The sequence below is a fragment of the Bradyrhizobium sp. USDA 4504 genome, from assembly GCF_054063995.1.
In genome coordinates this window covers 8,071,833-8,182,893 of sequence record NZ_JBSSGV010000001.1, presented here as the reverse complement: position 1 = coordinate 8,182,893, position 111,061 = coordinate 8,071,833, and the positions used below count along the sequence as shown (strand labels likewise).

Annotated in this window: 113 protein-coding genes, 3 pseudogenes and 1 riboswitch; of the genes and pseudogenes, 42 read left to right on the top strand and 74 right to left on the bottom strand. The window is 64.8% G+C overall.

Annotated features, from left to right (window positions below; translation table 11 throughout):
- Positions 1–52 precede the first annotated feature (52 nt).
- The gene (locus ACVMB1_RS38380; protein WP_076825219.1) at positions 53–1,249 is read right to left on the bottom strand and encodes a hypothetical protein; all 1,197 of its coding nucleotides are present in this window, start codon (positions 1,247–1,249) and stop codon (positions 53–55) included.
- 119 nt (positions 1,250–1,368) lie between these two features.
- Here ACVMB1_RS38380 and ACVMB1_RS38375 point away from each other — a divergent pair, with 119 nt between their 5' ends.
- The gene (locus ACVMB1_RS38375; protein ID WP_229190255.1) at positions 1,369–1,614 is read left to right on the top strand and encodes a hypothetical protein; all 246 of its coding nucleotides are present in this window, start codon (positions 1,369–1,371) and stop codon (positions 1,612–1,614) included.
- A gap of 11 nt (positions 1,615–1,625) precedes the next feature.
- Here the strand turns inward: ACVMB1_RS38375 and ACVMB1_RS38370 are convergent, their stop codons facing one another.
- Positions 1,626–2,255, bottom strand: coding sequence for an NUDIX hydrolase (locus ACVMB1_RS38370; protein ID WP_076825220.1), 630 nt, complete (start codon positions 2,253–2,255; stop codon positions 1,626–1,628).
- Between the two features lie 92 nt (positions 2,256–2,347).
- Between ACVMB1_RS38370 and ACVMB1_RS38365 the strand changes: the two genes are divergently transcribed.
- From ACVMB1_RS38365 to ACVMB1_RS38355, 3 genes are all read left to right on the top strand, one after another.
- Positions 2,348–2,773 carry a PaaI family thioesterase gene (locus tag ACVMB1_RS38365; protein ID WP_076825222.1) on the top strand — a complete coding sequence of 142 codons (426 nt, stop codon included), beginning with the start codon at positions 2,348–2,350 and terminating at the stop codon, positions 2,771–2,773.
- A 106-nt stretch (positions 2,774–2,879) separates the two neighbouring features.
- Positions 2,880–3,899, top strand: a complete 1,020-nt coding sequence (locus tag ACVMB1_RS38360; RefSeq protein ID WP_076825265.1) for an aldo/keto reductase — start codon at positions 2,880–2,882, stop codon at positions 3,897–3,899.
- A 252-nt stretch (positions 3,900–4,151) separates the two neighbouring features.
- A complete protein-coding gene (locus ACVMB1_RS38355; protein WP_057016417.1) occupies positions 4,152–4,352 on the top strand; it encodes a hypothetical protein in 201 nt (66 codons plus the stop codon).
- Between the two features lie 100 nt (positions 4,353–4,452).
- On the opposite strand, the gene katG is transcribed toward ACVMB1_RS38355, so the two are convergent.
- Complete coding sequence (gene katG, locus ACVMB1_RS38350; protein WP_057016418.1) at positions 4,453–6,618, bottom strand: catalase/peroxidase HPI; 2,166 nt, start codon at positions 6,616–6,618, stop codon at positions 4,453–4,455.
- 118 nt (positions 6,619–6,736) lie between these two features.
- Here katG and ACVMB1_RS38345 point away from each other — a divergent pair, with 118 nt between their 5' ends.
- A complete protein-coding gene (locus ACVMB1_RS38345) occupies positions 6,737–7,693 on the top strand; it encodes a hydrogen peroxide-inducible genes activator (RefSeq protein ID WP_076825224.1) in 957 nt (318 codons plus the stop codon).
- Positions 7,694–7,953: 260 nt separating this feature from the next.
- Here the strand turns inward: ACVMB1_RS38345 and galU are convergent, their stop codons facing one another.
- A complete protein-coding gene (gene galU / locus ACVMB1_RS38340; RefSeq protein ID WP_028334743.1) occupies positions 7,954–8,829 on the bottom strand; it encodes a UTP--glucose-1-phosphate uridylyltransferase GalU in 876 nt (291 codons plus the stop codon).
- A 224-nt stretch (positions 8,830–9,053) separates the two neighbouring features.
- Here galU and ACVMB1_RS38335 point away from each other — a divergent pair, with 224 nt between their 5' ends.
- Together ACVMB1_RS38335 and ACVMB1_RS38330 are read left to right on the top strand one after the other, a co-directional pair.
- Positions 9,054–10,433 (top strand): lytic murein transglycosylase, encoded by a 1,380-nt coding sequence (locus ACVMB1_RS38335; protein WP_057016421.1) that lies wholly within the window; start codon positions 9,054–9,056, stop codon positions 10,431–10,433.
- A 322-nt stretch (positions 10,434–10,755) separates the two neighbouring features.
- Positions 10,756–12,462 carry an SGNH/GDSL hydrolase family protein gene (locus tag ACVMB1_RS38330; protein ID WP_076825226.1) on the top strand — a complete coding sequence of 569 codons (1,707 nt, stop codon included), beginning with the start codon at positions 10,756–10,758 and terminating at the stop codon, positions 12,460–12,462.
- A gap of 203 nt (positions 12,463–12,665) precedes the next feature.
- On the opposite strand, the gene ACVMB1_RS38325 is transcribed toward ACVMB1_RS38330, so the two are convergent.
- Positions 12,666–13,043, bottom strand: coding sequence for a CsbD family protein (locus tag ACVMB1_RS38325; RefSeq protein ID WP_050387227.1), 378 nt, complete (start codon positions 13,041–13,043; stop codon positions 12,666–12,668).
- A gap of 59 nt (positions 13,044–13,102) precedes the next feature.
- Entirely contained in the window at positions 13,103–13,837 is a 735-nt protein-coding gene (locus ACVMB1_RS38320; protein ID WP_076825228.1) for an SDR family NAD(P)-dependent oxidoreductase, read from the bottom strand.
- A gap of 179 nt (positions 13,838–14,016) precedes the next feature.
- On the opposite strand from ACVMB1_RS38320, the gene ACVMB1_RS38315 reads away from it, so the two are divergent.
- The 4 genes from ACVMB1_RS38315 to ACVMB1_RS38300 all read left to right on the top strand — a co-directional run bounded on the left by ACVMB1_RS38315 (position 14,017) and on the right by ACVMB1_RS38300 (position 16,977).
- Positions 14,017–14,796, top strand: a complete 780-nt coding sequence (locus ACVMB1_RS38315; protein ID WP_076825229.1) for an SDR family NAD(P)-dependent oxidoreductase — start codon at positions 14,017–14,019, stop codon at positions 14,794–14,796.
- 101 nt (positions 14,797–14,897) lie between these two features.
- Complete coding sequence (locus tag ACVMB1_RS38310) at positions 14,898–15,785, top strand: TauD/TfdA dioxygenase family protein (RefSeq protein WP_456849715.1); 888 nt, start codon at positions 14,898–14,900, stop codon at positions 15,783–15,785.
- Between the two features lie 87 nt (positions 15,786–15,872).
- The gene (locus tag ACVMB1_RS38305; protein WP_253637911.1) at positions 15,873–16,286 is read left to right on the top strand and encodes a hypothetical protein; all 414 of its coding nucleotides are present in this window, start codon (positions 15,873–15,875) and stop codon (positions 16,284–16,286) included.
- Positions 16,270–16,977: a transposase gene (locus ACVMB1_RS38300; RefSeq protein ID WP_253588175.1), complete on the top strand. Its 708-nt coding sequence runs from the start codon at positions 16,270–16,272 to the stop codon at positions 16,975–16,977. Before ACVMB1_RS38305 ends, ACVMB1_RS38300 begins: the two co-directional genes overlap by 17 nt.
- 239 nt (positions 16,978–17,216) lie before the next feature.
- Here the strand turns inward: ACVMB1_RS38300 and ACVMB1_RS38295 are convergent, their stop codons facing one another.
- Positions 17,217–17,876 (bottom strand): YqgE/AlgH family protein, encoded by a 660-nt coding sequence (locus tag ACVMB1_RS38295; protein WP_076824945.1) that lies wholly within the window; start codon positions 17,874–17,876, stop codon positions 17,217–17,219.
- 136 nt (positions 17,877–18,012) lie between these two features.
- Here ACVMB1_RS38295 and ACVMB1_RS38290 point away from each other — a divergent pair, with 136 nt between their 5' ends.
- Complete coding sequence (locus tag ACVMB1_RS38290) at positions 18,013–18,852, top strand: protein-disulfide reductase DsbD domain-containing protein (RefSeq protein WP_076824943.1); 840 nt, start codon at positions 18,013–18,015, stop codon at positions 18,850–18,852.
- A gap of 180 nt (positions 18,853–19,032) precedes the next feature.
- Positions 19,033–20,424, top strand: coding sequence for an oligosaccharide flippase family protein (locus ACVMB1_RS38285; RefSeq protein ID WP_076824941.1), 1,392 nt, complete (start codon positions 19,033–19,035; stop codon positions 20,422–20,424).
- 82 nt (positions 20,425–20,506) lie between these two features.
- Here the strand turns inward: ACVMB1_RS38285 and ACVMB1_RS38280 are convergent, their stop codons facing one another.
- The 14 genes from ACVMB1_RS38280 to cysG all read right to left on the bottom strand — a co-directional run bounded on the left by ACVMB1_RS38280 (position 20,507) and on the right by cysG (position 34,803).
- Positions 20,507–21,688: an MFS transporter gene (locus ACVMB1_RS38280; protein WP_076824940.1), complete on the bottom strand. Its 1,182-nt coding sequence runs from the start codon at positions 21,686–21,688 to the stop codon at positions 20,507–20,509.
- Between the two features lie 24 nt (positions 21,689–21,712).
- Entirely contained in the window at positions 21,713–23,104 is a 1,392-nt protein-coding gene (locus ACVMB1_RS38275) for an FAD-binding oxidoreductase (protein ID WP_083714879.1), read from the bottom strand.
- A gap of 202 nt (positions 23,105–23,306) precedes the next feature.
- Complete coding sequence (locus ACVMB1_RS38270; protein ID WP_057016155.1) at positions 23,307–24,095, bottom strand: 3-hydroxybutyrate dehydrogenase; 789 nt, start codon at positions 24,093–24,095, stop codon at positions 23,307–23,309.
- A gap of 12 nt (positions 24,096–24,107) precedes the next feature.
- Positions 24,108–25,277, bottom strand: a complete 1,170-nt coding sequence (locus ACVMB1_RS38265) for a DUF3734 domain-containing protein (protein ID WP_057016154.1) — start codon at positions 25,275–25,277, stop codon at positions 24,108–24,110.
- Between the two features lie 106 nt (positions 25,278–25,383).
- Positions 25,384–25,881, bottom strand: coding sequence for a CAP domain-containing protein (locus ACVMB1_RS38260; RefSeq protein WP_028334729.1), 498 nt, complete (start codon positions 25,879–25,881; stop codon positions 25,384–25,386).
- A gap of 199 nt (positions 25,882–26,080) precedes the next feature.
- Positions 26,081–27,130, bottom strand: a complete 1,050-nt coding sequence (locus ACVMB1_RS38255) for a sulfate/molybdate ABC transporter ATP-binding protein (RefSeq protein ID WP_028342240.1) — start codon at positions 27,128–27,130, stop codon at positions 26,081–26,083.
- Positions 27,120–28,082, bottom strand: a complete 963-nt coding sequence (cysW, locus tag ACVMB1_RS38250; protein ID WP_371852089.1) for a sulfate ABC transporter permease subunit CysW — start codon at positions 28,080–28,082, stop codon at positions 27,120–27,122. Before cysW ends, ACVMB1_RS38255 begins: the two co-directional genes overlap by 11 nt.
- 9 nt (positions 28,083–28,091) lie before the next feature.
- Positions 28,092–28,898: a sulfate ABC transporter permease subunit CysT gene (gene cysT / locus ACVMB1_RS38245; RefSeq protein ID WP_076824967.1), complete on the bottom strand. Its 807-nt coding sequence runs from the start codon at positions 28,896–28,898 to the stop codon at positions 28,092–28,094.
- A gap of 50 nt (positions 28,899–28,948) precedes the next feature.
- The gene (locus ACVMB1_RS38240) at positions 28,949–29,938 is read right to left on the bottom strand and encodes a sulfate ABC transporter substrate-binding protein (protein WP_057016182.1); all 990 of its coding nucleotides are present in this window, start codon (positions 29,936–29,938) and stop codon (positions 28,949–28,951) included.
- 204 nt (positions 29,939–30,142) lie between these two features.
- Positions 30,143–30,871, bottom strand: a complete 729-nt coding sequence (locus ACVMB1_RS38235) for a phosphoadenylyl-sulfate reductase (RefSeq protein ID WP_057016152.1) — start codon at positions 30,869–30,871, stop codon at positions 30,143–30,145.
- A complete protein-coding gene (locus tag ACVMB1_RS38230; RefSeq protein WP_076824938.1) occupies positions 30,868–31,383 on the bottom strand; it encodes a DUF934 domain-containing protein in 516 nt (171 codons plus the stop codon). Before ACVMB1_RS38230 ends, ACVMB1_RS38235 begins: the two co-directional genes overlap by 4 nt.
- Positions 31,370–33,025, bottom strand: a complete 1,656-nt coding sequence (locus ACVMB1_RS38225; protein WP_057016151.1) for a nitrite/sulfite reductase — start codon at positions 33,023–33,025, stop codon at positions 31,370–31,372. The genes ACVMB1_RS38230 and ACVMB1_RS38225 overlap by 14 nt, the downstream gene beginning before the upstream one ends.
- A gap of 12 nt (positions 33,026–33,037) precedes the next feature.
- On the bottom strand, positions 33,038–33,355 hold the full coding sequence (locus ACVMB1_RS38220; RefSeq protein WP_028334721.1) for a DUF2849 domain-containing protein: 318 nt from the start codon (positions 33,353–33,355) through the stop codon (positions 33,038–33,040).
- The gene (cysG, locus tag ACVMB1_RS38215) at positions 33,352–34,803 is read right to left on the bottom strand and encodes a siroheme synthase CysG (protein WP_076824936.1); all 1,452 of its coding nucleotides are present in this window, start codon (positions 34,801–34,803) and stop codon (positions 33,352–33,354) included. The genes ACVMB1_RS38220 and cysG overlap by 4 nt, the downstream gene beginning before the upstream one ends.
- Positions 34,804–35,050: 247 nt before the next feature.
- Between cysG and cysD the strand changes: the two genes are divergently transcribed.
- Both cysD and cysC read left to right on the top strand, forming a co-directional pair.
- Entirely contained in the window at positions 35,051–35,845 is a 795-nt protein-coding gene (gene cysD, locus ACVMB1_RS38210; protein ID WP_076824965.1) for a sulfate adenylyltransferase subunit CysD, read from the top strand.
- Between the two features lie 41 nt (positions 35,846–35,886).
- Positions 35,887–37,806, top strand: coding sequence for an adenylyl-sulfate kinase (cysC, locus tag ACVMB1_RS38205; RefSeq protein WP_076824933.1), 1,920 nt, complete (start codon positions 35,887–35,889; stop codon positions 37,804–37,806).
- 130 nt (positions 37,807–37,936) lie between these two features.
- On the opposite strand, the gene ACVMB1_RS38200 is transcribed toward cysC, so the two are convergent.
- Complete coding sequence (locus tag ACVMB1_RS38200) at positions 37,937–38,875, bottom strand: AraC family transcriptional regulator (protein WP_310886001.1); 939 nt, start codon at positions 38,873–38,875, stop codon at positions 37,937–37,939.
- A 139-nt stretch (positions 38,876–39,014) separates the two neighbouring features.
- Between ACVMB1_RS38200 and ACVMB1_RS38195 the strand changes: the two genes are divergently transcribed.
- Positions 39,015–40,262: an MFS transporter gene (locus ACVMB1_RS38195; RefSeq protein ID WP_200844478.1), complete on the top strand. Its 1,248-nt coding sequence runs from the start codon at positions 39,015–39,017 to the stop codon at positions 40,260–40,262.
- Positions 40,263–40,468: 206 nt separating this feature from the next.
- Positions 40,469–42,631, top strand: a complete 2,163-nt coding sequence (locus ACVMB1_RS38190) for a malate synthase G (protein WP_076824930.1) — start codon at positions 40,469–40,471, stop codon at positions 42,629–42,631.
- Between the two features lie 395 nt (positions 42,632–43,026).
- Here ACVMB1_RS38190 and ACVMB1_RS38185 read toward each other — a convergent pair whose 3' ends face one another.
- The 3 genes from ACVMB1_RS38185 to ACVMB1_RS38175 all read right to left on the bottom strand — a co-directional run bounded on the left by ACVMB1_RS38185 (position 43,027) and on the right by ACVMB1_RS38175 (position 44,767).
- A complete protein-coding gene (locus ACVMB1_RS38185; RefSeq protein ID WP_085970696.1) occupies positions 43,027–43,182 on the bottom strand; it encodes a Thivi_2564 family membrane protein in 156 nt (51 codons plus the stop codon).
- A 112-nt stretch (positions 43,183–43,294) separates the two neighbouring features.
- Positions 43,295–43,924, bottom strand: coding sequence for a DUF2865 domain-containing protein (locus ACVMB1_RS38180; RefSeq protein WP_057016146.1), 630 nt, complete (start codon positions 43,922–43,924; stop codon positions 43,295–43,297).
- 27 nt (positions 43,925–43,951) lie between these two features.
- Positions 43,952–44,767, bottom strand: a complete 816-nt coding sequence (locus ACVMB1_RS38175; protein ID WP_076824961.1) for a L,D-transpeptidase — start codon at positions 44,765–44,767, stop codon at positions 43,952–43,954.
- Positions 44,768–44,994: 227 nt separating this feature from the next.
- Here ACVMB1_RS38175 and ACVMB1_RS38170 point away from each other — a divergent pair, with 227 nt between their 5' ends.
- Positions 44,995–46,107: an AI-2E family transporter gene (locus tag ACVMB1_RS38170; protein WP_076824927.1), complete on the top strand. Its 1,113-nt coding sequence runs from the start codon at positions 44,995–44,997 to the stop codon at positions 46,105–46,107.
- An 84-nt stretch (positions 46,108–46,191) separates the two neighbouring features.
- Here ACVMB1_RS38170 and ACVMB1_RS38165 read toward each other — a convergent pair whose 3' ends face one another.
- Positions 46,192–46,392, bottom strand: coding sequence for a hypothetical protein (locus tag ACVMB1_RS38165; protein WP_141342503.1), 201 nt, complete (start codon positions 46,390–46,392; stop codon positions 46,192–46,194).
- On the opposite strand from ACVMB1_RS38165, the gene ACVMB1_RS38160 reads away from it, so the two are divergent.
- Entirely contained in the window at positions 46,382–46,753 is a 372-nt protein-coding gene (locus ACVMB1_RS38160) for a DUF883 family protein (RefSeq protein WP_076824925.1), read from the top strand. The genes ACVMB1_RS38165 and ACVMB1_RS38160 overlap by 11 nt on opposite strands.
- A 166-nt stretch (positions 46,754–46,919) precedes the next feature.
- On the top strand, positions 46,920–47,360 hold the full coding sequence (locus ACVMB1_RS38155) for a hypothetical protein (protein ID WP_076824923.1): 441 nt from the start codon (positions 46,920–46,922) through the stop codon (positions 47,358–47,360).
- Positions 47,361–47,446: 86 nt separating this feature from the next.
- Here ACVMB1_RS38155 and ACVMB1_RS38150 read toward each other — a convergent pair whose 3' ends face one another.
- The 6 genes from ACVMB1_RS38150 to ACVMB1_RS38125 all read right to left on the bottom strand — a co-directional run bounded on the left by ACVMB1_RS38150 (position 47,447) and on the right by ACVMB1_RS38125 (position 50,908).
- Positions 47,447–47,839: a hypothetical protein gene (locus tag ACVMB1_RS38150; RefSeq protein WP_076824921.1), complete on the bottom strand. Its 393-nt coding sequence runs from the start codon at positions 47,837–47,839 to the stop codon at positions 47,447–47,449.
- A 351-nt stretch (positions 47,840–48,190) separates the two neighbouring features.
- Positions 48,191–48,364 (bottom strand): hypothetical protein, encoded by a 174-nt coding sequence (locus tag ACVMB1_RS38145; RefSeq protein ID WP_168857994.1) that lies wholly within the window; start codon positions 48,362–48,364, stop codon positions 48,191–48,193.
- 136 nt (positions 48,365–48,500) lie between these two features.
- Positions 48,501–48,683, bottom strand: coding sequence for a hypothetical protein (locus tag ACVMB1_RS38140; protein ID WP_057016142.1), 183 nt, complete (start codon positions 48,681–48,683; stop codon positions 48,501–48,503).
- 83 nt (positions 48,684–48,766) lie between these two features.
- Positions 48,767–49,693 (bottom strand): DMT family transporter, encoded by a 927-nt coding sequence (locus ACVMB1_RS38135; RefSeq protein ID WP_076824919.1) that lies wholly within the window; start codon positions 49,691–49,693, stop codon positions 48,767–48,769.
- Positions 49,694–49,736: 43 nt separating this feature from the next.
- On the bottom strand, positions 49,737–50,417 hold the full coding sequence (locus ACVMB1_RS38130) for a transglutaminase-like domain-containing protein (RefSeq protein ID WP_076824917.1): 681 nt from the start codon (positions 50,415–50,417) through the stop codon (positions 49,737–49,739).
- A 269-nt stretch (positions 50,418–50,686) separates the two neighbouring features.
- Complete coding sequence (locus ACVMB1_RS38125; protein WP_057016139.1) at positions 50,687–50,908, bottom strand: hypothetical protein; 222 nt, start codon at positions 50,906–50,908, stop codon at positions 50,687–50,689.
- 207 nt (positions 50,909–51,115) lie between these two features.
- Here ACVMB1_RS38125 and ACVMB1_RS38120 point away from each other — a divergent pair, with 207 nt between their 5' ends.
- On the top strand, positions 51,116–51,370 hold the full coding sequence (locus tag ACVMB1_RS38120) for a hypothetical protein (RefSeq protein ID WP_076824915.1): 255 nt from the start codon (positions 51,116–51,118) through the stop codon (positions 51,368–51,370).
- Here the strand turns inward: ACVMB1_RS38120 and crcB are convergent.
- From crcB to ACVMB1_RS38100, 4 genes are all read right to left on the bottom strand, one after another.
- Positions 51,367–51,753, bottom strand: a complete 387-nt coding sequence (crcB, locus tag ACVMB1_RS38115; protein ID WP_076824913.1) for a fluoride efflux transporter CrcB — start codon at positions 51,751–51,753, stop codon at positions 51,367–51,369. The two genes, ACVMB1_RS38120 and crcB, sit on opposite strands and share 4 nt — an antisense overlap.
- Positions 51,750–51,923: a hypothetical protein gene (locus tag ACVMB1_RS38110; RefSeq protein WP_156436118.1), complete on the bottom strand. Its 174-nt coding sequence runs from the start codon at positions 51,921–51,923 to the stop codon at positions 51,750–51,752. Before ACVMB1_RS38110 ends, crcB begins: the two co-directional genes overlap by 4 nt.
- Positions 51,924–51,991: 68 nt before the next feature.
- Positions 51,992–52,052: riboswitch (Fluoride riboswitch) on the bottom strand.
- Positions 52,053–52,114: 62 nt separating this feature from the next.
- A complete protein-coding gene (locus tag ACVMB1_RS38105; RefSeq protein WP_256521238.1) occupies positions 52,115–52,237 on the bottom strand; it encodes a hypothetical protein in 123 nt (40 codons plus the stop codon).
- A 37-nt stretch (positions 52,238–52,274) separates the two neighbouring features.
- Positions 52,275–52,451: a hypothetical protein gene (locus tag ACVMB1_RS38100; protein ID WP_194295308.1), complete on the bottom strand. Its 177-nt coding sequence runs from the start codon at positions 52,449–52,451 to the stop codon at positions 52,275–52,277.
- A 178-nt stretch (positions 52,452–52,629) separates the two neighbouring features.
- Here ACVMB1_RS38100 and ACVMB1_RS38095 point away from each other — a divergent pair, with 178 nt between their 5' ends.
- The gene (locus ACVMB1_RS38095) at positions 52,630–52,881 is read left to right on the top strand and encodes a hypothetical protein (protein ID WP_057016136.1); all 252 of its coding nucleotides are present in this window, start codon (positions 52,630–52,632) and stop codon (positions 52,879–52,881) included.
- A 26-nt stretch (positions 52,882–52,907) separates the two neighbouring features.
- Here ACVMB1_RS38095 and ACVMB1_RS38090 read toward each other — a convergent pair whose 3' ends face one another.
- The 4 genes and pseudogenes from ACVMB1_RS38090 to ACVMB1_RS38075 all read right to left on the bottom strand — a co-directional run.
- The gene (locus ACVMB1_RS38090; protein WP_155258615.1) at positions 52,908–53,048 is read right to left on the bottom strand and encodes a hypothetical protein; all 141 of its coding nucleotides are present in this window, start codon (positions 53,046–53,048) and stop codon (positions 52,908–52,910) included.
- 57 nt (positions 53,049–53,105) lie between these two features.
- A pseudogene (locus tag ACVMB1_RS38085) lies at positions 53,106–53,276 on the bottom strand (EamA family transporter); the annotation flags it as partial.
- A 157-nt stretch (positions 53,277–53,433) separates the two neighbouring features.
- Entirely contained in the window at positions 53,434–53,841 is a 408-nt protein-coding gene (locus tag ACVMB1_RS38080) for a hypothetical protein (protein ID WP_456849713.1), read from the bottom strand.
- 148 nt (positions 53,842–53,989) lie between these two features.
- Positions 53,990–54,157, bottom strand: a pseudogene (locus ACVMB1_RS38075) (TetR/AcrR family transcriptional regulator); the annotation flags it as partial.
- A gap of 115 nt (positions 54,158–54,272) precedes the next feature.
- Here ACVMB1_RS38075 and ACVMB1_RS38070 point away from each other — a divergent pair.
- Positions 54,273–55,484: a cytochrome P450 gene (locus ACVMB1_RS38070; RefSeq protein ID WP_141342494.1), complete on the top strand. Its 1,212-nt coding sequence runs from the start codon at positions 54,273–54,275 to the stop codon at positions 55,482–55,484.
- Positions 55,485–55,565: 81 nt separating this feature from the next.
- Here the strand turns inward: ACVMB1_RS38070 and ACVMB1_RS38065 are convergent, their stop codons facing one another.
- Complete coding sequence (locus ACVMB1_RS38065; protein ID WP_057016134.1) at positions 55,566–56,378, bottom strand: response regulator; 813 nt, start codon at positions 56,376–56,378, stop codon at positions 55,566–55,568.
- Between the two features lie 270 nt (positions 56,379–56,648).
- Here ACVMB1_RS38065 and ACVMB1_RS38060 point away from each other — a divergent pair, with 270 nt between their 5' ends.
- Positions 56,649–56,852 carry a NepR family anti-sigma factor gene (locus ACVMB1_RS38060; RefSeq protein ID WP_018269610.1) on the top strand — a complete coding sequence of 68 codons (204 nt, stop codon included), beginning with the start codon at positions 56,649–56,651 and terminating at the stop codon, positions 56,850–56,852.
- Positions 56,852–57,400 carry a sigma-70 family RNA polymerase sigma factor gene (locus ACVMB1_RS38055; protein WP_016847265.1) on the top strand — a complete coding sequence of 183 codons (549 nt, stop codon included), beginning with the start codon at positions 56,852–56,854 and terminating at the stop codon, positions 57,398–57,400. Before ACVMB1_RS38060 ends, ACVMB1_RS38055 begins: the two co-directional genes overlap by 1 nt.
- 85 nt (positions 57,401–57,485) lie before the next feature.
- Here the strand turns inward: ACVMB1_RS38055 and ACVMB1_RS38050 are convergent, their stop codons facing one another.
- Complete coding sequence (locus ACVMB1_RS38050) at positions 57,486–60,392, bottom strand: EAL domain-containing protein (protein ID WP_141342493.1); 2,907 nt, start codon at positions 60,390–60,392, stop codon at positions 57,486–57,488.
- A 217-nt stretch (positions 60,393–60,609) separates the two neighbouring features.
- On the opposite strand from ACVMB1_RS38050, the gene ACVMB1_RS38045 reads away from it, so the two are divergent.
- The gene (locus tag ACVMB1_RS38045; protein WP_076824951.1) at positions 60,610–60,975 is read left to right on the top strand and encodes a methylamine utilization protein; all 366 of its coding nucleotides are present in this window, start codon (positions 60,610–60,612) and stop codon (positions 60,973–60,975) included.
- A gap of 20 nt (positions 60,976–60,995) precedes the next feature.
- Here ACVMB1_RS38045 and ACVMB1_RS38040 read toward each other — a convergent pair whose 3' ends face one another.
- The 19 genes from ACVMB1_RS38040 to urtA form a co-directional block, all read right to left on the bottom strand.
- Positions 60,996–61,979: a hypothetical protein gene (locus ACVMB1_RS38040; RefSeq protein ID WP_076824949.1), complete on the bottom strand. Its 984-nt coding sequence runs from the start codon at positions 61,977–61,979 to the stop codon at positions 60,996–60,998.
- A 505-nt stretch (positions 61,980–62,484) separates the two neighbouring features.
- The gene (locus ACVMB1_RS38035; protein WP_076824906.1) at positions 62,485–63,513 is read right to left on the bottom strand and encodes a cytochrome-c peroxidase; all 1,029 of its coding nucleotides are present in this window, start codon (positions 63,511–63,513) and stop codon (positions 62,485–62,487) included.
- Between the two features lie 179 nt (positions 63,514–63,692).
- Positions 63,693–65,354, bottom strand: coding sequence for a CHASE domain-containing protein (locus tag ACVMB1_RS38030; protein ID WP_050387210.1), 1,662 nt, complete (start codon positions 65,352–65,354; stop codon positions 63,693–63,695).
- Positions 65,355–65,781: 427 nt separating this feature from the next.
- Positions 65,782–66,420, bottom strand: coding sequence for an urease accessory protein UreG (gene ureG / locus ACVMB1_RS38025; protein WP_028334695.1), 639 nt, complete (start codon positions 66,418–66,420; stop codon positions 65,782–65,784).
- Between the two features lie 138 nt (positions 66,421–66,558).
- Entirely contained in the window at positions 66,559–67,803 is a 1,245-nt protein-coding gene (locus ACVMB1_RS38020; RefSeq protein WP_229193590.1) for an IS4 family transposase, read from the bottom strand.
- 257 nt (positions 67,804–68,060) lie between these two features.
- Positions 68,061–68,798 carry an urease accessory protein UreF gene (locus ACVMB1_RS38015; RefSeq protein WP_076824902.1) on the bottom strand — a complete coding sequence of 246 codons (738 nt, stop codon included), beginning with the start codon at positions 68,796–68,798 and terminating at the stop codon, positions 68,061–68,063.
- Entirely contained in the window at positions 68,779–69,396 is a 618-nt protein-coding gene (gene ureE / locus ACVMB1_RS38010; protein WP_076824900.1) for an urease accessory protein UreE, read from the bottom strand. Before ureE ends, ACVMB1_RS38015 begins: the two co-directional genes overlap by 20 nt.
- 7 nt (positions 69,397–69,403) lie before the next feature.
- On the bottom strand, positions 69,404–69,703 hold the full coding sequence (locus ACVMB1_RS38005; RefSeq protein WP_028342270.1) for a putative quinol monooxygenase: 300 nt from the start codon (positions 69,701–69,703) through the stop codon (positions 69,404–69,406).
- Positions 69,704–69,727: 24 nt separating this feature from the next.
- Complete coding sequence (locus ACVMB1_RS38000) at positions 69,728–70,027, bottom strand: putative quinol monooxygenase (RefSeq protein ID WP_024581875.1); 300 nt, start codon at positions 70,025–70,027, stop codon at positions 69,728–69,730.
- 111 nt (positions 70,028–70,138) lie between these two features.
- Positions 70,139–71,854, bottom strand: coding sequence for an urease subunit alpha (gene ureC, locus ACVMB1_RS37995; protein ID WP_076824898.1), 1,716 nt, complete (start codon positions 71,852–71,854; stop codon positions 70,139–70,141).
- Between the two features lies 1 nt (position 71,855).
- A complete protein-coding gene (locus tag ACVMB1_RS37990) occupies positions 71,856–72,410 on the bottom strand; it encodes an HD domain-containing protein (protein ID WP_076824896.1) in 555 nt (184 codons plus the stop codon).
- 4 nt (positions 72,411–72,414) lie between these two features.
- Entirely contained in the window at positions 72,415–72,720 is a 306-nt protein-coding gene (locus tag ACVMB1_RS37985) for an urease subunit beta (RefSeq protein WP_028334688.1), read from the bottom strand.
- 108 nt (positions 72,721–72,828) lie between these two features.
- Complete coding sequence (locus ACVMB1_RS37980) at positions 72,829–73,131, bottom strand: urease subunit gamma (RefSeq protein WP_076824895.1); 303 nt, start codon at positions 73,129–73,131, stop codon at positions 72,829–72,831.
- A gap of 28 nt (positions 73,132–73,159) precedes the next feature.
- Positions 73,160–73,996 (bottom strand): urease accessory protein UreD, encoded by an 837-nt coding sequence (locus tag ACVMB1_RS37975; RefSeq protein WP_076824893.1) that lies wholly within the window; start codon positions 73,994–73,996, stop codon positions 73,160–73,162.
- A 49-nt stretch (positions 73,997–74,045) separates the two neighbouring features.
- Positions 74,046–74,741 (bottom strand): urea ABC transporter ATP-binding subunit UrtE, encoded by a 696-nt coding sequence (gene urtE / locus ACVMB1_RS37970; RefSeq protein WP_057016124.1) that lies wholly within the window; start codon positions 74,739–74,741, stop codon positions 74,046–74,048.
- A 4-nt stretch (positions 74,742–74,745) separates the two neighbouring features.
- The gene (urtD, locus tag ACVMB1_RS37965) at positions 74,746–75,507 is read right to left on the bottom strand and encodes an urea ABC transporter ATP-binding protein UrtD (protein ID WP_016842654.1); all 762 of its coding nucleotides are present in this window, start codon (positions 75,505–75,507) and stop codon (positions 74,746–74,748) included.
- A 4-nt stretch (positions 75,508–75,511) separates the two neighbouring features.
- Entirely contained in the window at positions 75,512–76,681 is a 1,170-nt protein-coding gene (gene urtC, locus ACVMB1_RS37960; RefSeq protein WP_076824891.1) for an urea ABC transporter permease subunit UrtC, read from the bottom strand.
- A complete protein-coding gene (urtB, locus tag ACVMB1_RS37955) occupies positions 76,678–78,276 on the bottom strand; it encodes an urea ABC transporter permease subunit UrtB (RefSeq protein WP_371852090.1) in 1,599 nt (532 codons plus the stop codon). Before urtB ends, urtC begins: the two co-directional genes overlap by 4 nt.
- Positions 78,277–78,420: 144 nt before the next feature.
- Positions 78,421–79,716 carry an urea ABC transporter substrate-binding protein gene (gene urtA, locus ACVMB1_RS37950; RefSeq protein ID WP_371852088.1) on the bottom strand — a complete coding sequence of 432 codons (1,296 nt, stop codon included), beginning with the start codon at positions 79,714–79,716 and terminating at the stop codon, positions 78,421–78,423.
- Positions 79,717–80,239: 523 nt separating this feature from the next.
- Here urtA and ACVMB1_RS37945 point away from each other — a divergent pair.
- The 3 genes from ACVMB1_RS37945 (at position 80,240) to ACVMB1_RS37935 (ending at position 82,522) form a co-directional block, all read left to right on the top strand.
- Positions 80,240–81,712 (top strand): DEAD/DEAH box helicase, encoded by a 1,473-nt coding sequence (locus ACVMB1_RS37945; protein WP_430641161.1) that lies wholly within the window; start codon positions 80,240–80,242, stop codon positions 81,710–81,712.
- A 24-nt stretch (positions 81,713–81,736) separates the two neighbouring features.
- On the top strand, positions 81,737–82,030 hold the full coding sequence (gene infA / locus ACVMB1_RS37940; RefSeq protein WP_016842649.1) for a translation initiation factor IF-1: 294 nt from the start codon (positions 81,737–81,739) through the stop codon (positions 82,028–82,030).
- Between the two features lie 279 nt (positions 82,031–82,309).
- A complete protein-coding gene (locus ACVMB1_RS37935) occupies positions 82,310–82,522 on the top strand; it encodes a cold-shock protein (protein ID WP_016842648.1) in 213 nt (70 codons plus the stop codon).
- Positions 82,523–82,641: 119 nt separating this feature from the next.
- On the opposite strand, the gene ACVMB1_RS37930 is transcribed toward ACVMB1_RS37935, so the two are convergent.
- The 5 genes from ACVMB1_RS37930 to ACVMB1_RS37910 form a co-directional block, all read right to left on the bottom strand.
- Positions 82,642–83,271: a TadE/TadG family type IV pilus assembly protein gene (locus ACVMB1_RS37930; protein WP_168858009.1), complete on the bottom strand. Its 630-nt coding sequence runs from the start codon at positions 83,269–83,271 to the stop codon at positions 82,642–82,644.
- Positions 83,272–83,279: 8 nt separating this feature from the next.
- Positions 83,280–83,849, bottom strand: coding sequence for a TadE/TadG family type IV pilus assembly protein (locus ACVMB1_RS37925; RefSeq protein ID WP_076824889.1), 570 nt, complete (start codon positions 83,847–83,849; stop codon positions 83,280–83,282).
- Between the two features lie 171 nt (positions 83,850–84,020).
- Entirely contained in the window at positions 84,021–84,527 is a 507-nt protein-coding gene (locus tag ACVMB1_RS37920; RefSeq protein ID WP_057016118.1) for a pilus assembly protein N-terminal domain-containing protein, read from the bottom strand.
- A 196-nt stretch (positions 84,528–84,723) separates the two neighbouring features.
- Positions 84,724–86,169 (bottom strand): hypothetical protein, encoded by a 1,446-nt coding sequence (locus ACVMB1_RS37915; RefSeq protein ID WP_076824887.1) that lies wholly within the window; start codon positions 86,167–86,169, stop codon positions 84,724–84,726.
- 15 nt (positions 86,170–86,184) lie between these two features.
- Positions 86,185–87,015 carry a sterol desaturase family protein gene (locus ACVMB1_RS37910; RefSeq protein ID WP_026192176.1) on the bottom strand — a complete coding sequence of 277 codons (831 nt, stop codon included), beginning with the start codon at positions 87,013–87,015 and terminating at the stop codon, positions 86,185–86,187.
- A 280-nt stretch (positions 87,016–87,295) separates the two neighbouring features.
- On the opposite strand from ACVMB1_RS37910, the gene ACVMB1_RS37905 reads away from it, so the two are divergent.
- The 9 genes from ACVMB1_RS37905 (at position 87,296) to ACVMB1_RS37865 (ending at position 96,047) form a co-directional block, all read left to right on the top strand.
- On the top strand, positions 87,296–87,460 hold the full coding sequence (locus tag ACVMB1_RS37905) for a Flp family type IVb pilin (RefSeq protein WP_016842642.1): 165 nt from the start codon (positions 87,296–87,298) through the stop codon (positions 87,458–87,460).
- 172 nt (positions 87,461–87,632) lie between these two features.
- Positions 87,633–88,157 carry an A24 family peptidase gene (locus ACVMB1_RS37900; protein ID WP_028334676.1) on the top strand — a complete coding sequence of 175 codons (525 nt, stop codon included), beginning with the start codon at positions 87,633–87,635 and terminating at the stop codon, positions 88,155–88,157.
- A gap of 127 nt (positions 88,158–88,284) precedes the next feature.
- A complete protein-coding gene (cpaB, locus tag ACVMB1_RS37895) occupies positions 88,285–89,079 on the top strand; it encodes a Flp pilus assembly protein CpaB (protein ID WP_076824885.1) in 795 nt (264 codons plus the stop codon).
- Between the two features lie 2 nt (positions 89,080–89,081).
- Positions 89,082–90,560 carry a type II and III secretion system protein family protein gene (locus ACVMB1_RS37890; RefSeq protein WP_141341582.1) on the top strand — a complete coding sequence of 493 codons (1,479 nt, stop codon included), beginning with the start codon at positions 89,082–89,084 and terminating at the stop codon, positions 90,558–90,560.
- An 8-nt stretch (positions 90,561–90,568) separates the two neighbouring features.
- Entirely contained in the window at positions 90,569–91,321 is a 753-nt protein-coding gene (locus ACVMB1_RS37885) for a CpaD family pilus assembly protein (protein ID WP_076824881.1), read from the top strand.
- Positions 91,318–92,586, top strand: coding sequence for an AAA family ATPase (locus ACVMB1_RS37880; RefSeq protein WP_018269598.1), 1,269 nt, complete (start codon positions 91,318–91,320; stop codon positions 92,584–92,586). The genes ACVMB1_RS37885 and ACVMB1_RS37880 overlap by 4 nt, the downstream gene beginning before the upstream one ends.
- A 24-nt stretch (positions 92,587–92,610) precedes the next feature.
- The gene (locus tag ACVMB1_RS37875; protein WP_057016114.1) at positions 92,611–94,074 is read left to right on the top strand and encodes a CpaF family protein; all 1,464 of its coding nucleotides are present in this window, start codon (positions 92,611–92,613) and stop codon (positions 94,072–94,074) included.
- Between the two features lie 11 nt (positions 94,075–94,085).
- Entirely contained in the window at positions 94,086–95,063 is a 978-nt protein-coding gene (locus tag ACVMB1_RS37870) for a type II secretion system F family protein (protein WP_057016113.1), read from the top strand.
- 9 nt (positions 95,064–95,072) lie between these two features.
- Positions 95,073–96,047 (top strand): type II secretion system F family protein, encoded by a 975-nt coding sequence (locus tag ACVMB1_RS37865; RefSeq protein WP_038387579.1) that lies wholly within the window; start codon positions 95,073–95,075, stop codon positions 96,045–96,047.
- 171 nt (positions 96,048–96,218) lie between these two features.
- On the opposite strand, the pseudogene ACVMB1_RS37860 reads toward ACVMB1_RS37865, so the two are convergent.
- A pseudogene (locus tag ACVMB1_RS37860) lies at positions 96,219–97,017 on the bottom strand (tetratricopeptide repeat protein).
- 203 nt (positions 97,018–97,220) lie between these two features.
- Here ACVMB1_RS37860 and ACVMB1_RS37855 point away from each other — a divergent pair.
- Both ACVMB1_RS37855 and ACVMB1_RS37850 read left to right on the top strand, forming a co-directional pair.
- Positions 97,221–98,597 (top strand): leucyl aminopeptidase family protein, encoded by a 1,377-nt coding sequence (locus ACVMB1_RS37855; RefSeq protein WP_076824877.1) that lies wholly within the window; start codon positions 97,221–97,223, stop codon positions 98,595–98,597.
- Entirely contained in the window at positions 98,590–99,432 is an 843-nt protein-coding gene (locus ACVMB1_RS37850; protein WP_076824875.1) for a C40 family peptidase, read from the top strand. Before ACVMB1_RS37855 ends, ACVMB1_RS37850 begins: the two co-directional genes overlap by 8 nt.
- A gap of 103 nt (positions 99,433–99,535) precedes the next feature.
- On the opposite strand, the gene ACVMB1_RS37845 is transcribed toward ACVMB1_RS37850, so the two are convergent.
- From ACVMB1_RS37845 to ACVMB1_RS37820, 6 genes are all read right to left on the bottom strand, one after another.
- The gene (locus ACVMB1_RS37845; RefSeq protein WP_076824873.1) at positions 99,536–101,161 is read right to left on the bottom strand and encodes an ABC transporter ATP-binding protein; all 1,626 of its coding nucleotides are present in this window, start codon (positions 101,159–101,161) and stop codon (positions 99,536–99,538) included.
- A 3-nt stretch (positions 101,162–101,164) separates the two neighbouring features.
- Entirely contained in the window at positions 101,165–102,349 is a 1,185-nt protein-coding gene (locus ACVMB1_RS37840; RefSeq protein ID WP_057016108.1) for an ABC transporter permease, read from the bottom strand.
- Positions 102,349–103,458: a microcin C ABC transporter permease YejB gene (locus ACVMB1_RS37835; protein ID WP_057016107.1), complete on the bottom strand. Its 1,110-nt coding sequence runs from the start codon at positions 103,456–103,458 to the stop codon at positions 102,349–102,351. Before ACVMB1_RS37835 ends, ACVMB1_RS37840 begins: the two co-directional genes overlap by 1 nt.
- 3 nt (positions 103,459–103,461) lie before the next feature.
- The gene (locus tag ACVMB1_RS37830) at positions 103,462–105,330 is read right to left on the bottom strand and encodes an extracellular solute-binding protein (protein ID WP_076824871.1); all 1,869 of its coding nucleotides are present in this window, start codon (positions 105,328–105,330) and stop codon (positions 103,462–103,464) included.
- A gap of 17 nt (positions 105,331–105,347) precedes the next feature.
- Positions 105,348–107,204, bottom strand: coding sequence for an extracellular solute-binding protein (locus tag ACVMB1_RS37825; RefSeq protein WP_076824869.1), 1,857 nt, complete (start codon positions 107,202–107,204; stop codon positions 105,348–105,350).
- Between the two features lie 263 nt (positions 107,205–107,467).
- Positions 107,468–108,016, bottom strand: coding sequence for a c-type cytochrome (locus ACVMB1_RS37820; protein ID WP_028342300.1), 549 nt, complete (start codon positions 108,014–108,016; stop codon positions 107,468–107,470).
- Positions 108,017–108,216: 200 nt separating this feature from the next.
- On the opposite strand from ACVMB1_RS37820, the gene ACVMB1_RS37815 reads away from it, so the two are divergent.
- Positions 108,217–108,957, top strand: a complete 741-nt coding sequence (locus tag ACVMB1_RS37815; protein ID WP_076824867.1) for a 3-deoxy-manno-octulosonate cytidylyltransferase — start codon at positions 108,217–108,219, stop codon at positions 108,955–108,957.
- 21 nt (positions 108,958–108,978) lie between these two features.
- Complete coding sequence (locus tag ACVMB1_RS37810; RefSeq protein ID WP_076824865.1) at positions 108,979–109,839, top strand: prephenate dehydratase; 861 nt, start codon at positions 108,979–108,981, stop codon at positions 109,837–109,839.
- Between the two features lie 86 nt (positions 109,840–109,925).
- On the opposite strand, the gene ACVMB1_RS37805 is transcribed toward ACVMB1_RS37810, so the two are convergent.
- Entirely contained in the window at positions 109,926–110,945 is a 1,020-nt protein-coding gene (locus ACVMB1_RS37805; protein WP_456849711.1) for an LLM class flavin-dependent oxidoreductase, read from the bottom strand.
- Between the last annotated feature and the right edge of the window lie 116 nt (positions 110,946–111,061).

The following is a 111,061-nucleotide window of genomic DNA, read 5'->3' as shown; positions in this document are numbered from 1 at the left end:
TCGGTTCTGATTCAATCAGAACCGAAAATGCCCTAGCGGTTTTCGGCAGGTATCAGAACGCCGCGGCCAATTCCTTCGCGCCCGGCTTGTTGCTGTTGAAGTCCATCCGCTCATTGGTGACGGCAAGCAGCCTGGCCACCGTGTTGTGGCGGATGGCGACCGGGTTGCGCTCGTAGCCGGAGCGCTGGAAGAAGTTCGCGGTCGGCACCTGCTCGCGCATCGCCTGCGGCATGGTCACCATGTCGAGCCCGGTGCCGTCGCCGGTCAGGTTCATCATCTCGAGCTCGGCCGCGGTCAGCGGCCGGCTGTAGCCCTTGTTGCGGGCGAAGATCACCGAGGTCAGCAGCTTGTGGGTCTGCAGCATCGGGCCGACATCGATGTCGAGCACCATGGCATGGCACGCCCAGCCCTGCGGCGTATCGGCGAGGCGCGCATGCGCCGACCAGTCGTCGGGCACGGTGCGGGTGAACGCGACCATCTTCTTCAGCACCGCGAGCTTGTGCTCCATCGCCTTGCGCGCGGGCCCCTGCGTCCTCGCAACCCGCTCGGTCAGATCCCGCACGAATTCATGGCCCTGCTCGGCCAATAGCTCGACGGTGTTGGTGGTGAGCAGCTGGTTGTAGCCCATCGCGGTGGAGATGGCGCGCTTGCCGCCGTGCTCGATGCCCGCCTGTACGTCGTAAGTGCCGGTGCCGCCGGTCTCGAACGAATAGACCCGCACCGCCTGTTCCGGCGTCAGCCCCGCGGCGCGCGCGTAGCGCGCATAGGCGCGCTTGAACTCGACCTCGCTGGCCGGCCGCTGCGGCGTGAACTGGAATTGCTCGGCCGCCGCCCTGACCAGATCGGAGGCCACCGGAAGCGTCTTGGGCGGACGCGGCGGCTTGCCTTCCTCCTCTTCCGGAGCCGGATTGACCGGCCGCTTCGGACCCTCATAGACCGGCGGCTGCTGCAGCACGTAATCGTCCAGCGAGATCTGCACGCGGTCGCGCCGCTTGGCATTGCGGCCGCGCCTCTTCTCGGCGATCGCGTTCCAATAGGCGCTCGCGTCCTGCTCGAAGGCGGCGCGCGCCTCCTGATATTCCTGCAGCTTGCGGCGATACTCCATGATCGCCTGCGGCGATGCCTGCGCCATCGCATTGGCGACGGAAGGCGGCAGCGCGTCGGCCTCGCCGGCAAAAACGGACGGCGCGCCGGCGGCGAGCGCGAGCGCGACAAATCCAGGGCACAGGCGAATCAATTGCGGGCGCATGGCCTCGTTGTAGCAAGCACGGCCGCGAAGTCAGCCCGGAATTGTCCGGATCGCAGCGGCCGGATGCCGCGATCGATGCAGAATATTCGCCACAATGCGGTGTTCTCCGAACGAAAGCCTTGGAGAAAGCCCTGGAGATTGCGATGAGAATGGCACTCTGGCTCGTCGCCGCCTGCGCGTTGACGCTCGCCGCATCGGCGCGCGCCGAGCGTCCGGACTGCGGAACGTTTCCGGATACGCGTTCACGCTTCACCTGTTACGAGAATGTGTCGCGGGCGCCTCAGGAACCCGAGGCCGCGGCGCATTCGTCTGGTGCGCAGGGGAAATCAATAAAGATGAACGCCCGCAAGCGGCGTCACAAATAGCATCATCGTCGCTACTTCCACGCGAACACAGGCTGCTCCAGTTCGGCGACGCGGGTGTTGCGGCCGGCCAGCACCTCGCGAAATTGATAGATCAGCGCGGCGGTCGGCGCATGGATCTGCTGGCCACCGAGGCGGAAGCGGATCACGCGGCGCGAGCTTTCAGGGATCGTGGCGAAGCTGAACGCGTCCTCCAGCTCGATCGCATCGAGGCCGATGCGATGGACGGAGGCGACCTCGTCCGGGTTCGGGAGGATCGCTGCATGCGCACCGGCCCAGACCACGACCGGCGTGATCAGATAGCCGGACCGCGTCGGATAATCGTCGAGCATGCCGAGCACGTCGCGCTCCGACAGTGCGAGCCCGAGCTCCTCATGCAGTTCGCGCAGCGCGGCCTCGACCTGCGTCTCGCCGGCATCGCAGCGCCCGCCCGGCAGCGCCCATTGCGCGCTATGGGCGCGCAGGCGCGCGCTGCGGCGGGTCAGCAGGAAGGCCGTGCCGCTGCCGTCGCCGCCTTCGGTCAGCGCGATCGCGACCGCCGCGCGCTTCAACGTCGGCGCGGCGTCCGCCGGCGCCAGGCGTGCGAATGCGGCACAGAGCTCTGCGATATTCCGCCGGGTGGCATCGTCAAATGTGCGGGCCATTGACCTTGACTACAACACAACAGCGTTTGATGAAATGACTGCTACCACATGCCTCCTGCGATCAATCATCAGCAAGCAACGGACCCCACCTCATGACGGCCAAGGCCGCGGACAAACTCAAATCCGACGGCTGGAAGATCGCCGAAACCACGGGATTCCTGAACCTGATCGGCCCGTTGTGGGAACGGTTGAAGGACGGCGCGCTTGAACTCGCGCTGATCACCGAAGACAAGCACCACAATCGCCGCGGCCTCGTGCAGGGCGGCGTGATCATGACCTTCGCCGACCGCGCCTGCGGCATGGCCGCACGCTACGTCTCGGGCAAGCCGACGCTTGCAACCGTGCAGCTCGACACCCATTTCGTCGAGGCCGGCAAGATCGGCGAGATCCTGACGACGCGGCCGCGCGTGGTACGCTCGACCCGCAGCCTGATCTTCATCACGGCCGAGGTAACCGTCGACAAGCGCTGTATCGCGATGGCCAACGGCGTGTTCAAGATTTTGAAGAACGAGAGTTGATCCTTTGTCATTCCGGGATGGTCCGAAGGACCAGACCCGGAATCTCGAGATTCCGGGCTCGATGCTTGCGCATCGCCCCGGAATGACCGCAGGAAAGGAAAGTCCGATGCAATATCGCCAGCTCGGCCGCAGCGGCCTGAAGGTCTCGCCGATTTGCCTCGGCACCATGATGTTCGGCGGACCGACCGACGAGGCGACCTCGGCGCGGATCGTGGCGAAGGCGCGCGAGGCCGGCATCAACTTCATCGACAGCGCCGACGCCTATAATGGCGGCAAGTCCGAGGAGGTCGTCGGACGCGCGATCTCGAACAGCCGGTCGAACTGGGTGCTCGCGACAAAACTCGCCAATCCAATCGGCGACGATCCTAACCACGGCGGGCTGTCGCGTCGCTGGGTGTTCCAGGCCGCCGACGAGAGCCTGAAGCGGCTCGGCACCGACTACATCGACGTCTACTATCTGCACAAGGAAGACCACGCGACGCCGCTCGACGAGACGGTGCGCGCGATGGGCGACCTGATCCGCGCCGGCAAGGTGCGCTATTTCGGCGTCTCCAACTACCGCGCCTGGCGCGTCGCCGAGATCTGCAACATCTGCGACCGGCTCGGCATCGACCGTCCGGTCGCGAGCCAGCCCTATTACAATGCGATGAACCGGATGCCGGAGGTCGAGCATTTCCCGGCCTGCGCCTATTACGGGCTCGGCATCGTGCCCTATAGCCCGCTGGCGCGCGGCGTGCTTACCGGCAAATACGCGCCCGACGCGGCGCCACCCGCGGACACGCGTGCGGGGCGCAACGACAAGCGCATGATGCAGACCGAGTGGCGGCCGGAATCGCTCGAGCTCGCGCAGGAAATCAAGCGCCACGCCGAGAGCAAAGGCATCACCGCCGGGCAGTTCGCGGTGTCCTGGGTACTGAACTCGTCGTTCGTCAGCGCCGTGATCGCGGGGCCGCGCACCGAAGCGCAATGGGACGACTACATCCGCGCGCTCGACTATCGCTTCACCGCCGAGGACGAAGCTCTGATCGACCGCCTCGTCGTCACCGGCCATCCCTCGACGCCGGGCTTCAACGACCCCGCCTATCCGATCGAGGGGCGCCGCGCGCGGAGCGGATCGTCGCTGTAGCGGCAGCGTCACAATTTTAGTTTTGCGCTCCGCCCGCCGTCATTGCGAGCGGAGCGAAGCAATCCATCGTGCCGCAAGCGGAGAAATGGATTGCGTCGTCGCTGACGCTCCTCGCAATGACGGTGTGTTGCACTCGCTCGGTACGGATAACCCGCTCGGCAACGCCGAAGTTACGTTTCGTAGCTTCCGAATTGCGCGAAGCCCGAGTCGGCTGCAGCATCAGGGCATGGAAATGCTGATGCTGGTGCTGCAATGACGGCATCCAATGTACTGGACTGGATCGTGGCCCTCCTCGTCTGCTGGGCGAGCCTGACCGCAATCTTTGAACCTTCGCGCGGTGCCTCGCAGTGCGACGTATCCACCGCGACGAGCAGCGCGCCGCAGGCCTCGCTGGCGACCCCGACGCAGGCGGAGTTCGAGGAGATGATCCGCGACATGAAGCTGCATGATTGAACGGGATCGGCAAACCGCGAAAATCCTTCCGCATCGTCCCCCAAATGAAACAGGGCGGCGCCGAAGCGCCGCCCTGCCCTGATTGCCGTTTGCTTGCCGCTTACTTCACGAGGTCGAAGCGGTCGGCGTTCATCACCTTGGTCCAGGCCGCGACGAAGTCCTTCACGAACTGCTCCTTGGAGTCGGACTGGCCGTAGACCTCGGCGAACGCCCGCAGCTGCGAGTGCGAGCCGAAGATCAGATCGACGCGGGTGCCGGTCCACTTCACCGCCTTGGTCTTGCGGTCGCGGCCCTCATAGACGCCCTGGCCGGCATCGCTCCACACCGTGCCCATGTCGAGCAAGTTGAGGAAGAAGTCGTTGGTGAGCGTCCCCGGCTTGCCGGTGAAGACGCCGTGCTTCGACTTCTTGGCATTGGCGCCGAGCACGCGCAGGCCGCCGACGAGGACCGTCAGTTCCGGTCCGGTCAGCCGCAGGAGTTGCGCACGGTCGACCAACGCCTCCTCGGGCTGCAGGAACTGATGCTTGCCGCCGATATAGTTGCGGAAGCCGTCAGCCCGCGGCTCGAGCGGAGCGAAGGACTCGACGTCGGTCTGGTCCTGCGTCGCATCGGTGCGGCCCGGCGTGAAGGGCACCTTCACATTGGTGCCGCCGTCCTTGGCCGCCTTCTCGATCGCAGCGGCGCCGCCGAGCACGATCAAATCGGCCAGCGAGACCTTCTTGCCGAACTCCTTCTGGATGGCTTCGAGCTTGCTCAGAACACCCTTGAGCTGCGCCGGCTCGTTGACATCCCAGTCCTTCTGCGGCGCAAGGCGGATGCGTGCACCATTGGCACCGCCGCGCTTGTCGGAGCCGCGGAACGTCGAGGCCGAGGCCCAGGCGGTCGACACCAGTTCGGACACCGACAGACCCGAGGCGAGGATCTTCGCCTTGAGCACCTCGATATCCTTGTCGTCGATCACGGCGTGATCGAGCGCCGGCACCGGGTCCTGCCAGATCAGCGTTTCCTTCGGCACCAGCGGGCCGAGGTAGCGCTGGATCGGACCCATGTCGCGGTGCGTGAGCTTGAACCAGGCGCGGGCGAAGGCGTCCGCGAACTGATCCGGATGCTCATAGAACCGGCGCGAGATCTTCTCATAGGCCGGATCGAAGCGCAGCGACAGGTCGGTGGTCAGCATCGTCGGGACATGCTTCTTCGACGGATCGAACGCGTCCGGAATGACGGCGTCCGCGCCCTTTGCCTTCCACTGCTTCGCACCCGCCGGGCTCTTCGTCAGCTCCCATTCGTACTTGAACAGGTTCTCGAAGAAGTGGTTGCTCCACTTGGTCGGGGTCTGGGTCCAGGTGACCTCGGGACCGCCGGTGATCGCGTCAGCGCCGACGCCGGTGCCGAACTTGCTCTTCCAGCCGAGACCCTGATCCTCGATCGCGCCACCTTCCGGCTCCGGACCGATCAACGATGGATCGCCCGCACCGTGGGTCTTGCCGAAGGTGTGGCCACCGGCAATCAGCGCGACGGTCTCCTCGTCGTTCATCGCCATGCGGAAGAACGTCTCGCGGATGTCCTTCGCGGCGGCGACCGGGTCCGGATTGCCGTTCGGACCTTCCGGGTTGACGTAGATCAGGCCCATCTGCACCGCGCCGAGCGGCTCGGAGAGCTGGCGCTCGCCGCTGTAGCGCTCGTCGCCGAGCCAGGTGCCTTCCGGACCCCAGTACAGCTCTTCCGGCTCCCACACGTCGGCGCGGCCACCCGCAAAACCAAACGTCTTGAAGCCCATCGATTCCAGCGCGACGTTGCCGGCGAGGACCATCAGGTCGGCCCACGAGATCTTGCGGCCGTACTTCTGCTTGATCGGCCACAGCAGCCGGCGCGCCTTGTCGAGGTTGGCGTTGTCAGGCCAGCTGTTGAGCGGGGCGAAACGCTGCTGACCGGCACCGGCGCCGCCGCGGCCGTCGGTGATGCGATAGGTGCCCGCCGAGTGCCAGGCCATGCGGATCATCAGGCCGCCGTAATGGCCGAAGTCGGCCGGCCACCATTCTTGCGACGTCGTCATCAGGGCCGTGAGGTCCTTGATCACGGCGTTGAGATCGAGGCTCTTGAATTCCTTGGCGTAGTCGAAGCCCTTGCCCATCGGATCGGACAGGCTGGAGTTGCGATGCAGCACCTGAACGTCGAGCGTCTCCGGCCACCAGTCACGATTCGAGTGCCCGCGAGGCCCGCCTGTGAATGGGCATTTGCCCGCGCCTTCGTCGGTTTTTGCGTCCATGTTTCTTCTCCGAGGTGATGGATTCTGGAATGCGCTGGAGCTCTTCCAAGAACGATTCTACGCAACCCAATCCATCAGAGGAAATTGACTTTAGTGATCGCGTCGATAAGATTATCTGATGATAAATGTCACACTCCGGCAACTCAGGTATTTTGATGCTCTGGCCCACCACCGCCATTTCGGGCGCGCCGCGGATGCCTGCGCGGTGTCGCAGCCGGCGCTGTCGATGCAGATCCGCGAAATGGAACAGGCGGTCGGCGGCGTGCTGATCGAACGCAATGCGCGGCAGGTGACGCTGACGACCTTCGGCGAGGACCTGCTGCGCCGCGTGCGCGACATCCTGCGCTCGGTCGATGAGCTCGGCGACTTCGCGCGCGCCTCGCGCGACAAGCTTGCCGGGCGGCTGCGGGTCGGCATGATCCCGACCGTCGCGCCGTATCTGCTGCCGAAGGTGATCGAGAACCTGGCGCGGCTGCATCCCGAGCTCGACATCCATGTCCGCGAGACGCTGACGCCGAAGCTGATCAAGGAAGTCGCCGAGGGCCGGCTCGACACCGCGATCGTGGCGCTGCCGGTATCGGAACCGTCGCTGACCGAGGTCGCGCTGTTCTCGGAAAACTTCCTGCTGGTGCGGCCGGGCGAGGACGCCAAGACGCCGGTGCCGAGCGCCGAGATGCTGCGCGAGATGCGGCTGTTGCTGCTCGAGGAGGGCCACTGCTTCCGCGACCAGGCATTGTCGTTCTGCAACATGCAGTCCTCGCCGCCGCGCGAGGTGCTGGACGCGAGTTCGCTGTCGACGCTGGTGCAGATGGTCGGCGCCGGCATCGGCGTCACCTTGATCCCCGAGATGGCGGTGACGGTGGAGACGCGCTCGGCGCCGGTCACGGTCTCGCGCTTCAAGCACCCGCAGCCCTCGCGCACCATCGGCATGGTCTGGCGCAAGACCTCTCCGCTTGCCGCGCAGCTCCAGCAGATCTCCGAGGTCGTCAGCCTCGCTGCCCGCGCCCTGCGTGCGCCGAAACAGGACGGCGCCAAGGAGCCGGCGAAGCGCGCGGGGCGAAGGAAGGTGGCGTGACTGCCGAGACGCTGCGGCGAAGATGTAGTTCTCGTTTGACGCACACGTCTCGCCACCCCCACAACCGTCGTCCTGGCGAAAGCCAGGACCCATAACCACCGCGTTTGATTGTGAACGGGATCGTGGCTCCAGCTTCGCTCAACAACTGATGGTCGGGGTAATGGGTCCTGGCTTTCGCCAGGACGACATCGAATATGTTGCGCGGTCCGGGAATCATCCGTCCGCATTCTCGCGGCGACTGACGAGATGAGGCGGCGCCCCTACTTCTCCAGATACTTCTTCATCTCGGCGATCAGGCCGTCGCGCAGTTCGGGGCGCTTGAGGCCGAAGGCGATGTTGGCGCGGAGGAAGCCGGGCTTGGAGCCGCAATCGTGGCGCTCACCCTCGAACTCCACGCCGTAGAACTTCTGCGTCTTCGCAAGACCGATCATCGCATCGGTGAGCTGGATCTCGCCGCCGGCGCCGCGCTCCTGCGTGGCCAGGATGTTGAAGATCTCGGGCTGCAGGATGTAGCGGCCGGTGATCGACAGGTTGGACGGCGCGGTGCCCTGCGGCGGCTTCTCGACCATGCGGTCGACCTCGAAGATGTTGCCGGTGCGTTTGCCGACGCTGCAGATGCCGTATTGATGGGTGAGTTCGTCGGGCACCGCCTCGACCGCGATCAGGTTCGACTTGTCACCAAGCCTGCTCGCGGCATCGATCATCTGCTTGAGGCAGCCCGGCGTGTTCAGCACCAGCTCGTCCGGCAGCACCACCGCGAACGGCTCGTTGCCGATGATATCGCGCGCGCACCACACCGCGTGGCCGAGCCCGAGCGGCGCCTGCTGCCGGGTGAAGCTCATCGCGCCGGCCTCCGGCTGGTTCTGCGCCAGGATATCCTGCTCGGTCTTCTTGCCGCGCTGCGCCAGCGTGGTGTCGAGCTCGAACATGCGGTCGAAGTGATCCTCGATGACACCCTTGTTGCGGCCGGTGACGAACACGAAATGCTCGATGCCGGCTTCCCGGGCCTCGTCGACCACGTACTGGATCAGGGGCTTGTCGACGATCGTCAGCATCTCCTTCGGCATCGCCTTGGTGGCGGGCAGCACGCGGGTACCGAGACCGGCGACGGGGAATACGGCTTTGCGGATCTTCATGGGATTATCGGAAGCCTTGAAATGGGTGGGACGGCGGCACGAAATGAATCATGCCTTTGGTACCCCGTTTTGCAGCCGCCAACAAAGGCGGATGTGTGGTGCGGCTTAATTCCGCCGTTCCCGTCAGCCAAATGCGGGCCGCAACAAAATCTCGCCCTTGTTAAGTTATTGGAAACCGTGCCGGGGCCTTCTGGAACAGCACGATTTTGATAGGCACACGACAAATGCGCGCGATGGGAACATCAAGGACCAAGCTTTTCGGCGCGAGCCTGATCGCGCTGGCCCTGCTGCTGCCCGGCAGCACGCAAGCCCAGTCGGCGGGCAACGGCCTGACCAACCTGATCGACAGCATCTTTTCCGGACCGAACGCGACGCCGCCACAGGCCGCAACCGGACAGGACGGCGCGGCACCGCCGTGGAGCGGTGAAGACGGCGCCTCCGGCCATCCGCTGATGACCGCAGCGGCGATCCGCCAAGCCGCGTCGGACTTCCCGAACTGCGTCGCAGCGATGTGGCCAGATGCCGCACGGCGCAACATCACCCAAGAGAATTTCGAGCGCTTCACCGCCGGCCTGACGCCCGATCTGCGCATCATGGATCTGATGGATTCGCAGCCGGAGTTCACCAAGGCGATCTGGGATTATCTCGACATCCTGGTCAGCGACACCAGGCTAGCCAAGGGCCGCGAGATCCTTGCGAAATACAAGCCGCAGTTCGATGCCACCGAGAAGGCCTATGGCGTCGACCGCTACATCATTGCGGCGATCTGGGGCATCGAGTCGAACTACTCGACCCAGATGGGCGATCGCAACGTGGTGCAGTCGACCGCGACGCTCGCCTGCATCGGCCGCCGTCAGGCCTATTTCAAGGACGAGTTCCTGTCGGCGCTGGAAATCCTCAACCGCGGCGACCTCAGGCCCGAGCAGATGCGCGGCTCCTGGGCCGGCGCCTTCGGCCCGACCCAGTTCATGCCGACCGCGTTCAAGCGCTATGCCGTCGATGGCGACGGCGACGGCCGCCGCGACGTCGTCGACAATCCGAGCGACCTGATCGCCTCGACCGCCAACAATCTGAAGAAGGACGGCTGGCAGACCGGCGCGAGCTGGGGCTACGAGGTCGTGCTGCCGCAAGGCCTCAATTACATGCTGGCCGACCGCGCCAAGGCCATGCCGCTGTCGCAATGGGAGCATCTCGGCCTCAAGCGGCCGAACGGCCAGCCGTTCCCGCGGCCGTCCGACAAGGCCTATCTGCTGGCGCCGGCCGGCGCCGAGGGGCCGGGCTTCCTGATGCTGCAGAATTTCCGGGTGATCATGAAGTACAACCCGGCCGAGGCCTATGCGCTCGCCATCGGCCATTTCGCCGACCGCCTGCGCGGCGGCCAGCCCTTCGCGCAGCCCTGGCCGCGCCAGGAGCGGGTGCTGTCGCGCGCCGAGCGGCTGGAACTACAGCAGCTGCTGGCCCAGCGCGGCTTCTACAAGGGTACGCCCGACGGCCAGTTCGGCGGCCAGACCCGCGAGGCGCTGCGCGGCTTCCAGGTGTCGATCGGGGCACCGGCCGACGGTTTTGCCACCGCCGAGGTGCTGGAGCGGCTCAGGGGGCGGTAGGGCTGAAACCGGAGGCTGCCCCGTAGCCCGGATGCAGCGCAGCGAAATCCGGGGTTCTCGCCGTGCGACTGGTCTGGTCCCGGATTGCGCTTCGCTCCATCCGGGCTACGGCTCTTGCCCCTCCCGCAAGCGGGAGAGGAGGCACGGTTCCGTCGCCGCGACGGCTGGGCCCTCCACCCCTAAAGTAACCGTGAAATCCGATATTTGCCGCCTGCCTTGACGGCGGCCGGAGGCACCCGATTTATGGTGGAAAAGCTGCCCGCTTGCGGCCCGATTCCGCTAGTATGCTCACGTACTTCCAGATCATTTGCGACCGAACGCGATGCGAGAGCCAAAGTCCTTTTTGCGCATATTCACCGAAGCCGGTCCGCTGGTCGCGCTTACGGTGGCGCTTGCGCTGTTGATCGGCATCGCCCAGCCCGCCTCGGCGCAATTCTTCGGCTTCCCCGGCTTTGGTGGCGGACCGCCGCAACCACAGCGCCGCGCTCCGCCGCAGCACGGCGGCGGCGGCTGGTTCGGCGGCGATTTCTTCGCGCCGTTCCAGCAGCAGCAACCGCAATCATCGCAGCCGCAGCGGCCGCGCGAGGATTTCTCGCGCGCTCCGGCACCGGCCAAGCGCGAGGCGGCCGCCGAGCGCAACGTGCTCGTCATCGGCGACGCCATGGCCGACTGGCTCGGCTATGGCCTGGAAGATGCCTATTCCGACCAGCCCGACATGGGCGTGATCCGCAAGCACAAGACGGTCTCCGGCCTGATCCGCTATCAGCCCAAGGGCGATCCGGCGGATTGGGCCGCGGCCGCGAAGGGCATTCTCGCCACCGAGAACCCCGACGCCATCGTCGTGATGCTCGGCCTCAACGACCGCACCGCGATCCGCGAATCTGTCGTGGAGAAGAAGGTCGACAAGAAGGACGAGAAAAAGGACGCGCGCGGCAAGCCCGAAGCCAAGCCGGGCGACAAGCCCGATGCCGCCGCCAAAACTGATGGCAAGCCGGTCGAGGCCGAGCCGCCGGCCGACGACGCCGACAATGACTCGCAGGCCGCGCCGGAAAAGACAGCGCGCTCGCCCAACGGCCTCTATGAATTCCGCGACGACCGCTGGGTCGAGCTCTACGGCAAGAAGATCGAGGAGCTGATCAACGTGCTGAAGAGCAAGGGCGTGCCGGTGCTGTGGGTCGGCCTGCCCGCGATCCGCGGCCAGAAGGGCACGTCGGACATGCTGTTCCTCGACGCGCTCTATCGCGACGGCGCCGGCAAGGCCGGCATCACCTATGTCGACGTCTGGGACGGCTTTGTCGACGAGGCCGGCCGCTTCATGCAGAAGGGCCCGGACTTCGAAGGCCAGCCCCGCAAGCTGCGTACCGATGACGGCGTGTTCTTCACCAAGGCCGGCGCGCGCAAGCTCGCGCATTATGTCGAGCGCGAGGTGACGCGCCTGCTCGCGGTGCGCTCCGGGCCGATCGCGCTGCCGAGCGAACCCGCGACGCCGGATACCAGCGCGGAGCCCGGCAAGCCCGCGCCGCGGCCGCTGGCGGGCCCGGTGCTGCCGCTGGTCGCCTCCACCGTCGGCACCGATCAATTGCTCGGCGGACCGGGCTCGCGGCCCGCCGCCGTCGATGCGCTCGCCGCGCGCACGCTGGTGAAGGGGGAGGCGCTGGCGCCGCCCGCCGGCCGCGCCGATGATTTCGTCTGGCCGCGCCGCGAGATGGGCCGCGAGCAAGCCAAGGGCGATGTGCCGGTTGCCGCGACCACGCCCGCCGCGCCGGCGGGCGGACCGGCCAATCCGCCGCCCTCGACCACGGCGATCGCGCCCGACGGCTCGATCATCACCGCACCGAAGCCGCCAAGGCGCGTGTTCCGTCCGGCCCAGACCCAGGCCCAGCCGCAACAGCAGCCGCAGACACAGCCTTGGCTGCGCGATCTGTTCGGGTTCGGCGCGCCGCAGCAGCGCCCGTTGGTCGCTCCGCCGCCGCGCCCGCCGCGCGGTGTCGGACAGCGGGCCGCAGTGCCGGGGAGTCCGTGGCAGTAGGCCGCGCGTCTTCCGATAGAATTGACGCTACATCCACGTCATTGCGAGCCAACGGGTCGCGCGAACACGCGCCCGATGACAGGCTCCGCAAAGCAATCCATCGATCCGCACGCGCGGACGGCTGGATTGCTTCGTCGCTTCAGCGCAAAATTGCTTTGCAATTTTGTCGCGAGCTCCTCGCAATGACGGTGGGCGAGATGGTATCAACCGTAGTAGCGCCAGCGCGACGGCGGCGGGCGGCGCGGCTGGCGCGTCATCAGGAGCGCGAGCGCAAAGCCGATGCCGCCGGCGATCAGCAGCGATCCCAGCGGGTTCTCCTGCACCGCATGCGCCATCGCCTTTTGTCCGCTGCGAACGGTCTCGCCGCGATGCTCATAGGCGTCCTTGGCGTAGTTGACCGCGGTGTCGGCGGCGTCGCGCGCGGCGTCCTTGGCCTGGCCGTAGAGATCCTGCACCGAGCCCGCGGCTTCGCGCGCGCGGCCCGAGGCCTGGGTCTGCGCATCGCCGGTCGCGTCGCCCACCGCGCCTTCGGCCTTGCCCGCGAACTCCTTCGCCGTTCCGAAAATCCGATCCTTGTCCATCGTCACGCTCCCTGATCTGTCCGGGAGCTAACCGGGAAACGGCGCGCAGGTTCCTGCGGTTACAGGATCAACCCGCCGTCGACGACGATGGTCTGGCCGACGATGTAGGAGGCAAGCGGCGAGGCCAGGAACAGCGCGGCGCCGGCCATGTCGGCGGGCGTGCCGAGACGCTTCAGCGGAATGCGCTCGAGCGCGCCTTCGAGACGCTTCGGATTGGCCGTCGTCGCCTTGGTCATCTTGGTGTCGACGAGGCCGGGCGCGATGCCGTTGACCCGGATGCCGTTCTCCGCCCAGGCCTCGCCGAGCGTGCGCGTTAGCCCGACGGCACCGGTCTTCGAGGCGTTGTAGGCCGGATTGCCCATGGTCGAATGATAGGCCGCGGTCGAGCTCACGATGATCAGCGAGCCCTTAGCTGCGCTCAGCATCGCCTGGAATTTGGTCGCGCAGGCCATCAGGCTCATCAGGTTGACCTCGAGCACCTTGCGAAAACCCTCCATCTCGAATTCCCCGCGGCGGTAAATCACCGCGCCCTGCGCCAGCACCAGCACGTCGAGCCGGTCGAACGACGGCTTGAAGGCCTCGATCGCCTGCGGGTTGCTGACATCGAGCTGCGCGTAGGCGAGGCCCTCGAGATGCGAGCCTTCCTCGGCGGAATAGTCGCTCGCCTGCGCGCGGGTGCCGCAGATCGCGACGCGCGCGCCCTTGGCGCGGAACGCCTGCGCGATGCCGTTGCCGATGCCGCTGGAGCCGCCGACCACCAATACTTGCTTGCCGCCGAAATCGAGCTCGTTCATCGCGCGTTCCTCTCTCGTGCTGTTGTCTTGTTGAGCATGATCCTTCTCGGAAAGCCAACCGGGAAACTTGCGTTAACGCGCTGCGCGCATGCCGATATGGGATCAGTGGTTTGACGTATCTTGCGATCGGTGCCAGCGTTGCCGTCTCTCACAACGCAGAAAATCAACGGGGGTCCGTCATGTCCGAATACAAGCAGCTCAGCCGTTCGGTGAAGGGCCTCACCGTTCTCGTCACCGGCGCCGCCAGCGGCATGGGCCGCGCCACCGCGCGGGTGTTTGCCGATGAAGGCGCCAATGTCGCGGTCACCGACCTGACCGAAGAAGGCACGCAGGCGGTGACGAAGGAGATTTCGGCAAGCGGCGGCTCGGCGAAGGCCTGGACGCTCGACGTCGGCGATCGCGACGCCATCACCAAAGTCGTCAACGACGTCGCCGCGCATTTCGGCGGGCTCGACATCATCGTCAACAATGCCGGCATCTCGGTGCGGGTGCCGATCGACGATCCCGCGTACGAGGACGCTTGGGCCAAGGGCATCGCGGTGATGCTGACGGCGCATCCGCGCATCATCCGCGCGGCACTGCCATACCTGCGCAAGTCGCGCTCGCCGCGCATCGTCAACATCGCCTCGACCGAGGCGCTCGGCGCGACCGCGCTGCACAGCCCCTACTCCGCGGCCAAGGGCGGCGTCACCAGCCTGACCCGCTCGCTCGCGGTGGAACTGGGACGCGAGGGCATCACCGTGAACTGCATCTGCCCGGGCCCGATCCGCACCGCCATCACCGACCGCATCTCCGAGGAGCACAAGACGCTCTACGCCAAGCGCCGCACCGCGCTCGCCCGTTACGGCGATCCGGAAGAGGTCGCGCACATGACGCTGAGCCTGTGCCTGCCCGCCGCATCGTTCCTGACCGGCGCCGTGATTCCGGTCGACGGCGGGTTGATGGCGCGGAATGCCTGACCCGCGCACGGCCCGCGAGCGTTGACAGCGCGCGCGCGTCGAGTAGCCTTCCCGTCAAATGAAGCGGGAAAACCGCCCGCGATAGACGGGGAGAAACGCCAATGACGGTCCTGATCCGGCAGCTTCACAAGCATTTCGTCGGCGAGGTTTCCGGCGTCGATCTGCGCAAGCCGCTGACGAAGCAGGAAGCGATCGACATCGAGGCCGGCATGGACAAATACGCCGTGCTTGTGTTCCACGGCCAGGACATCTCCGACGAGCAGCAGATGGCATTCGCGCTGAATTTCGGCGAGCGCGAAGATGCGCGCGGCGGCACGGTGACGAAGAAGCAGGACTACCGCCTCGCCTCCGGGCTGAACGACGTCAGCAATCTCGGCAAGGACGGCAAGCCGCTGCCGAAGGACCACCGCACCCATCTGTTCAACCTCGGCAACTGCCTGTGGCATTCCGACAGCTCGTTCCGGCCGATCCCGGCGAAATTCTCGCTGCTGTCGGCGCGCGTGGTGAACCCGAAGGGCGGCAACACCGAATTCGCCGACATGCGCGCCGCCTATGACGCGCTCGACGCCGAGACCAAGGCCGAGATCGAGGACATGATCTGCGAGCACTCGCTGATGTATTCGCGCGGCTCGCTCGGCTTCCTCGACTACACCGACGAGGAGAAGCAGATGTTCAAGCCGGTGCTGCAGCGCCTGGTGCGCACGCATCCGGTGCACGGCCGCAAGTCGCTGTATCTGTCCTCTCACGCCGGCGCCATCAGGGGCATGAGCATGCCGGAGGCGCGGCTGCTGCTGCGCGATCTGACCGAGCACGCGACGCAGCCCGAATTCGTCTATGTGCACAAATGGACGGTGCATGACCTCGTGATGTGGGACAACCGCCAGACCGTGCACCGCGTCCGCCGCTACGACCAGTCGCAGCCCCGCGGCATGCGCCGCGCCACGGTCGCGGGCACCCAGCCGACGGTCGCGCAGGAGGCGGCGGAGTAGGCGGAACTACTGGTGTCGTCCCGGCGAAAGCCCATAGGCGCTAAAATAGGATTTGCGCCTTGGATTCGCTTGTGATTCCAAGATGGAATGGCACACGAATCGCTTGTGAACAAAGATTGGGCGCGCGTTGTCGCCCGACTTGGCGGAGCCGAGGCTCTGAACATTGGCGCGCGCAAGACGAAGGCGTTTGTCCGTCCGCGGGAGATCAGCAATGCGGTCGACTTGCTGCGCCTGATCTTGGCTTATTGCCTTGGTGAGAAAGGGCTGCGGTTGACGGCGGCATGGGCCACGTCGGTTGGGCTTGTCGATATCTCCAACGTGGCTCTGTTGTATCGCTTACGTCAGTGCGGAGATTGGCTGGCAATCTTGGTCGAGCAGGCGCTTGCCGCCGCGGCGCCGAAGGCGAGCCGCGGTCGTCTGATCCGTATTGTTGACGCCACGACGGTCCCCAAAGGCTGGGACGAGCGGCAGGAACAAGAACGCAGTGTGGCGTATCCATAGCGCGTTCGATCTTCCGCAGGAGCGCTTTGGTCACTTCGAACTGACCGATCAGCGAGCGGGCGAGACGCTGGATCGGATACCGGCGGTTGCCGGTGAGATCCGTCTTGCCGATCGCGCCTATCTGCAACCGGAGCGCATGGCGCATCTCGTCGATGCCGATGCGGACTTCGTGATCCGGGCCGGCTGGAAGAGCGCGCGCTGGCTCGATGCCGAAGGTAATCTTGTTGACCTCACTGCCGAACTGCGCAACGCCTCGGCGCGTGGCCTGATCGATCGGCCGATTTGGATAAAGCGCAAGTCAGGTGCGCCGCCGCTCGCAGTGCGTCTGGTTGCCGCGAAGAAGCCGGCGCAAGCTGCTGCGGCTGCGCGACGCAAGGCGCGCCGGACTGCACAAAAGGGAGGTCATCAGCTCTCCAGGCAAACACTTGACGCCGCAGATTGGGTGATCCTGGTGACCTCACTCAGGCCAGAGGACTTCACGACTGCAGATATCCTCGCCCTCTATCGGCTGCGATGGCGCATTGAGCTCGGCTTCAAGCGGCTGAAAAGCCTGATTGGCCTGAAGGGACCTCCCGGAACCGACGAGCGGTCCGCCAGACCCCATATCCTCGCTCATCTGCTGATCATTCTATTGCTCGAGCCGCTCGTCGACGAACTCGAAGACTCTCCCCGCTTGGCCGACGCCGCCTGACCCACCCAGTGACGTGGCGTCTGCTGCGCCAGCTCGTCGCTTCGCTACGGCAAGCGATCATTCCACAGCCCGCAATCGCTCTACTCTGCAGAGCCAGTCACGCTCTCTGGCGACATCTACGCGAGCCACCCAGACATAAGCGCCACTATCAGACTATGATCAAACTATCTTAGCGCCTATGGGCTTTCGCCGGGACGACACTGAGAATGCGTTGGGATCGTCGACGACGTCAGCGCGGCCTACGCGTGGCCCGCGTCGTTCGACAGCATGCCGGCCTCGATGCCGATCTTGCGCAAGGCGCGCGCGTATTTCTCGTCGACGTCGGTACCGAAGATCAATTCCGGATCGGCGTCGCAATGCAGCCAGCCATTGTGCTGGATCTCGTTCTCGAGCTGGCCCGGCGCCCAGCCGGCATAGCCGAGCGCGAGGATCGCGTGCTTCGGCCCTGCGCCCTTGGCGATCGCCTTCAGGATATCGACGGTCGCGGTGAGCGAGATGCCGTCGTCGATGTTCAGCGTCGCATCCTGAATGTAGAAGTCGCTGGAATGCAGCACGAAGCCGCGGCCGGTATCGACCGGGCCGCCCTTCATCACCTTCATCATCTCGGCATTCTCGGGCAGCTGGATCTGGTCCGACTTCTCGATGATGTCGAGCTGCACCAGTAGCCCGGGGAAATCGATGCTGCCGGCGGGACGGTTGACGATGATGCCCATCGCGCCCTCGGAGGAATGCGCGCACATGTAGATCACGGAGCGTTCGAAGCGGGGGTCGTTCATGACAGGCATCGCGATCAGCATCTGGCCGTCGAGATAGCCACCTTCGGCGGCATGGGCACCGACGGCCGGGCTTCTGCCGGCGGCGGTTTTGCGAGTCTTGCCTGTTTTGCCTTCAGGGCGCATCCGCAAAGGCCTTTCCTGCTGATTTGGCATCCTGATATCGGGTGGCGGTTCTGTCAATCAACCATCGACCGCCGTGCGGCGATGCATCACAAGCAATTCAATGGTTTGCACCGAAAGTTGCGGGTAAAGACGTCTCATGATCGTCATAGTTCCCTTGCGTGCCGCATTTGGCGTTGCCGCCCTGTTTTCCGTCGCATGTACGGCAACGGAGGTCCGCGCCGACGACGCCTCGCCGTGGCAACAGGACACGCATTCGGCGGTGCGGCTGCTCGCCGGATCGCGCAGCGGCGCGGTGCTGCTTGGCGGCATTGCGTTCCAATTGCAGGACGGCTGGAAGACCTATTGGCGGACGCCCGGCGATTCCGGCGTGCCGCCGCGGTTCGATTTCTCCAGGTCGGATAACGTCGAGGCGGTCACCGTGATGTGGCCGGCGCCGCGGCAATTCGACGACGGCGCCGGCGGCACCTCGCTCGGCTACAAGCACCAGGTGGTGCTGCCGCTGCGCATCGTGGCGAAGAATCCCGACAAGCCGCTGGTGCTGCGCGCCGACATCAACTACGCGGTGTGCGAGAAGCTGTGCGTACCGGTGGAGGCGAAGGCCGAGCTGGCGTTCGCGAGCGTCGCCTCGACCGAGGACGCCGCGCTTTCGGAAGCGCTCAACGCGGTGCCGAAGCCCGCCAATATCGGCGACCCCATCCCGTTCTCGATCCGCGACGTCAAGCGCGACGGCAAGAACAACGTGCTGGTCGATGTCACCGCGCCCGAGAGCCGCGACCTCAGCCTGTTCGTCGAGGGGCCGACGCCCGACTGGGCGCTGCCGGTGCCCAAGCTCGTTGCGCAGGCGCCGCCGGGCGTGAAGCGTTTCTCTTTCGAGCTCGACGGCCTGCCGCCCGGCGCCAAGGCCGACGGCGCCGCGCTGAAGCTGACGCTGGTCGGCGGCGACAAAAGCTACGAATTCAATATCAATTTGAATTGAGCCGTAGGGTCATTCCGGGGTGAAGCAGCGCATCGAACCCGGAATCTCGAGCTCCCGGTTTCAGTGCTTCGCACTGCCCCGGGACGCCCCCGAAGAGGTGCGTCACCGAACCCAATCTTAACGTTTCGTTGATAGATCGGAGGCCATTGCCGCCACGCGGCGCTTTAGGAATTTTCCGCCTTGGCTGTGATGGAGACACAATCGGCAACCTCCGCGCCATTGGGCCGGGCCGCACGCCTGCGCGGCCTCGCAGCGCGCGCGCTCGGCGGCACCAACGAGGCGTCAGTCACCAAGCGCCTCGCCGGCATGATCTTCGGCATCCGCGTCATCAGCGCCGGCATCGCCTATCTCGCGCAGATCCTGCTGGCGCGCTGGATGAGCGGCTCGGATTACGGCATCTACGTCTATGTCTGGACCTGGGTGCTGCTGCTCGGCAGCACCATGGATTTCGGCATCGCGCCCTCCGCGCAGAAGATCATTCCGGAATACCGCGCGCGCGGCGACCTTGCGGCGCTGCGCGGCTTCCTCTCCGGCGGCCGCTGGGTGGTGCTTGCGACGTCCAGCATCGTCGCGCTACTGCTCGCCGGCGTGATCCACCTCGCCTCGCCCTGGATCGATCCCAACGCGGTGCTGCCGCTCTATATCGGCTGCCTGACCTTGCCGCCCTTCGTCGTCGCCAACACCCAGGACGGCATCTCCCGCGCGCATGACTGGATGCAGCTCGGCCTGATGCCGCAGTTCATCGTGCGGCAGGGGCTGATCATCGCGCTGACCGCCGGCGCGCTGGCGCTCGGCCTCAATCTCGGCGCCACCGCGGCGATGATCGCGAGCGCCGCCGCGGTATACATCGCGGCGATCGGCCAGATGGTCGTGCTCAACCGCCGCCTCACCGCCCATCTCGGGGTGGGCGAGAAGAGCTACGACGTCAAGGGCTGGTTCGCGATCTCGCTGCCGATCATGCTGGTCGAGAGCTTCTATCTGCTGCTCGGCTACACCGACGTGCTGATGCTGCAGCAGTTCCGCTCGTCCGAGGAGGTCGGCATCTATTTCGCCGTGGTGAAGACGCTGGCGCTGGTGTCGTTCGTGCACTACGCGATGGCGGCGACCACGGCGCACCGCTTCGCCGAATACAACGCGCTCGGCGACAAGGAGCGGCTGTCGGCCTATGTCGCGCACGCCATCAGCTGGACGTTCTGGCCCTCGCTGCTCGCGACCGTCGCCCTGCTGGTGTTCGGCAAGCCGCTGCTGTGGCTGTTCGGCCCGAAATTCGTCGACGGCTACAGCATCATGTTCGTCGCCGCGATCGGCCTCGTGGTCCGCTCGGCGATCGGGCCGGTGGAGCGGCTGTTGAACATGCTCGGCCACCAGAGCATCTGCGCGACCGCCTATGCGGTGTCGTTCCTGATGAATGTCGGGCTCTGCATCGCCCTCGTCCCCCGCTACGGCGGGATGGGCGCCGCCGCCTCGACCTCGCTGTCGCTGACCTTCGAGACGATCCTCTTGTTCTATGTCGTGCGCTCGCGCCTCGGGCTGCACGTGCTGGCGTTCGGCAAGCGGCGGACGGCGCCGTAGCATTCGGCCGGCGCGGCATCATGCGATGCATGAGCGCCGCCGGACTGGAAAACCCGCCTAACGGCGTTCAGCCTTGCGCCGGTCAGGCGCGCCTGATGTCCGCCTGCTTCCAAGAGTGGCCGGCAACCATGCGTCGGAAGAACCACAGAACGGCCGGGCAAGCCAGCAGCACGGCGGCGCCGAAGTCGAGCGCCGCGCTCGCGGAGCCGACCGCGGTGGAGAGCTTTCCTCCGATCGCAGGTCCAGCCAGCATGCCGGCGTAAAAGACGGTGTAGAATATTCCCATTCCGATCGGCCGCGTCCTCTGCTCGAGCACGCGCGCAGGCAGGCTCATGATCGGACCGGCAGGCAGGCCGCAGAGGATTCCAAGAGCAATGACGACGGGAAGCACCGTGCCGCTGCGCGACAAGAGCAGTGTCAGAAGCGCGAAGGCGATGCAGCCCGTGATCAGGATGACCTCGCCGCGCCTGGTCCGATCGGCGAGGAAGCCGCCCAACGGCACCGAAAGGGCGGCGAGCCAGAGCACGATACTGATGGTTGATCCGGCGGCGGCGCCGGACCAGCCTTGCTCGACCAGCATCGATGGACCGAAACTGAAGATCATCGCAAAACCGATGTTGTAGAGACACCAGATCAGCCCAGCGGCAATCACGGCGCAGATCGTGTCGGCGGTCAGGCTGCTAGGCTCGCCTTCAACCGCGACGGCCGCATCCGGCGCGCGATAAACCAGAGCTATGAGGCCGAGACCGATCAGGATCACCCCGGCGACGGCAAGATTGACGGCATGGAGTCCGAGCGTGGCTCCGATTGCCGGCAACAGCATGAGAGCGACTGCGATGCCGGCCGGCCATGAGTTGATGAAAATGGCCATCGCGGTGGCGATTTCCCGGCCGGCAAACCAGTCCGCGACCATCTTGGTCATCAGGACGTTCAGGAGGACGCCGCCGATGCCGGCAGTCAGCCGGCCTGCGATCTGCACGCTCCACGACGTCGACGTGGTCATCAGCAGTTCGCCTGCCAGCATCATCAGGAGACCGGCAAGGACCACCACCTTGTCGCCATAGCGGCGGCCGATCGCGCCGCCAGGCAAGGCAAGCAAGGCGCCCGGCGCAAAGTAGAGCCCGATCAGAACGCCGATATCGGCCAGGCTCGCGCCCAGACCCTGGCTGAGCTGTGGCGCGATGGCCGCGACGCTCTGAAACTGAAAGGCGATGGTGGCACGAGCGACGAACAGAGCAGCAAGAATGGTCCAGCGGCTTCGCATTTGGATTTTCTCCGATGCCCAGAACTATGTCGTCGGCTTGATGTTCTGGTTCAGGCGGAAGAAATTCGTCGGATCGTATTTGTTCTTGAGCGCGACAAGACGTGCGTAATTTTCACCATAGGCATCGCGCACGCGGTCTTCGCCCTCATCCCCCAGGTTGTTGGCATAGACGCCGCCGGTCGAATAGGGCCTGACGGCACTCCACAGCTCGCGCGCCCAACGCATGTTCGCTTCGTCACCGGCCGGATCGTCCCAGATCGCGACCGGAAAGCAGTCGAACGCCGCATCGCGGTTTGCGTAAGGCGAGCTCGATACCGGAACCCGTGCAATTGCGCCGCCGACATGCTGGAGAACCAGCAAGGACGAGGTGTTGGGGGCTCTCGCATAGGCGTCGAGCAGCGCGTCGATCGCGCCGGCACCGATCTCGCGCAGGAATTGCGCCTTCCAGTAATAGCGACGTCCCCGCGGAAACAGGGCATCGCCGCCTGACTGAATCTCGAGATAGGGAACGGTTGCGAGGCGCGTCTCGACGGGCGAGCCGAACTTGACGATCGGCGAAAGGGCGCGCTCACCGTCATGATGCGAGCCGACATAACAACCGGAGATGTTGAAGAACCGGTCGCCCGACGGCAGCGTCACAAGGGCCGCATCGACGTTGACCTCATCGGCAGCGTTGCGGGCGAATTCATCGTAGAACTGCATGGCCTCGCGCGCCTGATCGTAAGGATAAAGCGTTGACGCGACGGGCAACGACGTGCCGATCGCATGCAACTGGTATTCGAACGCAGTCACGATGCCGAAATTGCCGCCGCCTCCTCTCAAGCCCCAGAGCAGGTCGGGGTGTTCGGTCGCGCTGGCCCTTAAAACCCGTCCCTCGGCTGTCACCACTTCGGCGGCAATCAGGTTGTCGCAGGTCAACCCGTATTTTCGCCCGAGCTTGCCGAAGCCGCCGCCAAGCGTGAGCCCGGCGATGCCGGTATCGCTATTGACCCCCATGGTGGTCGCCAGGCCGTGCGCCTGCGTGGCACGATCGAATTCGCCGAGATCGAGGCCGGCTTCCGCGCGCGCGGTGCGCCGGACCGGATCGACATCGATGCGCTTCATCCGGGACAGGTCGATGACCATGCCGCCGTCACAGACCGAGAGGCCAGCGACATTGTGGCCTCCGCTGCGAACGGCCACCGGGAACGTGCGGGACCTCGCGAATGTCACAGCCTCGACCACATCCCGGGTATCCGCGCAGTAGGCGATCATGGCCGGCCGCCTGTCGACGGCGCCGTTCCAGACCTTGCGCGCCTCGTCGTAACCGGCGCTCCCGTCGAGGACCACTTGGCCCTTGAGCCGTAGCTGGGAGCTGGGCCGAAGCTCGGAATGCGGCTCGCCCATCACCTCGTTATTTGCCTGCCGCTGCTCCATCCGATTTGCTCCTCGTCAGGAATGCCCATGCCATCATCCCACGGCGTGCCAAATCGTCCTGAATCCGATCGGAAAAAGTTGCAAAATTTCGCCAAAAGCGATGGCTCCAGGCGATGGCGACGCTTGCAGCCCCAAAACAAAAGCCGGCCCTGATCCAATCAGGGCCGGCTTGTTCTGAGGCCGCCAAATCCCGCCGGAAAAATTACTCCGCGGTCCAGCCGCCGTCGATCGAGTAGTTGGAGCCGGTGATCTGCGCGGCATCGTCGCTGCACAGGAACAGCGCAAGCGCCGCAACCTGATCGGAGGTCACGAACTCCTTGGTCGGCTGCGCGGCGAGCAGCACGTCCTTGATGACCTGCTCCTTGGTCATGTTGCGCGCCTTCATGGTCTCCGGGATCTGGTGCTCGACCAGCGGGGTCCAGACATAGCCCGGGCTGATGCAGTTGCAGGTAATCTTGTGCTGCGCGAGCTCCAGCGCCACCGTCTTGGTGAGGCCGGCGATGCCGTGCTTGGCCGAGACATAGGCCGACTTGAACGGCGAAGCGACCAGCGAGTGCGCCGAGGCGGTGTTGATGATGCGGCCCCAGCCGCGCTTCTTCATGCCGGGCACCGCGGCGCGGATGCCGTAGAACGCGGACGACAGATTGATCGCGATGATCGCTTCCCACTTCTCCGGCGGGAATTCCTCGATCGGCGCAACGAACTGAATGCCGGCATTGTTGACCAGGATATCGACCGAACCGAAGGTCTTCTCGCCGAGCGCAACCATCTCGGCGATCTCGGCCGGCTTGGTCATGTCGGCCGGCGAATGCACGGCCTTGACCTTGAAGTCGGTCTCGATGCCGGAACGCTCCTTCTCGATATCGGCCGGAACGCCCATGCCGTTGAGAACGATATTGGCGCCGGCACCGGCGAAGGCGCGCGCGATCGCCAATCCGATGCCGCTGGTCGAGCCGGTCACAACGGCGGTCTTGCCTGTCAACGTACCCATTGTCGGTCGCTCCTATTTGCTTGCGGGGGGTGTGGGTTCATCCCCCGTGAGGTCGTAAGTCACCATGGTCTCCCCGGACTGCGGCCGTTCTAGCCATTCTTTGTGACGCATCGACAAATGCACGTCGCGGACGCCCGCGCCCCAGTGCTCGACCATCGCAACATGGGAGAAGTCGTAGTCCTTCGAGGAGCTCTCGTAGTTCTTGCTCTTGTAGATCAGGTGAACCACCGTGACGGTGTTCTCCTTGGACGCCTTGCGCAGCAGCTCGACCGACGGATCGTTCTTCAGGTAATCGGGCAGCTTGCCGATCAGGTCGCGTACCGCCATGCGGGCGTTGTGGATCTGCCGGTTCTTGTCGGTGTTCATCCGCGTCCGGCTGGAATAGCGGATGTCCTTCTCGCGCTCGGCGGCCTCCAGCAGCGTCTCCGGCAACGGCCCGCGCGCGCTGAACAGATCGACCTGGAAGATCAGGAGATCGCGGCTGGTCTCCTCGTCGAGCACGAAGTCGAGCGGGGTGTTGGAAGCGATGCCGCCGTCCCAATAATGCTCGCCCTCGATGACGACGGACGGAAAGCCCGGCGGCAGCGCGCCCGAGGCCATGATGTGCTCGGGGCCTATCTTCTTGCCGAGCTTCCTGAACTCGTAATTGTCGAAATAGCGGAAATTGCCCGAGGTGACGCTCACCGCGCCAACCGACAGGCGCGTCTTCAGATCGTTGATCCGGTCGAAATCAACGAGGCGCTCCAGCGTCTTCTTCAGCGGCGCGGTGTCGTAATAGCTCAGCGATTGCGAGCTGCCGGGCGGCCACAGCGGCGCCGGCGGAATCCGCGGCGTGAAGAAGCCGGGCACGCCGAAGGTCGCGATGATGGCGGCGCTGGTCTCGTTGAACAGCGAGCGGGCGCGTTCATGCTTCGAGACCGGATTCCACGGCACCGGCGCCGATACCATCTCCCAGAATTCCTTCAGCCGCGGCACGCGCTCGGCCGGCTCGTTGCCGGCGATGATCGCGGCGTTGATGGCGCCGATCGAGATGCCGGCGATCCATTCCGGCTCGAAGCCTGCGTGACAGAGGGCCTGAAAGGCGCCGGCCTGATAGGAGCCGAGCGCGCCGCCGCCCTGAAGAACCAGCACGCGCTGCGCTTGCGCCGGCGTCGAGGCAGGCGCGGTGTCGGAAGTATCCATTCGTAACCGTTCGCTCAAAAACGACTTGAGCCGCAACCGTGGCGACAGTTCGCCGCGGCGTCAATCAGCGAGATTATGGGGTTAGATCACGCGGAATTTATCGAGATCAGGTTGCCGCCAAAATGAGCGTCCAGAACACTTTGTACTTGGTGTTGGGAGCATAGACCGCCGCGATGCCCATTTTTGTGACACCGCTCTTCAGCATATTGGCCTTGTGCGGCGGTGAATCACGCCAGCCCGAAAAGGCTTCTGCCAGCGTGTGATAGCCGGCCGAGATGTTCTCGACCGCGACGGTGGCGGGATAGCCTCCGGCCTGCAGCCGCTTGCCGAGCGGGGCCTTCACGTCGTGGTCCATCTTGTTGCGGGCGGCCATCGCCTGCGATTGCTGCTCGGCGAGCTTGGTCAGGTCCGGATCGACCACCACGGTGCCAAGACCATTGTTCTGGCGATACTGCGAAAACATGATCGCGGCCGCCTGGCTATCCAGGACAGCGCCGGGTTGGGCCATGTTGAGATACATGGTCGGTTCTTCCGGGATTTTGGTGTCCGTGCCGCAGCCGGCAAGCAGCAGAAGCCCGAACAGGGCGACCGTCGTCCGTTTCACTGTAAGAAAACCCCCAAAGATTGGCCCGCCGTTGTTGCATACCAACCGTGGCTGAATGGTGAACAGGGGCTAACTTTTGGCTGCGAAATGCCGTCATTCCGGGGCGCGAAGCGAGCCCGGAATCTCGAGATTCCGGGCTCGGTCCTACGGACCGCCCCGGAATGACGGTGGATGTGGTCAGGAACCGTCGCCCGGATGCCTACTCCTGGGCGGCAAAGATCCGGTAGCGGCGGGGTTGCAGGGAGACGATTTCGCCGGCCTGGAGCTCGCGGTCGCGGGGGGCGTCGATCTCGATCACGGTCTTGCCCTCGCTCCCCGACAGGGCCACCTCGGCGCGCTGGATCGGACCGAACGAGCGGACGTGCCGGATGGCGCCTTCCAGGGCGCCGGTTCCGGCCGGGCCGACCGCCATGTCGTGGCGGCGGACGAACAGTTTTGCCGCGCCCGACGCCGCGCCCAAAGCCGGAATGTTCAGGGGACGGCCGTCCAGCCGCACCGCATCGCCGGCGACGTCGACCGGCAGCACGATGGATTCGCCGATGAAGCCATGCACGAAGGCGGTCGCCGGATTGTCATAGACCTCGCCGGGCGAGCCGATCTGCTCGATCTTGCCCTTGTCCATCACCACGACGCGGTTGGCGACTTCGAGCGCTTCTTCCTGGTCATGGGTGACGAAGATCGAGGTGACGTGGATCTCGTTGTGCAGCGAGCGCAGCCATTGCCTGAGCTCCTTGCGCACCTTGGCATCGAGCGCGCCGAACGGCTCGTCGAGCAACAGGATCCGCGGCTCGATCGCAAGCGCGCGCGCCAGCGCGATGCGCTGGCGCTGGCCGCCGGACAATTGGCTGGGATAGCGGTTGGCCAGCCAATCGAGCTGCACCAGGTCGAGCAACTCCTTGACGCGGGCGCGGATCGTCGCCTCGTCCTTGCGGATCGCGCGCGGCTGCACGCGCAGGCCGAAGGCGACGTTCTCGAACACCGTCATGTGGCGGAATAGCGCGTAGTGCTGGAACACGAAGCCGACCTGGCGCTCGCTGGCGCCGCGCGAGAGCGCATTCTCGCCGTCGATCGCGACCTCGCCCGAGTCAGGCCAGTCCAGGCCTGCGATGATGCGCAGCAGCGTCGTCTTGCCGGAACCGGACGGACCGAGCAGCGCCAGCAACTCGCCGTCGGCGACCTTGAGGTCGACATTGTCGAGCGCGGCAAAGCTGCCGAACGTCTTTACGATATTCTTGACTTCAATCGCCATCGGGCACCTCTGCCTCGTCGAGCCGCCGTTCGAGAACGGTTTTCGCCACCAGGGTGATCAGCGCCAGCATCGCGAGCAGCGATGCGATCGCGAACGAGGCGACGAACTGGTATTCGTTGTAAAGAATTTCGACCAGCAGCGGCATCGTGTTGGTCTCGCCGCGGATGTGGCCGGACACGACCGACACCGCGCCGAACTCGCCCATCGCGCGCGCGTTGCAGAGCAGGACGCCGTACAGCAGGCCCCATTTGATGTTGGGCAGCGTGACGCGGAAGAAGGTCTGCAGGCCGGAGGCGCCGAGCGAGATCGCCGCCTCCTCTTCCTGGGTGCCCTGCTCCTGCATCAGCGGGATCAGCGCGCGCGCCACGAAGGGGAAAGTGACGAAGATCGTCGCCAGCGCGATGCCGGGCACCGCGAACAGGATGTGGACGTTATGCGCCTGCAGCCACGGCCCGAAATAGCCCTGCGCGCCGAACAGCAGCACGTAGACCAGGCCCGAAATCACTGGCGAGACCGAGAACGGCAGGTCGATCAGCGTGATCAGGAAGGTCTTGCCGGTGAACTCGAACTTCGAGATCGCCCAGGCCGCGATCACCCCGAACACGAGGTTGAGCGTGACCGAGATCGCGGCGATCAAGAGCGTCAGCTTGATGGCGGCGAGTGCCTCAGGCTCCGCCAGCGCCGCGAGATACGCGCCGACACCTTTCGAGAACGCCGACGCAAACACCACGACCAGCGGCAGCACGACGAAGACGCTGAGGAAGGCGATCGCGAGCGCGATGATGATGAAGCGGATCGGCCCGGGCTCGGTGCGCAGATTGCGCTGCGCCGTCCCCGGCTCCGCGCGCGCGATCTCGAGCCGCGGCGCCGGCGCCGCGACGCTGACATCGGTCGCGGGTGCGTAAGTCCGCAGTTGCGTGGTCGAGGTCACCAATCCCGTCTGCATCGACATCGCAAGACCTCAATGCACGGGGATGCGGGCTTGCGCCCAGCGCTGCAGCCGGTTGATCAGGAAGATGATCAGGAACGAGGCCACCAGCATCACGACCGCGATCGCGGTGGCATCGGCGTAGCGGAATTCGGACAGCCGGATCACGATCAACAGCGGCGCGATCTCGGAGACATTGGGCAGATTGCCGGCGATGAAGATCACCGAGCCGTATTCACCGATGGCGCGGGCAAAGGCCAGCGCAAAGCCGGTGAGCAGCGCCGGGATCAAACTCGGCAGGATGACGCGAAACACCGTGTGCCAGCGATTGGCGCCCAGGCTCGCCGCCGCCTCCTCGATCTCGGGATCGAGATCGATCAGCACCGGCTGCACCGTGCGCACCACGAACGGAATGCCGATGAAGATCATCGCGATGAAGATGCCGATCGGCGTGAACGCGACCTTGATGCCGAGCTCGGCGAGCGGCGCGCCGAGCCAGCCCTTCTGGGCGAACAGCTGCGTCAGCGCGACGCCGGCGACCGCCGTCGGCAAGGCAAACGGAACATCGACGATGGCGTCGAACAGCCGCCGGCCCGGAAAGCGATAACGCACCAGCGCCCAGACGATGACGGTGCCCATCACCAGGTTGACGCATGCGGCCGCAAACGAAAGCCCAAACGAAATCTTCAGGGCGTTCAGGGTGCGGCGGCTGGTGAGGATGCCCCAGAACTGGTCGAGGCTCAGCTCGAACGTCTTGAGGAACAGCGCGGCCAGCGGAATCAGGATGATAACGGACAGCCATGTCAGGGTCAGTCCCATGGTGAGACCGAACCCCGGCAGGGTACTGCGCCGTGCAACCGCTGTGCTCACATATCCCCCTGATAATCCGATCAGTTCTTGTAGATCTGATCGAAGATGCCGCCCTCGGCGAAGTGCTCCTTCTGGGCCTTGGTCCAACCACCAAAAACGTCGTCGATGGTGAAAAGTTCAACCTTGGCGAAGGATTTTTCGTACTCCTTGGCGATCTCGGGATCGCGCGGTCGGTACGAGTTGCGCGCGGCGATCTCCTGGCCTTCCTTGGTGTACCAGTACTTCAGATAGGCCTCGGCGACGGCGCGGGTGCCCTTCTTGTCGGCGACCTTGTCGACCACGGCGACCGGCGGCTCGGCCAGGATCGACTGCGCCGGGGCCACGATCTCGAACTTGTCCGCGCCGAATTCGCGAAGCGCCAGAAAGGCTTCGTTCTCCCACGCCAGCAGCACGTCGCCGACGCCGCGCTCGACGAAAGTCACGGTCGAGCCGCGCGCGCCGGTGTCGAGCACCGGCACGTTCTGATAGAGATCGGCGACGAACTTCTTCGCCTTGTCCGCGGAGCCGAACTTCTTCTGCGCATAGCCCCAGGCGGCGAGATAGTTCCAGCGCGCGCCGCCCGAGGTCTTCGGGTTCGGCGTGATGACGCTGACGCCGGGTTTAATCAAATCGTCCCAATCCTTGATGCCTTTGGGATTGCCCTTGCGCACCAGGAACACGATGGTCGAGGTGTAGGGCGAGGCGTTGAGCGGCAGCCGCTTCTGCCAGTCGGCCGCGATCAGGCCCTTGCCCGCGATCGCATCGATGTCATAGGCGAGCGCCAGCGTGACGACATCGGCCTGCAATCCGTCGATCACCGAGCGCGCCTGCGAGCCGGAGCCGCCATGCGACTGCTTGATCTCGACGCTCTTGCTGGTTTCCTTCTGATAGGCCGCGGCGAACGCCTTGTTGAAATCGACATAGAGCTCGCGGGTCGGATCATACGACACGTTCAGCAGCGAATAGTCGGCCGCAAAGGCCGAGCTCGCCCACAACAGTCCCGCGACCAGCGGCAGGATACGACGGATCATTTCGCTCTCCATTCAACCTGAGAAATGTCAGGGAACACGCAAGACATAACTCACGGCGAAGTGGTCTTAAGTCAACGAAACCGGTTTTCTTTGTTTTCGGCGGCGCAGCGCGCTTGTGCTACGAAGTTGCCGCACTGCGAAGGCTTTGTCGCGTCGCCAAATCGCGACGAAGGCTCATCGCGATCGAGCGCCCTGCTCCATACCCTATGACATCTTCATCGTATGGATGCCGCATTCCGTCTTGGCCCGGCCGCGCCAGCGGCCGTCGCGCGCATCCTCGCCGGCAGCGGACCGGCTGCTGCAAGGCATACACCCGACCGACTGATATCCCGATGCGACAAGTGGATGCGGCGGCAGCTTGCCGAGCGTGTAGATCGCCTCGATCTCCTCGCGCGAGACGTTGGCGAACGGATTGAATTTCAGCCTGACGCCGTCATCCTCGACAACCGGGATGTCGGCGCGGGCACCGCCCTGGAAACGCTTGCGGCCGTTGATCCAGCCGGCGAACGGCTTCAGCGCACGCGCCAGCGGCTCGACCTTGCGGATGCGGCAGCATGCGTCGGGATCGGTGAACCACAATTCGCGGTCCGGATCCTGGCGCGACAGCGCCTCCTCATCGGGCTTGATCGAACGCACGTCGGTGAGGCCGAGCGTTTCGACCAGCGTGTCACGATAAGCCAGCGTCTCCTCGAACAGCCAGCCGGTATCGAGAAACACCACCGGGATCGCCGGATCGACGTCCGCCATCACCTTGAGCAGCGCGGCGGACTCGGTGCCGAACGACGACACCAGCGCCACCTTCTCGCGGCCGAGCGTCTTGACCGCGGCTGCGATCACCTCGGCGGGTGATGCCGTGCGCAGCGCGCGATCGAGCGCATCGGCCGCTGGCAATGCGGCCGGCGCCACTGCGAGCTCTGGTGCGAGCGTGCTCACTGGCCGGCGCTCTCCGAGTGACGCAGCTGCATGCGGCGGTTGAGTGCGGTGACGCGGCCGTCGCCGGTCGGCTGGTAGAACACCGAATAGCGCTTCATAGTCGCGGCGAACGCGTCGGCGTCGGCGTCCTTCTTCACCTCGAAGGCGTCGAAGCCGGCGCGCGTCATGAACACGAACTGGTCGCGCAGGATCTGGCCGGTGGCGCGCAGTTCGCCGTCATAGCCGTAACGCTCGCGCAGCAGGCGCGCCTGGCTGTAGGCGCGGCCGTCGCGGAAGGTCGGAAACACCAGCGCGACCGAGGCCAGCCGATCGAGATGCGGCACGAGATCGTCGAGGTTACGGTTGTTCGGCCAGATCACCCCTAGCTTGCCGGGACGGCGCAGCAGCGCCTCCGGATCGGCGAGAAAACGCTCGGCGCTCACCAGCACCGCGCCGTCGCCCGGCAGCTCGGCGCCGTCGGCGAGATGCACGAACAGATCGGTGGTGATTCTTCCCTGCTTAACGAGTGGCATAGACCCGCTCCCTGATAGGCTCGACGCCCAAACGCTTCACCGTATCGACGAACAATTCCTCGGGACGGTCGCGCAGCGCGAGATAGGCTTCGACAATGTCTTCGATCACGTCGGCGACTTCCGCATAGGGAACGGCCGGGCCGATCAGCGTGCCCAACTGCGCGTTCTCGTCCGCGCGGCCGCCGATCGTGATCTGGTAGAATTCCTCGCCGTTCTTCTCGACGCCGAGAATGCCGATGTGGCCGACATGGTGATGGCCGCAGGCATTGATGCAGCCGGAGATGTTGATGTGCAGCCGGCCGATCAGGTCGGCGGTGTCGTGGTTGGCGAAACGGCGCGTCAGCTCCTGCGCGATCGGGATCGAGCGCGCGTTGGCCAGCGAGCAGTAATCCAGCCCGGGGCAAGCGATGATGTCGGTGACGAGGTTGACGTTCGGCGTCGCGAGGCCGAGGCGGTCGAGCGCCTTGAACAGCTGCGGCAGGTCGCGCTTGGCGACGTGCGGCAGCGCCAGATTCTGCTCGTGGCCGACACGGATCTCGCCGAACGAATATTTGTCGGCGAGGTCGGCGACTGCGTCCATCTGCTCCGCGGTGGCGTCGCCCGGAGGGCCACCGACCGGCTTCAGCGACAGCGTCACGATCGAATAGCCCTGCACCTTGTGCGGCGCCACCGAGTTCTTGCGCCAGCGCTCGAACAGCGGATCATGCGCGGCCTGCTTCAGCTCGTCCGGCATGTGCGGCAGCTTCTCGTAAGGCGGATAGGAGAAGCGCGAGCGGACCTCCTCGATGGCGGCGTGATCGAGCGTCAGCCCGACATCGCCCATCGCCTTCCACTCCTCCTCGACTTCCTTGGCGAACTTCTCGATGCCGAGCTCGTGCACCAGGATCTTGATGCGCGCCTTGTAGATGTTGTCGCGGCGGCCGTACTGGTTGTAGACGCGCAGGATCGCCTCGACATAGCTCAGGATGTCGCGGCCGTGCACGAACGGCTTGATGGTCTTGGCGATGAACGGCGTGCGGCCGAGGCCGCCGCCGACCAGCACCTCGAAACCGGTCTCGCCGTCGGCGTTCTTGTGCAGCCGCAAGCCGATGTCGTGGATCTTGATCGCGGCGCGGTCGTGCTCGGAGGCGGTGATCGCGATCTTGAACTTGCGCGGCAGGAACGAGAATTCCGGATGCAGCGTGGTGTGCTGGCGCAGGATCTCCGACCAGATCCGCGGATCCTCGATCTCGCCGGGCGCCACCCCTGCCCACTGGTCCGAGGTGACGTTGCGCATGTTGTTGCCGGAGGTCTGCATCGCGTGGATGCCGACTTCGGCGAGATCGGCGAGCGCATCGGGCAGCTCGGCGAGCTTGATCCAGTTGAACTGGATGTTCTGCCGCGTGGTGAAGTGGCCGTAGCCGCGATCGTAGCGGCGCGCGACATGGGCGAGCCGGCGCAACTGCTTCGACGACAGCGTGCCGTAGGGGATCGCGACGCGGAACATGTAGGCGTGCAGCTGCAGGTACACGCCGTTCTGCAAGCGCAGGATCTTGAATTCGTCCTCGGTGAGTTCGCCGGAAAGGCGGCGCTTCACCTGGTCGCGGAATTCCGAAACACGCTCGTTGATCAGCGTGCGGTCGAGTTCGTCATATGCATACATGATGGATGAGCCTTACGCCGGCACCTGAAGATCGATCGTGACGCCCTTGGCGCGGATGTGTTCGCGAAGATTGCCCGGCTTGAGCTTGCCGCCGTCCTTGAGCTCGACCGGCGCGATGTAGGGGCCGACCGCGCCGACATCGTCAGCGGTGGCTTCGGCCAAGAGAGCGCGCGCGTCGTCGGAGGTGCTGACGACGGCGGAATCGGACAGTTCGGTGGACCAGCCTTGCTTGGCGGTCCGGTACACCACGGCACCATCCCAGGTGCGGTTGGCGGTCACCACCGAGGGGCCCGTGATCCTGATTTTCTTCTGTTCAAGCGGAGAGGTCATTCGGCAGCTTTCAGCAGTTCGGAGAACATCTGGTTGGAGAAGAGTTGGGTGACGTTGGACCGGCTCCACGGCGCGGAATGCGCGACCACGTCGCCGATGATGAGAATGGCCGGACCGCCGTCGACCTGTTTGACCAGTTCGGGCAGCCGCGCCAGCGTGCCGACCGCGGCCTTGGCATCCGGCCGCGTCACGCGCGCGAACACGCCGACCGGCGTCTCCGGCGAGCGGCCCGCGGCAAGCATGCCTTCGCGGATCGAAGGCGCCGCGGTCATGCCCATATAGACGACGACGGTCATCTTCTTGTCTGTCAGCACCGACCAGTCGACAACCTCGGCATCGCGCGCCTTGTGCGCAGTGAGGAAAGTGATGCGCAGCGCCTCGTGCCTGAAGGTCAGCGGCACTTCGAATTGCGCGGCCGCGCCCAGACCGGCGGAGACGCCCGGAATGATGGAGTAAGCGACGCCGGCGTCGCGCAGCGCCTCGATTTCCTCGCCGCCGCGGCCAAAGATAAAGGGATCGCCGCCCTTCAGCCGCACCGCGCGCTGGCCCGACTGCGCGGCCTCGATCATCAGCGCATTGATGGCGTCCTGGCCGATGCCGGGCTTGCCGACACGGCGGCCGACCGGGATCCGCGTGGCATCGCGCCGGATGCGGTCGAGAACTTCGGATGACACCAATTCGTCATAGAACACGACGTCGGCATCCTGCAGCGCGCGCAACGCCTTCACCGTGAGCAGATCCGGATCGCCGGGACCGGCGCCGACCAGCGTCACGTGACCGATGGCCTTGCCTTCCGCGCTCGCGCCGGCGAATGCGGCGGGATCGGCGATCGCGTTCAGCGCCTGCTCGGCCTCGTCCTTGCGGCCGGCCAGCACCAGCGCGCCAATCGGGCCGTCGACAATGCGCTCCCAGAAGCGGCGACGCAGCGGAAACTCCTCGATGCGGGCGTGGATCGATTTGCGGACGCCGCCGATGAAGCCGGCGAGATCGCCGATCCGCGCCGGCAGCACCGCCTCGATCTTCTCGCGGATGCGGCGCGCGACCACCGGCGACGTGCCGCCGGTGCCGACCGCGACCACGACATCGCCGCGATCGACGATCGCCGGCATGATGAAGGTGGAATGCACGAGGTCGTCCATCACGTTGACCGGCAGGCCGATCGCCTTGGCGCGCACCGACATCGCAACACCGATCTCGCCTGCGCCGGCACAGAGGACGGCGATGACATCGGAGAGGTCGGCGGTGAGCGGATCGCCTTCGGCGCACTCGATCCGCGCGGCGTCCTCCGCCGCGAGACCGGCAATGTCATGATCGCTGTCGGTCGCGTACCAGCGCACCGCGGCGCCGGCGGCTGCGAGCAGCCGCAACTTGGCGCGCGCGAGGTCGCCCGCTCCAACGAGCAGCACCTTGCCGCTTTGCAGATCCAGAAACACCGGCAGATATCGCATCAGACACTCGCTTCCCCAACTTGGGGGTTGACTGAAATTATTTTCTATTTATCTCTCGATCAAGGCCAGCAAAGAGAAAATTATTTCTTCTCTATTGCAGCGCAACTTTAGAATTTTCAACTCCACAGGCCAAGGCCAAGAGATGCATCTTCTCGACAACGAATCCGTCGCCGCCAGGACGCGGTCCGCAGCGCTTAGCAATGCATCTTCCGTGCCGGGGATTCCCGCCAATCAGGCGCCTCCGTCGATGGATCATCTCGACGAGCTGGAGGCGCAGAGCATCTACATTCTGCGCGAAGCGTTCGCCCGGCTGAAGAAGCTCGCGTTGCTGTGGTCGCTCGGCAAGGATTCCAACGTGATGATCTGGCTGGCGCGCAAGGCGTTCTTCGGCCGCGTCCCGTTCCCGGCATTGCACGTCGACACCGGCAAGAAATTTCCGGAGATGTATGCGTTCCGCGACCGCTTCGGAAAGGAGTGGGATCTCGACCTGCGCGTCGAGCCCTGCCCGCCGATCGACAGCGTCGACCCGACCCTGCCGCCGGCCGCACGTTCCGCCGCGCGCAAGACCGAGGGCCTGAAGCTCGCGCTCAACAAGTTCGGCTTTGACGGATTGATTGCCGGCATCCGCCGCGACGAAGAGGCGACCCGCGCCAAGGAGCGCGTGTTCTCGCCGCGCGGCCTCGAGGGCGAATGGGACGTCCGCGACCAGCCGCCGGAGTTCTGGGACCAGTTCAACGCCTCGCCGCCGCAAGGCGCGCACTTGCGCATCCATCCGATCCTGCATTGGACCGAGGCCGACATCTGGGCCTACACCAAGCGCGAAGGCATTCCGATCATCCCGCTCTATCTCGCCAAGGACGGCAAGCGCTACCGCTCGCTGGGCGATTCCGACATCACCTTCCCGGTCGCCTCCACCGCCTCCAACATAGACGAGATCCTCACCGAGCTCGACGGCACCAAGGTCCCGGAGCGCGCCGGCCGCGCGCTCGACCACGAGACCGAGGATGCGTTCGAGCGGCTGCGCGTCGCCGGCTATCTCTGATCAACACTTCAAGCAACACCAAGCTTCGTGCGAGCGTTCCGATGAACATGATCCTTCCCACTGCCTCGATCTCGGCAACGCCCAACGGCACGACGCGGCCGCAGGTGCGCATCGTCATCGTCGGCCACGTCGATCACGGCAAGTCGACGCTGGTCGGGCGCCTGCTGCACGAGACCGGCAGCCTGCCCGACGGCAAGCTGGAAATGCTGAAGGCGGTGAGCGCGCGGCGCGGCATGCCGTTCGAGTGGTCGTTCCTGCTCGATGCGCTGCAGACCGAGCGCGACCAGGGCATCACCATCGACACCACCCAGATCCGCTTCCGCACCCGCTCGCGCGACGTCGTGCTGATCGACGCGCCCGGCCACGCAGAGTTCTTGCGCAACATGATCACCGGCGCCTCGCAGGCCGACGGCGCGGTGCTGATCATCGATGCGCTGGAAGGCGTGCGCGACCAGACCAGGCGGCACGGCTATCTCCTGCATCTGCTCGGCGTGAAGCAGGTCGCGGTCGTGGTCAACAAGATGGACCGCGTCGAGTTCAGCGCCGACCGCTTCAAGGAGATCAGCGACGAGATTTCCGCGCATCTGATCGGCCTCGGCGTGACCCCCACAGCCGTGATCCCGATCTCGGCGCGCGACGGCGACGGCGTTGCCGAACGCACGCCGCGGATCGACTGGTACAAGGGCGCGACCGTGGTCGAGGCGCTCGATGCGCTCGAGCCGGCACGCCCGCTGGCCGAGCTGCCGCTGCGGCTGCCGGTGCAGGCGATCTACAAGTTCGACGACCGCCGCATCGTGGCGGGCCGCATCGAGTCCGGCAGCCTGAAGGCCGGCGACGAGATCGTGATCATGCCGACCGGCAAGATCGCGCGGATCAAGACCGTCGAGAGCTGGCCGGTGACGCCGGTGAACGCCCCACAGGGCGCCGGACGCTCGGTCGGCATCACGCTCGACCGCGAGCTGTTCCTCGAGCGCGGCGACATCATCGGACATTCCGGGCAGAGCCCGCGCGACACCCGCCGCATCCGCGCCCGGATCTTCTGGCTGCATGACAAGCCGCTGACCAAGGGCGAGCAGATCCTGATCCGGCTCGGCACCAAGGAAAGCCGCGCCACCGTGGTCGCGATCGAGAAGGCGGTCGATCCCGGCGCGCTGTCCAACGAAGAGAACACCGCGATCGCGCGCAACCATGTCGGCGAGATCGACATCTCGCTGGCGCAGCCGGTTGCAACCGATCCCTACACCGACAATCCGCGCACCGGCCGCCTCGTGATCGAGGTCAACGGCCGTATCGCCGGCGGCGGTCTCGTGCTGTCGGTCGACGCCGGCCGGCCGGCGGTGCCGGTCGATATCGTGCCGGTGGAGTCCGCGCTGCGGCCGGACGAGCGCTCGGCGCGCTACCACCACAACGGCGCAGTGGTCTGGCTGACCGGCCTGCCCGGCTCGGGCAAGTCGACCCTGGCGCGGGCGCTGGAACGGCGCCTGTTCGGCAATGGCGGCTCGCCGATCCTGCTCGATGGCGACACGCTGCGTGCCGGGCTGAACGGCGATCTCGGCTTCTCGCCGCAGGACCGCGCCGAAAACATCCGCCGCCTCGCCGAAGTCGCGACCCATCTGGCGCGCAACGGCCATATCGCCATCGTCGCCGCGGTGTCGCCATCGACCGCCGACCGTGCGGCAGCTCGCCGCATCGCCGACAGCGCATTCCGCGAGATCTATGTCGCAACGCCTGCCGAGGTCTGCGAGACCCGCGATCCGAAGGGCCATTACGCCAAGGCGCGCTCCGGCGGATTGCCGTCTTTCACCGGCATCACCAATGACTACCAGCCGCCGACCGGCAACGAACTGACCATCGACACCTCGATCCGCTCGGTCAGCGATGCCACCGACGAGATCGAGCGGATGCTGGCCACGACTGGCATCCTGTTCGACGAACTGACCGACCTCGCGGCGAATATTTAGCTTCTCTTGCTGTCATCGCGCGGCTTGTTGTCCAGGCGATCCAGTATTCCAGAGACAGCAATTATTGAGCCGATAGGCCGCGGCGTACCGGATGCCCCGCTTGCAGCGGGGCAGACGGCGGTGTTGAGGCCTATTCGGCCGCGCGGCTTGCGGCCCCGTGCCGTACCATCCCAGGCGATTGCCCGGTAACACGCTTGAACGCGCGGCTGAACGCCGCCTGTGACGCATAGCCAAGCCGCTGCGCGATCACATCGATCGGCTGGCGTTCATGCTTGATCCACTGTGTCGCGAGACGCATGCGCAGCTCGGCAAGATAGCGCAGCGGCGATTGCCCGGTCATGGCCTGGAAGCGCTCGGCGAACAGCGAACGCGAGCAGCCCGCCTCCGCCGCCAATTCAGCAACAGTCCAGTTGCGGCCGGGCTTGCGGTGCAGCGCGCCGATCGCGCGGCCGAGACGCGGATCACGCAAGGCCTCGAACCAGCCCATGGCGTTGTCGCCGCCGCATTCGACCCAGCCACGCACGATCGACGCGGCGAGCACATCGGCGAGCCGCGCCATCACGCCGACGGAGCCCGCCCGCGGCGTGCAGGTCTCCCGCTCCATGGCCTTCAGCATCGGTTCGATTTCCGGCTGGCGCGCAAGCAACGTGTCGGCCCGCATCACCTCCGGCATCAGCGCGATCAGCGGGCGCATGCCGCCAAGATCGAAATTCATGCAGGCGCTGAAGACCAGGACCGACTCGTCCTGCGGGCATCCTTCAGGGCAGGCCGATGTCACATCGACATTGCCGCACAGCGTCTCGGTCTCGAAACGCTCGACGTCGCAACTCGGCTCATCCGGGGCCGAGACAAGATCATGCGCGCCGCCGCGCGGCAGGAAAATCGCGTCACCGCATCCAAGGGGAAGCAGCGTCGCATCAGCGTAGCGCAGAAGTGCCGTGCCATGTGCAACGAAGTGGAATTGCGCGCGTCCGTACGGCGTTTCGAACCGAAACCCGAAGGGCGCCCGCGTCTCGATCCGACGGTAGTGAACGCCCTCAAGCCGCATGCCGAGCAGCAACTCGCTCACCAGATCGACGGCGGCGTCGGTCGTATCGGCGGCGGACGATCTGGACGAATGATCAAACATTGGAGCGTTTATGGCATAGATCGTCCAAAACCTCCAGCCTATGTCTGCGGCGGTGCAACATAGATGGAAGGTTCGGCCAATGGATCAAGAAGTGGACCCCGCTCTGGCGCACGCCGATGCCGTTGCGCTGATGCCGGGCGACGCCGCGCTCAAGGTTGGTGACAAGCCGGCCTCACCGGAAAGGCCCGCCTGGGGCGCCGTCGCGGCCATGATGCTGGGCGTCACCGCACTTCTGACGGCCGAGTTCCTGCCGTCCGGTCTGTTGACGCCGATGGCGCGCGATCTCGGTGTGAGTCCGGGCCTCGCCGGTCAGGCCGTGACCGCGACCTCGCTGGCCGGGCTGGTCGGAGCATTGTTCACGCCGACACTGACGCGCAGGTTCAATCGAAAGCCGGTGCTGCTCAGCTTTTCGATTCTCCTGGTGATCTCCAATCTGCTGGTGGCGCTGGCGCCGAGCATCACGTTCCTCCTGGCCGCGCGGATCGTGCTCGGCCTTGCCATCGGCGGGTTTTGGGCGATGGCGGCAGCGACGACGATCAGGCTGGTGCCGCCATCGCTGGTTGCCCGGGCCTTGTCGATCGTGATGAGCGGCATTCCCGCCGCGATGATCATTGCCGTTCCGCTCGGCAGCTATCTCGGCGAGGTGGCGAGCTGGCGCTCCGTGTTCCTGCTCGCGACTGCATTGGGCGCAGCGGTATTCGTCATCCAGGCACTCGCTCTGCCGCGTTTGGCCCCAAGGGGAGAAGCCGGGCTCGACACCCTGATCGACATCCTGACACGGCCGGGGATCGGCGCCGGCATCTTGGCGGCAACGTTGGTCTTCACCGGACACTTCGGCTATTTCGGCTATATCCGTCCATTCCTTGAGAGCGTGACGGGGCTGGGCGCCGCCGGAGTTGCGGCGACCTTGCTTGCCTTCGGCGTCGCCAACTACCTCGGCTCGTTCGCGAGCGGGCTGATGGCCGAGCGCAAACTCAAGCTCACGCTGATCGCGATGCCGCTGGCGATCAGCGTGATCGGTCTGTTGCTCTCGGTCTTTGGCAAGGACGTCATTCCAGCTCTGGTGCTGGTCGCACTCTGGGGATTTGCCTTCAGCGGCGTACCGGTCGCGACCACGACCTGGATCACCCGCATGGTGCCCGACGAGACCGAGAGCGGGACCGGACTGACCGTGGCCTCGATCTTCCTCGGCATCACCATGGGCGCGGCCGGCGGCGGGCTGGTGCTTGATCTGATGGGCGCAGCCGCTGTGTTCGTAGCGGGCGCAATTCCCCTGGTGCTCGCTGCATTGCTGATCGCCAGCAAGGTACGCACCGGGGCGCCCTGACGGGTCTTTCCGGGAGCGGACCCCGGCGTTTGGAAGATTCAGGGTGGCCGCCCGCGTGACGATGCAGCGTGGGGCCGGAAAGGGGGCCTTCTCAGAACCGGGACTTTAGGGCTAAAAGGGCCGTGAACGCGGCCCTTTGGCGCGTTTTTTGCTGATTTCTCTGGAAAACAGCTCCTAAACGCCCCATTTCTTTGAGAAAGCCCATCATGACTCGTGTCGATGCCCATGGATTGAAGATTGCCCCTGTCCTGTTCGATTTCATCGCCAAGGAGGCGACGCCGAAAACCGGGATCGCCCCGGATGCGTTCTGGGCCGGACTTGCCGCCATCATCCAGAAGCTCGGACCGAAGAACCGCGAGTTGCTCGCGGTCCGCGACACGCTGCAGGCCAAGATCGACGACTGGCATCGCGCCAACAGGGGCAAGGCGTTCGACATCAACGCCTACACCGCGTTCCTCAAGGACATCGGCTACCTGCTGCCCGAGCCCGCGACCCACAAGGTCGAGACATCAAATGTCGATGAGGAAATCGGCAAGATCTGCGGCCCGCAGCTGGTGGTGCCGCTCACCAACGCCCGCTACGCGCTGAACGCCGCCAACGCGCGCTGGGGTTCGCTGTACGACGCGTTCTACGGCACCGACGCGATCCCGCACGATCCGAGCGAGGCTGGCCGTGGCTACAACAAGGCCCGCGGCGACAAGGTGATCGCGAAGGCGAAGGCGTTCCTCGACGCCGCCGTGCCGCTTGCGACCGGAAGCCACACCGACGTCACCTCCTACGCCGTGATCGCGGGCAAGCTCTCGGTCAAGCTGAAGAGCGGCAACTCGACCGCGCTGAAGAACGCCGCCCAGTTCGCCGGCTATCAGGGCGACGCCGCCCAGCCTTCCGCGATCCTGCTCGTCAACAACGGCATGCATGTCGAGGTCAAGATCGACCGCAACAACGCGATCGGCAAGGATGACCCGGCCGGCGTCGCCGACATGATCCTGGAATCGGCGGTCTCCACCATTCTCGACATGGAGGACTCGGTCGCTGCCGTCGACGCCGAGGACAAGGTGCTGGTCTATCGCAACACGCTCGGCCTGATGAATGGCACGCTGTCGGCCGATTTCGAGAAGGGCGGCAAGACGCTGACCCGCTCGCTCAATGCCGACCGCGTCTACAAGAAGCCCGACGGCAGCGAGCTGAAGCTGCACGGCCGCAGCCTGCTGTTGATGCGCAATGTCGGCCACCACATGTTCACCGACGCCGTGCTCGACGCCAAGGGTGAGGAAATCCCGGAAGGCATCCTGGATGCCGCGGTCGCCGGCCTGCTCGCGATCCACGACCTCAAGGGCAATTCCAAGGTCAAGAACAGCCGCACCGGCTCGGCCTATATCGTCAAGCCGAAGATGCACGGCCCCGACGAGGTGACGCTGACCTGCGACCTGTTCGCCGAGGTCGAGAAGATGCTCGGCCTGCCGGAGAACACGCTGAAGGTCGGCATCATGGACGAGGAGCGCCGCACCACGGTCAACCTCAAGGCCTGCATCCAGCGCGCCTCCAAGCGCATCATGTTCATCAACACCGGCTTCCTCGACCGTACCGGCGACGAGATCCACACCTCGATGGAAGCGGGTCCGATGATCCGCAAGAACGACATGAAGGCGCAGCCGTGGATCAAGGCCTATGAGGACTGGAACGTCGACAACGGCCTGATCGACGGCCTGCCCGGCCATGCCCAGATCGGCAAGGGCATGTGGGCCGCCCCCGACAAGATGGCCGACATGCTGGTGCAGAAGATCGGCCATCCGCAGGCCGGTGCCACCACCGCCTGGGTGCCGTCGCCGACCGCGGCCACGCTGCACGCGCTGCACTATCACCAGGTCAATGTGATCGCCCGCCAGCAGGAGCTCGCCAAGGGTGGGCCGCGTGCCAAGCTCTCCGACATCCTCACCATTCCGGTGTCGCAGTCGAACTGGGCGCCCGACGATGTGAAGCAGGAGATCGACAACAACTGCCAGGGCATCCTGGGCTACGTCGTGCGCTGGATCGACCAGGGCGTCGGCTGCTCCAAGGTGCCCGACATCCACGATGTCGGCCTGATGGAAGACCGCGCCACGCTGCGCATCTCGAGCCAGCACCTCGCGAACTGGCTGCATCAGGGCGTCATCACCAGGGACCAGGTGATGGAGTCGCTGAAGCGCATGGCCGTCGTCGTCGACAAGCAGAACGCCGGCGATTCGCTCTACAAGCCGATGGCGCCCGCGTTCGATGGCACTGCCTTCAAGGCCGCCTGCGACCTGATCTTCGAGGGCCGCACGCAGCCGAACGGCTATACCGAATACATCCTCACCGCGCGCCGCCGCGAGGCCAAGGCCGCGGGCTGATCTGCAAGCGATCGCAACGACAAGCAAAAGCCCCGGCGATAAGCCGGGGCTTTTTTGTTGGCGCCGCAAGTGACGCCGGGAAGAGCCGGACGCGATCACCTGCCGTCGCAAGGGCGCACTGCCAAATTATCGAAAACAACCCCATGCAAAGGTGCCGGCGGATACGGCGACTTGACTCGTCGGGCAAATCAGCTCTACATTTCCATTATCCCGAAATCGTGCAGACGCCCTCGCCGTGTCACCCCCCGCTCATGCATGCGGGTGACGACACCGAGAAGCTGTTTGACAACTTGAATCACGACCGCCGCCATTGTCGTCCTTGCCTGGTGCGCAATTGCGCACCAGGCAGGGACGACGATGAGGATGGTTGCGCTTCGCTCCTCGCAATGACGGATCTAGAACACCGCCAGATACTTCAGCAGCGAGATGATGCCGATGATGATGACGACGGCGCGCGCGATCTGCTTGGCGCGGCCGTCGAGCGGCAGCATGTTGATGAGATAAAGAACGAGAATAACGACAAGGAAGGTGACGAGTACGCCGACGAGCATGCGGAGCCCCCTGATGGCATCGGTGAATGTGCTGTTCGCCCTTTGCTAACGTGCAGGAGGCAGGCCGGTTCCGCGCCAGGAACCGAAGGCGGCCGCCCGCATGTGATCGACGCTACTCGCGCGCCACCACCGCCGGCCGGCCATATTTGGCGCGGATGCGATCCGGCGCCGGCGTGAAGTTGAGCTGCGCGCCGCGCCGGTCCGGACGGCTCACCGACATCAGCCCGTCCTTGCCGGCGACGATGTCGCCCTTGCGCAAGGTCGGATCGTCCTCGATTTTCACCGCGGCGAGGCCGACAGAGTCCTTGCCGTTGCAGGTGCAGCCCGAGACCAGCTCGTCGCGATAGCGGAACGCGTTCGGCAGCTCGGAATACGGCTTGCCGTCTTCCGTCGCGGCGTTGTCGATATTGCCGCCATAGACCACTTCGGTCGCGCTCGCCGGACAGAAGCTGTTGCAGCTTTCCGCCTTGCTCTGGTTGCCGGTCGACGCAAGCGGGAAATAGCGGCCGTCGCAGGTCCGCACGCAATAGGCCTGGCCGACGTCATAGCGTGGACGGCGCTCGACCCGCGGCATCATAGGCGGCCCATCGTCGAACGGCATCCGAATCATCGGCGGGCGGCCATGCATGAAGCCGCCGAACAGTTGCGAGAAGAAATCCTGGGCTTGCGCCGCAGGCGCAAGGGACAGGCCAAGCACTGCCGCGGTCCCGAACGCCCACCGCCTGGAGTATCGCGTCACCATCACCGGCCCTCAGTACAACATCGATCGTCAGTACAACGAGGAAGCCGTCGGGATGTTCATCGCCTGACGCCCGGACGGCAGCGTCGCCGCCGCGGGGCGCGGCCGCGCCGCGGCCGGCCGGACCGAGATCTGCGTCGTGGTCGGGCCGATCTCGCGCGCGGCGAGGTGCGGCGCGTTCTTCGGCAGCACCACGACCCTGGTGCCGACATCGACCCGGCTGAACAGGTCGGAAACGTCTTCATTGGTCAGGCGGATACAGCCGGACGAGACGAACTTGCCGATCGTCGAGGGATCGTTGGTGCCGTGGATGCGGTATTCGCTGGAGCCGAGATACATCGCGCGCGCACCGAGCGGGTTGCCCGGGCCGCCGGCCATGAAGCGCGGCAGATAGGGCTGGCGCCTGATCATCTCGGCGGGCGGATGCCAGTCCGGCCATTCGGCCTTGCGGCTGATGGTCTGTGTGCCGGCCCAGGTGAAGCCCTCGCGGCCGACGCCGACGCCGTAGCGGATCGCCCGGCCGCCGCCGAGCACGTAATAGAGTGCGGTGTTGCCGGTATCGATGATGATGGTGCCGGGCGCCTCAGTCGTGTTGAGCGCGACGGTGGTCCGGCGCAGCCGCTCCGGCAGCGCGCCGTCCTCGCCGGCAATCGAGGGGTCGTTCATCACCTCGTCGGCGGGAAATGCGCCCGACTGCGTCGACGCATAGCCGAGCGCGGAAGAACGGACCTGGGCGCTGGCCGACGTGGCGACAACAAACGGCGTCGCAAACAGGACGCTGGCGAAGGCAAAGGTGCGCGCGGCGCGCGACGCAAGCCGGCGGCTGGAAACAGACTGCTGTGTCATGTGCTGCCCCTGGACGGGATGCGCATCGTGGTGATGCGATGCCGGGCCAACGCGCATGGCCGCGAGTCGGTTCCGCCGCGAGTCGTCGCGAAGCCGCGATTGTCAACCCGTCACGTCTCACGAACGCGCGACGGAACTTTCCGAGGAGCGGCCCGTTGTCATCGCGCCATTCGACGCGCGGGGCGACCACGCGGCGGGTTTGTTCGTCCTCACGCGGGAGGAGTTCGGTGCGCGCCTTTCCAAGTGAAGACCTGCTTGGCAAAGCGCCCGAAGGCACGCCAGTCCCCGACAGCAAGATCGAACTGCCGCCGGTTGTCAGCCGCGCCGAGGCCGTCGCTTTCGCATTGATGGCCCTGCTGGTTATTGTCATTGTCGCGGTGCTCTATTTCGCACGCGCCTTCTTCCTCCCGATCACCATGGCCTTCATCGTCGGCACCATGCTGTCGCCGGCGGCGAGCATGCTCGAGCGCTATCGGATTCCGCGCGCGCTCGGCGCGGTCGTCATCGTGATCGCGGTCGGCGCCGCCGTCAGCTTCATGGTCGGGCTGATTGCCTCGCCGGTGATGGAGTGGAGCTCGCGGCTGCCCGAGCTCGGCGCGATCCTGAAGGAGAAGCTGCGCGTGTTCGACCGGCCGCTCGCGCTGTGGCAGGAATTGCAGACCATGGTCGGCGGCTCCGATACGCTGGCCACGCTCCAGCTGCCGAAATTCGAATGGGTGCAGCCGACGCTGGAATTCCTGTCGCCGACCTTCGCCGAATTCCTGCTGTTCATCGCGACCCTGATCCTGTTCATCGCAAGCTGGAAGGATCTGCGCCGCGCACTGGTGATGGCATTCAGCGAACGCACGGCGCGGCTGCGTACGCTGCGCATCCTCAACGAGGTCGAGACCCATCTCGGCAATTATCTTCTGATGGTGACCATGATCAATGTCGGCGTCGGCATCGTCACCGGCGCGATCTGCGCAGCAACGGGCATGCCAAATCCGGCTGGGCTCGGTGCGCTCGCCGCCACGCTGAACTTCGTTCCGATCATCGGGCCGATCGCGATGTTTGTCGTGCTGGTCGCGGTCGGCATCATCGCCTCGCCGACCATCGGCGCCGGGCTGATCGCGCCGGCCTGCTTTACCGTCGTGACCTTCATGGAAGGACATTTCGTCACGCCGACGATCGTCGGCCGCAGACTGTCGCTGAACGCGCTCGCAGTCTTCCTGGCGCTGGCGTTCTGGACCTGGCTATGGGGCCCGATGGGCGCCTTCCTGTCGTCGCCGCTCCTGATCGTGGCACTGATCGTCAAGGAGCATTTGATGCCGGTCAATTCGCCGCAGCTGCCGGAGGACTAGTGTCCCGAATCCGAAGTTCGCATCATTTGCCGTACCTTCGGAGCGAACTTCGGATTCGATAAGGACACTAGCAAACTTATGATTCTAGTGTGCTTTATGAATGCGAAGTTCGTGAAAGTGGCTGGCGCGAAATCGCACGAACTTCGCATTCAGCACACTAGCAAGGCGTTCTCGAGCGAAGCCGGCACCGTTTGAAAGCCCGGTTTCACGGCTGGAACCATGCACCGCGCGGCGCGTTTTTGCTCCAGCACGCAAGTTCTCCGGGAGCTTTTCGATGTCGAGCACGGACAGCGCATTTGGGATCAAGAACATGACGGACAAAGCGACCTACGAACGCCTTGAAAAGGATGTCACCGCCGTGAAGAACGATATCGCCGCCCTCACCGAACAGATCACCGACGCGCTGAACTCGTTTGCCAACAACGCGGGCAGGCAGGCTCGCCGCCGCTACAAGGATGCGCGCGCCAGTGCGGAAGATACACTCGACGACATGTCGGAGCGCGGCAGCGCGATGATGGGCGCGGCGCAGGATGCCGCATCCTCGATCGAGGAATCGCTGGAAGATATGATCACGCAGCGGCCGCTGGCGACGGTCGGCCTTGCGCTGGGTCTCGGCTTCCTGATCGGCGTCACCTGGCGCCGCTAGGCAATCTGCGGTCTCCGGGGGATGAGCCCCATGGTGGCGGTCACGCGGAAACCACCCCTCTGGATGCGATGGCGGCGCTGGCGCGCCGCCGCCGCGTTTGTCGACGCGCTCTTCAGGGCAAGGTTCGAGGCAAGATTCAGGACAAGATTCAGGGCAGGGCTGGTCGATGCTTCAGCGGCTGATCAATGACGTCAAGGATACCACCGGCAACGCGCTGCGGCTGACGTCGCTGGCCGCGGCCGCCGCGATCGCGCTGTTCATCACCATCGGCTTTCTGTGCGCCGCCGCCTTCGTCTACGTGCTGCAGCACTACGGGCCGGTGGAAGCGTGCCTCGCCGGCGCTGCGCTGTTCCTTGTCGTCACGCTGATCACCGCCAGCGTCTACATCGTGCGCAAGCGCGAGATGCGCCGCCGCGCCGAGAAGGCGGCAAAAGCCGCCGCGGCCAATGTGTTTGCCGATCCCGTGGTGGTCGCCACCGGCCTGCAGATCGTGCGGGCCATCGGGGCGAAGCGGCTCATCCCGATCCTGGCGATCGGCGGCCTCGCACTTGGCCTGATGGCAGGCCGCAGCGCTGCCAGCGGCGGCGAGGCGGACGAGGAGGAATAGCCTGCGTTGCCCGGTAAGGTGCAAACCGCAACTGAACATCAAGCCGGGCGATGACGCCGTCGACATTAGACGACTGTGCGCCCTTTTCAGGTCACGCAGCGGCCGGGCTGCAGCAGCTTGGCCACTTCGGTCAGCACGCTGACCACGGGCTCGCAGGCCACTTTGCGGGTGTCGCCGGGCCGTGCCCGAGCCGGCACCGCGGGGCGATGGCGCGCCTCTTCCTTGGCCACGGGGACGCGGACCAGCACCGACGTATCGGGAAGCCGCTCGACCTTCAGCGCAACGGTCCGGCTCGGCAGGCCGATGACCGGAACCGTGGAACGGTCGGTCTTGGCGGCGCGATTGACGGCGCTCTCCGGCGCCAGTGCGGTGGTGACCTGCTGGCGGCCGATGAGATCGTGGCCAGATGCCAGCTGGACGGCGCCAAGCGTCAGCCCAGCCGCCAGCGCAGCGAAAATTCCCATCTGAATCTTTGACATGGTGATGTCCCTCGCCCCATGGAAATTCGCTCGACGATCCCTTGGCGATCCCGGACACAACGCGAACGAAACCCGCGGGGTTCTCGCGTCCGGCCATCACTTAACCGTGTACGAAAATATTTTCGCTTGTGCGGAACGACTCAGGGGGTCTGCGAGTCTTTGGAAGAGCCGGTTATTCCCCCTGCCCCATTGACCGGCGACGTAGGGCGCGACCGTGGTGATGCCGGTCGCGCCCTGCTCTTTTCTGGTGTGCCGCAAACGATGCGTCAGCCGGCCTGTCGCTCACCGGTCGCAATCGAAAAATCTGAAACCAATGGCCCGGTCCTCCCACTCGCGAGAGGACCGTCCGCGTCAGGCATTGTCGTTCGATGGCATGTCCTGGGATCGAACAACCGTCACTTCACGGCAGGACGGGCAACGACCGACGTGAAACTTGATTCCGGTTGTCTGGTCGTCGACGAGCATCAATTCGCTCAAGGGCTCACCGCATTTGCAGGTGACCGTTTTCTGATCGGCAAAGTACATCTGACGTCCTCCATAAGCCTGGAGATTTCTCGTCTTCGGGGCGAGCTTGTTTGCGCCGTGCTCGCCCCCTCGCTTCCGCTCCTTCTCGGTCGATCAGATCCGGGCCATCCGGATTGGTGGGTGTGACTCCAAGCGCTTATTTCGAAGCGGATTTCGTCTTCCGTAACTCCGCAGCTTCGCGCGCCTGCCGTTCGGCCTTGAGGCGCTGGAAGTTGTCGTAGAACGCCTTCTCGTTGGCGCGATGCTCCTTCATCGCCTGCGATGCATCTTGCTGACGCTGCGCATCACGGTCCTTGCGCTGCTGGGGAGTAAGATTCATGCGACCTCCGACTAAGCTCTTGAATCAACGCTGGATTCAACGCACGAGGCCGGAAAAGGTTGCACCTTGGCAAGCAACTGGATCTATTTGCGCAGGCTCGCCCAGACGCCGCCGAGGATCAAAAGGCCGCCAACCAGATGGATCAGCTTCGGCGGCTCGCCGAGGATGATCCAGGACAGCAACGCGCTCGCGATCGGTGCGACGTAGAGCACCAGCGAGCTCCGCACAGAGCCGAATCTCGCGCCGAGCCAGGCGAAGCCGGCATAGGCGATCAGGCCGGGCACGAGGCCGGCGAAGACATAGGCCTCGAACGCCCGGGTGTTGAACACCTCCGCCGGCATGGCCCACATCTCCCGGAGCGCCTGCGGCAGCGAGCACAGCGCGCCGGCCGCCGAGAACAGGCTGACCCGAGCCAGCAGCGAGGCGCGCGGCGCGACGCGCGACTGCAGCAGCGTGTAGCCGGACCAGCCGAGCATCGCGCACACCACCAGGAGATCGCCCCAGGCCGCGCTCGATTGCGTCAGCGTTTCCAGATGACCGCCCGAGACGATCAGGAGCGCGCCGCCGAGCGCCAGCGCCGTGCCGAGCCATTGCAGCGGACCAATATGCTCGATGCCGAGCGCCGCCGAGATCAGCAGCACCATGATCGGCGACAGCGCGAAGATCAGCGCGATGTGGATCGCCGTGGTCGTGATGCCGGCGATGTAGACCGGGCCGCCGCACAGGAACATGCCGAGGAAGCCGGCGGCGAAGATCGGCCAGAGGTTCTGCGCCAGCGGGATCTTGCCGTCGCGGATCGCTGCGATCGCAAACGGGGCGAGGCCGATGGCGATGATGCTCCAGCGGAAGAAGGCGAGCGAAAACGGCGGCACCGAGCCGGCAAGCCCGCGCGCCAGAACCTGGTTGGAGGCCTGCCCGACCGCGACCAGGATGAAGCCCGTCAGCGCGACCGCGTCCTCCCAGCCCTTGGCGGGGCGGCTGACCTGCGCCTTCGGCGGCTCCGCATCCATGACACCGCCCCCTCAGCCGGCGCGCGATCGGCTCAGACGTCCGCTACTGCTCGGCCGCCTCGCGCTCCATGTCGCGGCCGGCGAGATCCTCGCCCTGCATGTTGGCGTATTCGCGCGCCATCTCGCGCATCAGGAATTTGGCGGGGACGTCGTGATAGCTGCCGTGGTCGTTGACATACTGCATGTAGGCGCGCCCTTCACCGTCGAAGGGATGCAGCAGTGCGTCGGCGTGGCCGTCGAAATCGAGCGGCTTGACGCCGAGCTTGGCGCACAGCGTGTCGTTGAAGGTCGGCGTCGCCTTGCGCCAGGCGCCGTCGACGAACACGTCGGTGAAGCCGTGCCAGGTGAACAGGTCCGAGCCCATGCTCTGGCGCAGCTTCTCGGTGGTGAGATGGTTGCGCACATCGGCGAAGCCGACACGCGCCGGGATGCCGTGGACCCGGCAGGCCGCGGCATAGAGCGCCGCCTTGCCGACGCAATAGCCGTTGCCGGCGGCGAGCACGCTGGAGGCCCGGTAGCTCTCGGGCGAGCGCATGCTGACATAGGGGTTGTAGCGGATGCCGTCACGCACCGCGGTGTAGAGCCGGCGCGCCTTGTCGCGCGCGCTGGCGTCAGACGGAACGGCGGCGCGGGCGAACGCCTCGACGGCGGGATGGTCGCTGTCGACATATTCGCCAGGGTCGGTGTAGAGGCGGCTGATCGTTTCCGGGAGATGCTCGGTCATGGCGCAAGCTTAGCAAGCCATGTGGGCAGTTCAATGCAGCACGTGCAGCCCGTCCCGCAGCGCTGCCCGGCCGGAGCCCCGCTCCGATTGAATCGAAACGGGGCTCTGGATTCTAGTTTTGACGCGTTTTCTTCACGCGAACCGGTGTCCGCTTCGCTCGAAAACACGCTAAAGCGCGATGAGATTAGGTTGAATCATCATCGCGTTTTAGCTCCTTGTTTGAGCATGATCTTCTCGGAAAACCGCTTCGCACTTTTCCGGATCATGCTTTAGTTCTTGAAGTGTTCGTCCAACTGCGGCGGCGGGTAGCTGCGTCGCCTCGCCTTGAAATATTCACGTGCGAAATGGATGCCGATCCCGATCAGGAACGGCGGCGCAAGCGCGGCGGCGATCATCAGCGCGGTGAGCGACTTCGGCGTCAGGATGTCGAGCACCATCGACGCCAGCAGCCACAGCGTGGCAGCAATCACCGCGACGTCGATATGCTTCATTCCCCGGTCTTTCCCTTGGTTCCTGGCTGCCATCCGGGTTCCATCCTACCGGCTGGTCCCGGACGCGCCAAGGATTCCGGGCGGCGGACGGTACCTCCCGCCCTTCACTTTCATGTTTGGAACGGCGCTTGCGCCGGCCACGTTGGTGCAGAAGTCCTGGATCCAGGATCAAATCCTGATCCGGATCAGCCGAGCACGGAGGCCGCGATGGGCAACTCCAGTGACATCCACAGCGGCGTCGACCATCCCGCCAGCCGGAACGGCGTCAACGATCCCGTCGACGGCGTCGATGTGAAGCGAAGCTTCAACGACAACCAGACGCCGCACGAACGTGCGCAATGGGCCGCCGATGTGCGTGCCGACGCCTCGCCTCGGCGGGGCGAACCGTTCCTGCCCGAAGCGCTGCGACGGCCGCCGACCGCACCGCTCAATCCACGCACCGGCCGCCGCGCGACTGACTAGGCTGTGAACGCCCGCACCAGCAGCAGGCCGCCGAACAGCGCGAAAATCGAGAGCGCGACGGAGGCCGCGATGTAGGTGCCGGCCGACCATAGCTCGCCGCGCTGCATCAGCACGATCGCATCGAGCGAGAAGGTCGAGAAGGTGGTGAAGCCGCCGCAAATGCCGACGGTGAGAAACACCCGCATCGCCTGGCTGGCATTCCAGCTCAGCGCGAACGCCTCCGCGAAGGCGCCGATCAGGAATGAACCCACGATGTTGATCACCAGCGTGCCCCAGGGAAAGTCCGTACCGACAAGGCGCCCCGCGCCGATCGCCACCAGATAGCGCGCGACCGATCCCAGCGAACCGCCGATCGCGACCGCCGCCAACAACTGAACGTTCAATGCTCCACCTTTCCGGCTCGCCATTCGACGAAGCCCGCCACCAACCCAAGCACGAAGGTCGCCGCGACCAGCTCGCCCGGCGCGCCGACCAGCAGGGCGACGACACCGACGAGCCAGATCGACCCGACCAGCGACAATGCGATTGAGAGTGAACCAGGAAGACCCGCCATGCGCTGTCCCTTCTCATTCGCGGGACACGGCGGGTCGGCGGTGGCGCATGCTCCTACCGACGCTGTCGCGCCCGGTAGGAGTCATCAGCCTTGCGGCGGTTATCGGGGAACTCCATCCCCATCAACATGGGAATGGTAGGCGGGCGGAGCGGCGGGAGCAAGTGGGCCGTTCCGCCGTTTCGCTTCTCGGCTCAGCCGGCCGTCGACAGCATCGCGTTCAATTCGACGGCTGTCCGCAGTTGCTCGATGCGCGCGACGATCTGCTCGCGTTCGGCACCGCGCGGCAATTGCGCGAGCCGGCTTTCAAGTCGCACGCGGTGTTCCTCGAGGCGCTGCTCGAATGTGTGGGGTTCAGATCGCTTCCGCTTTTGAATCGTCCTCTGCATTATCGACCTTTGGCGGTTGAAGACCGGGGCTGTTGGCCCAGCGGTCCAGTTGCTCGATGACTTTCGCGTGGCTCGGACGCCGCGGTTTCGGGGCTTCCGGCTCCTCGGATAGCTTGCGGGGAAGCTTGACGTGGTTGGTCATGGCATCTCTCCAGCAGCATAACGAGATGGGTGGTCGGACCGTTCCTTTATTTTTATCTAAACTATTGATTTCATTTGAAAAATTTACTCAATCAACGTTTTTAACTCAACCGATGGAACCCCACGCGAGTTTGGCGGTTTAGCAAATCACTCAACAAGCTAAGTTTGGGTGTTTTGCGATGAATGAGCTTCGCGCCGAACGGCTTCAGGTCATGCTGTCGCCAGAGGAGTTGGCAGCCCTCGACGATTTCCGCTTCAAGCACCGCATGCCGACCCGCGCCGCGGCGGTCCGCGAGTTGCTCAAGCTCGGTCTGGCCGGCGGTGGCACCGATGGGGCGGCAGGAGTGAAATCGAGCGATTACGGGGTATTCAACCGGGGGCCGGATGGACATATCCAGAGCGATGCCCCGCTAGAGGCGGAAGAGGATTGACGGCGCGTTGGCGCAGACGTGGCGGTTCAGCCTGCGGCGAACAGGTCGACAATCGCCTTCAGGATGCACACCACGAGGGCCGACGTGAACATCGCCGTGCCGAGATCTGCGAGATAAAGCAGTTGCGCCCTCTGCTCCGCATCAAGCCGCGCGATCGCCTTGCGCATGGCCAAGCTCCCTTTTCGGGAGAACGCGATGCACCGATGTCCGTTCCCTCGCCTGCATCAGGCTCGCTGCAGCGCCAGCGTCACGCCGCCGAGCGTCAGCGCCATGGCGCCGATCTCGCGCAGGCCCAGCGGCTCACCGAGAATGATCGCGGCCGACACCACGCCGATGACCGGCACCAGCAGCATGCCCGTTGACGCCGATGTCGGCGGCAGGCGGCGCAGCGTCTCAGCCGAACGCCGTCACACCACTAGGCAGAGAAAGCCCACCGTTCGATCGCGCTGCGTCGTATCCATGGGCGGCGCTTAGCAGGCGAACGCACGGGATTCCACATCGCTTCGCGTATGAGGGGCGTGTAGCGTATGCGGGGACGCGCGGCACGCTCCGTCAGGCGAAGGTGCCGATCGTGATCCGCGGCCAGCCGTCGTTTTTCCGAGCGGCGGCAAGCCTGGCCGTCCAGGCATCGATCAGGCTTGCGATGAGCAGGCGGCCGGTGCCGCGCATGTCGGGCAGTTTCATGGTCGGCGTGCCGAGCGTGAGCGCGACCACGCCGTGGGTCGCCGCCAGCAGCGCGGTCGCGAGCCGCTGCGGCAGGCCAGGCGCCGGCTCGGCGCCATGTGCCGCCAGAAATTCCCGCACCGAGATCACGAACAATTCGTAGCTGCGGCGCGCGATCTCGGTCTCGCCGAAATAGACGCCGTCGGGAAAACGGCGGTCCTCGGTCGTACCGGACATCGAGAACAGTGAGCGGAAGTGATCGGGATTGTCGGCCCAGTAATCGAGATAGGTTTCCATCACGCGCCGCAGCCGCAGATCGCTGTCGGCCGTCTCTCGCGCGGACCCGCTCGAGGCGTTCGGCGACCGCCTCGAGATTCTGCTGCTTCACCGCGAGCAGCAGCAGCAGCTTGGTCGGGTAATATTTGAGAACGGTGCCCTTCGAGTAGCCGATCGCGTCGGCGATCTTCTGGATCGATACGGTCTCGAGCGTGCCGGCGGCGAACTCCCTGCGCGCGGTCTTAAGGATCAGCGCCTTCAGCGCCTCCTTGTCGGCCTCCTGGCGCGCCCTGCGCTGAAAGCGCCGTGCGTCTTTGGCTCGCTCCACGATCGACATCCCCATCTGCCTCGCGCCTCCATGCCGCGCACCCGCCCCGATGGCAACCCCGCCCTTGCAATATGCAAGTTAATTGACTATGGTCAATTAACTCATGACAAGACGGGAGGATCCGATGAGCAGCCAAGCGAGCTCCCTTGCAGGCGAAATGGCCCGCAGCGATTTCGATCCGTTCAGCGCGGCGACGCGGGCCGATCCCTACGGCACCTATGCGGAGCTGCGTGCCGCGGCGCCGGTCATCCGCCTGACCAGTTATGACATCTGGGCGGTGCCGCGCTTTGCCGAGGTCAAGACGATCTTTGGGGACCATGTCAATTTCAGCAACGCCGGCGGCGCGGGACTTGCGAACCACTTCAAGGAGAAGCCGTGGCGGCCGCCGAGCATCGTGCTGGAAGCCGATCCGCCGCTGCACACCCGAACCCGCGCGGTGCTGGCGCGGATCCTCTCGCCCGGTGCGATGCGGCGGCTTGCAGATGATTTCAAGTCAACGGCGACGCGGCTGATCGACGGGCTGGTCGAGCGCGGATCGTTTGACGCCATCAAGGACATCGCGGAGGTGTTTCCGGTCAGCGTGTTTCCCGACGCGCTCGGCATCGACCAGGAGGGGCGCGAGAACTTCCTGACCTATGGCGCGATGGTGTTCGCCGGCTTCGGGCCCGAGAACGATTATTTTCGCGCGTTGATGAAAGAGGCGCCGCGCGTGCTGCCCTGGGTCGCGGCGCGCTGCCAGCGCGAGGCGCTGCGCCCGGGCAGCTTTGGCGCGCAGGTCTATGAGGCGGCCGACGCCGGCGAGATCAGCGCGGAGGAAGCTCCGCTGCTGGTGCGTTCGCTGCTCTCGGCCGGGCTCGACACCACGATCAGCGCGATCGGCATGGCGCTGTACACGCTTGCGCGCCATCCCGAGCAATGGTCGCTGCTTGCAGCCGATCCGTCGTTGTCGCGCGCGGCATTCGACGAGACGCTGCGCTTCGATTCACCGGCGCCATTCGTGTTCCGCACCACGCCGCATGACACCGAGATCGCCGGCGTCAGGATCGGCAAGCACGAGAAGGTGCTGCTGCTGCTCGCCTCCGCCAACCGCGACGAGACGCGCTGGGAGCATGCCGACCAATTCGACGTCAGACGGCGGCTCTCCGGACACATGGGCTTCGGCGTCGGCATCCACGGCTGCGTCGGGCAGATGGTGGCGCGGCTGGAAGCCGAGGCCGTGATCACAGCGCTCGCCAGCCGCGTCAAACGGCTCGAGATCGCAGGCCCCACAGCCTTCCGCGACAGCTCGGGCCTGCGGGCGCTCAGCACAATGCCGGTCCGCGTGACGCCGAAGTAACGTCGCTATCGAAGGCTCAAAAAAAGCCGGCGTACCTTTCGGCACGCCGGTCTGGATTTTGCTCCCTTGCGTAAATTCAGATCATGCCGATGCCGCGCGCGGCGTGCGGTTGCGCGAGTTGCGCTGGAAGAACAGCGCCTGGCTCGCCACCGCCGACACCATCGCCGGCTGGAACGGCTTTGAGATCAGGAATGCCGGCTCCGGCCGCTCGCCGGTCAGGAAGCGCTCGGGATAGGCGGTGATGAACACCACCGGCACCTCGAAGGTCCGCAGCAACTCGTTCACGGCATCGAGGCCCGACGAGCCATCGGCGAGCTGGATATCGGCGAGGATCAGGCCGGGCTTCTTGTTCTTGGCGAGCGCCACGGCGTCGGAATGCGTGCGGGCAACGCCGATGACGTTGTGACCGAGATTCTTCACCAGGCTCTCGAGGTCCATGGCGATGAAGGTCTCGTCCTCAATGATCAGGACGTCGGTGGCGATCTCGGCGGCCATCTCGCGGCCGGCGGCATCGGTGAGCTTGCGCGTCTCGGCGATATCGGTGCCGAGAATGTAGCCGACCTCCTCCTCCGAGAAGCCCTCGAGCGACAGCAGCAGGAAGGCCTGGCGAGGCAGCGGCGTGATGTTGGACAGCCGACGCTCCGGCGGCAGCGACAGCGTCGCCACGTCGGCATTTTCGTTGTTGTTCACCGACACCGAATTCCAGATCTGGGTGAACAGCCGAAACAGGCCGGCGCGCGGCCCGTGGGTCTGATCCAGCAACGATCCATCCTGCAACAGGGCCTCGAGCATGGCCCCGACATAGGCGTCCCCCGACGCCTGATTTCCGGTCAGTGCGCGAGCGTAACGGCGCAACAGCGGAAGGTGTTCGGCAACGATCTGCGATCGGGACATTCCCACTCCATCCTTGTTCGTGAGGCCTGGCGGCCTGAAACCCATTGTCTGGGGGCGGCAGAATCCAGTTCTGGGACGACCCCGGTTCCCCTGCATCGCCGACTACGCGCGAAAGCCGAAAAAGTTCCACGAAATAGTTCCAGCATTCCGGAACTTTCTGCGCAACTTTGCATTAGCTCCAGACCGACGAGGCAACGCGGCCAGCCTCTTTTTTCGAGGAAACGACTTGGAAATCAGAGACTTAACTCCCGGGGAAGCGTGGATCACATCATGAAGGAAGTAAAGAAGCAGGGCGGTCTCAACGCCGAGATTCAATCGAGAATCGGCCACCAGCTTCGCGCCATGTACGATGACGTGGTGCGACAGGGCGTACCCGACCGCTTTGCGGAGCTGATCCGCAAACTCGACGGGCCGGAGGCTGCGGCGGCGGCCGTCGCCGGGGGCGATACCGACAAGAACAATGGAGGGGACTAATGCCTCTCACGAATGAACTTCGCGACGATATCCTTGCGTCGGTCCCGAGCCTGCGCGCGTTCGCGATCTCGCTGTCCGGTAATGGTGACCGCGCCGACGATCTGGTGCAGGAGACCCTGCTGCGCGCGATCGCCAACATCGACTCGTTCCAGCCCGGCTCGAACCTCCCCGCGTGGCTGTTCACCATCCTGCGCAACCTGTTTCGCTCCGACTACCGGAAGCGGCGGCGCGAGGTCGAGGATGCCGAGGGCAATTATGCCAAGACGCTGAAGAGCCAGCCTTCGCAGGCGGCGCATCTGGAATTCGAGGAATTCCGCGCCGCGCTTGAAAAGCTGCCGCAGGACCAGCGCGAGGCGCTGATTTTGGTCGGCGCGTCCGGCTTCTCCTACGAGGATGCCGCGGCAATCTGCGGCTGCGCGGTCGGCACCATCAAGAGCCGCGTCAACCGCGCGCGATCGAAGCTCTCCGCGCTGCTCTATGTCGACAGCGCCGAGGATTTCGGCCCCGACAACACCGTGCGTGCCGTGATCGGCGGCAATGGCGGCTAAGCGCGACCACGGCGATAAATGAGAAAAGGCGGCCCGCGGGCCGCCTTTTTTCATGTTGGCCTGCAAGGCCACGCTCAGCGCGCCGTCAGCTGGCCATCGCCTTGACGGACGCCGGCTTGAAGCCGTTTCTCAATTCGAGGATCTTGGCTGCGATTTCGGTCACCGGGACCGGGTGACTGAATAGGAAGCCCTGCGCCTCGTTGCAGCCTTCGGCCCGCATATGATCCAGCTGCTCGACGGTCTCGATGCCCTCCGCGATCGTGGTCATGCCGAGGCTTCTGCCGAGGCTGATGACGGCGCGGACGATCGACTTCGATCCATGCGTCGCGGTCGCATCGCGCACGAAGGATTTGTCGATCTTGAGCTTGTCGAACGGGAAGCTGCGCAGATAGCTCAGCGACGAATAGCCGGTGCCGAAATCATCCAGCGCGATGCGCACTCCCTGCGCCTTCAGCTTGTGCAGCGTTGCGAGCGTCTCGTTGCTGTTCGCTAGGAACACGGACTCGGTGATTTCGAGCTCCAGCCGGCGCGGCGACAATTTTGACGTCGCGAGCGCGCCGACGACGACGTCGGTGAAGTCGGCATCGCGAAACTGGACCGCGGATACGTTGACCGCGAGCTTCATCTCGCTGGGCCAGGTCGTCGCCTGTTCGCAGGCGCGATTGAGCACCCATTCTCCCAGCGGGCCGATCAGGCCGATCTCTTCCGCGATCGGGATGAACTGGTCCGGCGGCACCAGCCCGCGCTTGGGGTGATGCCAGCGCAGCAGCGCCTCGAAGCCGCAGATGCGGTCGAGATGGAGATCGTAGAGCGGCTGGTAGAACAACGAGAACTCGTCCTTGACCATCGCCTCGCGAAGGTCGAGCTCGATCGCCCGACGCCGCTGCAGGCTGGCGTCCATCGCAGGCTCGAAGAAGCGCCAGGTGCCGCGGCCTTCCATCTTGGCGCGGTACAAGGCGACGTCGGCGTTCTTCAGCAGCTTCTCGCCGGTGGTGCCGTCGCCCGGCGACATCGAGATGCCGACGCTGCATCCGACGACGACGCGATGCCCGTTCAGCTCGTACGGCGCACCCACGCATTCCACGATGCGGCGCGCGAGGCGTTCGGCCTCGTCGCCGCCCTGAACACCGCACTGGATGACCGCGAACTCGTCGCCGCCCAAACGCGCGACGGTGTCGACCTCACGGACGCAGGCGTTGAGCCGGTCCGCGACCGCGCACAGCAGTTCGTCGCCGACCGGATGCCCGAGCGTGTCGTTGACCTGCTTGAAGTTATCGAGATCGAGGCAGAACACCGCGAAGCCGAGTCCGCGGCCGACCTGCGCAACCGCCAGCTCGATCCGCTCGGCCAGCAACGTCCGGTTCGGCAGCTTGGTCAGGGCATCGTGCCGGGCCATGAACGCGATCTGCGATTCCGCCCGTTGCTGTTCGGTGACGTCCTCGCAGGTGACGAGCCAGCCGCCATCGGATGTCGGCCGTTGCGCGATCGCAATGATCCGTCCATCGCTGAGATGCTGCAGATAATTGCCGTCGTGCAGGGCCATCGAGCGCTCGCGCTCCGCCAGCAGGTCGGTGACGGTCCGCTCGCCGTGATTGCCCGCGGCGATGCTCAGGTCGAGCACCTCCTCCATGGTCATTCCGGGAACGACAAGCTCCGGCGATATATCGAAGATCTCGCAGAACCGGCGGTTGGCGACTTGCAGCCGCGCCTCGCTGTTATAGAGGCACAATCCTTGCGACATGTGCGTGAGCGCCGCGTCGAGCCGCAGATTGGTTTCATGCAGCTCGGCCTTCTGCTGCTTCAGCGCGGAGATGTCGCTGTAGACGAGGACGACGCCGCCCTCCTGCGTCTCGCTGCGGCTGACGCGCAGCCAGCGTCCATCCGCAAGCTGCGCCTCGCTCGCAAAGCCATCGATGTCACCGTCGGCAGGCGCCAGCCTGGCGGCATCGAGCGGATTCGACTGCAGGAGCTGCGGCGAGAGACGGATGAATTCACTCGCGCGCGAGTTGGCCAGCGCGACCTGGCCATCCGCGTCGAGCAGCACGACGCCCTCACGCGACGTTTCGAGCGCATCGGAAAGCCGTGCCTGCGCCGAGCGGCGTTGCGATACTTCTTGATTGACCATCCGCCGGATGTTGTCGCGCATCGTTTCCATTGCGGTCAGAAGCGTGCCAAGCTCGTCGGTCCCGCCCTTGGGGATGGTCGCGTCGAGGTCGCCGCCGGCGATGCTTCGCGCGGCCCGCGATGCGATCGCGACCGGCCCGATAATGCGGCGCGCCAGCAGCCACGAAAACAGCGCCGACAGAAACAGCGCGACGGTCAGCCCGGCCACGTTGAGCTGCAGGTCCCGCTTGATCGTCGAGAGCGCCTTTTGCCTGAACAGGAAGCCATCGCCGGCCGTATAATTGACCAGCAGCTCGACCTGCTGACTGACAATCTTGGAGTAGCGATCGACATCGCCGACCGTCGCACCCGGTGCGCGCGGATCGGCCGCCGCGCTGCCCTCCGTGGACGATCCGATCGCGCGCCGGTGCAGCGCCATCCAGGCGTCGGCGGCTTCCTGAACCTTAGCGGCGGCTTGCGCAGCGCGCGAGGATTGCGACCGATCGGCAGCAATCGCCAGGTCTTCCGAGAGCGTCTTCGCGAGCTTTTCAATCTGGCCATCGAGATTGGCGCGAATCTCCGGATCCGTGGTCAGCAGGCGTTGCGACGAGGCGACCCGCATCGCGGCGAAATCCGCACCGGCCGCGCGTGCATAGTTGATCGACATAAGGGATTCGTCGAACGTCTTGGCCACCAGATCGCCGGCATGGCGGATGCCGAGGATGGAGTACCCGCCGAGGGCGACCGCAACGGCGCTCATCGCAAGGCAAAAAATCAGAATCTGGCTGCGGATCGAACCCTTGGTCAGGGCAAGACGCGAAAGGCGGACGGTTGCGAACCGAAAGGCCGCACCGCTCTTTACCTTGAGGTTGCCAAATAGGCTGTCCATGCCCGCGTTTCGCCGTAGTGCTCGATACTCAAGCTACGCAGAAACGCGCAGCACTGCGGAAAATAACTGTCTGCTCAAAATTGCTTTAGTAGTGACTGGAACTCATGCTGAAATCGTTAAGATCAGCTGGCGATAATCACCCTTACAGGTGATCCGGGAGCCACATTTGCAGCCCGGGATAGCCGATATTTGGTGTTCGAGGTTCAGCGGGGGTCTCATGCAGTCAGGCTTGTTGCGCGCCTTGCGCCTGGGCCAGTTCGGCCGCCTGCCGTTTGCGGCGGCGATCGTCACTGGAGCGCTTATTGGAGCAGCTTTGGGCGCAGCCCCTTATGTCATTTCGCAGAAGGATCGTGAATTCAAACCCGCGCAGATCTCGATCAAGCGGGGTGAGGTTTTACGGTTCGTTAACGATGACGGCGAACTGCTGCATCACGCTTATTTGAGCACTGATACGTTCAGTTTCGACTCGGGTGACCAGCAGCCGGGCAGCAAGTTCGACGTCACTTTCTCGGTGCCCGGCGACTACACCGTGCTGTGCGGCATTCACCCGAAGATGAAGCTTGCCGTCCACGTCGCCAAATAGCCGCCCCAGGCGGCGGCGATCTACAGGACCGACGTCTTGAAGATCGCAGCGTGGCCGAAATAATAGACAAACAAGGTCACCGACAGCGCGGCACAGAGCGCGACGGGGGCGAGCCACGGCGCACGACGGTCGCGCGACAACACCTTGTTGTCGGCGACAATCGCTAGCAGGACAGCGATGATTGCCGAGTGTCCGATCGTGTCGATCTTGCCGAATTCGAAGCACGCGCTGATGAACATCCCCGTCAGCACGGTTGCGGCGCAGCGCCGGATCAGCGGCGTCCAGATCAAGGCAAAGGCAAGCGTGAATTCCACCATGCCGGCGGCGCGCATGTAGAACTCGTTGTCGAAGCCCAGCGTCATCGCGGAATGCTCGATCAGCAGCGGGAAGCTCCATTCCGGATAGGCCCATTTTTCGACCGAGGCCCACATCAACGTCACCGCGGCGGCGTAGCGCATCACGTCGATCGGCCGGATTCCGAACAAATCCTTGTTCAGCCCAACCAGTGCAAAATAGGCGGCAACACCAAGAAAGATCGGGTAATCGGCGAGGTGAAAGAGACCGTAGTCGCGCACGCCGATCCCGAACAGAACCACCATCCCCGCCGCCGACAGCGGCAGCGTGCGTCGTGACAGCATCCCGGCAGCGATCGCAAGCTGCAGCGCGCCGACATACGGCGACGTCGTCTTCAACTCGGGCGTCAGCAGGATGCCGCCCACGGCCCAGATCGAGATGAAGAAGAACCCGCACACGGCGCGCATCATCAATTCGGTGCGCAGCCGCAGCCCCTCGGTGACGCGGTCCATCACCCGGATCGTGGCGTCACCCAGCGAGGTGGGCTCGATCAGGCAACCCGCAAACAGCCAGAAGATGGCGACACCGAGCAGCAGTTCGAAATCCAGGCAAAGGACATTCTCGAGTCCGCGGGGCTGGCCGGCGACATCGTAGGCACAAAACCATTTGACATGTGCCTCGGCACTGCGCGCGGCGACGACACAAAACAGAACCGCTGCAAGGCACGTGGCGAAAAAGGAGCGCACCGCCGAGACGGTATCTCGCGCCCATCCACTAAACATTGAACCAACCGCCCACACACTTTAAGGACTTGTTTAACTTATATCAAATTTTAAGCTTTGCGCCTGCCGGGACATCCCGTGGTTGCATTGTGGTTAATCGTGGCGGGCGGGCCCCCGGCCTGTCCCTTAGTGCAGTCTTTACAGCCGGTTGCCTCAAATTTTAGCTAATTCCGGCACGGGAGCTCAATTCAACTGTCGTAGTGAAATCCGGACAAATCGGATCGGGAGGCCGGTACAGTGTTCGGAGCGTTGAGCGTCGTAAGTATCGGGGTGGGGTCGGCCCTCGCCTATGTGACAAGATCGTCCGCTGCGCGCACAGCGACCCTCGAGACCTGCGCGGGCGCATTCGTGATCGTGGGGCTCGGCCTCCTGGGCGCGGCGCTGCCGCACCTGTCCTGAAACGAACCTCGTTCTGAACCGCGTTGAGCCGAGGTCAGCGCGGCAGTTTGGGGACGCCTGCCACCGGCGGGGCCGTCGCGGTCAGGGTTTGCAGGAAGGCGATAAGGTCGTTCTTCTCGTCTGCCGTCAGGGACAGCGGCTTGATGTCGGGCGATCGGCTCGGCCGATCGATCCCACCCTTGTTGTAAAGCTCGATGACATCTTCCAGCGTTGCCACCGATCCGTCGTGCATATAGGGCGCGCGGCGCGCGACGTCGCGCAATGTCGGCGTCTTGAACGCATATTTCAGCTTCGCCGAGGTCGGAAAGAAACGGCCGCGCCCGATGTCATGGCCCTTGGCGGTGCCGATATCCTGGAAGGATCCGTCGGAAAACGACGGGCCGCTGTGGCAAGCCGAGCAACGTGCTTTGCCGTTGAAAAGCTCAAAGCCGTGCTGGGCTGATTTGCTGATGGCGGTGTCGTCGCCCTTGATCCAACGGTCGAACGGAGCCTCGCCTGCGACGATGGAGCGCTCGAAGGTCGCCAATGACGCCTCGATCCTCGGCCGCGTGATCGCGCCGTCTCCGAATGCGTGGGCGAAGGCATCGACATAGCCGGGGATCGCCGAAAGTCGCGCAATCAATTCCGGCTCGGTCATGTTCAGGTTCGCCGGACTGAGGATCGGCCCGAACGCAACGGATTCCAGATCCCTGAACTTGCCGTCCCATCCCAGCGGCTCGAAGAAGGCCACATCGATCAATGTCGGCGAGCGGATCGGCAGGCCCTTGGGATCCTCACCGATGGCGCGCGGAAGGCCATCGGCCCATGAAAGGGATGGCCTGTGGCAACTCGCGCAGGAGTGTGTCTTTGACCTCGACAGCAGCGGATCGAAGAACAGCAGTTGCCCAAGCGCGGCTTTCGCCTCCGAATAGGGATTGCTGCTCGGGAACGGAACGACGTCCGGCCTCCGATAGCTGGCACGGATTGTCGCAGGGTCGCCGGGCGGCGCTGCCGGAGTCAAGGCAAGCGACAGCCCTACCGGCAAAACTGCCGCGAGCAAGGTCAGGCTGACCCAAAGCCTCATCGGGGTCCTCAGACGGTATCCTGCTCGGTATATGCCCAAGCATGTTCAACGAAGTTTTAACAATCGGTTGCGGTCTATTACTGATAGTGGGCATTGGTCACGATGACGCCGGCGCATGCTTGCGCGCGTGATTTCGATCAATCCGCGCGTCGATCCGATCACACAACCTGAGGCAGTCGCTACTTCTTCACCGGGCGCAGCGGCGCGGAGAACTGCTCGGTGCGGTCGCGCTCGGTCATGTCGACGACGGTGTCCATCGGCGCGGTCAGTTCATAGACATAGGAGACGTCGGTGAAATAGCGCTTCGCGGTGCCGCCGAGCGCCTCGGGCGCGACGCGGTCGAGCAGGATCAGGCCGAAATCACTGTCGGCTCGCCGCGTCGCCTGGCTGGTGTTGAACTCTTCCCAGCGGAAATGAAAGACCGAGTCCGCATCCTCGCCGACGACCTCCCAATTGGCGACGATGTGCGGGTGCTTGCCGACCAGCGACAGCCCTTCGTCGGAATGCGAGGCGAGCTCGAAGAACAGCAGCGACAGCGATTGGGCGGCGCGGGCGCTGACCGTGATGTCGGGACCGTTCACCGCGATCCGGTCGGCATGCGGGATCGCGCGCGATTCGAACAGGCCCTTCAGCTTGACGCCCTGCCACTGGCTCTCGCTGAGCAGCGTGACGACGTTCGACATCGCGTGGATGCGCCCGATCAAGAGCTCGCGCGCGACATCGATATCGGCGCCGTGCCGCAGCGTGCGGGTCACGATCGACTGGATCACCGCGAGGATGTTCTTGACGCGATGGTTGAGCTCGTCGATCACGGCGGTCAACCGGCGCTCGAATCCGATGCGGACCTCGATCTCGCGGCTGAGGCGCAAATTGTTATAGGCGACATAGCCGAACAGGCCGCAGACGATGCCGGTCAGCGCGAGGCCGATCGCCGCGACGATGGTCGCGGTCTGCTGCGCACGCACCGTGGCGTTGCTCTTGGCGTAATAGTCGAGCGACCAGTCACGGCCGCCGAACGTCACCGTGCGCACCATCGACGGCAGCGGGCCGTCCTGGCGCACCGCGCGCGAGGTGACGATGCCCTGCTCGTTGGCGGTGAACTCGTCGTTGGAGTCGCGCGGATCCTTCAACGCCACCGCGAACAGCGAGCTATCGTCGTTGGTCAGCATCAGCGACGACAGCTCATAGGAGAAGGTGATGAAGCCGGCCGGCTCGGATGCGCCCTCCTGGAACACCGGCGCGGCGAGCACGACGCCGACCGGGCCGTTCTGCCGCAACAGCGGCACCGGGTCGGAGGCTACCGGCTTGGCGTTGGCCATCGCCCGCGCCAGCATCGGGCCCACCACCGAGTGGCGGTCGAAGGCGCGGCCCGGAATGCTCAAGGTCTCCGGATTGCGCGGCTCGACGTCCATCAGCACGTTGATCGGCTTGTCGAGCGCCTTGAGGTCGAGCGCCTGGTCGTCGAAATCCCGGATGGTCGGATTGGTGAAGCCGTTGGCCTTCAGCTCGGCCTCCGCCGCGGCGAGCTCGTCCGGCTTGAGCCGCGCGATCCAGGCGGCGACGACGAAATCGGTCTTGAAGGCGTAGATCGCCGAGCGCAGCGGCTGCAGCATGTTGGCCTTCACCATCGACGGCGCCCGGAACAGCCCGGAGGCGACCCGCGCCAGCAGCTCGCGCTCGGTCAGGCGGTCCTGCACCAGGCTGGCATGGACGTCGATCGCCCGCGCCAGCGCGATGCCGTCGATCGCGAGCTCCTGATCGTGCACCCGATAGGCGGCAAGACCGGAGAGCAGAACTCCGATCAGCGCAATCAAGGCAACGATGAAGCCCAGTCGAACCACACGCTTACTCGGCAATCAGGGGGTGGCGAAAGGGGACGGAAGTCATCTGGCTTCTGCAAGGGCGGCGACAAATCGGGATGCGATGAAGGCCCGCCGCAAAGGAATATGGAATAGCGATCATCGGTCCGCAACAGGAGCCGGTCGGCAGCATTAACGACGACGCCACCCGGCGGTCTTTGGCGGCGCCAAAGGTTGCTAATCGGCAAAGTTGGAAATTGTTCCGGCGATTGCGCAGCTTTTTTGCGGCGGCCAGCGACATCCAGCCAAGTGCCTCACCGTCATCCTGCAGCGCGTCTCGAAGGATGAACGGCCCACCGGTGGCCGTTTATCCTTCGAGGCTCGCTCTGCTCGCGCCTCCAGCGATAAAGGCGAAGCCTTTGCGCGGGGATGACGGGATAAGGGTTCGCACCGCCACAATGATTAACGCCTAACCCGCCTTGACCTTGCCCTGCGACCGAAGGCCGCCCTTGGTCTCGATGAAGCTGATGATGCGATCGAGGCCGTCGCTCTTCTTCAGGTTGGTCATCACGAAGGGCCGCTCGCCGCGCATCCGCCTGGCGTCGGTGTCCATCTTCTCGAGTGACGCACCGACATGGGGTGCGAGATCGATCTTGTTGATCACCAGGAGGTCGGATCGCGTGATGCCGGGGCCGCCCTTGGAGGGGATCTTGTCGCCGGCGGCAACGTCGATGACGTAGATCGTCAGATCGGCCAATTCCGGCGAGAAGGTCGCCGCCAGATTGTCGCCGCCGGATTCGATCAGCACCAGATCGAGGTCGGGGAATTTTGCCCGCATGTCGGCAACCGCGGCGAGATTCATCGAAGCGTCCTCGCGGATCGCAGTATGCGGACAGCCGCCGGTCTCGACACCGGCGATGCGGTCCGGCGTCAGCGAACCGGAGCGCACCAGAAACTCGGCATCCCATTTGGTGTAGATGTCGTTGGTGATCGCGGCGATGTCGTAGCGCTCGCGCATCGACTTGCAGAGCAGGTCCATCAGCGCGGTCTTGCCGGAGCCGACCGGGCCGCCGACGCCGACACGAAGTGGGCCGTGGGAAGTGGGCATATCAACAAGTCCCTCTATTGTCGTCCCGGCGAAAGCCGGGACCCATACCGCGTGATCCCTCAACCGGGTCCAGTGGCCGACACCATCCGCAACAACCACCCCCTGTGGTTATGGGTCCCTGCTTTCGCACTAGTGCATCTACACGTTTGTCGGGCCATTTGCGAGGATTTGGAAGCGGGCCATTCCGGTGTGGAAGGTGATTGGTCCAGGTGGACGGTGGGAGGCGTAGCCGGTCCATCCGCCGAGTTTTGCGATGATCCATGCCGCCCAAGCAAGAGTGTTGGGGCGATGGTGGTTTTTCTGAAGCTCGGTGCGACCTTTCATGGTTTTGTTGATGGCCCTGAGCGTCTCGATCTCTTCTGCGGTGAAGACAAATTCAGCCGGCAATTCTTCGCCACTGTTGCGGGCCTGAACGAGTTGAATGACGATACATGCCGCTCTGGTGGCGACCGCCACGAGCTTGATCAGGCCTTCGGCGCTCTCGATCTGACTATCCTCGATGCGCAAACCCTGGCTCTTCAGCGAGCGAAAGAGTTGCTCAATGATCCAGCGCTGGCGGTACCAGGAGACGATCTGCCAGGCGTCTTTAACGGTGGCGACCGGATGAGTGGTCAGGAGCAGCCAGCGAATGGGCTCCGCACCTCTCGGCGGATGCAACTCGACCACTTCTACGAAGCTGAGTTTGATGCCCTCCGCCAAGTCGGTGACGCCGGGCCTCTGCGGCCGCTTGAGCACGACGGTTCCGAAGCGCATCGAGAGATGGGCCTGCCGGCCGCGCCGATCCATTCGCTGCGGCAGATCGATCACCGCGTTGTCGCAGAAGCGGCTCCGCTCGACCGCCTGATAAAGTGTGTCGCCATCGACCAGCGCATGGTCGTGCATGGCACGCGACAGAAGATGGACATTCTCGGCTGGCGTCAGCGCCCAGTGAGCAAAGAAATCCCCCTCGCGGTCGTTGACGACGGTGATCATGCGGGCATCTGCCAGGACGTCGCGGCCTTGCTCGGCGGCCGTCACCCAGCGCGCCGACTCCTTGTCGGCCAAGGCGCGCCGCTCATGCGGGATTTTTACCTTGCCTTTGCGCGTCCAAACGTTGCCGCCAGTAAGGCCAAGACAGACCCCGCTGTCGGCATCCACCGCCATCATCGCATGCAACAGCACGCCGCGAGCATTGCCCTTGCCGACTTTGCCCAGCCCGCGCCGCCGTCCCGCCTGGGTCTGGAACTTGACCTCGCTCGTATCCTGGATCGCCAGCACATGACGCCCGCTGACCGCAGTCCGCGTCTGCGCGCTCCAGCCCTCAATCAATTTATCGATCGTGACTTGGGGGTTGTTCACAAACCGCCAGAACGCCATATTGGCAGCCCAATCGCCCCGGGCCATCTGGCGCAAGCAGACGCTGCGCGTGCAAAGCATAGCCCGGAGAAGCGTCGCCCCCTTTTGTCGAGACGAACGTCCCCGAACTCACCCAAAGACAAATCCGGCTGCATCGCTGGCGCTCCTTCGAATCAAAGCGCCAGTGAGAGAATCATACAACATGCTCCAGAGACGCCACTTCTTGCTGCACCGAGTCAATCTGTCGCGCCCCAAAACCGTGTAGACACGCTAGTGCTTTCGCAGGGACGACAGCGGAAGATGCATCATGACCGGAACAGCCTCGTGTATTGCGTCTCGTGACGCAGGCTTGCGAGATCGGCGCGAAAGGTCGCGCCGCCGAGATCTTCGAGCGAGGCCGCATTGGCCCGCGCCGCGGTCGCAGCAACGACCAGCTCGAGACCGGCCAACACGCGCTGACTGTCGGTCTGCCCGAGCGGGATCAGCCGGCTGCCCGCGGAAATCCAGTTCGAGGTCACTGCATGCAGGAAGGCGTGCAGCGCCGGCGCAAGCCGAATGCCGTGTGCAGCGCTGACGATGCCGACCGCGACGGGGTAGACGACAGGGCCGTTGCAAGCCGCAATCATCGCGTCGAGGCCGGGCGAATTCCACGCGGCACGGGCGATCTCGATGAAGGCGCGCCCCTGCGTCGTGGTCTCGAGCTGCCGCTCGCGCGACGGCACGAAGGCCGCGGCAAGCTCGGCGACCTGCTCCAGCCCGGCATGATTGGGCTGCAACGCCGCACGAAAACTCTGCGCGAGAAACACAGCGTCGCAAAATCCGCTGCCGTCGGAAAGCATCGCGGCGAGCCAGCCGCGCAGCGACGCGGCATCCGTGATGTCGCCGGCCTCGACCGCCCATTCGATGCCGCTGGAATAGGCGAACGCCCCCACCGGAAAGGACGGCGACAGCCATGTCATCAGCCGGTACAGCGCGGCCGCCTCATCCTCCGCCATCCCGCCGCGCAGCGCGGCGGGATCAGGCTCATTTGTGGTCATGAGCATGGGAGTGATCGTGGTGATGATGAGCATGCTCGCAATGCTCATCATGATGATGGTCGTGGTCATGGTCAGGCCCATGATCATGGCCATGGTGGTGGCCGTGATCATGGGCATGGCTGTGGGCATGATCGTGCCCGGTGTGACCATGCGCGTGCTCGTCGGCATGCGCATGCTCGGCATAGGCGCCGCCCTCGGGATCGAACGGCGCCTCAATCTCGATCACACGGGCCCCTAACCCCTTCACCATCGCCTCGATCACGTGATCCCTGCGGATGCGCAATCCCTTCGGCATGATCTGCGTCGGCAGATGACGGTTGCCGAGATGCCAGGCGACCCGGATCAGATGATGCGGATCGCTGCCCCGGATTTCCGCCAGCGGCTCGGGAGCTGCGACCACCTCGACGAGGCGGCCGTCCTCCAGCACCAGCGCATCGCCGCCGCGCAGCGCGACGGCGTTTTCGAGATCAAGCAGAAATTCGAGCCCGCGCGTCCCTGACATCACCATCCGCCGCCGGTGCCGGTCGTCGAAATCTAGCACGACGGTATCGGCTGGCGCTTCCTTCCAGCGGTGCTGTCCCAGGACTTTGGTGGCGCGGATCATCGATGCCTCAGAGCTTCTCGACCTTGGCGTCGCTGATGATCTCGATCACCGTCGGCCCGGTCTTCATGTTAGCGGAATATTCGCGCCATACCTTCATGTGCGGCGCCCTGGCATGGCCGTTGAGATCCTCGCGGCTCTCCCAGCGCTCGACCACCACATAGAGGTTGGGATCGTTGACGCTGACATTGCCGTCATAGGAGATGCAACCCTTCTCCTTGCGGGTCTCGACCGTGCAGGCCTTGTGCCCCTTGATGAAGTCGTCCTTGTTCTCCGGCTTCATCGGCGTGGTGGCGATGACATAGATCATGGATTATCTCCCTTCTTTTTCTCGTTAGCGGACGTCGACCTTCTCGGGCGTGATCACCTCGATCTTCGGCGGCGCGGCCATGCATTTCACCGCGACCCGGCCGAACGTCTTCATGTGCTCGGCGGTGCGATGCGGCACCAGCGCCTCCGCGTTCTCCCACTGCTCGACGAACACCATCTTGCTGTGGTCGGTGACGCTCTCATGCAAATCGTAAGCGATGTTGCCGGGCTCCTTGCGGGTTTCCTTGATGCAGGCCGTCGCCGCAGCAATGAATTCGGCGCGGGTCTCGGGCTTGATGGTCAGCGTAGCAACGACGTAAATCACGGAAGTTCCTCCCGGTTTTCTGTTTTGGCTTGAGTCTTGTTTTGACGCGTTTTCTTTCCGCGAACCGGAAATCCACTTCGCTCGAAAACGCTCTGGTTACCGGGACGGGTTTTAGAACATAAAATAGCGCTGTGCCATGGGCAGCACCTCGGCCGGCGCGCAGGTCAGCAGCTCGCCGTCTGCGCGTACCTCATAGGTCTCGGGATCGACCTCGATCTCGGGCGTCGCGTCGTTGTGGATCATGCTCTTCTTGGAGATCTTGCCGCGGGTGTTCTGCACCGCATAGAGCTTCTTGGCTGTGCCGAGCTTGCGGGCGAGACCGCCGCTCGCCGCGGCCTTCGAGGTGAACACCACCGAGGATGCGGTGAGCGATTTGCCGAAGGCGGCGAACATCGGCTGGTAATGCACCGGCTGCGGCGTCGGGATCGAGGCGTTGGGATCGCCCATCGGCGCCGCCACGATCGAGCCGCCCTTGATGATGCAATCCGGCTTGACGCCGAAGAACGCCGGCGACCACAGCACGAGGTCGGCCATCTTGCCCTTCTCGACGGAGCCGATCAGCTTCGACACGCCGTGCGCAATCGCGGGGTTGATGGTGTATTTGGCGATGTAGCGCTTGACGCGGAAATTGTCGTTGTCGTTGCCCTTGTCCTGCGGCAGCGACCCGCGCTGCTTCTTCATCTTGTCGGCGGTCTGCCAGGTGCGGATGATGACCTCGCCGAGCCGGCCCATCGCCTGCGAGTCCGACGACATCATCGAGAGCGCGCCGAGATCGTGCAGGATGTCCTCGGCGGCGATGGTCTCCTTGCGGATCCGGCTCTCGGCGAAGGCGAGGTCTTCGGCGATCGACGGATCGAGGTGATGGCACACCATCAGCATGTCGAGATGCTCGTCGATGGTGTTGCGGGTGAACGGCCGGGTCGGATTGGTCGAGGACGGCAGCACGTTCTTCAGCCCGGCAATCTTGATGATGTCAGGCGCGTGGCCGCCGCCGGCGCCTTCGGTGTGGAAGGCATGGATGGTGCGACCCTTGAACGCCTTCACCGTATCCTCGACGAAGCCGGATTCGTTCAGCGTGTCCGAATGCAGCATCACCTGGACGTCGTAGTCGTCGGCAACCGAGAGACAGGTGTCGATCGCCGACGGCGTGGTACCCCAGTCCTCATGCAGCTTCAGCGCGCAGGCGCCGCCCTTGATCATCTCGACCAGCGCCGCCGGACGCGAGGCGTTGCCCTTGCCGGAGATGCCGAGGTTGACCGGGAAGGCGTCGAACGACTGGATCATCCGCCCCATGTGCCAAGGGCCAGGCGTGCAGGTGGTGGCGAAGGTGCCGTGCGACGGACCGGTGCCGCCCCCTAGCATCGAGGTGACGCCAGACATCAGCGCGTGCTCGATCTGCTGCGGGCAGATGAAATGGATGTGGCTGTCGAAACCGCCGGCGGTGAGGATCTTGCCTTCGCCGGCGATCACGTCGGTGCCGGGGCCGATGATGATGGTCACATTGGGCTGGATGTCCGGATTGCCGGCCTTGCCGATCGCCGCGATCATGCCCTCCTTGATCGCGACGTCGGCCTTCACGATGCCCCAGTGATCGACGATCAGCGCGTTGGTGATGACGGTATCCGCCGCGCCTTGCGCGCTGGTCACCTGCGACTGCCCCATGCCGTCGCGGATCACCTTGCCGCCGCCGAACTTCACCTCCTCGCCATAGGTGGTGAGATCCTTCTCGACCTCGATGATCAGATCGGTGTCGGCAAGCCGAACCCTGTCACCGGTGGTTGGACCGAACATGTCGGCATAGACGGAACGCTTGATCTTCACGGACATGTCAGCCCCCAGTTTCAGTCAGCGCGGCCTTGGCACGCGCAATCGTGTCGTCGAAAATGCGGTCGAGCCGCGGATTGATGCCCCGGCAACCGGCAACGACCTTGTCGGCCCAGGCCGCATAGTCGGCGAGATCATCGCGCTCGTCCTTGCTCGGATGCGGCACGATCCGCGCGCCGATATTGCTGATCTTGTCGGCGATCTTGATCAGCTTTGCACCGGGAGATTTGTGCGGAGCATCCTCGATCTGCTTTTGCCGGCGGGCAGGCTTTGGCAGGCTCATGTCATCGGTGCACTCGACAACGAGATCGGCAACGCGCGCGGTGAACTTCTGCGCGAGCTCCTCGCGCGTGGTCTCGGAGTCCTCGATGGTGTCGTGAAGCCAGCCGGCAGCCACCAGTTCGGCATCGGTGCCGTTAGTGACCTGCGCGAGCAGATTCGCGACCTCGGCGAGATGGTTGATGTAAGGCTCACTCCCCCGCCCCTTGCGCGCCATCCCGTTATGACGGTGCGCGGCAAGCTCGGCAGCTTCGGAGACCATGCGGACAGCGGGAAGCATGGCGCTACAGCTTCCCCTTCACCTCGGCGCGAAAGCCGTAGATCACGCGCTTGCCGGCGAGTGCGACGAGCTGGACGTCGCGGGTCTGGCCGGGTTCGAAGCGGACGGCGGTGCCGGCGGCGATGTCGAGGCGCATGCCGCGGGCTTTCTTGCGGTCGAATTTCAGCGCCGGGTTGGTCTCGAAGAAGTGGTAATGCGAGCCGACCTGGATCGGACGATCGCCGGTGTTGGCGACCGAGAGCGTCACGGTCTTGCGGCCGGCATTGAGCTCGATCTCGCCGTCCTTGATGAAGAGTTCGCCGGGGATCATTCGTCTCTCCTGTCATTCCGGGGCACGCGAAGCGTGAATCCGGAATCTCGATCAACAATCTCTGGATTCCGGGTTCTGCCTTCGGCCGCCCCGGAATGACGCTCGTGGCTATCGGATCGGCTCGTGCACGGTGACGAGCTTGGTGCCGTCGGGGAATGTCGCCTCGACCTGGATGTCGTGGATCATCTCCGGGATGCCATCCATCACCTGCGCGCGGGTCAGGACCTTGGCGCCGGCCTGCATCAGATCGGCGACGGTGCGGCCATCACGCGCGCCCTCGACAATGAAGTCGGCGATCAACGCGACGGCTTCGGGATGGTTCAGCTTGACGCCGCGCTCGAGCCGGCGGCGCGCCACCATGGCCGCCATCGATACCAGGAGCTTGTCCTTTTCGCGGGGAGACAAATTCATGCGAACACTCTGATCGTTCTTGAAAGGTTTAGTTGAGCCACAGCCGCGGCAGCGGGACAGTGGAGGCGCGGCCGAGCACCATCATCATGTCGGCGCGCAGCCGGGCCGCATCTTGGGCACAGAAGCGGGCCATTGCAAAGCCATTCCAGGCGGAGATGCCCACCTCGCCGCCGAAGCTGTCCGACGCCTCGCGGATACGCTCGACCAGGGCCTCGTCACCCGGCACGATCAGCGTCGTGCCGATCGCGCAGCCGCCGCCCGCGATCGCGGGTCGCGCAAGCTTCTCGCCGATCTCGCCGTGGAGGCGGATGGTCTCGGCAAACACCAGCCGGCCGCCGCGTCGCATCCGCCAACGGTCGACGAACTCGCCGTGGCGCATGGTCTCGCCCATCGCGGCGCGGCCGAACACCACGATCTCGCAAAGCAGGAACGAGGCACCCTCGGCAAGGTCGATGTCGAAGCCGCGGTGAATGCGGGCACGGTCGAACAGGATGGTTTCCTGCGGCAACCAGGCGAGATGCGCGCCTGCGGCAACGGTCAGCGCGATGTCGAGCCGTGCCGCCGCGGCCGGCGCACGGTAGACTTTCTCAGCCGCCGCCGTGGTCAGTGTCAAACGCGCTCCCTCGCCGGCCGCGACCGCGATCTCGAAGCGGTCCCCGCCGGCAATGCCGCCGGCGGTGTTGACGAACATGGCCGAGAGACCGTCGTCCTCCGGCGATGGGAAGCGGACGCGCAGCGAGCCCGACTCATGCAGGTCGCCGCGGCGGGTGGCGCCGTCTTTCAGATGCACGCCGAACCTGACCGCACCCTGGGCGCGGTTTGCCGCAAACGTTGCCGCTGCCGCGCCTGCGATCCCGGTCCGCATTCCCCCGACGCTCCCTTCGCGCGCCACAAGAGGCGGCGTCACATCCTGTTCACAGCGCCATCTGGCGGCTGATCTCGGCGGGATCGAGGCTTGCGCGGTCGCAGGCATATTTCACCGCACCCCGGTCCATCACGGCAAAACTGTCGCCGAGTTCGCAGGCAAAGTCGAGATATTGTTCGACCAGCACGATCGCGATGTTGCCGAGGTTGCGCAGATAGGAGATGGCGCGGCCGATATCCTTGATGATCGAGGGCTGGATGCCCTCGGTCGGCTCGTCGAGCAGCAGGAGCTTTGGCCGCATCACCAGCGCGCGGCCGATCGCAAGCTGCTGCTGCTGGCCGCCGGAAAGGTCGCCGCCACGGCGGCCCAGCATGGTCTCCAACACCGGAAACAGCGAGAACACGTCGTTGGGAATGTTGCGGTCTTCGCGCTTGAGCGGACCGAAGCCAGTCTTGAGGTTCTCTTCCACCGTCAGCAGCGGAAAGATCTCGCGGCCCTGCGGCACGAAGCCGATGCCGCGCCGCGCCCGCTCATAGGGCTTTAGCGCGGTGATGTCCTTGCCGTCGAAATTGATCGTGCCGGAAGCGATCGGATACTGGCCGACCATGGCGCGGAGCAGCGAAGTCTTGCCGACGCCGTTGCGGCCGAGCACACAGGTGACCTTGCCCGGTTCGGCGGTCAGCGACACGCCGCGCAGCGCCTGCGCCGCACCGTAATAGAGATTGATGTTGTCGATCTTCAGCATCGCCCTAGCGCCCCAGATACACTTCGACCACCCGCTCGTTCGACGACACCTGGTCAATCGAACCTTCGGCGAGCACCGAGCCCTCATGCAGGCAGGTCACCTTGACGCCAAGCTCGCGCACGAAGGTCATGTCGTGCTCGACCACCATGATGGTGTGGTTCCTGTTGATCTCCTTGAGGAGCTCGGCCGTGAGATGGGTCTCGACATCGGTCATGCCGGCGACCGGCTCGTCGACCAGCAGCACCTTCGGGTCCTGCGCCAGCAGCATGCCGATCTCGAGCCACTGCTTCTGGCCGTGCGACAGGCTGCCGGCGAGGCGGTTGCGCGCATCGGTCAGGCGGATGGTCTCGAGCACCTTGTCGATGCGCTCGGACTCAGCCTTGCTGCCGCGCCAGAACAGCGTGCCGCGCACGGAATGATCGACATTGAGCGCGAGCAGGAGGTTGTCCTGCACGGTCTGGCTCTCGAACACCGTCGGCTTCTGGAATTTGCGACCGATGCCGAGCTCGGCGATACGGGTCTCGTCGAGCCGGGTCAGGTCGACGGTGCCGTCGAACAGCACCGTGCCCTCGTCGGGTTTGGTCTTGCCCGTGATGATGTCCATCATCGTGGTCTTGCCGGCGCCGTTCGGGCCGATGATGGCGCGCATCTCGCCGGGCTCGAGCGCCAGCGACAGATTGTTGATGGCGTGAAAACCGTCGAACGAGACGTGCACGCCGTCGAGGTAGAGCATGGCCGAAGTGGCGCGGGTATCCATGACGTTCATCTGCCTACTCCGCCGGGTTCGGTGCGCCGATGCCGTCTTCGCGCGCGGCACTCTCGGCGTCGGGTGAGCCGCGCCGCGCTTTCAGCGGCTCCCACCAGGCGTTGAAGGTACCGACGATGCCCTTGGGCAACAGCAGCGTGACCAGGATGAACAGCGCGCCCAGCATGAACAGCCAGTACGGTGCAAGCGGCCCCGAGGTGAAGAACGTCTTGGCATAGTTGACGACGACGGCGCCGAGCGCCGCGCCGATCAGCGTGCCGCGGCCGCCGACCGCGACCCAGATCACCGCCTCGATCGAGTTGGCGGGCGCGAACTCGCTGGGATTGATGATGCCGACCTGCGGCACGTACAGCGCACCGGCGACGCCGGCCATGCAGGCCGACAGCGTGAACACGAACAGCTTGTAGGATTCGACACGATAGCCAAGGAAACGGGTCCGGCTTTCGGCGTCACGTACTGCGATCAGGACCTTGCCGAGCTTCGAGGTCACGATCGCGCGGCAGATCAGGAACGCGATGATCAGCGCAAGGCAGCTCAGCAGGAACAGCGCCGCGCGGGTGCCTTCGGCCTGCACGTTGAAGCCGATGATGTCCTTGAAGTCGGTCAGCCCGTTATTGCCGCCGAAGCCGAAATCGTTGCGGAAGAACGCCAGCAGCAGCGCATAGGTCATCGCCTGCGTGATGATCGACAGATACACGCCGGTGACGCGCGAGCGGAAGGCGAGCCAGCCGAAGCAGAAGGCGAGCAGACCCGGCACCAGCAGCACCATCAGCGCGGCGAACCAGAACTTGTCGAAGCCGTACCAATACCAGGGCAGCTTGCTCCAGTTCAGGAACACCATGAAGTCGGGCAGGATCGGGTTGCCGTAGACGCCGCGGCTGCCGATCTGGCGCATCAGGTACATCCCCATCGCGTAGCCGCCCAGCGCGAAGAACGCACCGTGGCCGAGCGAGAGGATGCCGCAATAGCCCCAGATCAGATCGATCGAGAGCGCGAGGATGGCGTAGCAGACATATTTGCCCCACAGCGCGACCAGATAGGTCGGCACCTGGAACATCGAGCCCTGCGGCAGCAGCAGGTTCGACAGCGGGATCAGCACGCCGATCGCGGCGACGATCAGGACGAACGCGGTCGCCGCGCGGTCGAGCGAACGGGTGAGGATGTGCGGCGTCATGCTTCCACCGCCCGACCCTTGAGCGCGAACAGGCCGCGCGGCCGCTTCTGGATGAACAGGATGATCAGCACCAGGATCGCGATCTTGCCGAGCACCGCGCCCGCGACAGGCTCGAGGAACTTGTTGGCGATGCCGAGCGTGAAGGCGCCGACCAGGGTGCCCCAGAGATTGCCGACGCCACCGAACACCACGACCATGAAGCTGTCGATGATGTAGCTCTGGCCGAGATTCGGGCTGACATTGTCGATCTGCGACAGCGCCACGCCGGCAATGCCGGCGATCCCCGAGCCGAGGCCGAAGGTCAGCGCGTCGACGCGCGAGGTGGCGATCCCCATCGAGGCCGCCATGCGGCGGTTCTGGGTCACCGCGCGCATCTCGAGGCCAAGCGCGGTGTAGCGCAGCATCGCCAGCAGGATGGCAAACACCGCGAGCGTGAAGCAGAGGATCCACAGCCGGTTATAGGTGATGGTGATCTGGCCGAGCTCAAAGGCACCGCTCATCCAGGAGGGGTTGCCGACCTCGCGGTTGGTCGGGCCGAACGCGGTGCGCACCGCCTGCTGCAACACCAGCGACAGGCCCCAGGTCGCGAGCAGCGTCTCCAGCGGACGGCCGTAGAGGAAGCGGATGATGGTGCGCTCGATCACGACACCGATCAAGCCGGCGACCAGGAAGGCGAGCGGCACCGCGATCAGCAGCGAATAGTCGAACAGCGCAGGATAGCGGCTGCGGATCACCTCCTGCACCACGAAGGTGGTGTAGGCCCCGAGCATCACCATCTCGCCATGCGCCATGTTGATGACGCCCATCACGCCGAAGGTGATGGCAAGCCCGATCGCGGCGAGCAGCAGCACGGAGCCGAGCGACAGGCCGTACCAGGCATTCTGCACCATCGACCACATCGCCAGATTGCTCTGGATCGAGGACACCGCGCTTGCGGCCGCGTTGGCGACCAGCGGCGGCTGGTCGGCGCCGAGGCCGGTGAGCAGCGCCAGCGCCTCCTGATCGCCGCGCGCCTTGACCACGGCGACGGCGTCGAGCTTGTCGCTGTCGGATGCGTCCGACTTGAACAGGATGATGGCGGCGCGCGCCTCGGCGAAGGCCTGCTTGACCGACTTGACGTTCTCCTTGGCGAGCGCAGCCTCCACCGTCGGCAGCAAATTCTCCTCGTGGCTCTTGAACACCGACTGCGCGGCGGCGAGGCGTTTGGCCGGATCCGGCGACAGCAGCGTCAGGCCGCCGAGCGCAGCCTCCACGGTGCGGCGCAGGCGGTTGTTGAGGCGGACGGCGGCGGCGTTGTCGGGCAGCTTGTCGACCGCAGCACCGGTGGTGGCGTCGACAATCTTGCCGTCGGTCCGCGTGATGAAGACCTTCTTGCTGTCGGGATCGGCCGAGAGCCGGCCGTCCTGCAGCGCGCTGATGATGGGCGAGGCCAGCACATTGCCCGACGCGGCGACCTCGCCGATCGCCGCCTCGGTGTCGGAGAACTCGTCATTGGCGAATTTGGCGACCGAATCCTCGAACGGACCAGCCAGCGCCGGCACTGTGAGGCAGCTCAGCAGCAGGATCGAGAGAAACAGCGCACGAAAACGATCAATACAATTGGCGAACACGTCAGTACCCCGGCAGGAGTGTGAGGAGAAGGCGGCGAGCTGTGCCGCCTTCTCCAGGTTCTTGGATGGTTGCGTTGTGTCGTCGATCAGGTCAGGAGCTCAGGAGCCCTGTTGTCAGGAGCCCTATTGTCAGGAACCCTGGCCACCGCACTTGTTGGTCTTGGTGTTGAAGTTGCCGCACTTCTTGCCGACCCAATCGCCGATCAGGTCCTTGGAGCCCTCGAGCTCCTTCGACCAGGCGTCGCCGGCCACCAGGCCCGGGGTCTTCCAGACCACGTCGAACTGGCCGTTGCCCTTGATCTCGCCGATGAACACCGGCTTGGTGATGTGGTGGTTCGGCAGCATCTGCGACACGCCGCCGGTCAGGTTCGGCGCCTCGATGCCGGGAAGCGCATCGATCACCTTGTCCGGATCGGTCGACTTCACCTTCTCGACCGCCTTCACCCACATGTTGAAGCCGATGTAGTGCGCTTCCATCGGATCGTTGGTCACGCGCTTCGGGTTCTTGGTGTAGGCCTGCCACTCCTTGATGAACTTCTCGTTCGCCGGGGTCTTGATCGACTCGAAGTAGTTCCAGGCGGCGAGATGGCCGAGCAGCGGCTTGGTGTCGATGCCGGCGAGCTCTTCCTCGCCGACCGAGAACGCGACCACCGGGATCTCGGTCGCCTTGATACCCTGGTTGCCGAGTTCCTTGTAGAACGGAACGTTGGCGTCGCCGTTGATGGTGGAGACCACCGCGGTCTTCTTGCCGGCCGAGCCGAACTTCTTGATGTCGGCCACGATCGTCTGCCAGTCGGAGTGACCGAACGGCGTGTAGTTGATCATGATGTCGTCCTGGGCGACGCCCTTCGACTTCAGATAGGCTTCCAGGATCTTGTTGGTGGTGCGCGGATAGACGTAGTCGGTGCCGGCCAGCACCCAGCGCTTCACCTTCTCTTCCTTCATCAGATAGTCGACCGCCGGGATCGCCTGCTGGTTCGGCGCCGCGCCGGTGTAGAACACGTTGCGCTCGGACTCCTCGCCCTCATACTGTACCGGGTAGAACAGGATGTTGTTCAGCTCCTTGAACACCGGGAGCACGGATTTGCGCGACACCGAGGTCCAGCAGCCGAACACGACCGCGACCTTGTCCTTGGTGATCAGCTCGCGGGCCTTTTCGGCGAACAGCGGCCAGTTCGAAGCGGGGTCGACCACGACGGGCTCGAGCTTCTTGCCGAGCACGCCGCCCTTCTTGTTCTGCTCGTCGATCAGGAAAAGGATCGTGTCCTTCAGCGTGGTTTCGCTGATGGCCATGGTGCCCGACAGCGAGTGAAGGATGCCAACCTTGATGGTGTCGTCGGCCGCTTGCGCGGGCGCGAGGGACGAGGACGCAGCCAGACCCAAAACCAGGCCGGCCGTCGCCGCGAGCGCGCGGCGGCGGGTCATCGTCGTTATTTTGTGAGAAAGCTGAGTAAGCATGAAATGTCGTCTCCCTGACGCAGGCGTGGAACGCTGCGAACGGCCGCTTGGCCGCCTGCGGTTAAGGGAATCGCAAGAACTGTGCCACGGTGCGCAGCCCCTGTAAGCCGATGAACCGGTTAGATAATTTCATCGGTTCCGGGCAAATACGGAAGCCGACTGCTCAATCATTGAGCCGCCAACTTGACTGCCGAAAGAGCAATCAGATTATTCTGTAGGCAAAATCGCCGCCTTGGCTAAATTTCCGGCATCGATTTGTGACAGTTTGCGCGATGGTTCAGCGAACTCCGGGCACCAAAGACGGCAATCTCATCTTGAAACCGCCCAGTTCCTGGTCCATATCCTCGCCATGCCCGCGAGAGTCGCGGTGCCTTCGCGAGCTGCGTGTTCAAGCTGCCCCAAGCGGCTTCTGGCTCGCCTTTCAGCTAACCCAGCTTGACGCCCCAGACACGCGGGTGTCCCCGAATGCCTTCACACGCTTCCGGCCGATATGGGCCGGGACGACGACGGCTTTTATGGAAAGAACCACCTTTTGACCTCCTTTCAGGATTTCGGCCTCGCCGATCCCATCGCCCGCGCGCTCCGAGAAGAAAATTATCTCACGCCGACCCCCATCCAGGCCCAGACCATCCCGCTAGCCCTTGCCGGCCGCGACGTCGTCGGCATCGCCCAGACCGGCACCGGCAAGACCGCCTCCTTCGCGCTGCCAATCCTGCACCGGCTGCTGGAGAACCGCGTCCGCCCGCAGCCCAAGAGCTGCCGCGTGCTGGTGCTCTCGCCGACCCGTGAACTGTCCGGGCAGATCCTCGACAGTTTCAACACCTATGGCCGCCACATCCGGCTGTCCTCGACGCTCGCCATCGGCGGCGTGCCGATGGGCCGCCAGGTCCGCTCCCTGATGCAGGGCGTCGAGGTGCTGGTCGCCACCCCCGGCCGCCTGCTCGATCTCGTGCAGAGCAACGGGCTGAAGCTCAACCAGGTCGAGTTCCTGGTGCTCGATGAAGCCGACCGCATGCTCGACATGGGGTTCATCAACGACATCCGGAAAATCGTCGCCAAGCTGCCGATCCGGCGCCAGACGCTGTTCTTCTCGGCCACCATGCCCAAGGACATCGCCGAGCTCGCCGAGGCGATGCTGCGCGACCCGGCCCGCGTGGCGGTGACGCCGGTGGCCTCGACGGTGGATCGCATCGCCCAGCGCGCGATCCAGGTCGATTTCGCGGCCAAGCCGACGGTTCTCGCCCAGTTGCTGAAGCAGGAGCCGGTCAACCGCGCCCTGGTCTTCACCCGCACCAAGCACGGCGCCGACAAGGTGGTGAAAAGCCTTGCCAAGGCCGGCATCGAGGCCAATGCGATCCACGGCAACAAGTCGCAGAACCACCGCGAGCGCACGCTGGCGGCGTTCCGTTCCGGCGAGATCCGCACGCTGGTGGCGACCGATATCGCCGCCCGCGGCATCGACGTCGACGGCGTCAGCCACGTGGTGAATTTCGACCTGCCCAATATCCCGGAGACCTACGTCCACCGCATCGGCCGCACGGCGCGCGCCGGCGCCGACGGCGTCGCGATCTCGCTGATCGCCGGTGCCGAGGAGATGGGCTATCTGCGCGATATCGAGCGGCTGATCCGGATTACCGTGCCGCGGGAAGACCGCCGCACACAAGGCAGCTCCTCTGGCGGCCGCGAGGCCGCCGGGCCGGCGCAGGCCACCCACCCGCACCGGGGCGGCCGCTCTGCGCCCCGTGCGCATAATGTCCGTGGGAATGAGGCCGCTCCGGGCGCAAAAGGCCCTCGCCGCCGCCGCCGTCGAGGTGGTAATAATGGCGCGCCGCAGACGAGCCGGGGCGAGTCGCCGCGTCCGTCGCAGGCCGGCAACAGCGAAGGCATTCAGGGCGTCGCCTTCTTGCATCGCGAGAGCCGGCCGAATCCGCAATCCAACCGCAACAACCGACCGAAGCACTAGCCGTCGCTCGATCTGGAGAAACATATGGCTAAGGAAGAGCTGATCCAGTTCGAAGGACTGGTGACCGAAATCCTCCCCGACGCTCGTTACCGGGTGCAACTCGATGCCGGGCACGAGATCGTCGCCTACACCGCCGGCAAGATGAAGAAAAACCGTATCAAGACGCTGGCCGGCGACCGCGTTACGATCGAAATGTCGCCCTACGATCTCGAAAAGGGGCGCCTGATCTTCCGGCACAAGGACGAACGTCCGAGCGGCGCGCCCGGCGGCCCGCCGCGGGGCGGAGCCCAGCGCGGCGGCCAGTTCCGCCGCCGATAAGCGGGGTATTGCAACCGCTGCGGGCATGACGTCCTGATGTCCTGCGCACAATTGGCCGGCGGCTGCGCCGGCCAAAAAATCGCGCACGTCAGGATTGTTTTCAGGATTGTTTTGAAGCCTTCTATCGAATAATATCCTACCCATCGATTTTCGGCCGGACGACATTAGCCAATACCGGTACAGCCGGTTCAGACGCTGACGACCCTTCCAAAAATTCGATCTCACCACCCCGCCGATCAGCGGGTCTTGAACTTGTATATCTGAGAAGGGACTACCCACGTGAGCATGGGAACCGTGAAGTGGTTTAACGCGACCAAGGGCTACGGCTTCATCCAGCCGGATGAAGGCGGGAACGACGTGTTCGTGCACATCAGTGCAGTCGAGCGCGCCGGCCTTGGCACTCTGCGTGAAGGCCAGAAGATCTCCTACGAGATCGTGGCTGACCGCCGTTCCGGCAAATCCTCGGCCGACAATCTGCGCGCCGCCGGATAAGCCGATCTCCCGGGAGCGCGAAGCTCCAGGAAATTGTCGCTAAAGCATCAAGGGCCGCACCTTCGGGTGCGGCCCTTTTTGTCTGGATTGCCAACCGGCGTCCGCGTCGTTCGAAAGCTCTAATAGGTCGAGCAGGTCGTCGGCATGGTGGCGGACGTCGGGGCGTAGAACACGCAAACCGACTGCCGCGGCCTTGTGAAGGCGACATCGGTGAGATTGATGCCGCTCTTGGCCATCACATAACCGACCGTCGGAACGTATTTGTAGCTGACTTCGCTGAAGATCAGATAGGTGCCCGCAACCAGCAGCGCCGCCGGAACGACGCTGGTCACGACATCACCCTGGCTGCGGCTCGAGGCCGTCAATGTGGCCTGCGTGGCGCCCGTGGCCATCACTCCCGCCTTGCTCCACTGGATCCGCGCGACCTTCGAGGCATCGACGTAGATCTCCGACAAGGTGACCTTGGTCGGCGTCGGGTCGTACGGCGTCATGATGCCGACGCTTGCACTGAAGAAGTTCTGCAGGTCGGCATCCACCACCTGCGTCGACTGCGAGGTCAGGTCCGACGCGGCGCGCGCCATCAAGGTGACCTTGCGGTCGACCGCGACACCGGATGAAAACTCGACGGTGCCGAAGAACAGCACCAGCATCAGCGGCAGGACGAAAGCGAACTCGACCGCAGCAAGGCCCCGGCGGTCATTGCAGAGGGCCGCGACGGAGCGCAGCAAGGCCGCTGCCTGGGTTTTCATGACGTTGCTCATGAGCATGTCGCCCCGGCGGTCCCGGATGGCTCGTTCTTGAATGTCGCGGTCGCGGTCAGCAGCCGCTTGCCGTTGGCGAGGTTGGCGACATTGAAGCCAAGCTTGGTGACGAACAACGGCCACTGATAGAACAGCCGGACCACCACGACGTCGCCGTCCTTGCCGGGACACCATTTCATGGCCGGAATGAATGCGTTGTTGGAATCGATTGGAGGCGCGATGTTGACGCTGCTGAAGCCCGTCGCAGCGGGATAGCTGCGCACGTCGACCGATATGCCGTTGGCGCAATCGAACAGCGGGTTGACCTGGCCGCAGACGTAGTCCTTGAACTGCTGCTGGGTATAGCTTGCGCCCTGCGCCTGACCGGTCATGATCATGCGCGCAGAATCCTGCGTCACCGTCTCCAGCACCTGGCTCGCAAAGAAGATCATCGCCACTTCGATGATCGCAAACAGCAGTCCGAAAAACAGCGGCGCGACCATCGCGAATTCGACCGCGGTCGCGCCACGGCGGTTTCTGCGAAAGCGATGGAGGAGGCGCGTGAAAGAATGAGCGGGTAGCGGCATCAACGACCCCGGATCAACATAGCGGCAACAACTACCCAAGACTCATTGTCGAAGTATTTCGCCGGATCGAGACAGGGCCACCCGATCCGTCAGGCCTTTCTTAACCATGTCGGATGAACCGCCTGCGGCAGGCGGCTGCCCCGGCGTGCGAAGCGCCGGCGCGGACACGCGCTAGTTCTGCGGCTTCGCGGCCGCGCCCGAGCCGGAGGCCTGGCTGTTGAGCGAGCCTGCCTGGTCCATGGTCGACTTGAAGTAGGTCTCGCCGTCGCCGAGGGTGATGCGACGCTGGCAGACCGGCATGCAGCTGTAGGTCTCGCGATCGACGCCGCGATAGACGGTGACAAGCTGGTCGGTCGGACCTTCGACCTGGATCTGGCGATCCACCAGCACCTGGCCGGTGCGGTCGAGTGCGATGAAGTTGGTCGCGCCGTAGCCCTTGCCGGTCACGACGACAACGCCGCCATTCTGCAGGGTGACGTCGGCGATCAGCGGGTTGCCGACCACGATGGTGGAAATGCCGCCGGGCAGCTTGACGAGCTTGGCCTGATCGACATTGACCGCAATCCGGTCCGGATCCGGCGCGGCCGTTGCGAATGCGGGCCACAGCAGAACGGCTGCGGCCAGCGAGATGAATCCAATGCGCGCGACGGCGCCAATACGCTGGAATTGAAACGACATACCTTACCCCGGGACGTTAACAAGCCGGCAAAAGCGATACGCAGCGGACCGGCGCCCGACGCAGGCAAATCTGACGGCAATTCATTTAAGAAGAGCAAAAATCGACCGCTGAATTGCGCGGATGTCACGACTTCTGGAACGGATCGACCAACGGCCCGGTGATCCCGCGGAAAAATGCCCCCGTGGGGACCGCCGCCTAGCCAGCACCACGCACATGCACCACCACGCGATCGTCGGCGTAGAGGCGCTGCCATCCATCGATGTGATCGAGAAACTTGGAGGCGGGCGTTGCCGGATCGAGCATCACCGCATCGATCCTGTAGGTCTTGAGCAGGTCGAGGAAGCCGTTGACGTCCTTGAGCTGGAGCGCACGATAATAGGCCATCTCGAATTTCTCGCCGTAAAGCTCGGCACGGCCGTCGACGAACACCGGCACCTGGCGCCAGATCAGATAGCCGCCGAACTGCAGATCATTGAGCACGCGCTGCACGTTGTGCGCCTTCAGCGCGTCGACGGCGGCAGCGGGCGAATGGATCGTCGGCGGCGACATGTCCCGACGCGCCGCGATGAACCAGGTCGCGGCGCAGAGCACGGCGATCAGCATCACGGCCGGCGTGGCCTTCAGCCGGACCACGCTTGCGGCACGCAGGCCGAACTGGGTTGCCACCGGCGTCAGCACAGCCAGCGGCAACAGCAGGGCGAAGAGCTCGAGATTCCTGACATGGGATAGCGCCATGTGCAGCAGGCCCAGCGCCAGGGCGATCCGCGGCAGCGGCAGCTTCACCCCGCAATAGAGCGCCCCGCCGATCAGGCCGAGAATGGCCAGCTCGAACGCATCGACGTGGCTGAAACTCGCCGGCATCCACTCCGTGATGAGATGCAGCAGTTCACCGAGGCTGAGAATCCTGAGCGAGGCGAGGATCGTCCCCCAGCCATAGGGCGTCACGCTGCACGCGGCCAGCGCGCCGAGGCCGAATGCGGCCCAGCGCAGCGCCAGCGGCAATCTTTGCGCCGGCGCGGCGTTCCACAGCGCATCGAGCGCGAAGGCGCCGGCCAGCACCAGGCCAAACAGAAAGCCGCCATGCAGATTGGCCCAGAGCGCGATCAGCGGCAGCAGCCAGAACGAGGGGGCCTCGCGGCGTTCGCTGGCGACCATCAGGCCGTTCGCCCAGACCATCATGATCGGCAGCGCAAGCACATGCGGACGGGCCAGCAGATGCCCGCAGGTCAACACCAGCGCCGCCAGCGCGATCAGGCTCGCATGGATTGCCGGCAGCGCACGGCCGAGGATGGCGGTGAGCAGCGCGAAGGTGGCGGCACCGCAGGCCGCGGCCAGCACCGCAGGCCCGGTCCACCCGGCAAGGTCGTAGGCCTTCGCGAACAGGACCTGCGCCAGCCACGACGACGACACCCAAGGCTCACCCGCTTTGGTGAAGGAATAGATATCGACCGACGGCAATGCGCGGTGGTCGAGGATCCACCGGCCGACGGCAATCTGCCAGTAGGTGTCGGAATCGGCGAGCAGCCTGTCGCCGACGACCAGCAGCAACGCATAGACGCCGCACGCCATCCAGAACCAGGCCGGGACTTCGGCGAACACCGAGGCCCGCGCCTGTGGGATGGTTGCGGTCTCAGCACTCATGCGCGCGCAGTCCGGTCAATGACGGAACGGATAGGCCAGCTGTCCGCCGATTTCGGCCGGCACGCCCTGCTCGGCGTCGACGCCGTAATCATCCGGAAGCTTGCCTTCGGGCATGCGGAATGTCCCGAACAGAATGTCCCAGAGCGGAAACGTGCCGGCGAAATTGGTGTCGCCACCCTCCTCGAGCGCGGTGTGATGCCAGCGATGGAACACCGGCGTGGCGATCACATATTTGAACGGGCCGAGCGTCCAGTTCAGGTTGGCGTGCACGAAGGCGGAATGGAATGTGGTGAAGGGACCGACCCACAGCATGATGTTCGGCGAGATGCCGGCCATCAGCAGGATCACGTCGACCGAGATCGTGCCGATCAGCAGATTGACGGGATGGAAGCGCGCCGCCGAGATCCATTCGAGATCCTCGGAGGAATGATGAATGGCGTGGTACTTCCAGAATCCGCCGCCGTGAAACATCCGGTGCAGCCAGTACAGCATGAAGTCGGAAGCGACCAGGAAGATGATCGATTGCAGCCAGAGCGGCAGCTGCGCCAGCGGGCCGTGTCCGTTTTCGTAGAACGAGATCAGCTCGTCGGCACCGTGCACATCGAACACCGCGGCCGCGCCCACCACCAGCAGCCCGATCCGCAGCACGCGGGCGAATACCGGCACGAAGAACCAGTAGCAGATGTCCGTGACCAGCTCGCGCTTCTGCCACCACGGCTTGCCGGGATTGCAGGCCCAGAAGTGGGTCAGCACCGTGAAGAACAGCGCGAGGCCGATCGTGATCGGCACCACCCTCATCATCGTCTGGCCGAGCATCTCGATGACTTCGATCGGAAGGGTGGACATGGCAGCCTCATACTACGGAAGCCCCATGGGTATAGATGTGCGCTTAAGGAGCCGTGAATAGGCGCCGGATGTCTGGTCGCAGCAACAATCCGCAATTTTAGCGGACCGTTTAATGCCAAATTTACTGTGCGCAACATCAGCGGGTTCCCGCAGAGTTTATGCGATCAAATTAACTGCGCCGAAATCGTCCAACACTAGGGTGCCGCAATGGTCACGGTGCTGAGAACGCCGGCGAGACCAAATCTAGTTCGACCAGCCACGTGTACACAGGAGTGATTTTATGAAGAACCTCGTTTCGCGCTTCGTGAAGGACGAATCGGGCGCGACCGCCATCGAGTACGGCCTGATCGCCACCGGTATCGCCATCGCGATCATCGCTGCAGTCAACGGCGTCGGCACGAAGCTCTCGGGTACCTTCAACTCGATCTCGGGCTCGCTGAAGTAAGCCGGCTTCGACGAATTCGCATCAAAGGTCCCGGCAATCCCGGGACCTTTGCTATTTGTCGGGGGCCGATCGGCAGCCTCTGTTGAAGGTGCCGGTAATCCTTTTCCGATTGTTCACCATTGGCCGCTAGCGTCGGGTCTCGACCGCAGCTCCAGCTTGACGGCATGAATTCATGATCCTCGACATCGCACGCTTGATGCTGTTTCCGGCCCTGATGGCCTTTGCGGCGGCGAGCGATCTCCTGACCATGACGATCCCGAACCGGATTTCGCTGGCGCTGGTGGCGGGCTTCTTTGTCCTGGCGCCGCTGACCGGGATGGGCGTCCACGAGATCCTCACCCATGCCGGCGCAGGCGCGCTGGTTCTGGTGGTGGCGTTCGGCATGTTCGCGATGGGCTGGGTCGGCGGCGGAGACGCCAAGGTCGCGGCCGCGGCCAGCCTGTGGTTCGGGTTCGAGCACCTGCTGCCCTATCTGGTCTTTGCCTCGCTGTTCGGCGGTGCGCTGACCGTGCTCTTGCTGCAGCTGCGGCAATGGCCATTGCCCTACCCGCTCGCGTCCCAGGCCTGGCTCAGCCGCCTGCACGACAAGCAGACCGGAATTCCCTACGGCATCGCACTCGCTCTCGGCGCCCTCCTGATTTATCCCGAGACGGACTGGATCAAGACGATCGATCTCGCGCACTTCGCCATGCGCTGAGAAAGCAGCGGTAACCGCCCGTTAAGGCGATTTAGATACGCCTCATTAACCATGCTTTGACGAATAGCTGGTCAACTCCCATCACGGCGGCGGCAGCGTCGCGGCGTCATGTGGAAAGTGAAGCGTAATGGATAAGGCCCGCATTCTGGTCCTGGCAATTGCAGGCTGCGCCGGCCTTGCGGCGCTTTATTTGGCGAGCGGAAGCGACGACAAGCCGGCGGCTCCTCCGCCAGTTGCGCAGCTGCCGACCGTCGACATCCTGGTCGCGCGCTCCGACATCGGCCTCGGCCAGGCAGTGAAGGCCGAAGACCTGCAGTGGCAGACCTGGCCGGCGGCGACCGCCAGCGCCAGCTTCATGCGCAAGGACAGCCACGCCGACGCCATCAAGGACGTCACCGGCTCGATCGCGCGCGCCCCGTTCATCCAGGGCGAGCCGATCCGCGAGCAGAAGCTCGTCAAGGCCGACGGAAGCGGCTTCATGGCCGCGATCCTGCCGACGGGCATGCGGGCGGTATCGACCGAAATCTCTCCCGAGACCGGTGCCGGCGGCTTCATCCTGCCGAATGACCGGGTCGACGTCCTGCTGTCGAAGCGGGACAAGAATCCCGACCGCAACGGCGCCGACATCGTCAATTCCGAGGTCATCCTGACCAATATCCGCGTCCTTGCGATCGACCAGGCGCCGAAGGAGAAGGACGGCACCAACGCACTGATCGGCAAGACAGTGACGCTGGAGCTGAAGCCTGACCAGACCGAGACGCTGGCGCGGGCGCGCCAGAGCGGCGTCCTGTCGCTGGCGCTGCGCAGCATCGCCGATAACAACGGGACCGACGTCAGGATCGAGGACAACCACCAGAGACGCGGTGAGACGATCAACGTCATCCGCTTTGGCGTTGCCAACCAGGCAACGATGCAGAAGTGACCATGAGGACACAGGTGATGAAGGGCGGGGCAACTCAACGGACGATGCGGGCCTTCATGGTCCGCGCATTGTCGTTCTCGGCCGTCGCGGCGCTCACGCTCAACCCGGCACTGACGCCGGTGGTGGCGGGCGACTACCGCGCCGCTCCCGCCGCGGCCGACGGCCAGATGAATGCCCGCTTCCTCTCACTCGGCGTCGGCAAATCGGTGGTGATCGATCTGCCGAGGGACATCAAGGACGTGCTGGTCGCCGATCCCAAGATCGCCAATGCCGTGGTCCGCTCGGCGCAACGCGCCTACATCATCGGCGCGACGGTCGGCCAGACCAACATCGTGTTCTTCGACGCCGCCGGCCAGCAGATCGCGGCCTATGACATCGCGGTCAAGCGCGACCTCAACGGCGTGCGCGCGGCCCTGCGCGCAGCGCTGCCGAACGCCGATATCCAGATCGAGGGTGTCGGCGAGGGCGTCATGCTGACCGGAAGCGCGGCGAGCCCGATCGAAGCGCAGCAGGCCGGCGAGATCGCCACGCGGCTGGTCGGCAGCGCCGACAAGGTTGTGAACTCCATCACGGTTCGCGGCCGCGACCAGGTGATGCTGAAGGTGACGGTCGCCGAAGTCTCGCGCAGCCTGATCAAGCAGCTCGGCATCGACCTCACCGCGAACCTCAACTACGGCACCACCGTGGTGAAGTTCACCAACAACAACCCGTTCACGGCGAACAACGCACCGCTGGTGCCCGGCAACGCCCTCACCACTTCGTTCGGCGCGGCCCCATCGGTGTCGGCGACGCTCCGCGCCATGGAAAGCGCAGGCGTGGTGCGGACACTCGCCGAGCCGAACCTGACCGCGATCTCCGGCGAATCGGCGACCTTCATCTCGGGCGGCGAGTTTCCAATTCCGACCGGCGTGACCTGTCAGACGACGACGGGAGGCGCGATCGGGAATTGCGTTCAGACCGTCAGCTTCAAGAAGTTCGGCATTTCGCTCAACTTCACGCCCGTGGTGCTGACTGAGGGACGGATCAGCCTGCGCGTGATGACGGAAGTGTCGGAAGTCTCGACCGAGAATTCGCTGACCGGCGGCGCCGGCGGAACGACGATCCCCTCGATCAAGACCCGGCGCGCCGAGACCACGCTGGAAATTCCTTCGGGCGGCTCGATGGCGATGGCCGGCCTGATCCAGGACCAGACCAAGCAGGCGATCAACGGCCTTCCCGGGCTGGCGTCGCTGCCGGTGCTCGGAACGCTGTTCCGCAGCCGGGACTTCGTCAACAACCAGACCGAAATGATGGTGCTGGTGACGCCCTATGTCGTTCGCGCGGTGGCGCAGAAGGACCTGTCGCGTCCGGATGACGGCTTCGCCAACGCGTCCGACCCGCAGGCCGACCTGCTCGGCAGCATCAATCGCGTCTACGGCGTGCCCGGCCGCACCGAGCCGGCGCGGAATTACCGCGGCACTTACGGCTTCATTACGGACTGAGGCGGACGATGACACAGACCACATCCAGGACATCCGCCGGTTACCAGCGCGGCATCGTTCTCGCCGGAGCGCTCGTCAGCCTCGCGATGACGCTCGGCGCCTGCCAGCACGCCGCCGACAACAGTTTCGCGATGGTGAACGCACCGGCCGACTATCGCCAGCGCCATCCGATCGCGGTCACCGAGGCTGATCGCTCGATCGTGGTCTTCGTCGGCCGCAGCCGCGGCGGCCTGACTGCGGAGCAGCGCGCCGAGGTGACGGGGATGGCGCAGGACTGGATGCGCGAGGGGACCGGCGCCGTCACCATCGACGTTCCCGCCGACACGCCGAACGCACGGACCGCCCAGGAATCGCTGCGCGAGATCCAGGCCACGTTCACCGCCGCCGGCGTGCCGCCGCGCGGGATCCTCGTTCGCAAATACCATCCCGAGGATCCGCGCCAGATGCCCGCGATCCGCGTGAACTATCCAAAGATGAAAGCGGTCGCCGGGCCGTGCGGTCTCTGGCCGGAAGATCTCGGCCCGTCGATCCACAACGGGTCCTACATCGAGAACAAGCAGTACTACAATTTCGGCTGCGCCAATCAGCGCAACCTCGCAGCCATGGTCGAAGACCCGACCGACCTCGTGCAGCCGCGCGCGGAGACCCCTGCCTATACGTCGCGTCGCAACATCGCCTTCGACAAGTATCGCAAGGGCACCACCACCGCCACGAGTTATCCCGAGTCCGACAGGGCCAAGCTAAGCGACACAGGAAAATGATCACCTACGCGCAGCAAAACTCCGAAGAGCAGACGGACGCCCCGCCGCAGGCCGTGGACGACCATATTGCTCCGGCGCCACGGGTTTCGGTCCAGGCGTTCTGCGAAACGGTCGAGACCGCTGCCGCCGTGCAGTCGGCGGGCGAGGATCGCCGGCTGGCCAAGGCTCACCTCAAGATCCAGATGGGCGGCATGGCGGCCGCCATCGAGGCCTATCGCTCGGCGCCGACGCCCAATGTCATCATCCTCGAGACCGAGGGCCGCGGCGACATCCTGGCCGGCCTCGATCAGCTCGCAACGGTGTGCGACGCCGGCACCCGCGTGGTCGTGATCGGCCGCGTCAACGACGTGACGCTGTATCGCGAGCTGGTGCGCCGCGGCGTCAGCGATTACGTGATCGCGCCGGCCCATGCGATCGACGTGGTGCGCGCGGTCTGTAACCTGTTCTCGGCACCGGAAGCCAAGGCGGTCGGCCGCATCGTCGCCGTTGTCGGTGCCAAGGGCGGTGTCGGCGCCTCGACCATCGCCCACAATGTCGCCTGGGCGATTGCCCGCGACCTGGCGCTCGACTCCGTGGTCGCCGACCTCGACCTCGCTTTCGGCACCGCCGGCCTCAACTACAACCAGGATCCCGCGCAGGGCATCGCCGACGCCGTGTTCTCGCCGGACCGCGTCGATACCGCCTTCGTCGACCGCCTGCTGTCGAAATGCACCGACCATCTGAGCCTGCTGGCGGCGCCGGCGACACTGGACAAGGTCTACGATTTCGGCGCCGAGGCATTCGATGCGATCTTCGATACGCTGCGGACCACGATGCCCTGCATCGTGCTCGACGTGCCGCATCAATGGTCCGGCTGGACCAAGCGCGCATTGATCGCGGCCGACGACATCCTGATCGTGGCGGCGCCCGACCTCGCCAATCTGCGCAATGCCAAGAACATGTTCGACCTGCTGAAGGCCTCGCGGCCCAACGACCGCGCGCCGCTGTACTGCCTGAACCAGGTCGGCGTGCCGAAGCGTCCCGAGATCGCGGCCGGCGAGTTCGCCAAGGCGATCGAAAGCCAGCCGATCGCCGCCATCCCGTTCGATCCGCAGATCTTCGGTTCGGCGGCCAACAACGGCCAGATGATCGCCGAGATTTCCGCCAACCACCGCGCGGTCGAGATGTTTCTGCAGATGGCGCAGCGGCTGACAGGCCGCGGCGAGACCAAGAAGCCGAGGGGGTCCTTCCTGTCGCCCCTGCTCGAAAAGCTGCGGTCCAAATAGTGGTCCGCGTGGAGTCAAGACGTCGTGTTTGGTAAGCGTAGCGGAAACGATGGGGACGTGCGGGCACCCAAGCCCGCGTTTCAGGCGCCGGAGCCAGCCGGCGCGCCGGCGATGTCGCGCGAGTCCGTCGCACCGGCGATCTCGTCGCCGCCGCTGGCACCCAGCAAGCCACCGCCTGCCCCCGCCGTCGAAGCCCGCCGCTCCGACAACTACTACCAGGTCAAGGCGACGATCTTCGGCGCCCTGATCGAGGCGATCGACCTTGCCCAGCTCGCCAAGCTGGACAGCGAATCGGCGCGCGAGGAAATCCGCGACATCGTCAACGAGATCATCGCGATCAAGAACATCGTGATGTCGATCGCCGAGCAGGAGGAGTTGCTCGACGACATCTGCAACGACGTGCTCGGCTACGGCCCGCTGGAGCCGCTGCTGTCGCGCGACGACATCGCCGACATCATGGTCAACGGCGCAGGCACCGTGTTCATCGAAGTCGCCGGCAAGATCCAGCGCACCGGCATCCGCTTTCGCGACAACCAGCAGCTGCTCAACATCTGCCAGCGCATCGTCAGCCAGGTCGGCCGGCGCGTCGACGAATCCTCGCCGATCTGCGACGCCCGCCTCGCCGACGGTTCGCGCGTCAACGCCATCGTGCCGCCGCTGGCGATCGACGGGCCCGCGCTCACCATCCGCAAATTCAAGAAGGACAAGCTGACGCTGGAGCAGCTCGTCAAGTTCGGCGCGATCACCCCCGAAGGGGCGACCATCCTGCAGATCATCGGCCGCGTCCGCTGCAACGTGATCATTTCCGGCGGCACCGGCTCGGGCAAGACCACGCTGCTGAACTGCCTGACCAACTATATCGAGCACGACGAACGCATCATCACCTGCGAAGACGCCGCCGAGCTTCAGCTGCAGCAGCCGCATGTGGTGCGGCTGGAAACCCGGCCGCCGAACATCGAGGGCGAGGGCCAGGTGACGATGCGCGAACTGGTCCGCAACTGCCTGCGTATGCGCCCGGAGCGCATCATCGTCGGCGAAGTCCGCGGACCCGAAGCGTTCGATCTGTTGCAGGCCATGAACACCGGCCACGACGGCTCGATGGGCACGCTGCACGCCAACAATCCGCGCGAAGCACTGTCGCGCTGCGAATCCATGATCACCATGGGCGGCTTCTCGCTTCCGTCACGCACCATTCGCGAGATGATCTGCGCCTCGGTCGACATCATCGTGCAAGCGGCGCGCCTGCGCGACGGTTCGCGCCGCATCACGCACATCACCGAGGTGATGGGCATGGAAGGCGACACCATCATCACCCAGGATATCTTCCTCTACGACGTGGTCGGGGAAGACGCCAACGGCAAGATCATCGGCAAGCACCGCTCGACCGGCATCGGCCGGCCGCGCTTCTGGGAGCGTGCGCGCTACTACAATGAAGAGAAGCGGCTTGCGGCGGCGCTGGACGCTTCCGACGCCCCGGCGCCGGTCTAGGGGAACGCAGGATGCAGGCGCAAACTCTGGCTCTCGCCTTCCTCGCCGCCACGACGGTCGGCGGCATCGCTTGGGTCTTCCTGTACCCCTACCTTTCGGGGGAGAAGAAGGCCGAGTCGCGGCGCGCGTCGGTGGCGCGCAGCGAACCCACGACGACACGAAACGCCGACCGCACGCAACGCTCCCGCCGCGAGCAGGTAGAGGGATCGCTGAAGGAGCTCGAGGCGCGTCGGCAGAAGGACAAGAAAGTCCCGCTCGGCGTGCGCATCTCGCAGGCCGGACTGGAGTGGTCGGAGCAGAAATTCTGGATGATCTCCGGCGCCCTTGGCCTGTTCGGGTTCGGCGTGGCCTTCATGGTTGGCGGAGGCCTGCTCGGCGCGGCCGGCATCGGCTTTGCCATGGGTCTCGGCCTGCCGCGCTGGGTGCTCGGCTTCCTGAAGAAGCGGCGGGAAAAGGCGTTCCTGAAGTCGCTGCCTGACGCCGTCGACGTCATCGTGCGCGGCATCAAGGCCGGCCTGCCGCTGTTCGAATCGCTCAAGGCGGTCGTCAACGACGCGCCGGAGCCGCTGCGCAGCGAATTTCTCGCCATCATCGAGACCCAGGCGATCGGCATGCCGCTCGGCGAAGCCTGTGCCCGGCTCTACGAGCGGATGCCGCTGCCGGAGGCCAACTTCTTCGGCATCGTGATCGCGATCCAGCAGAAGTCCGGCGGCAATTTGTCGGAAGCGCTCGGCAACCTGTCGCGGGTGCTGCGCGACCGCAAGAAGATGGCCGAGAAGATCCAGGCGATGTCGATGGAAGCGAAGGCCTCCGCCGCCATCATCGGCTCGCTGCCGCCGATCGTGATGATCCTCGTGTTCCTGACGACGCCGGACTACATCGCCCTGCTGTGGACCAATTCGATGGGCCAGCTCATGCTGGTGGCCTGCGCGATCTGGATGTCGATGGGCGTGCTGGTGATGAAGAAGATGATCAACTTCGATTTCTGACGGTGCAGCATGATTGATATTCTGGTCGCCAAGCTCCACGACGTCAGGTTCATGACCATGCTGCTTGCCTTCTTCGCGGCAAGCGCGACGGTCTACACGCTGGTGATGCCGCTGCTCGCCGGCGGCGATCTCAACAAGCGCATGAAGGCGGTCGCCAGCGAGCGCGAGCGCCTGCGGCAGCGCGAGCGCGACCGTCTCTCCAAGTCGGAAAAGGTGACGCTGCGCCAGACGCCGAAGCAGGCCGTCTCCAAGATGGTGGATGACCTGAACCTCACCAAATGGCTGGCCCAGGAAGCGGCGATCGAGAAGCTGGTGATGGCGGGCTATCGCGGCCACGCTCCGTATGTCTATTTCCTGGCAGCGCGGGCGGTCACGCCGATCCTGATGCTGATCGGCGCGATCATCTATACGTTCTTCATTGCCGGCGCGAACTGGTCGCTCACGCTCAAGATCGGCATTTGCGTCGGCGCGGCCTATGCCGGCCTGCAGGCGCCGATGCTGTTCCTGAAGAACGCGATCTCCAAGCGCCAGCTCCAGATCAAGCGCGCGTTCCCGGATTCGCTCGACCTGCTGCTGATCTGCATCGAGTCGGGCATGTCGGTCGAGGTCGCGTTCCGGAAAGTGGCCAACGAGATCGCCGGGCAATCGGTCGCGCTGTCGGAGGAGTTTGCGCTGACGACCGCGGAACTGTCCTATTTGCAGGATCGCAAGACCGCCTACGAGAACCTGGCGCGCCGCACCGGCCTCGAAGGCGTGAAGTCGGTGTGCATGGCCTTGCAGCAGTCCGAACGCTACGGCACGCCGCTCGGCCAGAGCCTCCGCGTGATGGCGCAGGAAAACCGCGACATGCGGATGAACGAGGCCGAGAAGAAGGCCGCGGCACTGCCGCCCAAGCTGACGGTACCGATGATCCTGTTCTTCCTGCCCTGCCTGTTCATCGTGATCCTCGGCCCGTCCTACATCAAGATCGCCACGATGCATTGAGTTGCCTCGCCTGCGCCGGCTGCCTCTCTCCTTCCCTCTGAAAGGGGGAAGGCCGGGATGGGAGTCAGCCGCAGACACCGCTCCTCGTGGAGAGATGATCCCCACCCGCTTTGCTCTCACGAGCAAAGCGACCTCCCCTTTTCAAGGGGCGGTGGAGCTGCCGCGTTTGGTTTAGTCGTCCTTGGCGACGACCGGCGCCGCACGCGACGCGGTCCGCGGGCCGTCCTTGCGGTTCAGCATGTCGCGGAGATAAGCGACGTTGGCCGCGGCCTCATCCGACGGCAGGTCGGCCTTGACGATCGTTTCCGCCTCCGCGAAGCGGCCCTGCAGGGCCGACGACCAGCGCAAGGTTCTGCCGGATCCGGGTGTCGGCGCGAGCGCTGGCGTAGGCCTGGCGCAGCGTCTCTTCCGCTTTCGGCAAATCCTTGGTCAGCATGTAGGACAAGCCGAGATTGGACAGCACCGACGGCTCGTCCGGAGCCAGCCTGAGCGCACTGGCGTAATAGCGCCGCGCCTCCTCGTGCCGGTTCATCTTGTCGAGCGTGGTGCCCTGCACGGACAGGATCCGCCAGTCCGGATTGTCCGGGCTGTGCGCGCGGCTCAGCACGTCGAATGCAGCCTGCGAATTGCCGTTGTCGGCCAGCGCGCGGCCATAGGCGGCGAGCAGCGCCTTGTTGCCGGGGTTGGCGATCGTGGCCTGCTCGAGCACGGCGCAGGCCTGCGAGCGCTGGCCGGTCATGCGCAGGGCCTGGCCGTAGGCGACCGCGGCAGCGACATCCTTGGGATTCTTGCGATAGCGCTCGCCATAGGCCTCGACGGCCCGGCGCGGATCATCGGGCGTGGGATCGGACCGCGACGTGATCGATCCCGCCACGTCGGACATGGTCTGGCAACCGCCAAGCCCTGCGGCCAGGACCGCCAGAAGGGCTGCGAAAGCAAGATGCCGGGTCAGATTGGACTGTCGACACATGGCACTGTGACTCACGAAATCGGGCGAACGGTTCCAGCCGAGCGTGCCAGCAATAGACTGTTAACCCTAACGTCTGGTTAACTGGCGGCGCCGGCAGCCGACGCTCCGGTTCCGGCCTGCACGGCGCGTGAACCGTTGGCGCGCTACCATCCATGGCGAAAGGCGTGTAGTAGCCCACCAACGACGCCAGAACCGAGAGCCGCATGCCATCCGTGTTCGAGACCGCCACGACCGCCGCCACGCCGATCACCTTCGTCACCAAGGCGACATGGGATGCGATTCAGGGCGAGCTGCCGGCGCCGGCGCGCCAGTTCGCGGCGGCCAATGGCTTCGTGGCCAAGGCGGGAAAATTGCTCGTCCTGCCGGCGGCAGACGGCGGCATCGCGCAGGTGCTGTTCGGTCTCGAGGACGACGACCACAAGGCGCGCGATCCGTTCCGGCCCGGCGCCCTGCCCGGCCTGCTGCCGCCCGGCGTCTACCGCTTCGCCAATGCGCCGCACGACACCAGACTTGCCGCGCTCGCCTTCGCGCTCGGCTGCTATCGCTTCGGCCGGTATCGCACCAACAAGGCTCCCGAAGTCCGGCTGGTGCCGCCCGACGGCGTCGACACGGCGGAGATCACCCGGATGGCGGATGCCGCGGCGCTGGCGCGCGATCTCATCAACACGCCGTCCAACGACATGGGACCGGCCGAGCTCGCTGAGGTGGCGCGCGACCTCGCGACGCGGTTCGGCGCTGCCTTCAATTGCATCGACGGCGACGAGCTCGCCCAGAACTTCCCGCTGATCCACGCCGTCGGCATGGCGTCGACGCGGTCGCCGCGATTGATCGAGCTGAGCTGGGGCGACCCCGCCCATCCGAAGGTGACGCTGGTCGGCAAGGGTGTCTGCTTCGACACCGGCGGGCTCGATCTCAAGCCTTCGAGCGGCATGCTCATCATGAAGAAGGACATGGGCGGCGCCGCCAACGTGCTGGCGCTGGCCCAGATGGTGATGGACGCGAAGCTCAAGCTGCGGCTGCGCGTGCTGATCCCGGCGGTCGAGAACGCAGTTGCCGGCAACTCGTTCCGCCCGCTCGACATCTTCAAGTCGCGCAAGGGCATCACCGTCGAGATCGGCAACACCGACGCCGAAGGGCGGCTGGTGCTCGCCGACGCGCTAGCGCTCGCCGACGAGGAGACGCCCGATCTTTTGGTCGATCTGGGCACGCTGACCGGCGCCGCGCGGGTGGCGCTGGGCCCGGATCTGCCGCCGTTCTACACCAATGACGAGGCGCTCGCCGGCGACGTCGCATCTTGTGCGAAGAGCGAGAACGACCCGCTCTGGCGGATGCCGCTGTGGCCGGCCTACGACGCCTGGCTCGACTCCAAGACCGCCGACATCACCAACGCACCGTCAGGCGGTTTCGCGGGCTCGATCACCTGCGCGCTGTTCCTGCAGCGCTTCGTCGAGCACGCGAGGAGCTGGCTGCACGTCGACATCTACGGCTGGACGCCGTCGGCAAAGCCCGGCCGTCCCGAAGGCGGCGAGTGCCAGGCGGCGCGCGCGATCTACAAATTGCTGAGCCAGCGCTATGCATGACCCCCGTGTGACACCGGCCCGCGACGACCTCGCGGCGAAATATCTCGAGGGCAAGGTCCAGGCGTTGCGCTTCGTCGAAGGCGAAGTGCTCGAGGTCGGCGACGCCATCGCGCCGCTACGCCAGGCGCCGGCGAGCGATGCCGAACAGATGACGCAGGCGCTCCGGGGCGAGCGCGTCACGGTGTACGATCGCAACGGCGAAGGCTGGGCCTGGGGCCAGCTCGCCGATGACGGCTATGTCGGCTGGATTCCCAAGGCCGCGCTGGCCAAGCCCGGCGCCGCCCCGACGCACAAGGTCACGGCGCTGCGCACGCTGGCGTATCCGGGCCCGTCGATCAAGCTGCCGCCGGTCGAGGCACTGGCGATGGGGACAAAGCTCGCCATCGTCCGCGAGGACGGTGCGTTCGCGGTGACTCGCGAGGGCTGGCACCTGCCACGCCGGCATCTCGCGCCGCTCGACACGATGGCAGGCGATTTCGTCGCGATCGCCGAGCAATTCGTCGGCACACCGTATCTATGGGGCGGCAAGTCGAGTCTCGGGATCGATTGCTCAGGCCTGGTGCAGATCGCGCTGACCGCCGCCGGCACCGGCTGCCCGCGCGACAGCGACATGCAGCAGGAAGGCCTCGGCCGCGAATTGACGGCGGCGGAATCCAAGCAGCTGCAGCGCGGCGACCTGATCTTCTGGAAGGGCCATGTCGCCATCGTGCGCGACGCGACCACGATCGTGCACGCCAACGCGCATCACATGGCAACGGTGGTGGAGAACACGCAGGCCGCGATCGCGAGGATCAGAGCGGCCGGCAGCGAAGTCCTGGCGATCAAGCGGCTTTAGCCCATCTTGTAGGATGGGTAGAGCGAAGCGAAACCCATCAAGCTGCTACCGCGCGGAAAAAAATGATGGGTTTCGCTGCGCTCTACCCATCCTACGAAGCTCGTTACGTCGCCACCGCCCCGTCGCCGGCCGCTTCGATGCGGAACGCGGCGGCGAACAGCGCGCGGGTGTAGTCGCTCTTCGGATTCTTGAACAGCTCAGAGGCCGGTCCCTCCTCCTCCACCTTGCCCGATTTCATCACGATCAGATGGCTCGCCAGCGAGGCGACCACGCGCAGATCGTGCGAGATGAACATGTAGGTGAGATCGCGCTTGCGCTGCAGGTCGCGCAACAGGTCGACCATCTGAGCCTGCAGCAGCATGTCGAGCGCGCTGGTCGGCTCGTCCAGCACGACGAAGTTCGGCTCCAGCACGACCGCGCGCGCGATCGAGATGCGCTGGCGCTGGCCGCCGGAGAATTCGTGCGGATAGCGGAAGCGCCAGTCCGGATCGAGCCCGACATCCTTCAATGCCTTGATCACCCGCGCCTCGCGCTCCTCGCGCGACAGCTGCTTCTGGTGCACCTCAAGGCCCTCGGCAATGATGTCGGCCACCGACATGCGCGGGCTGAGCGAGCCGAACGGGTCCTGGAACACGATCTGCATGTCGCGGCGGAACGGCCGCATCTGCTTGAAGCGCAGGCCCTGGATGTCGTTGCCGAGGAAAACGATCGGACCATCGGACGAAATCAGCCGGAGCAGCGCGAGCCCGAGTGTGGTCTTGCCGGAGCCGGATTCGCCGACCACGCCGAGCGTCTCGCCCTTGCGCACCGCGAGGCTGACGCCATCGACCGCCTTGATGTGGCCGACGGTCGAGCGCAACAGCCCGCGCTTGATCGGAAACCAGACCTTGAGATTGTCCGCCGACATCACGACCGCTGCGCCCGGCTGCGGCGGCGCCGGATCGGGCTTCGGCTCGGCCGCGAGCAGCGCCTGGGTATAGGCGTGCTTCGGCGCGGTGAAGACCTGCTCGACCGGCCCCTGCTCGACGATCTTGCCGTTGTTCATCACGCAGACCGTGTCGGCGATGCGGCGGACGATGCCGAGGTCGTGGGTGATGAACAACAGGCTCATGCCGAGCCGCGCGCGGATCTCGGCCAGCAGCGCCAGGATCTGCGCCTGCACGGTGACGTCGAGCGCGGTGGTCGGCTCGTCCGCGATCAAAAGATCGGGCTCGTTGGCGAGCGCCATCGCGATCATCACGCGCTGGCGCTGGCCGCCGGACAATTGATGCGGATAGCTCTTGAGCCGGGTCTCCGGCTCGGGGATGCCGACCTGGCCCAATAGCTCCAGCGTCCGCGCCCGCGCCGCCGCGCCACTGACGCCCCTGTGCAGGGACAGGATCTCGCCGATCTGGGTCTCGATGGTCTGGAGCGGATTGAGCGAGGTCATCGGCTCCTGGAAGATGATCGAGATGTCGTTGCCGCGAACCTCGCGCATCTGCTGATCGGACGCGGTCAGGAGGTCGCGGCCGCGGAAGCGGATCGCGCCTGAGGGATGCGAGGCCGTCGGATAGGGCAGCAGCTTCAGCACCGACAGCGCGCTGACGGATTTTCCCGAGCCGGATTCGCCGACCAGCGCGACGCACTCGCCGCGCTTGATCGAGAACGAGATGCCGTCGACCGCAAGCGAGCGGCCGAAGGCGACCGAGAGGTCGCGGACATCGAGCAAAGGCTGGTTGATCGCGTCCATGCCTCAGCCCTTCGAGAACGTCTTGCGTGGATCGAAGGCGTCGCGCGCGGCTTCGCCGATGAAGATCAGCAGCGACAGCATGATCGCGACCGAGAAGAAGCCGGTGAGGCCGAGCCACGGCGCCTGCACGTTGGCCTTGCCCTGCGACAGCAACTCGCCGAGCGAGGGCGAGCCGGGCGGCAGGCCGAAGCCGAGGAAATCCAGCGCCGTCAGCGTCATCACCGAGGACGAGACGATGAAGGGCAGGAAGGTCATGGTCGCGACCATCGCGTTCGGCAGCAGATGGCGGAACATGATCACGCCGTTGGAGACGCCAAGCGCGCGCGCCGCCTGGATGTATTCGAAATTGCGGCCGCGCAGGAACTCGGCGCGCACCAGCCCGACCAGCGAGACCCAGGAGAATAGCAGGAGGATGCCGAGCAGGATGAAGAAGCCCGGCGGCAGCACCGCCGAGATGATCAGCAGCAGATAGAGCGAGGGGATCGCGGTCCAGATCTCGATCAGCCGCTGGAAGATGAGATCGGTCCAGCCGCCGAAATAGCCCTGCACGCCGCCCGCGGCGATGCCGATGATCGAGGACAGGATGGTCAGCGTCAGGCCGAACAGCACCGAGATGCGGAAGCCGTAGATCAGCCGCGCGACCACGTCGCGGCCCTGATCGTCGGTGCCGAGCCAGTTGTATTCGAGGTCGCGGCAGCCGGTCAGGCCCTTGCGCTTGACCACGTCCTTGCACTGCTCTTCGGTCAAGAGCCAGGTCGGCTTCGACGGCACCGCCGTCGGCGGGTCGAGGTTGCGGCTGTCGTAGGAGTAGCGGATCGGCGGCCAGATCATGCTGCCGCCCTTGGCGGCGATCTGCTTCTGCAGGTAGGGATCGCGATAATCGGCCGCGGTCTCGAAGTCGCCTCCGAAGGTGGTCTCGGCATAGGTGAACACCACCGGCCAGTAGAGACGGCCGTCATATTTGACGACCAGCGGCTTGTCGTTGGCGATGAAATTGGCAAACAGCGACGCCACGAACAGCACGAGGAAGATCCAGAACGACCAGTAGCCGCGGCGATTGGCCTTGAAGTTCTGCCAGCGTCGCTTGTTCAGCGGCGACGGCGAAAAGGCGTGGTGCGTGGCGGGCACCGTTTCGCCGAGCGGCGATTGCGTCGTGGTCTCGACCGGCTGGGGCGCGAGCATCGTCATCAGACCTCCCGCGCTTCGAAGTCGATCCTGGGATCGATCCACATATAGGCGAGATCGGAGAGCAGATTGACCACCAGTCCGACCAGCGAGAAGATGAACAACGTCCCGAACACCACCGGATAGTCGCGGTTCAACACGCTCTCGAAGCCAAGCAGGCCGAGCCCGTCGAGCGAGAAGATGGTTTCGATCAAGAGCGAGCCGGAGAAGAACGCGTGAATGAACGCGCCCGGGAAGCCTGCGATCACGATCAGCATGGCGTTGCGGAAGATGTGGCCGTACAGCACCTGGCGCTCGCTGCAACCCTTGGCGCGCGCGGTCATCACATATTGCTTGCGTATCTCGTCGAGAAACGAATTCTTGGTCAGCAGGGTCATGGTGGCGAAGGCGCCGAGCGCCATCGACACCAGCGGCAGCGTCAGGTGCCAGAAATAGTCGATAATCTTCCAGTACCAGGGGAATTGCGACCAGCCGTCCGAGGTCAGGCCGCGCAGCGGGAAGATGTTGAGGAACGAGCCGCCGGCAAACAGCACGATCAGGAGGATCGCGAACAGGAAGCCCGGGATCGCAAAGCCGATGATGATCACCGCCGAGGTCCAGGTATCGAACCGCGAGCCGTCCTGCACCGCCTTGCGGATGCCGAGCGGGATCGAGATAAGATAGGTCAGCAGCGTCATCCAGATGCCGAGCGACATCGAGACCGGCAGCTTCTCCTTGATCAACTGCAGCACGCTGACACTGCGGAAATAGCTGTTGCCGAAATCGAACCGCGCGAAATTCCAGACCATCAACGCGAACCGCTCGGGCGCCGGCTTGTCGAAGCCGAACTGCACCTCGAGCTTCTTGATGAAATCCGGGTCGAGCCCCTGCGCGCCGCGGTATTTCGAATTGATGGCCGCGCCTGCGCCCGCGCCCTGGCCGCGCTGCGCGCCGAAATCGCCGCCGCCTCCCGACACGCGCGATGTGCCGCCGGTGTCGGCGCCGTTGATCTGCGCGATGACGCGCTCGACCGGACCGCCGGGAGCAAACTGCACGACCACGAAGGAGACGAACAGGATGCCAAGCAGCGTCGGCAGCATCAGGAAGATACGTCGGGCGATATAGGCGCTCATCGGCTACTTCGCCTGCTCGAGCTTCGCGGCCTTGGCCGCATCATACCACCAGTTCTCCGGGGCGCCGACGCCCGCATATTTCGCCGGCTTCTCCGGATGCCCGAACTGGTCCCAATAGGCGACACGGTGCTTGTTAGAATACCATTGTGGCACCCAATAGCGGCCGGCACGGAAGACGCGATCGAGCGCGCGGCAGGCAAAGGTTAAGTCCGCCCGCGTCTCGGCAGCGATAGCTTTTTCGATCAATGCGTCGATCGCCGGGTTGGCAACGCCCGCCAGATTGTAGGAGCCCTTGGTGGTCGCAGCCTGGGACGAGAAGTAAGGCCTCAGGCTGTCACCCGGCGTCGCCGACATGGATATACGCTGGGTCGTCACCTCAAAATCGAAAGCCTCAACACGCGCACGATACTGCACTGCGTCGATCTGCCTGATGTTGGCATCGATGCCAAGCGGCTTGAGATTCTTGATGAAGCTGGCGTGATGCGGCTGGAAAGTCGGCTCATCTAGCAGGAACTCGATCGTAAGCGGGTCGCCGTTAGGCAATCGCCGCTTGCCATCCTTGACGACGCATCCTGCATCGTTGAGCAACTGCGTCGCCTTTCGCAGCAGTGCGCGGTCCTGTCCCGATCCATCCGACACCGGCGGCACAAAGGGCTCGCCGAACACCTCATCCGGCACTTGGCCGCGGAATGGTTCGAGCAGTTTCAATTCCTCGGGCGAAGGTAGTCCACTAGCCACCATGTCCGAATTCTGGAAAGGCGAGACGCTGCGCGCGTAAGCGTCGTACATGATGGTCTTGTTGGTCCATTCGAAATCGAAGGCATAGATTAGCGCTTCGCGAACGCGCGGGTCTTTGAACTTGTCGAGACGGGTGTTAATGAACCAACCCTGCCCACCGGACGGTGTTTCGTCCGGCAATGTCTCGCGCTTGACCCGCCCGTCCTTGATAGCCGGGAAATCGTACCGCGTCGCCCAGACACGGGACGTGAATTCCTCGCGAAACAGATAATTTTTGCCTGTGAAGCCTTCGAACGCGACATCGCGATCACGGTAGAACTCGTAGCGCACGGTGTCGAAATTGTAACTGCCGCGATTGACCGGCAAGTCGGCTGCCCACCAATCCTTGAGGCGGTTATACTCGACGTAACGATTGACCTCGAACTTGCCGACCATGTACGGCCCGGAGCCGAGCGGAACTTCGAGCGTGGACTCATCAAACTGCCGCTTCGCGTAATAGGCCTTCGAGAAGATCGGCAGACCCGCAACATAAAGCGGCACGTCGCGCGCGCGATTAGGCGCGAAGGTCACGATCACGGTGCCGTCGTCGGGCGCCTCGGCCTTCACGAAATCGCGCAGTTGCACCACGATCAACGGATGCCCCTTCTCCTTCAGCGTATTGAGCGAGAACGCGACATCCTGCGCAGTCAGCTTCGAGCCGTCGTGAAAGCGAGCCTCGGGCCGCATCGTGAAGCGGTAGGTGAGCTTGTCGGGAGAAATCGAGACCGATCTTGCGGCCAGGCCGTACATCGCGTCAGGCTCATCACCCGCGCGTGCCATCAACGAATCGAAGGTCATCTCCATGCCCTTCGCGCCTTCACCCTTGAGGATGAACGCGTTGAACGAACTGAACGTAAAGAAGGACTGGTTGTAGGCACGGGTCGAAGGGATCATTGAGAACGCCCCGCCCTTCGGCGCCTTCGGATTGACGTAGTCGAAGATCTTGAAATCCGCCGGATATTTCAGGTCGCCGAACACCGACATGCCGTGCATCTCGGTTCCGTTGTCGGCCACCGCCGGCGCAGCACGCAAGCCTGCAGCACTCAACGCACCGATGCCGAGGCCGAGTGCGTGCCGACGGGAGAATAGCGCCATGCGCGAATCCTTGAGTTTTATGAACGCTTGAGCTTGGCCGCCTTGTCGGCGTCGTACCACCAAAGATTTGGGAATCCCGAAACAGCGTATTTCGGCAGCGGGTCGGGATGGCTGAAGCGATCCCAATAGACATAGCGCTGCTTGTCGTAATTGAAGTGTGGAACAAGATAGAAGTTCCAGAGCAAAACCCGATCCAGCGCCTTCGCGGCGGCGACCTGATCGGCGCGGCTGGTGGCGAAGATGATGCGTTCGATGATGGCATCGACCGCCGGATTCTTGATGCCGGGAAGATTGTTCGAGCCGGGCCGGTCGGCCGCCTGCGAACCGAAATTGTCGCGCTGCTCGTTGCCGGGCGAGATCGATTGTCCCCAGACCTGGGTCACCATCTCGAAATCGAAATCGCGCACCCGGTTCTGATACTGCACCGTGTCGACCGCGCGCAGATTAACGGTGATGCCGAGGCGCTCCAGGCTCGGCTTGTAGAACAGTGCGATCCGCTCCATGCCGGAATCGCCACTGTTGCCGAGGATCTCGACCGTGAACGGCTGGCCTGAGGAATCCACCAGTTTGCGGTCGCGGATCTCGAAGCCGGCTTCCTTCAACAGCCGCGTCGCCTCGCGCAGATTGGCGCGCACGTTTTCCGGCGTGCCTCCGACCGGATCCTTGTAGGGCGTCGTGAAGACTTCCGGCGGCACCTTGTCGCGTAGCGTCTCCAGGATCTCGAGCTCCTTGCCCTCCGGCAGGCCGGTCGCCATCAAATCGGGGATGCCGTCGAAATAGCTTGAATCGCGATGATAGTCGCCGGTCGAAAGCACGCGGTTCATCTCTTCGAAATCGAACGCACAGTTGAAGGCGCGGCGCAGTCTGGGGTCGGCGAATTTCGGGCGCCTCAGGTTGAACACCCAGCCCTGCATCCGGCCTTGATTGCGGACGGTGAAGAGCTCCTTGAGCAGCCGTTTCTCACGCACCGGCGGAACGTCGTAGGCCGACGCCCACTCCTTCGCGCTGCGCTCGCCGTACCAATCGAACTGGTCGGCCTTCAGCGCCTCGCGCGCGACGGTGTCGTCGCGGAAATATTCGTAGCGCAGCTCGTCGAAATTGTTCTGTCCGATCGCGATCGGAATATCCTTGCCCCAGTAGTCCTTGACGCGCTCGAGCACCACCGATCGTCCGGCAACGAACTCCTTGATCCGGTAGGGACCCGAGCCAAGCGGCGGCTCCAGCGTGCTCGCGGTGATGTCACGCTTCTTGCCCTGCGCGTCGGTGCCTTCCCACCAATGCTTGGGCAGGATGACGAGCTGACCGGTGATCATCGGCAGCTCGCGGTTGCCCGGGCTGTCGAAGGTGAACTTGATGTCGCGATCGCCGACCTTCTCGGCCTTTTCGATGTGCCGGTAGTAGGCGCTGAACATCGGGCTGTTCGCCTTCCACGCCTCGAACGAGAAGATCACGTCCTCCGGCGTGACCGGCTTGCCGTCGTGCCAGCGTGAGCCGGGCCGCAGGCGGTAGATCACGTAGGAGAAATCGTCGGGGAAGGCTGCCGCCTCGGCGAGTTCGCCGTAATACGTATCGGGCTCGTCGAGCGAGGCCTCCATCAGCGAATCGTAGATGCGGGTGACGGAAGAGGCGACCGTGCCCTTCAACCCCGCAACGACCAGGTTGAAGCTGTCATAGGTGCCGGGCTGGAACAGCCGCACCACGCCGCCCTTCGGCGCGTCCGGCTTGACATAGTCGTAGCGCTTGAAGTCGGCGGGATATTTGATTTCGCCGTAGGTCGAGAGGCCGTGCCGCCATTTCAGCCCGTTGGGGGCTTCGTCGGCGAAGGCCGGCGTGATCGCCGACAGGCCGGGGGTGAGTCCGAGCGCCGGAGCCATTGCCGCCAGTGCGCTGCCTTGAAGGAGGTGTCGTCGGGTGATCGCCAAATTCGGTCTTCCTGCTTGCGGCCCCGCTTACATGGGACCCAATATAAGGCAACGGTTCGACAAATTACGTTGCTTTTTCCTCATGATATTGGCCCGGGAACAATATCGGTGCGGCGAAACGTCCCGATAACAACCCCGCGACAGCGGATTCCCCATGCGAAAACGGCCAGGCATTGCCTGGCCGTTTCATCCACATGCTTGCGCGAAGCAAATCGTTACTTCGAGGCGGTCGGGAGCGGAGCCGGGTGCTCCGAGTTCGAATTCAGATAGGCGATGATGTCGGCGCGCTCGCTGTCCTTCGGCACGCCGGCAAAGCCCATCGCGGTGCCCGGGATGAAGCCTTTAGGGTTGGTCAGGAACTTGTTGAGGTCGTCGAACGACCATTCGCCGCCCTTGCCCTTCATCGCGGCCGAGAAATTGAAGCCACGGCCCTCGCCCTTCTTCTCGCCGACGACGCCGAACAGGTTCGGACCGACGCGGTTGGGACCGCCCTTCTCGAAGGTGTGGCAGGCCTGGCACTTCTTGGCGGCCGCCGCGCCCTTCTCGACGGAAGCGGTCTGCAGCAGCTTCTCGATCGGCTCGGATGCGGCCGCAGCGGCCTCGCCGCCACCGCCATGGGACTCTTCCTTCACAGCGATCTCAAAACCCGGCTTCTCCGGCAGCTTCGGCGCGAATTTCGCGCTGGCGGCAAAGCTCATCACCAGGACGACGATGCAGGTGCCGAGAACCGCACCGAGGATTTTGTTGAGTTCGAAGGAGTCCATTTTGGGTCAGGCTCCGGGCCTTGAATGTCGACTTCAGGCCGGGAATACGGCCGCGGGGAAAGACCTGGGAATCGGCCTTATCGCACCGCCCCAAGCAGGGTTGAGATATCGGTTTGCCCGCGCTCTGGCAACCCGTATAAACGCGCCGAATTCAACCTCCTCCCCGGCAATTTCCGCAGGCCGGACGGGCTCCGACACGAATGACCCAACCCCGTACCCTGGTGCTGATTCCGGCCCGCATGGCCGCCACTCGCCTTCCGGGAAAGCCGCTGCTCGAGATCGCCGGCGTGCCGATGATCGTCCATGTGCTGCGGCGGGCCGAGGCGGCGGGCATCGGCCGGGTTGCGGTTGCGACCGACACGGCCGAGATCGCTGCAGCGGTGAAGGCTGCGGGCGGCGAGGTCGTAATGACCCGTCCCGACCATCCGTCCGGCTCGGACCGGATTTATGAAGCGATGACGACCCTCGACCCCGACGGCCATGCCGAGATCGTGGTCAATCTGCAGGGCGATTTCCCGACCATCAGCCCCGAGACCATCCGCAGCGTGATGCCGGCGCTCGACGATCCCGCAGTCGACATCTCGACCCTGGCCTCGCGCATCCATACCGAGGAGGAGGATCAGGCCCCCAGCGTCGTCAAGGCAGTCGGCTCGCCGATCGGGCCGAACCGGTTGCGCGCGCTGTATTTCACCCGCGCCACCGCGCCTTATGGCGACGGGCCGCGCTACCATCATATCGGCCTCTACGCCTACCGCCGCGCCGCGCTGGAGCGGTTCGTGGCGCTGCCGCCCTCGCCGCTGGAGCAGCAGGAAAAGCTCGAGCAACTCCGCGCGCTGGAGGCCGGGATGCGGATCGACGTCACCATCGTCGATACCGTCCCGCGCGGCGTCGACACCCCGGCCGATCTCGAAACCGCCCGCAGAATACTTTCCAACGCCTGACCGGCTGGTAAAAGGCCACCCATGACCAAGAAGCTGAAAATCGCGTTCCAGGGCGAGCCTGGCGCCAATTCCCATATCGCGATCGTCGAGGCCTATCCCGACGCCGAGCCGATGCCCTGCCCGACCTTCGAGGACGCGCTGGCCGCGATTTCCTCGGGCGAGGCCGATCTCGGCATGATCCCGATCGAGAATTCGGTCGCCGGCCGCGTCGCCGACATCCACCATCTGTTGCCCGCTTCGGGCCTGTTCATCGTCGGCGAATGGTTCTTGCCGATCCGCCATCAGCTGATGGCGATCAAGGGCACCAAGCTCGCCGACATCAAGAGCGTGGAGAGCCATGTCCACGCGCTCGGCCAGTGCCGCCGCGTCATCCGCAAGCTCGGCATCAAGCCGATCGTCGCCGCCGACACCGCCGGCAGCGCCCGCGACATCTCCGAGCGCGGCGACAAGAGCGTGGCGGCGATCGCCTCCCGCCTCGCCGCCGACATCTACGGTCTCGACATTCTCGCCGAGGACATCGAGGACGAGGCCCACAACACCACCCGCTTCGTGGTGCTGGCGCGCGAGGCCAAGTGGGCCACGCAGGGTTCGGGGCCGCTGGTCACGACTTTCGTTTTCCGGGTGCGCAATTTGCCCGCCGCGCTGTACAAGGCGCTGGGCGGCTTTGCCACCAACGGCGTCAACATGACCAAGCTCGAAAGCTACATGGTCGACGGCAATTTCTTCGCCACGCAATTCTATGCCGATGTCGACGGTCACCCCGATGAGCGCGGCCTCGCGTTCGCGATCGAGGAATTGAAATTCTTCTCGCGCGAATTCCGCATCGTCGGCGTCTATCCCGGCCATCCGTTCCGCGCGACTTTCAGCGAGACGCAGGATTGACGCAGTCATTCCGGGGCACGCGAAGCGTGAACCCGGAATCTCGAGATTCCGGGTTCGATGCTGCGCATCGCCCCGGAATGACGGGGTCAAGCCGCCGCCGTCTTCGCAAGCCCGAACGCCTCGGCGAGCAGGCTGTACGACTTCTTCCGCGCGGCATGGTCGTAGACCGCTGATATCACGATCAGCTCGTCGGCCTGGGTCGCCGCGATCAGCGGCTCCAGCTTCGTCATCACGGTTGCGGGGCTGCCGACGAAGAGGCGGGCGCGGTTGCGCTTGATCGAGGCGCGCTCGGCGTCGGTATAGGGATAGGCCTCTGCCTCCTCGACGCTCGGCAGCGGCAGATACTGGCCGCGGTCGCGGCGCAGCCGGTTGAGATCCATCGACAGCGCAAGCCGCTCGGCTCCAGCGTCGGTCTCCGCCGCAACAACCGCAACCGCCAGAATCGCCTGCGGCGTCGCACGCCAGCCCGACGGCTTGAAATGCGCGCGGTAGTTCGTCATCGCCGCAATTGCATCGTGAGTGGCAAAATGATGCGCGAATGCAAAGCCCATCCCGACCTGGGCCGCGAGTTCGGCGGAATAGTCGCTCGAGCCGAGCAACCAGATCGGCGGCAGCGGCGAATCATCCGGCATCGCCACCACATTGTTGTAGGGATGGCCGGGCGGGAAATCGCGCGTCTCCCACAAGGTCAGCTCGTGCAGCCGCTCGAGGAAATCATCGCCTTCGCGGCGATCGAGCCGGCTGCGCAGTGCGTAGGCGGTGGCGCCGTCGGTGCCGGGCGCGCGGCCGAGGCCGAGATCGATGCGGCCGGGAAACAGCGCCTCCAGCATCTTGAAGCGCTCGGCGACGACCAGCGGCGCGTGGTTGGGCAGCATCACGCCGCCGGAACCGACACGGATATGCTCCGTCACCGCCGCGATCTGCCCGATCATCAGATCAGGCGCCGGGCTCGCGACTGAAGCGAGGTTGTGGTGCTCGGCGAGCCAGTAGCGGACGTAGCCAAGGCCATCGACATGGCGCGCCAGATCGATGCTGTTGCGGAGCGCAGCGGCCGGCCTGGTGCCGGTGGTGACGACGGACAGGTCGAGGACGGAGAGCGGAATCATGGCCGTCAACCTAGTGTGGCGCCACGAGGCGACAAAGGCCCCGGCCGCGCAGACCAGTCCCGCGGCGGAACGCCGGCGCCGGCAGCCGTCGGCTTTGGGACGATACGCAATGATTC

Bases quoted from the DNA above. Each gene is read 5' to 3' on its own strand.
- ACVMB1_RS38380 (WP_076825219.1), bottom strand. From the start codon at position 1,249: ATGCGCCCGCAATTGATTCGCCTGTGCCCTGGATTTGTCGCGCTCGCG.
- ACVMB1_RS38370 (WP_076825220.1), bottom strand. From the start codon at position 2,255: ATGGCCCGCACATTTGACGATGCCACCCGGCGGAATATCGCAGAGCTC.
- ACVMB1_RS38365 (WP_076825222.1), top strand. From the start codon at position 2,348: ATGACGGCCAAGGCCGCGGACAAACTCAAATCCGACGGCTGGAAGATC.
- ACVMB1_RS38360 (WP_076825265.1), top strand. From the start codon at position 2,880: ATGCAATATCGCCAGCTCGGCCGCAGCGGCCTGAAGGTCTCGCCGATT.
- ACVMB1_RS38355 (WP_057016417.1), top strand. From the start codon at position 4,152: ATGACGGCATCCAATGTACTGGACTGGATCGTGGCCCTCCTCGTCTGC.
- katG (WP_057016418.1), bottom strand. From the start codon at position 6,618: ATGGACGCAAAAACCGACGAAGGCGCGGGCAAATGCCCATTCACAGGC.
- ACVMB1_RS38345 (WP_076825224.1), top strand. From the start codon at position 6,737: ATGATAAATGTCACACTCCGGCAACTCAGGTATTTTGATGCTCTGGCC.
- galU (WP_028334743.1), bottom strand. From the start codon at position 8,829: ATGAAGATCCGCAAAGCCGTATTCCCCGTCGCCGGTCTCGGTACCCGC.
- ACVMB1_RS38335 (WP_057016421.1), top strand. From the start codon at position 9,054: ATGCGCGCGATGGGAACATCAAGGACCAAGCTTTTCGGCGCGAGCCTG.
- ACVMB1_RS38330 (WP_076825226.1), top strand. From the start codon at position 10,756: ATGCGAGAGCCAAAGTCCTTTTTGCGCATATTCACCGAAGCCGGTCCG.
- ACVMB1_RS38325 (WP_050387227.1), bottom strand. From the start codon at position 13,043: ATGGACAAGGATCGGATTTTCGGAACGGCGAAGGAGTTCGCGGGCAAG.
- ACVMB1_RS38320 (WP_076825228.1), bottom strand. From the start codon at position 13,837: ATGAACGAGCTCGATTTCGGCGGCAAGCAAGTATTGGTGGTCGGCGGC.
- ACVMB1_RS38315 (WP_076825229.1), top strand. From the start codon at position 14,017: ATGTCCGAATACAAGCAGCTCAGCCGTTCGGTGAAGGGCCTCACCGTT.
- ACVMB1_RS38310 (WP_456849715.1), top strand. From the start codon at position 14,898: ATGACGGTCCTGATCCGGCAGCTTCACAAGCATTTCGTCGGCGAGGTT.
- ACVMB1_RS38305 (WP_253637911.1), top strand. From the start codon at position 15,873: ATGGCACACGAATCGCTTGTGAACAAAGATTGGGCGCGCGTTGTCGCC.
- ACVMB1_RS38295 (WP_076824945.1), bottom strand. From the start codon at position 17,876: ATGCGCCCTGAAGGCAAAACAGGCAAGACTCGCAAAACCGCCGCCGGC.
- ACVMB1_RS38290 (WP_076824943.1), top strand. From the start codon at position 18,013: ATGATCGTCATAGTTCCCTTGCGTGCCGCATTTGGCGTTGCCGCCCTG.
- ACVMB1_RS38280 (WP_076824940.1), bottom strand. From the start codon at position 21,688: ATGCGAAGCCGCTGGACCATTCTTGCTGCTCTGTTCGTCGCTCGTGCC.
- ACVMB1_RS38275 (WP_083714879.1), bottom strand. From the start codon at position 23,104: ATGGAGCAGCGGCAGGCAAATAACGAGGTGATGGGCGAGCCGCATTCC.
- ACVMB1_RS38270 (WP_057016155.1), bottom strand. From the start codon at position 24,095: ATGGGTACGTTGACAGGCAAGACCGCCGTTGTGACCGGCTCGACCAGC.
- ACVMB1_RS38265 (WP_057016154.1), bottom strand. From the start codon at position 25,277: ATGGATACTTCCGACACCGCGCCTGCCTCGACGCCGGCGCAAGCGCAG.
- ACVMB1_RS38255 (WP_028342240.1), bottom strand. From the start codon at position 27,130: ATGGCGATTGAAGTCAAGAATATCGTAAAGACGTTCGGCAGCTTTGCC.
- cysW (WP_371852089.1), bottom strand. From the start codon at position 28,082: ATGTCGATGCAGACGGGATTGGTGACCTCGACCACGCAACTGCGGACT.
- ACVMB1_RS38240 (WP_057016182.1), bottom strand. From the start codon at position 29,938: ATGATCCGTCGTATCCTGCCGCTGGTCGCGGGACTGTTGTGGGCGAGC.
- ACVMB1_RS38230 (WP_076824938.1), bottom strand. From the start codon at position 31,383: ATGCCACTCGTTAAGCAGGGAAGAATCACCACCGATCTGTTCGTGCAT.
- ACVMB1_RS38225 (WP_057016151.1), bottom strand. From the start codon at position 33,025: ATGTATGCATATGACGAACTCGACCGCACGCTGATCAACGAGCGTGTT.
- ACVMB1_RS38220 (WP_028334721.1), bottom strand. From the start codon at position 33,355: ATGACCTCTCCGCTTGAACAGAAGAAAATCAGGATCACGGGCCCCTCG.
- cysG (WP_076824936.1), bottom strand. From the start codon at position 34,803: ATGCGATATCTGCCGGTGTTTCTGGATCTGCAAAGCGGCAAGGTGCTG.
- cysD (WP_076824965.1), top strand. From the start codon at position 35,051: ATGGATCATCTCGACGAGCTGGAGGCGCAGAGCATCTACATTCTGCGC.
- cysC (WP_076824933.1), top strand. From the start codon at position 35,887: ATGAACATGATCCTTCCCACTGCCTCGATCTCGGCAACGCCCAACGGC.
- ACVMB1_RS38195 (WP_200844478.1), top strand. From the start codon at position 39,015: ATGGATCAAGAAGTGGACCCCGCTCTGGCGCACGCCGATGCCGTTGCG.
- ACVMB1_RS38190 (WP_076824930.1), top strand. From the start codon at position 40,469: ATGACTCGTGTCGATGCCCATGGATTGAAGATTGCCCCTGTCCTGTTC.
- ACVMB1_RS38185 (WP_085970696.1), bottom strand. From the start codon at position 43,182: ATGCTCGTCGGCGTACTCGTCACCTTCCTTGTCGTTATTCTCGTTCTT.
- ACVMB1_RS38180 (WP_057016146.1), bottom strand. From the start codon at position 43,924: ATGGTGACGCGATACTCCAGGCGGTGGGCGTTCGGGACCGCGGCAGTG.
- ACVMB1_RS38175 (WP_076824961.1), bottom strand. From the start codon at position 44,767: ATGACACAGCAGTCTGTTTCCAGCCGCCGGCTTGCGTCGCGCGCCGCG.
- ACVMB1_RS38160 (WP_076824925.1), top strand. From the start codon at position 46,382: ATGTCGAGCACGGACAGCGCATTTGGGATCAAGAACATGACGGACAAA.
- ACVMB1_RS38155 (WP_076824923.1), top strand. From the start codon at position 46,920: ATGCTTCAGCGGCTGATCAATGACGTCAAGGATACCACCGGCAACGCG.
- ACVMB1_RS38150 (WP_076824921.1), bottom strand. From the start codon at position 47,839: ATGTCAAAGATTCAGATGGGAATTTTCGCTGCGCTGGCGGCTGGGCTG.
- ACVMB1_RS38145 (WP_168857994.1), bottom strand. From the start codon at position 48,364: ATGTACTTTGCCGATCAGAAAACGGTCACCTGCAAATGCGGTGAGCCC.
- ACVMB1_RS38140 (WP_057016142.1), bottom strand. From the start codon at position 48,683: ATGAATCTTACTCCCCAGCAGCGCAAGGACCGTGATGCGCAGCGTCAG.
- ACVMB1_RS38135 (WP_076824919.1), bottom strand. From the start codon at position 49,693: ATGGATGCGGAGCCGCCGAAGGCGCAGGTCAGCCGCCCCGCCAAGGGC.
- ACVMB1_RS38130 (WP_076824917.1), bottom strand. From the start codon at position 50,417: ATGACCGAGCATCTCCCGGAAACGATCAGCCGCCTCTACACCGACCCT.
- ACVMB1_RS38125 (WP_057016139.1), bottom strand. From the start codon at position 50,908: ATGAAGCATATCGACGTCGCGGTGATTGCTGCCACGCTGTGGCTGCTG.
- ACVMB1_RS38120 (WP_076824915.1), top strand. From the start codon at position 51,116: ATGGGCAACTCCAGTGACATCCACAGCGGCGTCGACCATCCCGCCAGC.
- ACVMB1_RS38110 (WP_156436118.1), bottom strand. From the start codon at position 51,923: ATGGCGGGTCTTCCTGGTTCACTCTCAATCGCATTGTCGCTGGTCGGG.
- ACVMB1_RS38100 (WP_194295308.1), bottom strand. From the start codon at position 52,451: ATGACCAACCACGTCAAGCTTCCCCGCAAGCTATCCGAGGAGCCGGAA.
- ACVMB1_RS38095 (WP_057016136.1), top strand. From the start codon at position 52,630: ATGAATGAGCTTCGCGCCGAACGGCTTCAGGTCATGCTGTCGCCAGAG.
- ACVMB1_RS38090 (WP_155258615.1), bottom strand. From the start codon at position 53,048: ATGCGCAAGGCGATCGCGCGGCTTGATGCGGAGCAGAGGGCGCAACTG.
- ACVMB1_RS38080 (WP_456849713.1), bottom strand. From the start codon at position 53,841: ATGGAAACCTATCTCGATTACTGGGCCGACAATCCCGATCACTTCCGC.
- ACVMB1_RS38070 (WP_141342494.1), top strand. From the start codon at position 54,273: ATGAGCAGCCAAGCGAGCTCCCTTGCAGGCGAAATGGCCCGCAGCGAT.
- ACVMB1_RS38065 (WP_057016134.1), bottom strand. From the start codon at position 56,378: ATGTCCCGATCGCAGATCGTTGCCGAACACCTTCCGCTGTTGCGCCGT.
- ACVMB1_RS38060 (WP_018269610.1), top strand. From the start codon at position 56,649: ATGAAGGAAGTAAAGAAGCAGGGCGGTCTCAACGCCGAGATTCAATCG.
- ACVMB1_RS38055 (WP_016847265.1), top strand. From the start codon at position 56,852: ATGCCTCTCACGAATGAACTTCGCGACGATATCCTTGCGTCGGTCCCG.
- ACVMB1_RS38050 (WP_141342493.1), bottom strand. From the start codon at position 60,392: ATGGACAGCCTATTTGGCAACCTCAAGGTAAAGAGCGGTGCGGCCTTT.
- ACVMB1_RS38045 (WP_076824951.1), top strand. From the start codon at position 60,610: ATGCAGTCAGGCTTGTTGCGCGCCTTGCGCCTGGGCCAGTTCGGCCGC.
- ACVMB1_RS38035 (WP_076824906.1), bottom strand. From the start codon at position 63,513: ATGAGGCTTTGGGTCAGCCTGACCTTGCTCGCGGCAGTTTTGCCGGTA.
- ureG (WP_028334695.1), bottom strand. From the start codon at position 66,420: ATGCCCACTTCCCACGGCCCACTTCGTGTCGGCGTCGGCGGCCCGGTC.
- ACVMB1_RS38020 (WP_229193590.1), bottom strand. From the start codon at position 67,803: ATGGCCCGGGGCGATTGGGCTGCCAATATGGCGTTCTGGCGGTTTGTG.
- ACVMB1_RS38015 (WP_076824902.1), bottom strand. From the start codon at position 68,798: ATGCTCATGACCACAAATGAGCCTGATCCCGCCGCGCTGCGCGGCGGG.
- ureE (WP_076824900.1), bottom strand. From the start codon at position 69,396: ATGATCCGCGCCACCAAAGTCCTGGGACAGCACCGCTGGAAGGAAGCG.
- ACVMB1_RS38005 (WP_028342270.1), bottom strand. From the start codon at position 69,703: ATGATCTATGTCATCGCCACCACGCCGATGAAGCCGGAGAACAAGGAC.
- ureC (WP_076824898.1), bottom strand. From the start codon at position 71,854: ATGTCCGTGAAGATCAAGCGTTCCGTCTATGCCGACATGTTCGGTCCA.
- ACVMB1_RS37990 (WP_076824896.1), bottom strand. From the start codon at position 72,410: ATGCTTCCCGCTGTCCGCATGGTCTCCGAAGCTGCCGAGCTTGCCGCG.
- ACVMB1_RS37985 (WP_028334688.1), bottom strand. From the start codon at position 72,720: ATGATCCCCGGCGAACTCTTCATCAAGGACGGCGAGATCGAGCTCAAT.
- ACVMB1_RS37980 (WP_076824895.1), bottom strand. From the start codon at position 73,131: ATGAATTTGTCTCCCCGCGAAAAGGACAAGCTCCTGGTATCGATGGCG.
- ACVMB1_RS37975 (WP_076824893.1), bottom strand. From the start codon at position 73,996: ATGCGGACCGGGATCGCAGGCGCGGCAGCGGCAACGTTTGCGGCAAAC.
- urtE (WP_057016124.1), bottom strand. From the start codon at position 74,741: ATGCTGAAGATCGACAACATCAATCTCTATTACGGTGCGGCGCAGGCG.
- urtD (WP_016842654.1), bottom strand. From the start codon at position 75,507: ATGAACGTCATGGATACCCGCGCCACTTCGGCCATGCTCTACCTCGAC.
- urtC (WP_076824891.1), bottom strand. From the start codon at position 76,681: ATGACGCCGCACATCCTCACCCGTTCGCTCGACCGCGCGGCGACCGCG.
- urtA (WP_371852088.1), bottom strand. From the start codon at position 79,716: ATGACCCGCCGCCGCGCGCTCGCGGCGACGGCCGGCCTGGTTTTGGGT.
- ACVMB1_RS37945 (WP_430641161.1), top strand. From the start codon at position 80,240: ATGGGCCGGGACGACGACGGCTTTTATGGAAAGAACCACCTTTTGACC.
- infA (WP_016842649.1), top strand. From the start codon at position 81,737: ATGGCTAAGGAAGAGCTGATCCAGTTCGAAGGACTGGTGACCGAAATC.
- ACVMB1_RS37930 (WP_168858009.1), bottom strand. From the start codon at position 83,271: ATGAAAACCCAGGCAGCGGCCTTGCTGCGCTCCGTCGCGGCCCTCTGC.
- ACVMB1_RS37925 (WP_076824889.1), bottom strand. From the start codon at position 83,849: ATGCCGCTACCCGCTCATTCTTTCACGCGCCTCCTCCATCGCTTTCGC.
- ACVMB1_RS37920 (WP_057016118.1), bottom strand. From the start codon at position 84,527: ATGTCGTTTCAATTCCAGCGTATTGGCGCCGTCGCGCGCATTGGATTC.
- ACVMB1_RS37915 (WP_076824887.1), bottom strand. From the start codon at position 86,169: ATGAGTGCTGAGACCGCAACCATCCCACAGGCGCGGGCCTCGGTGTTC.
- ACVMB1_RS37910 (WP_026192176.1), bottom strand. From the start codon at position 87,015: ATGTCCACCCTTCCGATCGAAGTCATCGAGATGCTCGGCCAGACGATG.
- ACVMB1_RS37905 (WP_016842642.1), top strand. From the start codon at position 87,296: ATGAAGAACCTCGTTTCGCGCTTCGTGAAGGACGAATCGGGCGCGACC.
- ACVMB1_RS37900 (WP_028334676.1), top strand. From the start codon at position 87,633: ATGATCCTCGACATCGCACGCTTGATGCTGTTTCCGGCCCTGATGGCC.
- cpaB (WP_076824885.1), top strand. From the start codon at position 88,285: ATGGATAAGGCCCGCATTCTGGTCCTGGCAATTGCAGGCTGCGCCGGC.
- ACVMB1_RS37890 (WP_141341582.1), top strand. From the start codon at position 89,082: ATGAGGACACAGGTGATGAAGGGCGGGGCAACTCAACGGACGATGCGG.
- ACVMB1_RS37885 (WP_076824881.1), top strand. From the start codon at position 90,569: ATGACACAGACCACATCCAGGACATCCGCCGGTTACCAGCGCGGCATC.
- ACVMB1_RS37880 (WP_018269598.1), top strand. From the start codon at position 91,318: ATGATCACCTACGCGCAGCAAAACTCCGAAGAGCAGACGGACGCCCCG.
- ACVMB1_RS37870 (WP_057016113.1), top strand. From the start codon at position 94,086: ATGCAGGCGCAAACTCTGGCTCTCGCCTTCCTCGCCGCCACGACGGTC.
- ACVMB1_RS37865 (WP_038387579.1), top strand. From the start codon at position 95,073: ATGATTGATATTCTGGTCGCCAAGCTCCACGACGTCAGGTTCATGACC.
- ACVMB1_RS37855 (WP_076824877.1), top strand. From the start codon at position 97,221: ATGCCATCCGTGTTCGAGACCGCCACGACCGCCGCCACGCCGATCACC.
- ACVMB1_RS37850 (WP_076824875.1), top strand. From the start codon at position 98,590: ATGCATGACCCCCGTGTGACACCGGCCCGCGACGACCTCGCGGCGAAA.
- ACVMB1_RS37845 (WP_076824873.1), bottom strand. From the start codon at position 101,161: ATGGACGCGATCAACCAGCCTTTGCTCGATGTCCGCGACCTCTCGGTC.
- ACVMB1_RS37840 (WP_057016108.1), bottom strand. From the start codon at position 102,349: ATGACGATGCTCGCGCCCCAGCCGGTCGAGACCACGACGCAATCGCCG.
- ACVMB1_RS37835 (WP_057016107.1), bottom strand. From the start codon at position 103,458: ATGAGCGCCTATATCGCCCGACGTATCTTCCTGATGCTGCCGACGCTG.
- ACVMB1_RS37830 (WP_076824871.1), bottom strand. From the start codon at position 105,330: ATGGCGCTATTCTCCCGTCGGCACGCACTCGGCCTCGGCATCGGTGCG.
- ACVMB1_RS37825 (WP_076824869.1), bottom strand. From the start codon at position 107,204: ATGGCTCCGGCGCTCGGACTCACCCCCGGCCTGTCGGCGATCACGCCG.
- ACVMB1_RS37820 (WP_028342300.1), bottom strand. From the start codon at position 108,016: ATGGACTCCTTCGAACTCAACAAAATCCTCGGTGCGGTTCTCGGCACC.
- ACVMB1_RS37815 (WP_076824867.1), top strand. From the start codon at position 108,217: ATGACCCAACCCCGTACCCTGGTGCTGATTCCGGCCCGCATGGCCGCC.
- ACVMB1_RS37810 (WP_076824865.1), top strand. From the start codon at position 108,979: ATGACCAAGAAGCTGAAAATCGCGTTCCAGGGCGAGCCTGGCGCCAAT.
- ACVMB1_RS37805 (WP_456849711.1), bottom strand. From the start codon at position 110,945: ATGATTCCGCTCTCCGTCCTCGACCTGTCCGTCGTCACCACCGGCACC.